This window comes from Vibrio sp. 1557, assembly GCF_033340175.1.
Taxonomy (GTDB): Bacteria; Pseudomonadota; Gammaproteobacteria; order Enterobacterales; family Vibrionaceae; genus Vibrio; species Vibrio alginolyticus.
In genome coordinates this window covers 403,198-499,620 of the sequence record NZ_JAWOVZ010000002.1, presented here as the reverse complement: position 1 = coordinate 499,620, position 96,423 = coordinate 403,198, and the positions used below count along the sequence as shown (strand labels likewise).

93 protein-coding genes (1 of these 93 only partly in view) are annotated in these 96,423 nt (G+C 44.0%); 37 read left to right on the top strand and 56 right to left on the bottom strand.

The window, feature by feature from the left end:
• Window positions 1-3,833: tandem-95 repeat protein (locus R7070_RS05695; protein ID WP_318141164.1), on the bottom strand; the 3,833-nt coding region annotated here is incomplete at its 3' end.
• A 400-nt stretch (window positions 3,834-4,233) separates the two neighbouring features.
• Between R7070_RS05695 and R7070_RS05690 the strand changes: the two genes are divergently transcribed.
• The 6 genes from R7070_RS05690 to R7070_RS05665 all read left to right on the top strand — a co-directional run bounded on the left by R7070_RS05690 (window position 4,234) and on the right by R7070_RS05665 (window position 10,433).
• Complete coding sequence (locus tag R7070_RS05690) at window positions 4,234-5,544, top strand: TolC family outer membrane protein (protein WP_017635971.1); 1,311 nt, start codon at window positions 4,234-4,236, stop codon at window positions 5,542-5,544.
• 2 nt (window positions 5,545-5,546) lie between these two features.
• A complete protein-coding gene (locus R7070_RS05685; RefSeq protein WP_171343397.1) occupies window positions 5,547-6,161 on the top strand; it encodes an OmpA family protein in 615 nt (204 codons plus the stop codon).
• A gap of 175 nt (window positions 6,162-6,336) precedes the next feature.
• Window positions 6,337-6,690 (top strand): DUF2750 domain-containing protein, encoded by a 354-nt coding sequence (locus tag R7070_RS05680; protein WP_005377352.1) that lies wholly within the window; start codon window positions 6,337-6,339, stop codon window positions 6,688-6,690.
• Window positions 6,691-6,877: 187 nt separating this feature from the next.
• On the top strand, window positions 6,878-8,848 hold the full coding sequence (locus R7070_RS05675; protein ID WP_170897342.1) for a diguanylate cyclase domain-containing protein: 1,971 nt from the start codon (window positions 6,878-6,880) through the stop codon (window positions 8,846-8,848).
• An 87-nt stretch (window positions 8,849-8,935) separates the two neighbouring features.
• Window positions 8,936-9,634 carry an IclR family transcriptional regulator gene (locus R7070_RS05670; protein WP_104979219.1) on the top strand — a complete coding sequence of 233 codons (699 nt, stop codon included), beginning with the start codon at window positions 8,936-8,938 and terminating at the stop codon, window positions 9,632-9,634.
• Between the two features lie 106 nt (window positions 9,635-9,740).
• Window positions 9,741-10,433 (top strand): SDR family oxidoreductase, encoded by a 693-nt coding sequence (locus R7070_RS05665; protein WP_053304419.1) that lies wholly within the window; start codon window positions 9,741-9,743, stop codon window positions 10,431-10,433.
• Between the two features lie 198 nt (window positions 10,434-10,631).
• Here R7070_RS05665 and dkgB read toward each other — a convergent pair whose 3' ends face one another.
• Entirely contained in the window at window positions 10,632-11,432 is an 801-nt protein-coding gene (gene dkgB, locus R7070_RS05660; protein ID WP_053304418.1) for a 2,5-didehydrogluconate reductase DkgB, read from the bottom strand.
• A 112-nt stretch (window positions 11,433-11,544) separates the two neighbouring features.
• On the opposite strand from dkgB, the gene R7070_RS05655 reads away from it, so the two are divergent.
• Both R7070_RS05655 and R7070_RS05650 read left to right on the top strand, forming a co-directional pair.
• The gene (locus R7070_RS05655; RefSeq protein ID WP_005377343.1) at window positions 11,545-12,450 is read left to right on the top strand and encodes a LysR family transcriptional regulator; all 906 of its coding nucleotides are present in this window, start codon (window positions 11,545-11,547) and stop codon (window positions 12,448-12,450) included.
• Between the two features lie 132 nt (window positions 12,451-12,582).
• A complete protein-coding gene (locus R7070_RS05650; RefSeq protein ID WP_047102674.1) occupies window positions 12,583-13,488 on the top strand; it encodes a TIGR03571 family LLM class oxidoreductase in 906 nt (301 codons plus the stop codon).
• Between the two features lie 115 nt (window positions 13,489-13,603).
• On the opposite strand, the gene R7070_RS05645 is transcribed toward R7070_RS05650, so the two are convergent.
• Window positions 13,604-14,488, bottom strand: coding sequence for a LysR family transcriptional regulator (locus R7070_RS05645; RefSeq protein ID WP_005377338.1), 885 nt, complete (start codon window positions 14,486-14,488; stop codon window positions 13,604-13,606).
• A 159-nt stretch (window positions 14,489-14,647) separates the two neighbouring features.
• Here R7070_RS05645 and R7070_RS05640 point away from each other — a divergent pair, with 159 nt between their 5' ends.
• From R7070_RS05640 to R7070_RS05630, 3 genes are all read left to right on the top strand, one after another.
• Window positions 14,648-15,829 carry an MFS transporter gene (locus R7070_RS05640; RefSeq protein ID WP_213891897.1) on the top strand — a complete coding sequence of 394 codons (1,182 nt, stop codon included), beginning with the start codon at window positions 14,648-14,650 and terminating at the stop codon, window positions 15,827-15,829.
• Window positions 15,830-15,972: 143 nt separating this feature from the next.
• Window positions 15,973-16,494 (top strand): TetR/AcrR family transcriptional regulator, encoded by a 522-nt coding sequence (locus R7070_RS05635; protein ID WP_031781264.1) that lies wholly within the window; start codon window positions 15,973-15,975, stop codon window positions 16,492-16,494.
• On the top strand, window positions 16,491-17,540 hold the full coding sequence (locus R7070_RS05630; protein WP_213894463.1) for an alcohol dehydrogenase family protein: 1,050 nt from the start codon (window positions 16,491-16,493) through the stop codon (window positions 17,538-17,540). Before R7070_RS05635 ends, R7070_RS05630 begins: the two co-directional genes overlap by 4 nt.
• 205 nt (window positions 17,541-17,745) lie before the next feature.
• Here the strand turns inward: R7070_RS05630 and R7070_RS05625 are convergent, their stop codons facing one another.
• On the bottom strand, window positions 17,746-18,657 hold the full coding sequence (locus tag R7070_RS05625; RefSeq protein ID WP_062730577.1) for a GlxA family transcriptional regulator: 912 nt from the start codon (window positions 18,655-18,657) through the stop codon (window positions 17,746-17,748).
• 114 nt (window positions 18,658-18,771) lie between these two features.
• Between R7070_RS05625 and R7070_RS05620 the strand changes: the two genes are divergently transcribed.
• Together R7070_RS05620 and R7070_RS05615 are read left to right on the top strand one after the other, a co-directional pair.
• Window positions 18,772-19,290, top strand: a complete 519-nt coding sequence (locus R7070_RS05620; protein WP_005377333.1) for a cysteine hydrolase family protein — start codon at window positions 18,772-18,774, stop codon at window positions 19,288-19,290.
• 120 nt (window positions 19,291-19,410) lie between these two features.
• Window positions 19,411-20,172 carry a transporter substrate-binding domain-containing protein gene (locus tag R7070_RS05615; RefSeq protein WP_256900168.1) on the top strand — a complete coding sequence of 254 codons (762 nt, stop codon included), beginning with the start codon at window positions 19,411-19,413 and terminating at the stop codon, window positions 20,170-20,172.
• Between the two features lie 98 nt (window positions 20,173-20,270).
• On the opposite strand, the gene R7070_RS05610 is transcribed toward R7070_RS05615, so the two are convergent.
• Entirely contained in the window at window positions 20,271-21,344 is a 1,074-nt protein-coding gene (locus R7070_RS05610; RefSeq protein ID WP_238939341.1) for a permease, read from the bottom strand.
• 346 nt (window positions 21,345-21,690) lie between these two features.
• On the opposite strand from R7070_RS05610, the gene R7070_RS05605 reads away from it, so the two are divergent.
• Window positions 21,691-22,683, top strand: coding sequence for a zinc-binding dehydrogenase (locus tag R7070_RS05605; RefSeq protein ID WP_256900167.1), 993 nt, complete (start codon window positions 21,691-21,693; stop codon window positions 22,681-22,683).
• 147 nt (window positions 22,684-22,830) lie between these two features.
• Here the strand turns inward: R7070_RS05605 and R7070_RS05600 are convergent, their stop codons facing one another.
• The 4 genes from R7070_RS05600 to R7070_RS05585 all read right to left on the bottom strand — a co-directional run bounded on the left by R7070_RS05600 (window position 22,831) and on the right by R7070_RS05585 (window position 26,630).
• Entirely contained in the window at window positions 22,831-23,733 is a 903-nt protein-coding gene (locus R7070_RS05600; protein ID WP_256900166.1) for a homocysteine S-methyltransferase family protein, read from the bottom strand.
• 276 nt (window positions 23,734-24,009) lie between these two features.
• Window positions 24,010-24,744, bottom strand: coding sequence for an amino acid ABC transporter ATP-binding protein (locus R7070_RS05595; RefSeq protein ID WP_170893395.1), 735 nt, complete (start codon window positions 24,742-24,744; stop codon window positions 24,010-24,012).
• A gap of 14 nt (window positions 24,745-24,758) precedes the next feature.
• Window positions 24,759-25,706: an amino acid ABC transporter permease gene (locus tag R7070_RS05590; protein ID WP_005377325.1), complete on the bottom strand. Its 948-nt coding sequence runs from the start codon at window positions 25,704-25,706 to the stop codon at window positions 24,759-24,761.
• A gap of 135 nt (window positions 25,707-25,841) precedes the next feature.
• Window positions 25,842-26,630, bottom strand: a complete 789-nt coding sequence (locus R7070_RS05585; protein WP_005377324.1) for a transporter substrate-binding domain-containing protein — start codon at window positions 26,628-26,630, stop codon at window positions 25,842-25,844.
• A gap of 461 nt (window positions 26,631-27,091) precedes the next feature.
• Here R7070_RS05585 and R7070_RS05580 point away from each other — a divergent pair, with 461 nt between their 5' ends.
• Window positions 27,092-27,436 (top strand): DUF3316 domain-containing protein, encoded by a 345-nt coding sequence (locus R7070_RS05580; RefSeq protein ID WP_005377323.1) that lies wholly within the window; start codon window positions 27,092-27,094, stop codon window positions 27,434-27,436.
• Window positions 27,437-28,046: 610 nt separating this feature from the next.
• On the opposite strand, the gene R7070_RS05575 is transcribed toward R7070_RS05580, so the two are convergent.
• Both R7070_RS05575 and R7070_RS05570 read right to left on the bottom strand, forming a co-directional pair.
• The gene (locus tag R7070_RS05575) at window positions 28,047-29,021 is read right to left on the bottom strand and encodes a porin (RefSeq protein WP_256900165.1); all 975 of its coding nucleotides are present in this window, start codon (window positions 29,019-29,021) and stop codon (window positions 28,047-28,049) included.
• Window positions 29,022-29,161: 140 nt separating this feature from the next.
• Complete coding sequence (locus tag R7070_RS05570) at window positions 29,162-30,085, bottom strand: LysR family transcriptional regulator (RefSeq protein ID WP_318141163.1); 924 nt, start codon at window positions 30,083-30,085, stop codon at window positions 29,162-29,164.
• Between the two features lie 378 nt (window positions 30,086-30,463).
• Between R7070_RS05570 and R7070_RS05565 the strand changes: the two genes are divergently transcribed.
• The 3 genes from R7070_RS05565 to R7070_RS05555 all read left to right on the top strand — a co-directional run bounded on the left by R7070_RS05565 (window position 30,464) and on the right by R7070_RS05555 (window position 35,861).
• Window positions 30,464-31,633 carry an efflux RND transporter periplasmic adaptor subunit gene (locus R7070_RS05565; protein ID WP_054579512.1) on the top strand — a complete coding sequence of 390 codons (1,170 nt, stop codon included), beginning with the start codon at window positions 30,464-30,466 and terminating at the stop codon, window positions 31,631-31,633.
• 12 nt (window positions 31,634-31,645) lie between these two features.
• A complete protein-coding gene (locus R7070_RS05560) occupies window positions 31,646-34,786 on the top strand; it encodes an efflux RND transporter permease subunit (protein WP_256900164.1) in 3,141 nt (1,046 codons plus the stop codon).
• A 145-nt stretch (window positions 34,787-34,931) separates the two neighbouring features.
• Window positions 34,932-35,861, top strand: coding sequence for a LysR family transcriptional regulator (locus R7070_RS05555; RefSeq protein WP_025768139.1), 930 nt, complete (start codon window positions 34,932-34,934; stop codon window positions 35,859-35,861).
• 1,240 nt (window positions 35,862-37,101) lie between these two features.
• Here R7070_RS05555 and R7070_RS05550 read toward each other — a convergent pair.
• The gene (locus R7070_RS05550; RefSeq protein ID WP_170897336.1) at window positions 37,102-37,992 is read right to left on the bottom strand and encodes a LysR family transcriptional regulator; all 891 of its coding nucleotides are present in this window, start codon (window positions 37,990-37,992) and stop codon (window positions 37,102-37,104) included.
• A gap of 112 nt (window positions 37,993-38,104) precedes the next feature.
• Between R7070_RS05550 and eamB the strand changes: the two genes are divergently transcribed.
• The 3 genes from eamB to queC all read left to right on the top strand — a co-directional run bounded on the left by eamB (window position 38,105) and on the right by queC (window position 40,063).
• Complete coding sequence (gene eamB / locus R7070_RS05545) at window positions 38,105-38,689, top strand: cysteine/O-acetylserine transporter (RefSeq protein ID WP_025768137.1); 585 nt, start codon at window positions 38,105-38,107, stop codon at window positions 38,687-38,689.
• A gap of 308 nt (window positions 38,690-38,997) precedes the next feature.
• Window positions 38,998-39,339 carry a helix-turn-helix domain-containing protein gene (locus R7070_RS05540; RefSeq protein ID WP_025768136.1) on the top strand — a complete coding sequence of 114 codons (342 nt, stop codon included), beginning with the start codon at window positions 38,998-39,000 and terminating at the stop codon, window positions 39,337-39,339.
• A 67-nt stretch (window positions 39,340-39,406) separates the two neighbouring features.
• Window positions 39,407-40,063 (top strand): 7-cyano-7-deazaguanine synthase QueC, encoded by a 657-nt coding sequence (queC, locus tag R7070_RS05535; protein WP_005377298.1) that lies wholly within the window; start codon window positions 39,407-39,409, stop codon window positions 40,061-40,063.
• 310 nt (window positions 40,064-40,373) lie between these two features.
• On the opposite strand, the gene queE is transcribed toward queC, so the two are convergent.
• Window positions 40,374-41,024, bottom strand: coding sequence for a 7-carboxy-7-deazaguanine synthase QueE (gene queE, locus R7070_RS05530; RefSeq protein ID WP_005377296.1), 651 nt, complete (start codon window positions 41,022-41,024; stop codon window positions 40,374-40,376).
• 216 nt (window positions 41,025-41,240) lie between these two features.
• On the opposite strand from queE, the gene R7070_RS05525 reads away from it, so the two are divergent.
• A complete protein-coding gene (locus R7070_RS05525; RefSeq protein WP_054866167.1) occupies window positions 41,241-42,050 on the top strand; it encodes a Cof-type HAD-IIB family hydrolase in 810 nt (269 codons plus the stop codon).
• A 160-nt stretch (window positions 42,051-42,210) separates the two neighbouring features.
• Here the strand turns inward: R7070_RS05525 and R7070_RS05520 are convergent, their stop codons facing one another.
• The 10 genes from R7070_RS05520 to R7070_RS05475 all read right to left on the bottom strand — a co-directional run bounded on the left by R7070_RS05520 (window position 42,211) and on the right by R7070_RS05475 (window position 55,702).
• Window positions 42,211-43,656 (bottom strand): bifunctional NUDIX hydrolase/phosphatase PAP2 family protein, encoded by a 1,446-nt coding sequence (locus R7070_RS05520; protein ID WP_005388193.1) that lies wholly within the window; start codon window positions 43,654-43,656, stop codon window positions 42,211-42,213.
• Between the two features lie 385 nt (window positions 43,657-44,041).
• Complete coding sequence (locus R7070_RS05515; protein WP_318141162.1) at window positions 44,042-45,373, bottom strand: trypsin-like serine protease; 1,332 nt, start codon at window positions 45,371-45,373, stop codon at window positions 44,042-44,044.
• Window positions 45,374-45,564: 191 nt separating this feature from the next.
• Window positions 45,565-46,044, bottom strand: a complete 480-nt coding sequence (locus R7070_RS05510; protein WP_005377290.1) for a GNAT family N-acetyltransferase — start codon at window positions 46,042-46,044, stop codon at window positions 45,565-45,567.
• A 189-nt stretch (window positions 46,045-46,233) separates the two neighbouring features.
• The gene (locus tag R7070_RS05505; RefSeq protein WP_005377288.1) at window positions 46,234-48,111 is read right to left on the bottom strand and encodes a propionyl-CoA synthetase; all 1,878 of its coding nucleotides are present in this window, start codon (window positions 48,109-48,111) and stop codon (window positions 46,234-46,236) included.
• Window positions 48,112-48,188: 77 nt separating this feature from the next.
• A complete protein-coding gene (gene prpF, locus R7070_RS05500) occupies window positions 48,189-49,385 on the bottom strand; it encodes a 2-methylaconitate cis-trans isomerase PrpF (RefSeq protein WP_318141161.1) in 1,197 nt (398 codons plus the stop codon).
• Window positions 49,386-49,394: 9 nt separating this feature from the next.
• Entirely contained in the window at window positions 49,395-51,986 is a 2,592-nt protein-coding gene (acnD, locus tag R7070_RS05495; RefSeq protein ID WP_256900163.1) for a Fe/S-dependent 2-methylisocitrate dehydratase AcnD, read from the bottom strand.
• Window positions 51,987-52,141: 155 nt separating this feature from the next.
• Window positions 52,142-53,284, bottom strand: a complete 1,143-nt coding sequence (prpC, locus tag R7070_RS05490) for a 2-methylcitrate synthase (protein WP_005377283.1) — start codon at window positions 53,282-53,284, stop codon at window positions 52,142-52,144.
• Between the two features lie 132 nt (window positions 53,285-53,416).
• A complete protein-coding gene (prpB, locus tag R7070_RS05485; protein ID WP_256900162.1) occupies window positions 53,417-54,313 on the bottom strand; it encodes a methylisocitrate lyase in 897 nt (298 codons plus the stop codon).
• A gap of 12 nt (window positions 54,314-54,325) precedes the next feature.
• A complete protein-coding gene (locus R7070_RS05480; protein WP_005377279.1) occupies window positions 54,326-55,039 on the bottom strand; it encodes a GntR family transcriptional regulator in 714 nt (237 codons plus the stop codon).
• A 264-nt stretch (window positions 55,040-55,303) separates the two neighbouring features.
• On the bottom strand, window positions 55,304-55,702 hold the full coding sequence (locus R7070_RS05475; protein ID WP_256900161.1) for a GFA family protein: 399 nt from the start codon (window positions 55,700-55,702) through the stop codon (window positions 55,304-55,306).
• A 266-nt stretch (window positions 55,703-55,968) separates the two neighbouring features.
• Between R7070_RS05475 and R7070_RS05470 the strand changes: the two genes are divergently transcribed.
• The 5 genes from R7070_RS05470 to R7070_RS05450 all read left to right on the top strand — a co-directional run bounded on the left by R7070_RS05470 (window position 55,969) and on the right by R7070_RS05450 (window position 60,866).
• Window positions 55,969-56,940, top strand: a complete 972-nt coding sequence (locus tag R7070_RS05470) for a tripartite tricarboxylate transporter substrate binding protein (RefSeq protein ID WP_005388181.1) — start codon at window positions 55,969-55,971, stop codon at window positions 56,938-56,940.
• Window positions 56,941-57,178: 238 nt separating this feature from the next.
• Window positions 57,179-57,673 carry a tripartite tricarboxylate transporter TctB family protein gene (locus R7070_RS05465; RefSeq protein WP_005388179.1) on the top strand — a complete coding sequence of 165 codons (495 nt, stop codon included), beginning with the start codon at window positions 57,179-57,181 and terminating at the stop codon, window positions 57,671-57,673.
• Between the two features lie 19 nt (window positions 57,674-57,692).
• On the top strand, window positions 57,693-59,219 hold the full coding sequence (locus R7070_RS05460; RefSeq protein WP_005388177.1) for a tripartite tricarboxylate transporter permease: 1,527 nt from the start codon (window positions 57,693-57,695) through the stop codon (window positions 59,217-59,219).
• Between the two features lie 279 nt (window positions 59,220-59,498).
• Window positions 59,499-60,014, top strand: coding sequence for an adenylate kinase (locus R7070_RS05455; protein WP_256900160.1), 516 nt, complete (start codon window positions 59,499-59,501; stop codon window positions 60,012-60,014).
• Window positions 60,015-60,095: 81 nt separating this feature from the next.
• Window positions 60,096-60,866 carry a sulfite exporter TauE/SafE family protein gene (locus R7070_RS05450; protein WP_318141160.1) on the top strand — a complete coding sequence of 257 codons (771 nt, stop codon included), beginning with the start codon at window positions 60,096-60,098 and terminating at the stop codon, window positions 60,864-60,866.
• A 294-nt stretch (window positions 60,867-61,160) separates the two neighbouring features.
• Here the strand turns inward: R7070_RS05450 and R7070_RS05445 are convergent, their stop codons facing one another.
• The 14 genes from R7070_RS05445 to sctW form a co-directional block, all read right to left on the bottom strand.
• On the bottom strand, window positions 61,161-62,132 hold the full coding sequence (locus tag R7070_RS05445; protein WP_005377264.1) for a TAXI family TRAP transporter solute-binding subunit: 972 nt from the start codon (window positions 62,130-62,132) through the stop codon (window positions 61,161-61,163).
• A gap of 259 nt (window positions 62,133-62,391) precedes the next feature.
• Window positions 62,392-62,757, bottom strand: coding sequence for a hypothetical protein (locus R7070_RS05440; RefSeq protein WP_256900158.1), 366 nt, complete (start codon window positions 62,755-62,757; stop codon window positions 62,392-62,394).
• Window positions 62,758-63,110: 353 nt separating this feature from the next.
• Complete coding sequence (vopD, locus tag R7070_RS05435; protein WP_005377262.1) at window positions 63,111-64,115, bottom strand: type III secretion system translocon subunit VopD; 1,005 nt, start codon at window positions 64,113-64,115, stop codon at window positions 63,111-63,113.
• A 10-nt stretch (window positions 64,116-64,125) separates the two neighbouring features.
• Window positions 64,126-65,325, bottom strand: a complete 1,200-nt coding sequence (gene vopB, locus R7070_RS05430) for a type III secretion system translocon subunit VopB (RefSeq protein WP_256900157.1) — start codon at window positions 65,323-65,325, stop codon at window positions 64,126-64,128.
• Between the two features lie 7 nt (window positions 65,326-65,332).
• Window positions 65,333-65,818, bottom strand: a complete 486-nt coding sequence (gene vcrH / locus R7070_RS05425) for a SycD/LcrH family type III secretion system chaperone VcrH (RefSeq protein WP_005377258.1) — start codon at window positions 65,816-65,818, stop codon at window positions 65,333-65,335.
• Between the two features lie 12 nt (window positions 65,819-65,830).
• Entirely contained in the window at window positions 65,831-67,654 is a 1,824-nt protein-coding gene (locus tag R7070_RS05420; RefSeq protein WP_054576991.1) for a virulence-associated V antigen, read from the bottom strand.
• A gap of 10 nt (window positions 67,655-67,664) precedes the next feature.
• Window positions 67,665-67,949, bottom strand: coding sequence for an LcrG family type III secretion system chaperone (locus R7070_RS05415; RefSeq protein ID WP_005377254.1), 285 nt, complete (start codon window positions 67,947-67,949; stop codon window positions 67,665-67,667).
• 60 nt (window positions 67,950-68,009) lie between these two features.
• Window positions 68,010-68,423 carry an LcrR family type III secretion system chaperone gene (locus R7070_RS05410; RefSeq protein ID WP_005377252.1) on the bottom strand — a complete coding sequence of 138 codons (414 nt, stop codon included), beginning with the start codon at window positions 68,421-68,423 and terminating at the stop codon, window positions 68,010-68,012.
• Entirely contained in the window at window positions 68,423-70,549 is a 2,127-nt protein-coding gene (vcrD, locus tag R7070_RS05405) for a SctV family type III secretion system export apparatus subunit VcrD (protein ID WP_086013006.1), read from the bottom strand. Before vcrD ends, R7070_RS05410 begins: the two co-directional genes overlap by 1 nt.
• Window positions 70,533-70,874 (bottom strand): type III secretion system chaperone VscY, encoded by a 342-nt coding sequence (gene vscY, locus R7070_RS05400; RefSeq protein WP_213885707.1) that lies wholly within the window; start codon window positions 70,872-70,874, stop codon window positions 70,533-70,535. Before vscY ends, vcrD begins: the two co-directional genes overlap by 17 nt.
• Window positions 70,875-70,879: 5 nt before the next feature.
• Window positions 70,880-71,257: a type III secretion system protein VscX gene (vscX, locus tag R7070_RS05395; RefSeq protein ID WP_005377246.1), complete on the bottom strand. Its 378-nt coding sequence runs from the start codon at window positions 71,255-71,257 to the stop codon at window positions 70,880-70,882.
• The gene (gene sycN, locus R7070_RS05390; RefSeq protein WP_005388159.1) at window positions 71,254-71,628 is read right to left on the bottom strand and encodes a type III secretion chaperone SycN; all 375 of its coding nucleotides are present in this window, start codon (window positions 71,626-71,628) and stop codon (window positions 71,254-71,256) included. The genes vscX and sycN overlap by 4 nt, the downstream gene beginning before the upstream one ends.
• A complete protein-coding gene (locus R7070_RS05385; protein WP_017821330.1) occupies window positions 71,615-71,899 on the bottom strand; it encodes a TyeA family type III secretion system gatekeeper subunit in 285 nt (94 codons plus the stop codon). Before R7070_RS05385 ends, sycN begins: the two co-directional genes overlap by 14 nt.
• Window positions 71,880-72,773, bottom strand: coding sequence for a type III secretion system gatekeeper subunit SctW (sctW, locus tag R7070_RS05380; protein WP_065274571.1), 894 nt, complete (start codon window positions 72,771-72,773; stop codon window positions 71,880-71,882). The genes R7070_RS05385 and sctW overlap by 20 nt, the downstream gene beginning before the upstream one ends.
• A gap of 185 nt (window positions 72,774-72,958) precedes the next feature.
• Between sctW and vscN the strand changes: the two genes are divergently transcribed.
• The 10 genes from vscN to R7070_RS05330 all read left to right on the top strand — a co-directional run bounded on the left by vscN (window position 72,959) and on the right by R7070_RS05330 (window position 81,515).
• The gene (gene vscN / locus R7070_RS05375; RefSeq protein ID WP_213880598.1) at window positions 72,959-74,281 is read left to right on the top strand and encodes a SctN family type III secretion system ATPase VscN; all 1,323 of its coding nucleotides are present in this window, start codon (window positions 72,959-72,961) and stop codon (window positions 74,279-74,281) included.
• On the top strand, window positions 74,278-74,739 hold the full coding sequence (locus tag R7070_RS05370; protein WP_005377236.1) for a type III secretion protein: 462 nt from the start codon (window positions 74,278-74,280) through the stop codon (window positions 74,737-74,739). Before vscN ends, R7070_RS05370 begins: the two co-directional genes overlap by 4 nt.
• Window positions 74,740-74,748: 9 nt before the next feature.
• Window positions 74,749-75,954: a type III secretion system needle length determinant gene (locus R7070_RS05365; RefSeq protein ID WP_256900156.1), complete on the top strand. Its 1,206-nt coding sequence runs from the start codon at window positions 74,749-74,751 to the stop codon at window positions 75,952-75,954.
• A complete protein-coding gene (gene vscQ / locus R7070_RS05360; RefSeq protein ID WP_256900155.1) occupies window positions 75,951-76,919 on the top strand; it encodes a SctQ family type III secretion system cytoplasmic ring protein VscQ in 969 nt (322 codons plus the stop codon). The genes R7070_RS05365 and vscQ overlap by 4 nt, the downstream gene beginning before the upstream one ends.
• Window positions 76,916-77,566, top strand: coding sequence for a SctR family type III secretion system export apparatus subunit VscR (gene vscR, locus R7070_RS05355; RefSeq protein ID WP_005377232.1), 651 nt, complete (start codon window positions 76,916-76,918; stop codon window positions 77,564-77,566). Before vscQ ends, vscR begins: the two co-directional genes overlap by 4 nt.
• Window positions 77,567-77,579: 13 nt before the next feature.
• A complete protein-coding gene (gene vscS / locus R7070_RS05350) occupies window positions 77,580-77,846 on the top strand; it encodes a SctS family type III secretion system export apparatus subunit VscS (protein WP_005377227.1) in 267 nt (88 codons plus the stop codon).
• Window positions 77,843-78,628, top strand: a complete 786-nt coding sequence (gene sctT, locus R7070_RS05345; protein ID WP_256900153.1) for a type III secretion system export apparatus subunit SctT — start codon at window positions 77,843-77,845, stop codon at window positions 78,626-78,628. The genes vscS and sctT overlap by 4 nt, the downstream gene beginning before the upstream one ends.
• 15 nt (window positions 78,629-78,643) lie before the next feature.
• On the top strand, window positions 78,644-79,693 hold the full coding sequence (gene vscU / locus R7070_RS05340; protein ID WP_005387129.1) for a SctU family type III secretion system export apparatus subunit VscU: 1,050 nt from the start codon (window positions 78,644-78,646) through the stop codon (window positions 79,691-79,693).
• 102 nt (window positions 79,694-79,795) lie between these two features.
• Entirely contained in the window at window positions 79,796-80,506 is a 711-nt protein-coding gene (locus R7070_RS05335) for a helix-turn-helix domain-containing protein (protein WP_021707757.1), read from the top strand.
• Window positions 80,507-80,612: 106 nt separating this feature from the next.
• Window positions 80,613-81,515 (top strand): DMT family transporter, encoded by a 903-nt coding sequence (locus R7070_RS05330; RefSeq protein ID WP_372081381.1) that lies wholly within the window; start codon window positions 80,613-80,615, stop codon window positions 81,513-81,515.
• 89 nt (window positions 81,516-81,604) lie between these two features.
• Here R7070_RS05330 and R7070_RS05325 read toward each other — a convergent pair whose 3' ends face one another.
• The 19 genes from R7070_RS05325 to R7070_RS05235 all read right to left on the bottom strand — a co-directional run.
• Window positions 81,605-83,083 (bottom strand): hypothetical protein, encoded by a 1,479-nt coding sequence (locus R7070_RS05325; protein WP_025768120.1) that lies wholly within the window; start codon window positions 83,081-83,083, stop codon window positions 81,605-81,607.
• A gap of 9 nt (window positions 83,084-83,092) precedes the next feature.
• A complete protein-coding gene (locus R7070_RS05320; RefSeq protein WP_005387141.1) occupies window positions 83,093-83,551 on the bottom strand; it encodes a CesT family type III secretion system chaperone in 459 nt (152 codons plus the stop codon).
• Between the two features lie 230 nt (window positions 83,552-83,781).
• Window positions 83,782-84,759: a type III secretion system effector VopR gene (gene vopR / locus R7070_RS05315; protein WP_054579503.1), complete on the bottom strand. Its 978-nt coding sequence runs from the start codon at window positions 84,757-84,759 to the stop codon at window positions 83,782-83,784.
• A gap of 10 nt (window positions 84,760-84,769) precedes the next feature.
• Window positions 84,770-85,216, bottom strand: a complete 447-nt coding sequence (locus tag R7070_RS05310; protein ID WP_033906168.1) for a type III secretion system chaperone — start codon at window positions 85,214-85,216, stop codon at window positions 84,770-84,772.
• 255 nt (window positions 85,217-85,471) lie between these two features.
• Window positions 85,472-86,635, bottom strand: a complete 1,164-nt coding sequence (locus tag R7070_RS05305) for a VopS family T3SS effector adenosine monophosphate-protein transferase (RefSeq protein ID WP_256900152.1) — start codon at window positions 86,633-86,635, stop codon at window positions 85,472-85,474.
• A gap of 3 nt (window positions 86,636-86,638) precedes the next feature.
• Window positions 86,639-87,124: a type III secretion system chaperone gene (locus R7070_RS05300; RefSeq protein WP_318141159.1), complete on the bottom strand. Its 486-nt coding sequence runs from the start codon at window positions 87,122-87,124 to the stop codon at window positions 86,639-86,641.
• 131 nt (window positions 87,125-87,255) lie between these two features.
• Window positions 87,256-87,894 (bottom strand): HrpE/YscL family type III secretion apparatus protein, encoded by a 639-nt coding sequence (locus R7070_RS05295; RefSeq protein WP_005387146.1) that lies wholly within the window; start codon window positions 87,892-87,894, stop codon window positions 87,256-87,258.
• Window positions 87,873-88,538: a SctK family type III secretion system sorting platform protein VscK gene (gene vscK, locus R7070_RS05290; protein WP_005387147.1), complete on the bottom strand. Its 666-nt coding sequence runs from the start codon at window positions 88,536-88,538 to the stop codon at window positions 87,873-87,875. The genes R7070_RS05295 and vscK overlap by 22 nt, the downstream gene beginning before the upstream one ends.
• The gene (gene sctJ, locus R7070_RS05285; protein WP_086012989.1) at window positions 88,531-89,277 is read right to left on the bottom strand and encodes a type III secretion system inner membrane ring lipoprotein SctJ; all 747 of its coding nucleotides are present in this window, start codon (window positions 89,275-89,277) and stop codon (window positions 88,531-88,533) included. Before sctJ ends, vscK begins: the two co-directional genes overlap by 8 nt.
• Window positions 89,277-89,621, bottom strand: a complete 345-nt coding sequence (sctI, locus tag R7070_RS05280) for a type III secretion system inner rod subunit SctI (protein WP_005387149.1) — start codon at window positions 89,619-89,621, stop codon at window positions 89,277-89,279. The genes sctJ and sctI overlap by 1 nt, the downstream gene beginning before the upstream one ends.
• A gap of 8 nt (window positions 89,622-89,629) precedes the next feature.
• Window positions 89,630-90,265 carry a YopR family T3SS polymerization control protein gene (locus tag R7070_RS05275; protein ID WP_213968879.1) on the bottom strand — a complete coding sequence of 212 codons (636 nt, stop codon included), beginning with the start codon at window positions 90,263-90,265 and terminating at the stop codon, window positions 89,630-89,632.
• Window positions 90,262-90,621 (bottom strand): YscG family type III secretion system chaperone, encoded by a 360-nt coding sequence (locus R7070_RS05270; protein ID WP_033906171.1) that lies wholly within the window; start codon window positions 90,619-90,621, stop codon window positions 90,262-90,264. Before R7070_RS05270 ends, R7070_RS05275 begins: the two co-directional genes overlap by 4 nt.
• A 3-nt stretch (window positions 90,622-90,624) precedes the next feature.
• The gene (gene sctF / locus R7070_RS05265) at window positions 90,625-90,873 is read right to left on the bottom strand and encodes a type III secretion system needle filament subunit SctF (protein WP_005377199.1); all 249 of its coding nucleotides are present in this window, start codon (window positions 90,871-90,873) and stop codon (window positions 90,625-90,627) included.
• A gap of 18 nt (window positions 90,874-90,891) precedes the next feature.
• Window positions 90,892-91,095, bottom strand: a complete 204-nt coding sequence (locus R7070_RS05260) for an EscE/YscE/SsaE family type III secretion system needle protein co-chaperone (protein WP_256900151.1) — start codon at window positions 91,093-91,095, stop codon at window positions 90,892-90,894.
• The gene (sctD, locus tag R7070_RS05255; RefSeq protein WP_031781102.1) at window positions 91,082-92,383 is read right to left on the bottom strand and encodes a type III secretion system inner membrane ring subunit SctD; all 1,302 of its coding nucleotides are present in this window, start codon (window positions 92,381-92,383) and stop codon (window positions 91,082-91,084) included. The genes R7070_RS05260 and sctD overlap by 14 nt, the downstream gene beginning before the upstream one ends.
• A gap of 5 nt (window positions 92,384-92,388) precedes the next feature.
• Entirely contained in the window at window positions 92,389-94,263 is a 1,875-nt protein-coding gene (gene sctC, locus R7070_RS05250) for a type III secretion system outer membrane ring subunit SctC (protein ID WP_264301745.1), read from the bottom strand.
• Window positions 94,260-94,688: a YscB family type III secretion system chaperone gene (locus R7070_RS05245; RefSeq protein ID WP_005377195.1), complete on the bottom strand. Its 429-nt coding sequence runs from the start codon at window positions 94,686-94,688 to the stop codon at window positions 94,260-94,262. The genes sctC and R7070_RS05245 overlap by 4 nt, the downstream gene beginning before the upstream one ends.
• Before the next feature lie 12 nt (window positions 94,689-94,700).
• On the bottom strand, window positions 94,701-95,681 hold the full coding sequence (locus R7070_RS05240) for a T3SS regulon anti-activator ExsD domain-containing protein (protein ID WP_132937103.1): 981 nt from the start codon (window positions 95,679-95,681) through the stop codon (window positions 94,701-94,703).
• Window positions 95,682-95,829: 148 nt separating this feature from the next.
• Window positions 95,830-96,423: the 3' portion of an AraC family transcriptional regulator gene (locus tag R7070_RS05235; RefSeq protein ID WP_005377191.1), read on the bottom strand. The gene runs 267 nt beyond the window's last position; 594 of the gene's 861 nt are visible here — the last part of the coding sequence; the start codon falls outside the window, past its right edge; it ends in the stop codon at window positions 95,830-95,832.

The following is a 96,423-nucleotide window of genomic DNA, read 5'->3' as shown; positions in this document are numbered from 1 at the left end:
TCTGCAATGCTACTTTCAACCACAGGCGTGTCGTTCACCGCATTCACGGTGACGTTGACCGTCGCTTGGTCAGTCAGCGAACCATCGGTGATGGTGTAAGTGATTTCGGCATCACCATGGAAGTTCTCGGCCGGTGTGAACACCAGTTTGCCATCAACAATCTCAACTGTCCCTTGGTCACTCGGCACAGACGCCGAGTCAATACGTAATGTATCACCATCGATGTCAGTATCGTTTGGCAAGATATCAATCGTAACAGCGGTATCTTCTTGTGTTGTTGCCGCGTCATCGTTTGCCACTGGCGCGTCATTCACTGGCGTCACATCGACGTTCACTGTGGTGGACTCCGATACCCCACCCGAGGTAACGATGTAGGTAAAACTGTCTGCCCCGTGATAGTTGTCGTTTGGCGTGTAAGTGACACTGCCGTCCGGGTTGACCGAGACCGTGCCGTTAGCTGGACCGTTATTGGTATCGAGCGACACCACTTTGTCGTCGCCTTCAAACGTATCGTTACCTAAGACCTTAATGATGGTTGGCGTGTCTTCCACAACCGTCGCGTTGTCTGCCACGATGTCCGCCACAGGGGCTACCGTGAAGTTCACCGTTTGGCTGACGCTTTCACCGCTTGGATCGGTGGCCGTAAACGTTAGGGTTTCTGAGCCGTTCCAGTCTGCGGTTGGAGTGAACGTAGCAATCCCATTGACGATCGCCACTTGAATGTTGCTGTTGCCGGAGACGCTGAAGGTCAGATCGCCATCCACGTTATCTACATCGCTGAAAGCCGTATTTAGATCGATGCTGTATGGCGTAAAGTCTTCTGCCAAGGTTTGGTCTGCAATGCTGCTTTCAACCACAGGCGTGTCGTTCACCGCATTCACGGTGACGTTAACCGTCGCTTGGTCAGTCAGTGCACCATCGGTCACGGTGTAAGTGATTTCAGCGTCACCATGGAAGTTCTCAGCCGGTGTGAAGACCAGTTTGCCATCAACGATCTCAACTGTACCTTGTGTTTCAGGTACGGAAGCCGATTCAATCGACAGCTTATCACCATCAATATCGGTGTCGTTTGGCAGGACATCAATCGTCACTGGCGTGTCTTCGTCAGTAACGGCATTGTCATTGGTCGCCACTGGCGCATCGTTCACTGGCGTGACATCGATGTTCACCGTGGTGGACTCCGATACCCCACCGGAGGTAACGATGTAGGTAAAGCTGTCTGCACCGTGGTAGTTGTCGTTTGGCGTGTAAGTGACGCTGCCATCCGGGTTGACCGAGACCGTGCCGTTCGCTGGACCGTTATTGCTATCCAGCGACACCACTTTATCGTCGCCTTCAAACGTGTCGTTACCTAAAACCTTAATGATGGTCGGCGTGTCTTCCACAACCGTCGCTTTATCTGCCACGATGTCCGCCACAGGCGCCACTGTGAAGTTCACCGTTTGGCTAACGCTTTCACCGCTTGGATCGGTAGCAGTAAAGGTCAATGCTTCTGAGCCGTTCCAGTCCGCGGTTGGAGTGAACGTAGCAATGCCATTTTCTATTGAGACATTGACATTACTGTTGCCTGAGACGCTAAACGTTAACTCACCATCCACGTTATCCACATCGCTGAAAGCAGTATTTAGATCGATGCTGTATGGCGTGAAATCTTCCGCCAAGGTTTGGTCTGCAATGTTGCTTTCAACCACAGGCGTGTCGTTCACCGCATTCACGGTGACGTTGACCGTCGCTTGGTCAGTCAGCGAACCATCGGTGATGGTGTAAGTGATTTCGGCATCACCATGGAAGTTCTCGGCCGGTGTGAACACCAGTTTGCCATCAACAATCTCAACTGTCCCTTGGTCACTCGGCACAGACGCCGAGTCAATACGTAATGTATCACCATCGATGTCAGTATCGTTTGGCAGGACATCAATCGTCACTGGCGTGTCTTCGTCAGTAATGGCCGTGTCATCGTTTGCCACTGGCGCATCGTTGACTGGTGTGACATCGACGTTCACCGTGGTGGACTCACTGACCCCACCCGACGTAACGATGTAGGTGAAGCTGTCTGTACCGTGGTAGTTGTCATTCGGCGTGTAGGTCACGCTGCCATCCGGGTTGACCGAGACCGTGCCGTTAGCTGGTCCATTGTTGGTATCCAGCGACACCACTTTGTCGTCGCCTTCGAACGTGTCGTTATCTAAGACCTTAATGATGGTTGGCGTATCTTCCACAACCGTCGCTTTATCTGCCACGATGTCCGCCACTGGCGCTACTGTGAAGTTCACCGTTTGGCTAACGCTCTCGCCGCTTGGATCGGTAGCCGTAAACGTCAGCGCTTCTGAGCCGTTCCAGTCTGCCGTTGGAGTGAACGTAGCAATCCCATTGACGATCGCCACTTGAATGTTGCTGTTGCCAGAGACGCTAAACGTTAACTCGCCATCCACGTTATCCACATCGCTGAAAGCGGTATTCAGATTGATGCTGTATGGCGTGAAATCTTCCGCCAAGGTTTGGTCTGCAATGCTGCTTTCAACCACAGGCGTGTCGTTCACCGCATTCACGGTGACGTTAACCGTCGCTTGGTCAGTCAGTGCACCATCGGTCACGGTGTAAGTGATTTCAGCGTCACCATGGAAGTTCTCAGCCGGTGTGAAGACCAGTTTGCCATCAACGATCTCAACTGTACCTTGTGTTTCAGGTACGGAAGCCGATTCAATCGACAGCTTATCACCATCAATATCGGTGTCGTTTGGCAGGACATCAATCGTTACTGAGCTATCTTCCTCTGTAATTGTTGTATCATTAGAGGCAATAGGCGCATCGTTAACTGAGTTTACTGTTACCGAAACTTGAGCTTCATCCTCTAACTCACCATCTGAGATGGTGTAGCTAATCGTTGCATTACCGTTGAAATTTTCAGCCGGAGTGAAAACAAGCTTACCATCGATAATCTCAACGATACCTTGCTCTTCTGGTACAGAAGCAGAGGTAATGATTAAATCATCACCTTCAATATCACTGTCGTTAGCGAGCACATCAATTACAACCAGGGAATCTTCGTCAGTTTGAATCGCATCATTAGTTGCTATTGGCGCGTCATTAACAGGCGTAATATCTAAGTTAGCAGTGCCATTAATAACACCACCATCATCATCAATGATGTCATAGGAGAATGACACTTCAGTGTCATCATCAGCTTCTGGGATGTAAGTCCAAGAGCCATCGCTGTTATCAATTAAGGTGCCATTCCCACTCTCAATAGTGACGTTTGTAATGACAAGAGTATCGGCATCATCAATATTGACATTCGATAGTAATTCTTCAGTAGTTATCGTGATTGGATCGCTATCTTCCTCAACAGCGCTTAATGTCACTGGAGAATTAGTAAGTGGCTTACTTGAGCCATCCCCACTTGTCTCGATACCTGTTGTGAAGAAGTCATTTAAGGTCAACGCTTGTGTTTCAGATAAGCCGAGGGATTCTAGGCCAATAGTTTCAAAGTTTGTTGAGGCTAGCACTTCAGTACCATCTCGTACAATCGTGGCACTATTTTGCAAACTGGAGCCACTATTTTCACCCGCTGCAGGTGCGAGTTCTTCATCAATAGCAGAAGGGTCTTGACCTTGCTCAATAGCACTAATAATCTGTGCTACATCGTCTGAAATATCTTTTAAACCTTGCTCTTGAGCAAGCTGAATTTTCAGGTCTTGAGGCGCAGCATCTGTCATTGCCACTATCACTTCACCTGGTAGAGGCTGCTGTCCTTCTGCAAGGACTCTCAGCTGCCCATCCAAACCTATTACGACGACTTGATTACCGAGTGGCACTAATGCTGTACGATCCATATAAACCTTAACCCTAAATAACTGTCAAGTTTTTGACTAACAATACTAATTTGCTATATATTGCCCGAATATATAGTGCAATAACAGCAATTTGATGCTCAATAAAGTAATTATGTGTCATACATCAATAAGAACCCAGATGCATAAGTGTTTTATTTTATTAAAATCTGGACTCTCGTTTCTAGCCATTACCTCCATGTTTAATTTGAGATCTTAATTCAATTTTTAGGCAGATTTAGTAGGTTGATTTATCAAAATTGAAACAAATGAACAGCGAATCAACAGGTTACTTCATCGCATATTAATGTTATTGTGCGCTAAATTATTGACGCCCTTATAAGTATTCCACTTATAAGCCCTATCACCTCGAGAATTTTTACCATTATCTAGGAGAATCACAGTGAAGTGGACTCGTGCCAACGCCTTTTGTATTGGTATGTTCACCGCTAGTCATGCTTTTGGGCAAACGCTAGAGCAAGCGGTTGAAAACACATTAAAAACCAATCCTGACATCAAAAGTGCGTTCAATGAATTCGTTAGCAAGCAGTATGTGAATGAAGCATCTGGTGGTGCTTACCTCCCATCCGTAGACTTAGATGCCGGTATCGGTTACGAAGGAATCAAACCTGCAGAGTCAGGGCGAGATTCAACCGATCTGACAAGAAAAGAAGCCACCGTGACACTAACCCAGCTAATATGGGATGGCTCAGCGACACTTAATGATATGGATCGAACAGCAGCTGATGCTGAATCGGTCCGTTATCAACTTCTAGCTGATGCCCAAGACACCGCTTTAGAGGTCGCGAAAGTTTATTTAGACTCAGTAAAAGCTTATGAAATTCTTACACTTTCCGAGAATAACTTGAAAGTGCATAAGAAGATCTATGAAGACATTAAAAAGCGAGTTAACTCAGGTATCGGTTCTACAGCAGACCTAACCCAGGTAGAGGCTCGTTTAGCAAAGGCTCACGGTAACTTGGTGGCAGCTCAGAACAACTTATATGACAGCCACACCACCTTTACACGCCTTGTCGGACAGTCACCACAAGGATTGATTTTCCCAAGAGCGGACCAAAACTTTATTCCCTACACCATCGATGAAGCGATTGACTTGGCATTCGAGTCACATCCAGTAATCAAAATTTCGGTAGCTGATGTGGACTCTGCAAAGTTCCAATACAAGCAATCTAAGGGAACTTACTACCCAACGATATCGGTAGAAGCGGCTCAAACATGGCGTGATGATGCAAGCGGTATCGAAGGAAGCAGCGAAGAGACAACAGCAATGTTACGTATGCGTTACAACCTCTTTAACGGTGGTAGTGACGTAGCCAACGCTGAAAGTTTTGCCTACCAACTAAATAAAGCAAAAGACCTAAGAGAACGTGCATACCGCCAAGTAGAAGAAGGCCTTCGTCTATCTTGGAGTGCGTTAGATTTAACACTTCAACAAAAAGAGTTCCTAGCGGATCACGTAGATTCGGCCTCTGAAACTGTCATCGCCTACGAAAAGCAGTATCGCATTGGAAAACGCACTCTGCTGGACTTGTTAAATACTGAAAACGAACTTTTCGAAGCGAGAAAGAACTACTTGGATGCTCGATACTCAGAGCAGTACGCCAAGTACCGCGTTATGAACGCGACTGGCCAATTGTTAAATGCCTTGCGTGTCGATGTACCTACAGAATGGAATGAAAAGGTGGAGTACTGATCATGAAACCAGTGAAGATTCTATTTGCATTGGGTATGCTCGCCATCACTCAACACGTTGTTGCTGAAGACGAATATGAGTATCGTCCTGTACCAAATGCAGAACAAATAGCAGATTTGCAAGATGACGATAACGATGGTGTCATCAATGCTCGAGATATGTGCCCAGGTACACCTGAAGGCTCAGAGGTCGACAACGACGGTTGTGGAGAATACATTAAAGCATCAGATAACATGCAAGTGCGGATACTTTTTGCTAACGACTCTGATGAGATCAATCCAGTCTTCAGAAGACAAGTTCGAGAGCTTTCCGACTTTTTAAAAGAGTACCCTACTACTTCGATAGAGCTGCACGGCTATGCTAGTAAAGTTGGTGGTTCGAAGCATAACCAAGATCTTTCTGAAAGACGAGCACGCAATGTCCGTGAAGCCCTACTAAGCTACGACATCGAACCGAGTAGAGTCCGCATTGTTGGTTTTGGTGACACTCACTTAGCACAGCAAGGGAGCGATGAAGTCAGCCATGCTTTAAATCGTCGAGTCACCGCATCAGTCGTTGGTTACAAAGGCGAGATAAAAAGAGAGTGGACAATATTCACAACTCTTCCAGAAAGGTAAAGTACCTGTTTTTGTTTGCTCTGCAAGCACAAAGCAAACAAAAACGAGTGAATACTTAACCTCAGAAAAGGAGCTTCGGCTCCTTTATTTTTACTCATTTCGACAACCGTATTATGCTTTAGGAATCGGCACTTTAGTGTTACTCTAGCCACGTCATAACAACGAGAGTTTTGAAATGAGCAAACTTACATCAGATATCCAAGCGAACCTTGACCTTTTTGTTGCAGAAACGAAAGAAAACCAATTGGTTTGGGGTTTACGCAATGAAGAAGGTTGGCTATCTTGCGATTCAACTGAATTCGAAAACAGCGAAGTCATGCCTTTCTGGTCTTCTAAAGAAGATGCAGAAGCACATAATGTTGAAGAATGGGCAGATTTTACTGTACTAGAAATCCCATTAGATATCTTTGTTGAAGATTGGCTTTTGACTCTTGCTGAAGATGGTGTTCTTGTTGGAACTAACTGGAACGATCAGTTAGAAGGCAAAGAAATGGAACCTCAAGATCTAGCAAAGCTTTACATTGATTAAAGATTTCTGACCTCAACTTTATGTTGAGGTCTTTCTTTTTTATGCCTCTTCTTTCAATATCTCGACCAAGTGCATAGTTTTACTACTCTTTTTCTTAGTACACCCAACTTAATCACAACGCTGATGCGTTAAAAGCGCTATGATAACTCAACTTTAAAGGCACCTTAAATTAAAGGCTCGTTTAAACATGCGCGTGCTCTATCCCTTGCTTGCGTCACTTTTGCTCACTCCAGTATATGCAAGCGACACTCAAGATATTGAACCAAACCAAAATATCACACAGTGGCACTCTGTCTACCAAACCACACTACGAAGCAACCCTGAGTCGGCATTGAGCATGCTTCAAGATCGCTACCATACAGCGAAATCGGACAGCGAAAAGCTCTACGTAAGTGGATTGATTTATGAATATATGTCAAACATAAATCAGCCTTACTACGGCAGCAGTCAAGTCTTAGACAACCGTTTTTCTCAATTAGAATCAGAATATATTCTTGCCTTAAAGGAACGTAAGCATGGTAGTTACGAGGCCTCAGTAGATAGCTTTTCTTCTTTGCGACAGACAATGAAGAAAATATCCGATTCCGAAGGCAAGGCTCTGATGAACTATCAACTTTGTTATACGCTGAATCAACAAGGTCGTTATCACAAAGCAAACTTTTATTGCTCATCCTTAGAGAGCCACTTAAATCATAAGCATCAAGAAAACTTCCCTGTTGATCTTGCTTTGCGCGTAATAGCAAATAACTACAATTACCGCGGTGACTATGAAAAAGCCTTAAGTTTGTATCGACAGTTGATGGCCAACATGTCGACGCAAAGCGATCCTTCAGGGATTTACAATGACGTCGGCAATTTACTTGCAGAGCTGGGGCAATTTGAACAATCAGAGCAATATCTCATTCAAGCCCTACTGGTTCGCCAAGATGAAGGGACACCTCTTGAAGTTGCACAAGTCGAACATAGTCTAGGAGCGATGTACAGAAAATCCAAAGAACTCGATAAGTCCATCAGCCACTACAAAAATGCATTGACGATTCTCGAACAACTTCATTACCCATACGGGCAAGGGTTGACCTATTTAGGGTTATCTGCTGCTTTGGCCGATTCTGGGCAATTAGATACCGCGGTAGATTACATTGGAAGAGCATTAAACATTGCCCAAACTTATGAGAATACGCACCTTGAAACAGAGGGTCATTTGGCTGCTGGATTGGCATATTTAAAGAACCATACACCCGAAAAATCGATTGAACACACTACAATAGCGTTAAGATTAGCGGTAAAAAACGCTAGGCCCTTATTGCAAGCGCAAGCCCAATTACTCCTCTCAAAAGCATACCAAGCTCAAAATGATTACAAAAAGGCGCTGGAGCATCACAAGGCCTACTCGACGATTGAACTAACGAACCGAGACGCGAGTAATATCAAGGCGTTAGAGGCACTAGATCTCACTAAAAAAGAGTATGAATATGATCTACAAGTCGCGCAGTTGAACAACGAAACTCTTCTAAGTCAGTACCAGTTTGAAAAACTCACAGATCAACAACGCACTTATAATTTTGTTGTTTTCTGTTTATTGGTTCTCCTCGCTCTGGCATTGATGGTTCAGCGACAAACACGCTTAAAAGCCAAAATAGACAGCTTAACGTGTGCATTAAACAGAGCGGCAATTATAGAGACGATTAAAAGCCAAACCTCCAAAGCTGAAGGAGACTTCCGCTACGTTCTAGCATTAATCGATCTAGATGACTTTAAGGCGATTAATGATCAGTATGGTCATCCGACTGGCGACTTAGTACTACAACAGGTGTGCAAAGCGCTTAAAGCTAAACTTAATAAGGGAGAGTACTTGGGTCGTTTAGGTGGAGAAGAGTTTATCTTGCTATTGAAAAACGTCGATGAGATTGACGTTCCCTTTAGAATACAAAGTCTGCATAAAACAATTTCAGAAAAGAGTGTACATTCGCTTAATAACCATCAATTGAATATATCTGCGAGTCTGGCCTATCTATCAACCTCAATGCCACTCACCAACTTTGATGAGCTCTATTCGATATTAGACCAAGCGTTATACAATGCTAAGAAGCAAGGAAAAAACTCCCTTGTGGACGCATACAACGAGCCGATCAGTTTAAGTGCTGAGTATATTCTCTAATAAAACCAAACCACCAGCGTAGTGGTTTGTTATAGGTGGAAGCATCAGTAAGCCATTCAGATGCAACATCATCATCAAGGAGTCTTTGTGCCCAAGGCAAGAAAAAACATTCAGTCTCTAGAGCGAGGTTTTCTAATCCTCGAGTTGCTCTCGATGAGTGAATCTCCCCTATCATTACAGACTATCAGTAATGCGATCCAGTTAAATAAGACGACTGTTCACGGGTTACTTGCGACTCTACACTCTCTTGGATATGTATCCAAACACAACCATAGCTACAGCCTAGGGTTTAGATGCTATGAACTGTCTAAGCCGATTGAACAAAAAAACGAAGCTATCCGACAACATTTTGTTCCATTGCTGAAAAAAATGGCCCAAATGACTAACAACACAGCTTACCTCGCTGTACAAAGTGGCGCTAAAGAGTACTTGTATATCGATGCTATAGAGCAGGATAACCCTCTTACTATCCGTAGCCCGAGAGGGAAACGAGAAGGACTCACAACATCTGCGATCGGCAAAGTTTTTCTTAGTTTTGATGATGAGCTTCGTCGAACATTACGCCTTGAAAACCAAATATCCCCCACGTTAGAAACTGAACTTAATCAGGTTGTATTATCAGGTTACGCACTCGATTTAGAAGAGGCAGAGCCAAACCTCAATTGCTTAGCGATCCCCCTTTACTTGGATGGTAAAGTCGTTGCTGTTGCAGGTGTTAGCGGTGCTGCCTCCGAACTGACGGTCACTAGGCTAAAACACTTTGCAAGAATCTTTCTCAAATTTTAAGATTTGACAATGTCGAATCCTAGGCCATTTTTATACTGTTTTGATTACATGCTTATACGTCGCCTCTAATATGGTCGTTGTTCAACTCAACAACGTAGGAGAAGCGATGTCTACTGTATTAATCACTGGCGCTAACCGTGGCTTAGGCTTGCAATTTGTCCGCCACTACCTTGGAAAAGGTTGGCAAGTTATCGCAACTTGTCGTTCACCAGAAAATGCTAAGCAGCTCAATGAACTAGTAACCCAATCCAATCAACTTCAACTGATGGCTCTAGACGTCACTAACCAACAAGATATCGATCAGTTAGCCACTCAATTAGCGGATCGTCCGCTCGATCATTTAGTTCTTAATGCAGGTGTATTAGGCGAAGAGTGTGCAAAGCTTGGCGAAATGACCCAGAAAAAATGGCTAGAAGTACTAAACATAAATACCGTCGCACCTGCCCTGCTAATTCAAGCACTACAAGACAACGTTGCGAAAAGTCAGCACAAAACCATCGTGGGAATCTCAACCCGAGTTGCGAGTTTAAGCGATAACAGTTCAGGTAACATGTACAGTTATCGAGCATCTAAAGCAGCGCTTAATCAGGTTCTAGTATCAGCAGCACGCAATCTCGAATCGCGAGGAGTAAAAACTGTCGCAGTTCATCCCGGCTGGGTAAAAACCGATATGGGCGGTGAGGACGCAACCTTTTCTGCCGAGGAAAGTGTTGCAGGCATTGTTTCGGTCGCAGAACAGCTAACACTTGAGCAATCCGGAAGCTTCCGCGTATTTGATGGCTCTACAATCGAATGGTAACTGTTCTCTAAATGACGTCTCCCGGCCAAATTGAAGGCCGGGAGAATACAGTAAACTAATAGGCCAAAAAGATAAAAGCTCGCACTATCGTCAGACAAGCGAGCCGTTATCGTCTATGGTGTTGTACTACCGTCAAACGCTGAGGAAGTCAGCGATTGCAGAGGTGTCATTTAGACAATGATTTCCCGTGAAACTCACTCAATCATCCCACTCAGGCGCTAGCCCTTCAGGGTTTACTTCGCGGCCATTTCTTTCCAACGCATCTATCTTTGCAATCGCCTCTTCACTCAGATTAAGTTCAAGTGCTTTCAGGTTACTTGCTAAATTCTCTCGTTTAGTTGAAGACGGGATCACCGCGTAACCTTTTGACAAAGCCCAAGCAAGCGCGACTTGAGCTGGCGTGGCCTGATAGTCCTCAGCAATACCTGCAATAGTTGGGTCCCCAAGTACTTTCCCATATGCCAAGGTCATGTAAGACGTTACCTGAATATCGTTTTCCTGCATGAAGCTGACCAACTTACGATTTTGCAAATAAGGGCTAAGCTCGATTTGGTTAGTAACAATATTCTCTTTACCGACCACTTCTATCGCTTGTTGCAACAAGTCAATATTAAAGTTGGATACGCCAATATTACGGGTTAACCCTTGCGATTTAGCTTCAAGTAATGAAGCCATGTATTCGTTCAAGTTATTGTTATTGCCAGGCCAGTGGATCAAGGTCAAATCCACATAATCTGTATTTAGCTTTTCTAAGCTCTCTTTTAGACTTGGAATGAGTTGTTCCGTGTTCATGTTATCAACCCAGATCTTGGTCGTAATGAATAGCTCATCACGTGCAATACCGGACTGTGTCAATACTTCACCGATTTCTGCCTCATTACCGTAAATCTGTGCAGTATCAATTACGCGGTAACCCACTTCTAACGCATTACGGACTGAATCCTTAACTACTTCACCCTCTAAACGAAACGTGCCGACGCCAAATGATGGTACTTTCATCTAAATCTCCTGAATTATCGATTTTATAGTTGATTCGAAGCAAAACTTTACGCCGCAAGAAACTTTCCGTAAAGTTAACAATGCTCAAATCTAATTTGAAATATATTCAACAATGAAAGCTACTCTAGATGAAATGCGCACCTTTATGGCCGTGGTCGATACGGGTTCAATCAGCTCTGCGGCTGAACTGTTATCGATGACCGTCTCGGCGGTGAGTCGATCAGTATCTCGGCTAGAAGCCAAACTCGAAACGACTTTGTTAAATCGCACAACCCGTAAGTTAGATGTTACTAATGAAGGAACGATATACCTCGATAAAGTCAGACATATTGTAGAAGCAGTAGAGAATGCCGAAGCACAACTGAAAAGCCAGAAATATAAGCCCTCTGGCCTCCTACGAATAAACGCAGCTACCCCCTTCTTACTGCACGTACTAACGCCGCACATTGCTAAATATCAGAGCTTGTATCCAGAAGTCGAAATCGATCTCAATTCCAATGAGGAAAATATTAGCCTTTTGGGAACAAAAACCGATATTGCTTTTCGTATCGGTGAGCTACAAAACTCAACCATGCGCGCGATATTTCTTGGTAAAAGTCGGATTCGAATCGTCGCGAGTCCAGAGTATTTAAGACAACATGGTACTCCAACCTCAATAGATCAGTTACTCAATCACAAGCTACTTGGATTCAACAAGCCGGAGTATCTTAAGGAATGGCCGATCATGGATGATAAGAACAAACTTCTGCGTATTATGAGTAGCCTAAGATCTGATAATGGCGAGACGCTAAGGTGTTTAGCCTTACATGGTGCGGGGATAGCTTGCCTGTCTGACTTTATGACCTACTCTGACCGACAAGCTGGTCGCTTAGTGGGCGTGCTTAGTGAACACACGCATAATGTCGAACAGCCCGTTCATGCGGTGTATTACAAAAATGCCAGTACCTCACGCCGGATCAGCTCTTTTATTGACTTCATCAAGCAAGAAATCAAGGTAGAGAACCACCAGTTCCTTTAAAGACCACCGCTGTTTGTGGCAAAACACTTTTGTCTTTTTGCCGCTTTTTCTCACAACAAAAATCTCATAGTGTCCTGAATATCAGGGAGGCACCTTGCCTCCTAGTACTCACAGTAATAGTCAGGCTTCATAATGCATAAAGATTTAAGTAACAGATTCACCATCGGGGTTGAGCTCCCCCTAGATAATGACTGGACCCAAGAAGGCCAGAAAAAACGCCTGCTCCAACGAAAACCGTTCGGCGTACCAGACATGAGTGCACATAAACAGCGTATTATGTTAGCCGATAAGTTAGGCTTTAACGTAGCGTGGGTGAGAGATGTCCCGTTGTACGACCCTAACTTTGGAGACGCGGCACAAATTTATGAACCGTTCAGTTATCTTGGCTATCTCTCTGCGTGCACCGACAACATTCTACTAGGGACAGCAGCGATAGTATTACCGTTAAGACAACCTTGGCTAGTGAAAAAAGCCGCTGCGACCATCAACGAGTTAAGTGGTGACCGCCTGATACTCGGTGTGGCTAGTGGAGACCGTCCTAGTGAATATCCCGTTTTTAACGCTAACTTTGACAGCCGTGGCTCGGCTTTTCGAGAAAGTGTAGAGATTTTGAAAGATACGCAAAATGATAAGCTGGGTAACGATCTACAGTTATTACCCGAGTTTGCTGATATTCCTATCTATGTCGCAGGGTTAGCGCAGCAAAGTCCACAATGGATAGGAGAAAACCTAGACGGCTGGCTCGCCTACCCAGGCACACCTGATGATCATGAACACCGCGTTGTACTTTGGCGCTCCGTAGCGGGAAACAAACCCTACGCCAGCTTTATTCATCTTGATTTAGTCGATAACCCAAATGCACCAGTCGTTCGGCATCACTTTGGTATCCGGGCCGGAGTCAATGGCTTGAGCGATGAGCTAGAAAAAATGCAAGAAGCAGGAGTCAATCACATCGGGTTGCATTTCCGTCGTAATAGCCAACCAATTGAGAAATCAATGGAACAGATCGCTCAGTACGTGTTGCCACGCTTTAACTAAGATCAAATAAAAATATGTGCCACCTTACTAAGGGGTGGCACGCTAGGCTTGGCACTTGGAAAAACAAAAGCTGCAATAACGACAAAAATCTTTTGTTAAAACAACAATAATAGAGTTATTTTAAAGTAAGTCTTGGTTGAATAAAGTCGATGAACGCGGAAATACGTTTAGAGACTGAAGAAGATTTGTAGAAGACAGCATTGACCTGTTCTCGTCCAGTATTTGTGATTTTTTCCGATTCAAACAATGCCACTAACCGTCCAGAATCAAGATCATCTTTCACCATAAAGCCAGATAAACATGCAATGCCGTTCCCTGCCAGCACTAACTGTCTAACCGTTTCACCACTGCTGGATAGGATATCAGGCTCTATCATCTCAAACCCTCGTAATGGCCACTGATTTAACACTTTAGCGCCAGAAAAACCGATCAAGTTATGACTGCGCAAATCGCTCACCGCTTCAGGGAAACCTCGTTTAGATAAATAACCAGGCGTGGCAACGATAAATAGTGGGCTTGTTCCTAAAGGTTTAGCATGCAGTGTTGAATCCGATAATCGTCCAATACGTATCGCCACATCGGTTCTTTTTTCCAATAGATCCACAAAACCCTCATTAGAGGTAAGATCGAGTTGAATATCAGGATAAGCCTCTTTAAATGGCTGAATTAACGGCACGAGTTGATGTAAAACAAATGGGCTAGCGGCATCAACTCTTAAGCGCCCCTTGGGTAATTCACCTCGTGTGATGATCTCTTCTTCAGCTTGCTGTATTTGTAGTAAACCTAAGCGAACCGCTTCAACAAACTGATGCCCTTCCTCAGTAACTTCCACTCTGCGCGTCGTGCGATTCAGCAAGGTTACCCCCAACTGTGATTCAACTTTACTAACCGCACGAGATACCCTAGCGACTTGAATACCTAGTGCATCAGCAGCGGAAGAAAATCCACCACTATCCACAACTGCCATAAGAATCTCTAATTCATCTGATCGGGTTAACATTTCATCCCCTTTCTTAACTGCGCACTTTCATCATTTATAACAAAAGTATTTTGTAATAAACACCATTTTTCGCAACGAATAACTCTTTAATAATACACGACATGGAAACGGGCTATTCGTTTATCCATTCATATTCAATGATTATAAGAGAGAGTTGTTATGCCTTTAGCTTTACTTGCATTGACGCTTAGCGCCTTTGCTATTGGAACCACGGAGTTTGTAATTGTCGGTCTGATACCGACTATGGCCTCCGACCTCAACGTATCATTACCTTCAGCGGGTCTTTTAGTTAGCCTGTACGCACTTGGTGTTGCGGTTGGTGCTCCCGTTTTAACAGCGCTGACTGGTAACTGGAAAAGAAAGTACGTTCTGCTTTCTGTTATGGCACTGTTTGTTCTTGGCAATCTGTTAGCCTGGCAAGCACCTGGATACAACACACTAGTTACAGCAAGGATACTGACCGGGCTTGCACACGGTGTGTTCTTTTCGATCGGCTCGACTATCGCCACTGGCCTAGTGTCAAAAGAAAAAGCCGCTAGCGCAATTGCTATTATGTTTACCGGTCTGACCGTAGCTCTAGTGACGGGCGTGCCACTTGGAACCTGGATTGGCCAGACATTTGGTTGGCAGGCAACCTTCCTAATCGTCGCGATCCTTGGAATCATCGCACTGATAGGAAGCGCTCTACTAGTGCCGAGTAATCTGAAACAACCACCAGCAACCAAGCTGTCATCGCAAGTAAAAGTCTTGACTCAACCTCGTCTACTTTTGGTGTACGCAATCACCGCGCTCGGTTACGGTGGTACGTTCACAGCCTTCACTTACTTGGCTCCTATTTTGGAACAAGTTTCGGGGTTTGGCTCTAGCGCTATCAGCCTAATTATGTTGGTTTATGGTGTATCAGTCGCATTCGGCAACATCTGGGGCGGAAAGATGGCCGACTCTATGGGGCCAATCAAAGCTCTGACAGCGATTTTCTCGGGCCTAATTGTGGTATTGCTCGTGTTTAGTGTCACAGCATTTAATCCAATTTCTGCAGTAGTGACCATTCTTGTCTGGGGTGCGTTTGCCTTTGGTAACGTTCCAGGGCTTCAAGTTTATGTTGTCAAACTAGCAGAGAAATATTCACCTGATGCAGTCGACGTCGCTTCTGGTCTCAACATTGCTGCATTTAACGTAGGTATTGCACTGGGTTCTTGGGGCGGTGGCCTTATCGTGGCCAATGCTGGGCTGATGCACACACCTTGGATTGGCGCGATCGTAGTATTAGGTGCTCTACTACTAACCCGTTTCAGCGGAATGCTAGACAAGCGTGGAGAGCAGCACGCAACGGCACACTGATTCACGTTCCAAATCGATAAAAATCACTTAAGTTAGCCCGGCATTACGTCGGGCTTTCAATACAGAGTTTAAATACACCATTGACTGAAGTAGAAAGTTTATTCTACCCTTAAGTAAAACAAACGTTCTACCTGGTGTATCAAATAGTGAAAGAAAAAATCGCAGCAAGCCTAGAAAAAGCATTCAGTCAGTATGGCTTCGCCGAGCCGAGTGTGCCCCGACTCAAAAACGCCTGCGAAGTCAGCCTGAGAACCCTGTACAAATACTACCCCTCCAAGGAAGCGATGATTGTTGCAGCTCTCGAGCATCGCCATCAAAGGTATTTGAGTTTTTTGCTCGAAGACGCCCCTGCCAATGGAACACCGGCTGTATTACACCTATTCACTCGCCTCGAGGATTGGATGAAGGAGTTTGCACCGAATGGCTGCATGTCCATCAATGCATTAGCAGCCTATCCAGAAAATCTATCGATTAATCAAGCAGTAAAACAACACAAATTGGCGGTCCGTCAGCTTATGGGCCAACTAAGTCAGCGAGAAGACCTCGCAACCACACTCTTCTTGTTACATGAAGGTCTATCCAACGCATGGCCGGTTCTCGGTCACGCTGCCTTTGCATCCGCTGAACACACTCTGCTAGAACTAATGAAGGAGAACAATAAATGACCACAATCCCGAAAGTCATGAAAGGCGTCCAACTTATCGGTCATGGTGGGCCAGATATGCTTCGTTACCGCGATGATCTACCTGTGCCAGTCCCCTCGCCTGATGATGTATTGATCCAAGTAGCCGCCGCCGGAGTCAATAACACCGACATCAATACCCGAACAGCATGGTATTCTAAAAACGACGCCAATAGCATGGATGCAAGTTGGTCAGGAGACGCGCTATCTCTCCCTCGAATCCAAGGTGCCGATGTATGCGGTACCATCGTCGCTGTTGGTGAGAATATCTGCCCATCACGAATCGGTCAGCGTGTGCTTATCGAACCATGTATTACGCGCTTCAACAGTCAAGCACTTAGCTCGCCTTGGTACTTCGGTTCAGAATGTGATGGTGGCTTTGCTCAGTTCACTGTTGTTGACAGTAAACATGCATTTGCTGTGAATAGTAGTTTATCGGATATCGATTTGGCCTCCTTCCCTTGTTCTTATTCAACTGCCGAGAACATGCTTGTCCGCTCTAATGTCACAACGAGTGATACCGTACTGATTTCAGGGGCATCCGGTGGTGTTGGCTCTGCCGCAATCCAACTGGCGAAGGCGCGTGGAGCATACGTCATTGCTATCGCCAGCCCAGAAAAGAAAGAACAGGTCACTGCATTAGGAGCAAACCAAGTTATCCCTCGCGATGCAAATTTGCCGGCGACTCTCGGAGAAAACAGCGTTGACGTAGTGATTGATTTGGTCGCAGGAGAGCAGTGGCCACAATTTCTTCAGGTACTAAAGCCAGGATCAAGATACGCTGTTTCCGGCGCCATAGGCGGCCCAATTGTCGAGCTGGATGTAAGAACTCTTTACCTTAAAGACCTAACGTTATTTGGTTGTACCGTTTTGGCACCAGAAGTATTCGGTAACTTGGTTCGCTATATCGAACAGAACGCAATTCGTCCCTTAGTCGCGGAGTCATTTCCCTTGAACCAGATAGGTCAAGCGCAAGAAGTATTTTCACGCAAGCAACATATTGGGAAACTGGTTTTGGAAATCACATAGCTTTTGTGATTAACAACCGCCTATACAAGTCATTGTAATTTGAGAACCCTTTAAGCATTCTACAAAATGTTCAGTAAATAGGAGAACGCTACGGTTGGCTTAGCTTGTTATCCCTTTTCATCACGCTAAGCCAGCTTGTAAAAATATGCGGTGTTTGCTTCTGAGTTATAAATGTTTAATACCAACATTATCTTACTTCTGGCGTTCATGAACAGAACCGAGATCTGAACGACTTCGGTGTTAAACCTACGATTCTATTAAATATTTTCCTGAACGCGCTCACATCTTGGTAACCCACTCTAAATGATATTGCGTCAAATGTTAGGGTTGTCGACTCAAGTAAATCACAAGCTTTTTGTACTCTTAAGCTTTGTATGTATTGGTTAACATTGAAACCTGTCGCCTTTTTAAAGCGTCGCTGCAATGTTCTTTCTGTTAAACAACTCAACTCTGCAAGCTCTTTATTGCTCAGTTTTCCTTGATAATGATCGTTTATATAGTGCTGTAGTTGAACAATTACCTCATCACCATGTTGGAAGTTTGGGGTAAACTGTTGATAAAAGCGTTGCTCTCTCGGACCAGTATCAATAACCAACATTTTGCCTAACAGGCGCATTACTGCCGGTGACGCAAATAAGGAAACCAACTCCAAACCTAAATCCACCCATGACATCATACCCCCAGCCGTAATGATCGTTCCTTCGTTAATAAGGATGGCTTCTTGTCTTACGTGGATATCGGGAAACTGACTCGCTAATGAAGGAGCCAAGCCCCAGTGTGTTGTACAAGACTTATTGGTCAGCAACTGGGTTTGAGCAAGAATAAAAGTACCAGCGCAGGCGGAGGCTAAAATCGCACCTTTACTATATTGGACATTTAACCAGTCGAGTAGCTCTGGCTCTGGTTCTAAGTAATATTGACCAGTGCCGCTAGGCGGAATCATTACCGCTGTTTTCACATCGAAGTGCGTGTTTGGCCAGTGATCCAATATCTCTACTTCAAAGTGCACATCAACGCCCAATTTAGCCGCCGCACGGTTTGCCATCTCGAAGAGTTCGCTTAAACCATATACGGAGGCTTGCGAGCTATCTGGGTAATTAACGAGTGCTATTTTCATTTATCTTCAAGTGTCGCTTTTTGACTCTTTTGTGTCATTTTAGACTCTAAAGAAGGTGGCTAAAAGTCTTTATATTATTCGTACCGCAATGATCCTCAATAAAAGGAAAAGAAAATGACTCAAAAAGCCCTACTTGTAATTGATTTGCAAAACGACTATTTCCCAGAAGGAAAGTTTCCTTTATGGAATACAGAATCAACTTTAGACAATGTTAAGAGAGCAATAACTAAAGCCAATGAGCAAAACATTCCTGTGATTCATATTCAGCATATTGCCGATCCTGCCATGGGCATTGCCCCATTCTTCAATGAAGGCAGCGACGGTGCCAATATTCACCCAGAAGTTCTTGCTTTAGCGCCGAATTCCGAAATCGTGGTAAAGCACTTCGCAGATAGCTTTGAAGGAACACGTTTAGAAGAAGTATTGGCAAGCAAAAATGTAACGGAGTTACTTGTATGCGGAATGATGACACAAAACTGCGTCACACATACTGCTATCTCAAAATCTGCGGACAAGTATGATGTTTCGATCTTAATGGATAGCTGTACCACGGTCGATGAAATGATTCACAACATTGCACTTCACGCTGTCTCAACGAGAGTTCCCCTCGTAACTATTGAAGATAAGCTGTAATACACGCAAAACCTTTCGCTCACACAATGCGGGCGAAAGGTCACACATATATGCATTTTCATTGATATTTGCTTACTTTGTGTTAAACATTGGTTTCCAAATAGTTACAAGGAAACATTTATGAAATGGATAGTCGCATTGTTTATTAGCTTATTTTCAGTTTTCAGCCATGCGAAAGAGTGGAAACAAATTCGCTTCACTGTTGAAGGGGCTTACCCTCCATTTAGCTGGACGACAAAAGAGGGAAAGCTAGAAGGGTTTGAAGTCGACCTCGCTAACGCGTTATGCAAAGAGTTAGAAGTAAAGTGCGTTATCTCAAAAATGGATTGGGATGGCATCATCCCTTCTCTCCTTAGTCGCAAGAACGATGCGATTATTGCTGCAATGACAATCACCGAAGAACGAGAAAAGAAAGTCGATTTCACCGTCCCTTATGCAAAAGTACCGACTCGTTTTGTAATGAAAAATGATAGAGAAATCAACATGGATGACGGCAGCCTAAATCGTTTATCTATTGGAGTTCAAAGAGCCACAATTGGTGATAAGTACCTTTCTGCCTTGTATCCAGATATTGATATTCGTCGTTATGGTACGTTCGACGAGGCATTTACCGATCTACTCAATGGACGGTTAGATGCTGTATTTGGCGGCTCAATCGGTTTAAGTGCTGGTTTTCTTGAAACTGCACAAGGTGAAGGCTATCACTTTACTGGACCAGCGTTTACAGAGGAAAAGTGGTTCGGCCGTGGCATTGGCGTAGCAGTGAGAAAACAAGACAAAGAATTAAAAGCATTACTCGATAGCGGAATACAAAAATTGATCCAGAGCGGTAAGCATAAAACCATCGCCAGCAAGTATTTCTCCTATAGTGTTTACGAGTAACCTCTTTATCTTTTTATAGCCTGCGCGGTATAGGAAACTTCCCTTTCCCTATATGGCGACAAAAACAGAGCCCTCGAGCAATCGCCCGAGGGTTATTTTTATAAAAAAGCCCACGTATATAAGTAACCCGCTCCCATGGCCATCGTTAAGATAACGATTAGGAAGGCAGCGATCATTTGGTTCTTAAAAATTGATTTCAACAAAATCACTTCTGTAAGACTTGCGCCAGCACTACCAATAATAAGCGCCATAACAGATCCAAGAGCCATACCTTTTTGTACTAGTGCCGCGCTAAGTGGAATGACCGCCTCTGCACGGATGTACAATGGAATACCAATGATTGCTGCGACCGGAATCGCGTACCACTTCGCTTCACCAGCGAACTCCGCAATGAACTCCGTCGGGATGAAGCCATAGATAAATGAACCAATCGCAATGCCCATCATGAGATAAGGGAACACTTGCTTAAAGTCTTTCCAAGTTGATTGCCAAATACGTACCCAGCGGCTAGGCTCTTTCTCTTCCACGACTGTCGCTGTTGCACTACCGCCAGATGAACAGCAAGATACTTCCACTTTAGGTTCAGGTTTTGGTGCATCACCACAACAAGATGTTTTCGCCGCAACTGGCGTAGGTTCATTGCAGGCGCTGGTATCACAGCTTGATGCTGGTCTCGCTTCTTCTTTTTTCTTGCTTGAATCGCCACAAGAAGTACCGCACGAAGAAGAACCTACCGCTTGATATGCTTCTGGTTTGACGTAACGTTCAAACCCTAGTTTTTCAAGTACATAGCCTGCTACCACTGATACTGACATCGCAATAGCAAAGTAAAATACCGCAACTTTCCAACCAAAAGTCACCACAAACAAGCCAATAATCACTGGGTTAAGCAACGGGCTTGCAAATAGGAACACCATCATAGGTCCAAAACCTGCTCTTGCACGCAACAAGCCTTTTAAGAAAGGAATGGTCGAACACGAACAGAAAGGCGTAATCGAACCTAGCAACGCAGCAATGAAGTAACCTTTACCCTTTTTCGAGCTTAGAATAGATTGAATTTTTTCTGGCGTTAGAAAATCTTGCAACACACCGACAATGTAGCTAATTGCCAGAAATAAGATGATAAGTTCAGTTGCTAGAAACGCAAACATATCCAGCGCTTCTTTAGCCATAGTTATAATTTCTGTATTCACATTTACTCTCCTCGTCATTTTTCGCTAACAAGCTTACCTGATAGATAAGCCTTTATTTCTATATTTCTGGAATTATAGAATCACAAAACAAAAGATCAACAGAATATTTCCATAAAAATGGAATAATAAAACTAGTCATTACTTATCATAAAGTTACATGTCGTTAGCTATGCAGACTGGTTGTCGATGATAATTTCAGAGCATCTCGAATCCTTTTTATCAAACATAACCTAAAATTATCAAAATAAGAAAAAGCCATAATTATTGCAGCAGCACCCTCTGAGTTAGTATGACTTTCGACCATTCTTAATAATAAGGAAAACCTATGAGAGCGATAACTTACCAACGAGATAACGATACTTTCTCTTTATCCGAATTACCTACACCAAAACTAGAAACCCAATTTGATGTATTGGTTAAAGTTAACGCTGCTGGTTTGAATCCTGTCGATGCAAAAATTCATTATTGGTCAGACATGGTCACTAACATGGATAACAATTTTGTTGGCGGGTTAGACGTATCAGGAGAAATAGTCTCTGTAGGCGATGCGGTCGTTGATTGGAAGGTTGGCGATAAAGTGTTGTATCACGGAAACATGAGACGCCATCACGGAGGATTCGCTGAATTTGCTATCCATGATTCAAGAACGCTTATAAAGCACCCTCAGGTTCCGGTTGAAGTAGCAGCATCTACACCTTGCGCAGCCTGGACCGCATATCGCGCTTTGGTAGACAAGCTCGATATTTCAAATCGAAGCAGCATTTTTATCGCCGGAGGTGCTGGCGGCGTTGGAAGCTTTGCTATTCAGCTAGCAAAGACATTTGGTGTTGAACAGATCATTGCTACTAGTTCAGAAGCTAATCACGCATATTTGTCCTCGTTAGGAGCAACCCATACGATTGATTATCATCATGAAGATGTAGTTCAACGAGTAATGGACATTACCGGAAATCATGGCGTTGAGGTTGCACTCGATTGTGTAGGCGGTGATAACGACCGAATTGCAGCCTCGGTGTTAACCTTTGAGGGAGAAATGGTGGAGCTCGTCAAGACTGTCGACCCTTCTCAATATCCAGATGCCTTCTTAAAAGGCTTGGGCTTCCACCAAATAAGTTTGGGCTCTGGTCACGTCTTTGGCGAGAGAGGGTTTGCAAGTATCGTTACTGCCGGAAAAGAAGTGTCTGAGCTATTAGAAAATGGAGAATTGGAAGTGCCGAAACTGAAGATCATCGGCTTAGAGGATGTAGGTAACGCACTCTTGGACATGCGAAATCAGAGAACCGTTGGAAAGATTGTCGTTAATCTGAACCAAAAATAATTAATAAAGATCTCGAGGCAAACTGGCAAAGTAATGAGCAAGTTAAAGCATCTTGTTACTTTGCCAGATATGAAAGACCTTTATTTTGTCTATAACGATGAATGAAAAACAAAACCTCTTGCAATACTTCCCTGCGCTTCACCAAAATTAGGCGTTTTCGAGAGTGTCTCTCCAAGTCGCTAGCAATTTAATATGACGTGGTTCAATCCCACAGCAACCACCAATAATGCTTGCTCCCTGCGCATGCCACTTTTTAGCATACTCAAGATATTCAGTCGGAGAGAAATGACGAACTTCCTGAATGGTCTCGTTGGCTTGGTGCGCTTGCTTTATCGGAGCAAAGCTATTTGCGAAAACACCTATCGTCAATTCTCCACCTGACTCACTCAATACTGCTTGTGTATCTATGATCGCTTGCTCGACAACTTCAGGAATAGAGCAATTGAAAAAGATACCTGAAACATTTGTTTTCAACAGCGTATTAACCGCGACTTTAAGAGATTCCCCTGAGCGAAGGCGAGGCAAAGAGTTAGGCTCATCCATTAAGGTGAAAGCAAGATAATTGGGCTTATCTGTTTTGGCTAAAATTATTGATAGAACTTCAACTTCAGCGAGGCTAGACACGGTCTCAGCTAACCAAATATCAACATATTGATCTTGAGCTTCAAATAACTCAGAAGCCACTTCCAGTGCCCTTTTCGGCTCGAATAATTCAGGCCTGTAAGACCCCATTACAGGAGGAAGAGAACCCGCAACGAGCACTCTATCGTTAGAGCTGGTGACTACATCTCTGGCAATTTTGGCTGCAGATTTTGCTAACTCAGTCCCCCGTTTTGCATAGAGTTCCTCGCCTAAGTGAAATGGAACACATGCATAACTGTTGACAGTGATAATCTCTGCGCCAGCGTCTATGAAATTCTCATGCGCCATTTTTACATATTGTGGTGATTCAATTAGCGCTTGTGCACTCCAAAGCGGCTGAGAAAAAGGGGCGCCAATACGTTTTAACTCTCGCCCCATGCCACCATCTAAAATTGTTACTTTCTTCATTTAGACATCCATACCGCCAAACATCCATAAGCTCTATTCAAACACAATTTTTATCAATTCAAAATGAAATTGTTATGTTTAAAGTGAACAAAGACTTAATGGCTGATTAAACACTCTAGTATTTACCAGACCTTTCATTCGGACCAAGCTAATGTTATCGCCATTAACTTCGAGTAAAAAGCCCATTATCTATGTCTCTCGGCGAGGCGAACGTTACGAGCCACAATAGTGCATGAAGTGATTGAGGGACTCGCCCTCAATCAAATTTTCTTTTTATTATAATACTTTAGATAAAAACTTCTGCAATCTAGGGTTGGTGGGGTTATCAAAAAATCGCTCAGGAGAGTCAGAAACCAAAAGCTCACCATCTTCCATAAACAACACCCTATCAGCGACCTCTTTTGCGAAACCCATTTCATGAGTAACCACTACCATCGTCATTCCGTCCTTGGCCAAATCTTTCATCACATCAAGAACTTCTCCAACCATTTCAGGGTCTAGTGCTGATGTGGGTTCATCAAACAACATAATGTTGGGCTTCATTGCTAACGCACGAGCGATTGCGACGCGCTGCTGCTGTCCGCCTGATAAATGATTAGGATAATTATCCATTCTCTCCGACAGACCAACTTTATAAAGCAAATCTTTTGCTTCTTTCTTCACCGATTCAGGGTCACGTTTAGAAACCTTTAAAGGTGCTAACATGACGTTCTCTATCGCCGTTTTATGCGGAAAAAGGTTGAAGCCTTGAAATACCATGCCCACATCAGCGCGTAGTTTATTGATATCCGTAGATTTGTGGTACATATCGATACCATCTACGATAATAGACCCACTATTTATTGTCTCTAATTGATTGATCGTCCGTAAGAATGTTGACTTACCAGAACCTGACGGTCCTACGATGACAATCACTTCCCCTTTTTCTACATTTACCGATACGTCCTTGAGCGCATGGCAGCCATTAGGGTAAATTTTATTAATTGTTTTTGCTGAAATAATGTATTCCATTAATGACTCCACCATTAATCACTTGCTGCCAATTTCTTTTCTAACGTTTGTATTGCCCAAGATAAGGTACTAGTTAGAAGCAAATAAAGGGCCGCAACGGTAAACCAAACTTCAAATGGGGCAAAACTACCACTTACGACTTCCCTGCCCGCTTTTGTCAGATCAGTAATCGAAATCACGGAGACAAGTGAGGAATCTTTTATCAGGTTGATAAACTGCCCGGCTAAGGGAGGTAATGTCTGCTTAAACGCTTGAGGTAAAATGACATAAATCATCGCTTTGGGATAATTCATTCCTAGTGAACGCGCCGCTTCCATTTGTCCTCTTGGGATTGACTGGATTCCTGACCGCACAATTTCTGCGACGTAAGCGGCGGTAAACACGGAGAGCGCTATCACTCCCGCAGTAAAACGCTCAAGGTCAAGCACAGTACCAATAAAGAAGTAAACGATAAAAATCTGTACTAAAAGAGGCGTTCCACGAATGACCTCGACATACACAAGCGCCAGCTTTTTTAATGCCGGATTGCTGGATATACGCATTAGTCCGACAACTAAGCCCAACGCTAGAGCAATGATAAGTGACCAGAGCGAGATTTTAATGGTCGTCACAACACCATCTAAAATTGGGCCAGAGCGCCACTCTTTTATAGTTGCTAAGGTATCTCCTTCAAAAATAAGATCACCTTCATAGACGTCGACAGACTTATATTGGCTTAGTTCAAGAACAATATCACCATGAATACTCTCCAGAGCCAGTTGGTTATTCTCGTCGAGAATGATGTTCCCATCGACAGGCGCGGTAATGGATGAAGCAGCGTTAGTGGCAATATAAGGAAGGACACGCTCCCAATTCCAGCTGTAATCGATTCGCTTACCTGACAGATAGACAAGACCGCAAATTGATAGCAAAACAAGAACAAAAACAGCGTTCCACAATAGGGATTTAAAGTTATTTTGCATGTGATTCCGAGAATGACTTTGATTAAAGTTGGTTGGGTATTTGAATAAAGAAAAGCGTTAGCTTCACAGCACGAACCGTTTGGTTGGCGATGAACCGAGCCAGAAGCTAACCGCTCCTCTACAATAACAAAATGATTACTTAACTTGCTTTAACCATTTATCGTCGTTAAACCACTTATCGTAAATGCGATCGTAAGTTCCATCGCCCTTAATTTGACGTAAATAGTTGTTTAAGAAGTTAAGCGTATCTGGATTTCCTTGCGGCACAGCCCAACCCAAAGGCTCGTAAGTAAACGGTTTAGCCAAGTGCATTAACTGCCCTTTGTTTTCCGCCACATAAATAGAGTTGTAAGGAAAGTCATAAACAAACGCATCTACCTTTCCGTTGGCAACCTCAAGTACCGCTTCAGACTGGGTTTCGTATAGATTTATCTTAGCTTTCGGAAGGTATCGTTTTACCGCTTGCTCACCCGTTGTCCCAAGCTTAGTTGCAACAACATATTCTGGACTATTGAGATCACGGTAACTAGACACTTTACCTTCATGTTTGAGATCTACGAGAATGGATTGGCCAATAACCACATAGGGATCAGCGAAATTCACCTGAGTATTTCGCATAGGTGTGATCGTCATCCCGCCCATAATCATGTGACACTTACCAGTCAACAGTGTTGGGATAATGCCATCCCATGAAGTGTTTACCGGCACAAACTTAACATCCATGGCACGCGCCATTTGTTTACCCAAATCGATATCAAACCCGATGTACTGCCCATTTTTTGCTGTCATTTCAAAAGGCATATACCCAGAATCAAAGCAGACTTTTAGCTCCCCTGTACTTTTGATGTCGTCTAAAATTGGGTCTGCATTAACCGTCGTCGAAACAGCTAACCCCAGTGCAGCAAAACACAATAACTTTTTCATGGATATTCCTTTATCATTTGTTGTAAAGTTTTTTTATACACGACAATAGAATAAAAAACCACAAATAATGACTTTTTAATCACTAGAATTTGTAGAATCGTCACTAAGACGGAAGATCTGAATGAAAATCTATACCAAGGCATTGCAATTGAATTGCATGCATTAAGTGATTAAGTTGTAGGCAGGTCACTATAACGACAACAAACATACGCTTTGACTGAATAGTCAGCGTTTCCGAAAGTGGTTTAATTATTAACGAAACCATACAGATATTCGCTTTTTCACATTGACCGTAATGTCAAAAGTGCTTGAGTTTTATTGTTGACAATTCTTCCATAGTCAATGGTCACAAATGTGATGTACAGCACATTTCTATAATGGCACTATCACCTTTGTCGAGAGATATTAACAAGGATTCGTTGGACATCTTGACTTTGTAATACAAATAAAAAGGTGACTATATGAAAAAACTAATGACGCTCTCATCACTATTATTATTCAGTTTATCTGCTACTGCTGGTATTCATGTCGAACACTCTACAAACAAAGTTGTTCTCAATGACTTTACGACAAAAGATGCCGCTTATAGCTCTGCGTTTGATCTTGTCGATGAATACCAAACGCTATCAAAACATGAACTTAGAAATCGTCTAAACATCATTGGAAGCGGTTTCCCTCGTGATATTGCAATCGATGATAGTAAGGTGAGAGTTGAAGAATACGCACTTAACCGTGATGAAGTTAAATATCGTGCAATCATAAACTTCGATTATCACTTCAGAACAAGTGACGGCGGTAAAAACTAAAAAATCATCTGCACCTTTACTTTCTTAGAGCCCTTCCTATTTTAAGAAAGTAAAGGTGTCTAATCACATTGAAACGACGGCTTTTCATAAATCGCTCTCTCCTTACATAAACAGTATCAATCCCTACCTCTATCGTTTACATAAAAATAATTTTTCCAATCTTCATTGAGATACATTTCGTCGTTTGGCGCTTTATCATTCACTTGGTTCGCCATATGGATTCCACATCACTTAAATGAAAAAGACCCTTGAAATTGAGTTCACTTTTTTATGAAGATTAACTCAACCTAAGATTGACAATTGTCGTTATATTTTTCTCGTTTATAGCAATATATAAAAAACTCTTTTTGTTTTAATTAACCATAAGACGTAAAAATAAAAAAAGGCAACAAGATACTTCTTGTTGCCAAAGAAAAAAATCATCATTCAAAAAATATGAAAATGAAAACTAGCAGTGGACTAGCTAACAAAACAATTATATTCAAAACACTTAAACAAGTAACGATCAATATAATCCATTATATATGGACGAAAGTCAGCACTTATGAACTTACACCGATAAATAAAAAAGCCTGAAAATAGTTTCAGGCTTTTTAGCTTTATTAATTTTTTAGAATGAATATCTCGCAGCTATTGCAAGAATATCGTCTTCATTGTCTACATCTGTAATTCTGTATTCTGCTAGTGCTTTAAAATTAGAAGTCAAATCGTACTCTGCACCTAGTGAGTAGTAATCGACGACATCTTCATCATCACGCTCTAGATTGTTATAGCCAACTAGTGCCCAAAGCTTATCTGTTACTTCATAAGTGGCAACTGCTTCAATACCGGTGTAATCAATATTACTTTCAGAACCATCTTTAGCCCAGTTTTCACCATCACTGTATAAAACAGAGGCATAAAACTTGTCGTATTCAAATGCAATAGCACCCGTTAGCAGCTCTGCATCTTCTGCACCCGATTGCCCTTCACCTTCGTTGTAACCAAGCGCAACTTTGAGGCCATATGGCAACTTGTAGTCAGCCGCCGCACCATAAGAGGCTGCATCTGTTGACACTTCATCGTTTTCAGCCTGATAGCTAACATGAATATTCAAACCTTCATAGCTTGTCGTTAGCTTAAATACTGAATCGGAGCGACCGGTACCATATAGATCCGCACTTACGCCAGCAGCTTCATTACCAAACTCCGGGAAAATATCCGTGTAATCAGATACTAAAGTGACCGCACCGTATTGACGTCCATAACTTACTGTTCCGTAATCTGCACCAACTCCTACATAGCCTTTTCGGATATCAAATTCATCATCTTCAACCCCATCAGCATCTCTGCGATTAGACTTAAATTCCAACTCATATAAGCCGAATGCATAAAGATCTTCATTTATTTTAGACTCACCTGAAAGTCCTACACGAATGTAGCTATTATCTCCGTCAGCATTTTTATCATCAGAGAAATAATACATCCCTTGCGCTCGGCCATGAATATTTAACACTGATTCTTGATCTTCATAAACTACGGCTGAATTTGCAGCACTTGCAGAGAAAAGTGCTGCGATTGCGATCGACGTTCTTGTCATTTTCATTTAATTACCACTACTTGTGTTGTTTGAATCGAGTGAAATTATGAACAGTGGCAATTATTTTTAAAGTGCAAATTCAACCATATTCTATGGATAAATATAAACAAGCCCTCAATCTAAAACATTATGTCCTAGTACTCATATTAGTCGAGATAATCCATCCAAACAGGAGGCGTTCCTATTATTTTTTGAACAGTATCAATGAACAGTTTGGCTAATGGTTGTTGATTTCGGTGAGTATACATTGCATATATTTCCCCTATTGCGGGAAGATTATAATCAGGAAGCAACTGTACAAGATCTTGTTTACTCAAACTCTCCTGAAGAAAGAACTGCCCAATTAAAGCATACCCTAGATCAGATTTTACGGCATCGAGCATTAATTCAGTTTCATTCACGAAGTACTGCCCATTGATATTATACGTTCTAACGTCGCTTGATGACTGGCTTGGCGCTATACCTAGCTTATCCGCCTTAAAGTTAGCATTCGAGTATATTACTGCTGGCATTTTTATAAGCTCTTCTGGAGAGCTCGGGGTTCCATACTTGTCAATAAAACTCTTCGATGCAACCAGTGCCATATTATTACTTGCCAACTTACGTACTATCATATTGGACTCTCGGATTGGTCCGATACGAAACACAACGTCAAAACCTTCGTGGATAACATCGACTCGATTATCATCGAGCAGCAGCTCTACAGTAATGTTTGGGTACTGTTTTATAAACTCTTTAACTGCCTGATTTAAGTATGCTCTGCCAAAGAAAGTGGAGCTTGATATTTTCAAGTTACCCTTCGGTTCATCCTGAAATGTAGCAGCAATACTACGAGTTTCAGTTAGAACCTCTCTTACTTTCTTAGCTTGCGCCACCATCTCAACACCTGCATTGGTCAGGGATAGCGAACGCGTGGAACGGTTTAACAGCCGTAAGCCCAATTCATCCTCTAGCTTTTTGATCTGTTTTGACAAAGCTGAACGATCTATATGATTTCTGTCAGCAGCCTTAGCAAAAGTTCCGTATTCAGAGACATCCAGTAGTAATTCAAGTTGGCTTGCGAGATCCACTGCACAATTCCTTATTTAGTTTTTATTCTTTATGTGATGGGAAATGGATTTTACAAAATTAATTTCAATTTTTTATGGTTCAAATTGCATCAGTGAATTGCAAATAATGCACGAATTAAAAACACTTTAATTTTCGTCGCTATCTTTAGCTTCTGTTTAGTTATTCCTATCTATTATCGCTTATTACATTTAATAATACTCCACGTCTTTAAAACCCTAAACTGACCTTTTTCAAACCAAAAAGTGAGCATTTTGACCAATATTTAATCGTGCATTTTTATCACTACTCTATGTTCGCTGAGGGCCTATTTACCCATAGGTACAATGAATACAATGCCGTTCCTTTTAGTATGAACAGAATCATTTAGGGCGCGACAAATGTTAAAGAAAGTTTTCGGCATTGGCCTTTTATCCGTTTTAGCTGCTTGTGCAGACGAAGAGATAACCAAACAACCTAATACTCCCTTACCTACGATAGACGTCTCCAAAGTCATCTATGAGCCCGTTCAATCGTGGTTCACCTTTACAACAAGGCTTCAAGCCCCAGAGAAAGTTTCTTTAATGCCACGCGTTTCCGGAGTTATTGAAACGGTAGAATTCAAAGACGGACAGAGTGTCAACAAAGGTGACTTACTCGTCACTCTTGATGATCGAACCTTCAAAGCTCAGGTCTCACGACTTGAAGCGCAAGTTAAGAGTGCTCGAGCTGCGCTAGAGCAAGCAGCAAACGAACAAAAGAGAGCCGCTCAACTGGTTAAGCGAAAAGCCATCTCAGCGGAACAAGCAGAGGCCCGAGATACCGCAGTAAAGCAACGCTCTGCAGAACTAATGGCTTTGCGTGCTCAGTTAGAATCCGCAAAGTTAGATCTTGAGTTTACGAAGATATATGCCCCTATTAGCGGCACTATTTCAAGAGCATTCATTACTAAAGGAAACAATGTAAACGCAAATCAAAGCGTTATATCAAACATTGTCTCTAACGATCAGGTATATGCATACTTTGATGTCGATGAGCGAACTTGGAACCGTTACTTCTCGACAATCAATGCCGACTCTAACTTACCTACTCGTCTTGAACTATCTGGACAAAATGGGCAGGAGTTTTTTGGACGCGTTGACTTTGTCGACAACTCCATCAACGAAAACACCGGTACTTTGCAGGTTCGAGCGGTATTCGATGCAACAAAATCAAACTTAAAAGTGGGATCGTTTGGCCGAGTTCAGATATCAACAACCAAACCAGTTGAACGAGTTCTCGTTCCAGAGCGTTCTATTGGCACAGATCTAGAAAACCGCTTTGTATTAACACTCAATGAAGAGAATACGTTGCAATACAGCATCGTAACCTTAGGCGAACGTTACGGAACATTTCGTGCCATCGAGAATGGCTTGAACGCCGACTCAGTTATTGCGGTAAATGGCCCAGCAAAAGTTGGCCCAAATAGCAAAATCACACCAAAAAATGTCACGCTAGATATTAGCAACACTTCATTGATTATGGCTTCAAACTCAACATCGTTGCCAAACAAACGTTTAGCTCAAGACTAAGAAGACAACCGAATGAAATTTGCACACTTTTTTATTCAAAGACCCATATTTGCCTCTATGTTATCGCTATTGATATTAATAGTAGGCGCAATTTCACTTTTACAGTTGCCTGTGAGTGAATATCCAGAGGTTGTCCCTCCTACAGTGGTAGTTACAGCAAACTATCCTGGTGCGAACCCAAAAGTAATCGCAGAAACAGTTGCTACGCCTCTGGAGCAAGAAATTAATGGTACAGAAAACATGTTATATATGTTTTCGCAGGCAACCAGTGACGGCAGAATGACATTGACCGTAACCTTTGCTTTAGGTACGGACTTGGACAAAGCTCAGGTTCAAATTCAAAACCGCGTCACTACAGCTTTGCCCCGATTACCAGAAGCCGTCCAACGGTTAGGAGTTGTTGCCGAAAAAGCCTCTCCTGATCTCACTATGGTTGTGCATATATATTCTCCAGATTCTAGCCGTGAAGTCAGTTATTTAGCTAACTACGCTAATTTAAACTTGAAAGATGAGATAGCTCGGCTCGGAGGCGTTGGTGATGTGCGCCTTTTCGGTGGTGATGAGTACTCAATGCGCTTGTGGTTAAATCCAGATGAGCTCGCTTCTAGAAATCTAACCGTAATGGACGTTGTCTCAGCCGTCCGATCTCAAAACCAACAGGTGGCAGCAGGCTCATTAGGTGCGCAACCAGCCGCTAATGAAAACCAATTCCAAGTTTTGTTGAACGTAAAGGGCCGTTTGGAGAATATTGATGAATTCAACGACATTGTAGTAAAAGTTGACGAAACAGGGGCTTTGACGCGTCTTAAAGACGTTGCACGCGTAGAGCTAGGTCAAAACTCTTATGCACTGCGCGCCTTGTTAAATGGTAAACCAGCGGTGGCGATGCCCGTATTCCAACGCCCTGGTGCTAATGCTATTGAGCTATCTAATCAGGTTCGTTCAACCATGGACCGTTTACAAACAGCCTTTCCAGCTGGAGTTTCATATGAAATAGCCTACGACCCGACCGTCTTTGTTCGTGGTTCGATAGACGCGGTGGTTCATACTCTGCTAGAGGCAATTGTACTTGTTGTTGTCGTAGTCATTTTGTTTTTGCAAACATGGCGCGCGTCTATCATCCCTATCATTGCGGTGCCTGTTTCATTAATCGGTACGTTCGCCGTAATGCAAATGCTTGGAGTATCGATTAACACGCTTTCGTTGTTTGGGCTTGTTCTCGCCATAGGCATCGTCGTCGATGACGCCATTGTCGTCGTCGAAAACGTGGAACGGAACATCCATAATGGACTTGCACCACTAGAAGCAACGAAACAAGCAATGACCGAAGTTACCGGGCCAATTATTGCAATTGCTTTAGTGTTATGTGCGGTGTTCATCCCGACGACCTTTATTACAGGGTTATCCGGTCAGTTTTATAAGCAGTTCGCACTAACAATTACGATCTCGACGATTATTTCAGCAATTAACTCGTTGACGTTATCGCCTGCTTTATCAGCACTGCTATTACAAGATAAGAACGCAAAACCCGATCGGCTAACCAAGCTCTTGGATGCGGTTTTTGGTAAGTATGTTTTTGCGCCATTCAATAGAATTTTTGAGTATAGCTCGAACCAATATCAAGCTCTGGTCAAGAAGCTGATTCGCTTTAGCCTTGTTGTTGTGGTGGTATACATTGCGTTACTCGGGGGAACGGTTTCTCTATTCAAAGCGGTTCCTGGGGGATTCATTCCTCAACAAGATAAGCAGTATTTAGTTGCGATCGCCCAACTTCCAGATGCAGCAAGTTTAGATAGAACAGAGTCCGTTATTAAAGAAATGGAAAACCTCGCGCTGGCAACACCTGGCGTAGCACAAACGATTTCTTTCCCAGGCTTATCGGTTAATGGTTTTACTAACAGTCCGAATAGTGGCATCGTTTTTGTTACGCTTGAGGACTTCGATAAACGAAATGATCCAACTCTCGGAGCAAATGCGATTGTTGCATCTTTGAATAAGAGCTTTTCAATCATTGATGAAGCCTTCGTTGCGATTTTTCCACCACCACCAATCCAAGGACTTGGCTCAACTGGCGGCTTTAAGCTTCAAATCGAAGACCGTGCGAACAAGGGGTTTGATGAGCTCTTCAAGCAATTGAACTTGGTAATAAGTGAGGCATCAACAAGACCCGAGCTGATGGGATTATATTCCACATTTCGTATACAAGTGCCGCAGATGGACATCCAAATAGATCGTGAACAAGCGATGCTGCAAGGTGTTCCTCTAGAGCAGGTTTTTGATGCGCTTCAAGTTTATTTAGGATCATTATACGTCAATGACTTCAATATGTTTGGTAGAACATACAAAGTGAATGCCCAGGCAGACATGAACTATCGTCTCGAACCTGACCAAATACTTAACTACAAAGTAAGAAATGCTGCCGGACAAATGGTTCCTCTCGGCGCTGTACTGGAGATCATACCCACGATTGGGCCTGACCGCGTGATGCACTATAACGGCTACCCTAGTGCAGAACTAAACGGCAGTCCTGCTTTTGGTTACAGTTCAGATCAAGCCCAAACGGCTATTGAGGAAGTACTGGATAAAAACCTAGCAGAGGGAATGGTTTATGAATGGACTGATGTAACCTACCAGAAGATTTTGGCTGGTAACACGATGGTGTATATATTCCCACTTGTTGTTTTGTTAGTTTTCATGGTGCTAGCTTCGCAGTACGAGAGTTTAAAACTGCCATTCGCTATCATTTTGATCGTTCCTATGACCATTTTTTCTGCACTAGCAGGTGTTTGGTTCATTGGTGGTGACAACAATATATTCACACAAATTGCTTTGATTGTCCTTGTGGCTCTAGCGTGTAAAAATGCCATCTTGATGGTGGAGTTCGCTAAAGAACTTAAAGACAATGGCCAAGATACCTTATCAGCGATTTTGGAAGCATGTCGTTTACGTCTTCGGCCGATTCTAATGACATCAATTGCATTTACCGCTGGTGTTATTCCATTAATGATTGGTACAGGGGCCGGAGCGGAAATGCGACAAGCAATGGGTATTGCCGTATTCTCGGGTATGGTAGGCGTAACGGTATTTGGATTACTACTCACACCTGTTTTTTATATGTTAGTCAGTCGAAACAAAAAACGTCAAACACTATAACCATAATATAAATACTCATTTAAATTCATACTAAAGGGAGCTATTGCTCCCTTTTCTTTTGGTTATTAAGTATATTAATAATTTCTAGACAGAGCAGCAGTTATACATGAAACTAATACGCTAATATCTAACTTGGATAAACATTGTGGATTTAGCAAATAAACTACACCTGCTTTTAGAAGTCTCTAAAGCTGGATCTTTTGCAAAAGCAGCAGATGGGATGAATATCGACCGCTCTGTTTTATCTAAACACATCAAGCAGTTAGAAGAGCACTTAGGCGTTAGGCTATTAAACAGAACGACTCGCTCTCTTTCATTAACACAAGTAGGCAAGCAAATAGTAGAAAAAGCAGACCAAATATCTCAACTCCTTGATGATACTCAACAAATAGCGGAGAACTTTCAGACTGAGCCTTCAGGGAAAGTACGAATTTCAAGCTCAACATTATTTGGAAAACTCTATCTACAACCTTCGATAGAGAAGTTTTTACATAAGTACCCAAAAGCAAGTGTTGAACTAATGCTAGATGATCTTCATGTAGACGTGATTAGAAGTAATTTTGATATTGCTTTTCGAATCGGACCTATGAGGGATTCATCAATGGTAGCAAGAAAATTAGCAAAAAATACGACTGCAATCATTGCTTCTCGAAATTTAATTGAAAAACATGGTAACCCAGAAACGCCTGATGAGTTAGTTAAGCTACCTTTTATTATTTATTCAAATGGTAATTTTATTGTCGATAAACTTAAATTCTACGACAAAGCAAAATCAGATGGTTTAGATACATACCCAATATCAGGGTCATACATGGTAAATGAAGCTGAGCTAATAATTGAAAGCGTAAAGTCAGGTCTGGGCGCAGCACTTATAGGTCAATTTATGCTTCCTAACAACCTAGAGTCTTCTAATTTAGTTCAACTTTTACCAGAATATGAAACTCAAGATTTTGGTGATATTTATGCCATGTACTCACACCGTCAGCAATCACCATTGGTTAGGGCATTCATTGATATCGTTCAAGAAGAAATAGGCATACCACCAATATGGGAAAAGCATTTCAATAAAAGCTAGGTGATTCTATTTAACCAAAATTAACAGTAAATAAAAATCAAATAAAATCAATAATTTAAAACAGGAACATTTAAAATTCATAGAAGTTTAATGTTAAGTGAATTAAGTTCCATTCTAAATGGCGCTTAATTCACTAAATATAAAACATTCTTGATTTATAATACTAACAAATCCATCACCTATACAAGTTACGATGTATATTAAAGAAAAACACACCTCGGTCACTAGTTTGTTAGTATATAAAATATCTTATCTTATTTTTTTGGTTATTTATACGTTAGCAACGATTTATTTTAGCGTACAAATGGACAAAAGCACATCGGAGAACTCTCTTATAGAAATGACTCAAATAGCATTTGTGCTTTTTTCATCGTTAATGTGTTTGTATAAATCTAAGGAATATCTTGAACTCAAACACATATTAGTAATAATGTCTTCATTTTTTATGGTTATATTCGTTAGAGAAATGGACTACCACATAGAGCAGTATTTTCCTCACGGTTCATGGAAGTACCCTGCTTGGATTATAATAGTCTCGGTCTGTTATTTTTGTTTTAATAACATAGTTAACATAAAAAATGAGGTAAAATTTTTCATTTCTCATTCTAGCTTCACGACATTAACAATTGGATTTTTCATTGTTTTCTTATTCTCACGCTTTGCAGGGTATGGTGATTTTTGGGTCGAGTTCATGGGGAACTCATACAATAGAGATGTGAAAAACTTGGTTGAAGAAAGCTTAGAGTTACTAGGTTACGCGATACTTTTAAACGGTGTTTTACTTATTAAAGTAGAAAATCACTAAGTATAAATAAGAGTTCAGAGCTTGTAGTTCAAGCTTTGAACTTTTTGGTTAAAAAAAAGCAGCAAATTATATTTGCTGCAAATGATGAAAAAAACAATATGCGTAAGTTAACTTCCTAGCAATGGATGCGTTAACGAGTTAATAATAACGAACCGTAACAATTAAGTCTCGTTGAAAATAATCCATAAAGAATGGCATTTATTACACTGTTAATTATGTAACCTTATCTAATCTAGTTATCACACGCCGTCGTTTTTATATCTTATCTCTTTCCGTCAATAAATAGCTCTTCACCTCAGATCCCATTTATCATCCCACAACAGTCGGATTCACAACAAAGCAATAAAAATCAATAAATTATAAGTAGCCACTTAAAAAGTAAAAAGGAGTAAAAACGAAACTATGTCAGATAGAACATATTAAAGATCACCGACTCTAAGTAGAAAACCGTTCATACTCGTTACGCATACAATCAATAAAGACTTCCATCGCCGGCGTCACACACTTCCCAGCATGATAAGCACAGAGTGGCTTGATCATCTGTGAAAACTCGGTGAATTCAAGCTCTTGTAAACTGCCCTCTTGCAACTCTTTTTCAACCGTAAAACGAGGTAAGTAAGAGATACCAATATTACTCTCAACGCAATTTTTGATCGTATTAATACTGCTAAGTTCGATCATGTTGTCGATGCTAATATCACGCTCCTGAATAATGCTCTCAAACATCCGTCGAAAAAGGCACTTAGGGCCATTGCTTATAAACCCTAAATCAATATGTTGCTCTCTCTTCTTTAAATCTAGCCCTTTTAAAAGCGGTGAAGCAACCAATACCAGTGGCTCCTGCTCAAACTCGTGGACCTTGAGCGTATCGTCATTACCTACTCGATAAAACACACCTAAATCAGCTTTATCCGCTATCAACTCATCTCGAATCTGATAGCAATTTTGTGATTGCAGAGAGAGTCGGACATTGGGCGCCCTGATCCTGAACTCTTTTAAAACATTAGCCATCTTATAAGCAAGTTGAGTCTCAGCAACCAGCACTTTCAATTCACCGGTCGGCTCCGAGTTTTCTTGCTGTGCTGTTCCCTCAATATTTTCCATCACTCGCGCCAGTTCATAGACGTAAGGCAGTATCTTTTCTCCTGCTTGAGTCAAAACCATCTTACGCCCTATTTTTTCGAACAGCTGCAAAGACAGATCTTGTTCCAACTGCTTGATTTGAAAGGTGACGGTTGATTGCGTGCAATAAAGCTTCTGTGACGCTTTTAGAAACGATCCTTCTTCAACAATAGCTTTAAAAGTAAGAAAGCGTTTTAGATTCATGACTAGACTCCACAACCAACAGTTCAATAAATTAAAAGTCTAAGTTTTAATTTATTCAATTTTTTAATCAATTGTAGCGAAGTATAGTGCAGTAAAAACAGGAGAGATAGAGATGACCGCCATCTACACCGCATTTTTTACTTACGTAATCATTACTTCAATTACACCAGGGCCAAACAACATTTTATCGCTCAGCATCGCGACGCAATATGGACTAAAACGCTCTACAAAAGTGATTTCGGGGATGTTTTGTGGCTATGTTGTTTTGATGCTACTTTGTGGCGCTTTCACGTATAACATGATCAGCCTCTTGCCCGTGATTACACCTTGGCTAACATGGATTGGAGCAGCTTACATTGTTTGGTTGGCTTGGGGGCTTGCTACGAGTGAGATCAAAACTTCATCGGATAATTCTAAAGGTATCAGTTTCTTAACAGGTTTAGGTTTGCAGTTCGTTAATGTGAAAATCATTCTTTATGGAATTACCTCTATTTCTACGTTCGTACTGCCCCACACTCAGAATATCTACTGGATCTTAGCGACTAGCCTCATTCTTGCTTTGATCGCACTTCTTAGCAACGTAGTTTGGGCCGTTGCAGGAAAGCTACTTCAATCGCAATTCCAGAGATATGGCAAAGTCATCAATATGAGCTTAGCAGCAGCTCTGATCTATTGTGCGACACAGTTATTTACTTAAGTATATAGTTGATCATCAAGAACAATATTGCTCTTCAACTTAGACGACTACGTTTATGTGAAGAGCAAATTCTGCTCTACAAATCGCTGCGGTTTCTCGTGCCCTTACTCGCTCCTCCCGCGCCTCCATACGGCAGTTTTTGAAGAAGTAGATTCAACGTCACTTAATCAACCTAAAGATACGAAATCTTGTTTAGCTATACATACACGGCCTTGGCGACCTCGGCAATAACTAAGCATTACTTAGTATACACAAATCAGAAAAACTAAGATAATCTTAGTCATCCAAGTCCTTCGTATGAACTTTAAGTGTTGTTTAATAACCCACTCCCAGCCCGCCTTAAGCATGCGCGTAAACAAGCGAATCTGTCCCAAAAAGCACTGGGCATCCGTATCGGCATGGATGATAGTTCTGCAAGTGCAAGGATGAACCAATACGAAAGGGAGCGCCATACTCCCGACGTAAAAACGCTCAAACTTATCGCAGATGAGCTAAACGTACCTCTAAACTATTTTTTTTGTGAAGATGAAATCACCGCTGAACTTGCTGTGAATCTCCACAAGCTGTCAAATGATGACAAGCAAAGAGTGCTTGAGAGCACAGCCCAGTTGATTGCGGACGCAATCGCTACGAACAAGTCGAGTACGTAATTGGGATTAAACGCCTAAGAATACGTATCAATACCAAAGAATCAAAGAGCATAACTAAGGGTTCAACATGGCTACAACAAAAGCACTTGTGGTTTTTTCCGGTGGGCAGGACTCTACGACCTGCTTAATCGATGCATTAAATACATATGATGAGGTTCATGCTATAACGTTTGATTATGGCCAGCGTCATTCAGATGAAATAGATATCGCTATCGAATTAGGTAAGCAACTTAACATCAAAAGCCACAAAGTCCTGGATGTAAAATCAATTAATGAGTTAGCGATAAGCTCGCTGACAAGAGACAACATTCCGGTATCTAATGACTTAAGCGACGCTAACGTACCCAATACATTCGTTCCAGGGAGAAACATCCTCTTTCTTACTTACGCATGTATCCATGCTTACCAGCTTGGTATTCAAGACATCATTACGGGAGTTTGCGAAACAGACTTTAGTGGTTACCCTGACTGCCGAGACAACTTTATTCGCTCTCTAAATCTCTCTTGCAATTTAGGTATGGATAAAGCCTTCAATATTAAGACTCCTTTAATGTGGCTTACTAAAGCAGAGACCTGGGCTCTAGCTGATAAGCACAATATGTTGGAGTTTGTCCAAAACAATACGTTAACATGTTACAACGGAATCGTTGGTAAAGGCTGTGGTGAATGCCCAGCGTGCCTACTGCGACAAAGCGGCTTAGAAGAATACTTAGCGAGCAAATAGTCTTTGTTAGCGGTAATAGCGCTGGGATAAAACCTTTTGCGTTAGCTTCTAAACGTTTTATCTCAGCGTGAAACTCCAGCCAACAGAGCTTTATTTTGATGCCGCCAGATTGGTGGCATCAATTAAATGCGAAACGATTGTCGAACCAAAGATAGCACTACACCACAACAGCCAACACTGCTTAGCTTTTACAACGCTATAAATTGCTTAGATATATCGACAATGTTTCGATAGCAAAGCTACCAACGGCATTACTCGCGAAACCGGGATTAGATAGAAAAGCTACCTCGAATGATGACGAGTCTCTCGTCTAAGCAATACTCAAATATTTATGAGTTTGAACAGACAAACGCCAATTGCGGGCAATACACGTATCAATACACAATTGCGTAGCACGAGGCTTCTGGCTAATTGGTTGTAGTGCAATGATAGTCTCAGCCGCTACGTTCGCATTTGCTAAAAGATCATCAAGGTGGTCGATGTCTTTCTGGGTACCGACTGGATGCTTAATCTCATTTGCCCGCTCTAACGCGCTATTAAGCACTGGTAATTTACCTTTCATTGCTACTTTTGGTGACACTGTCACCCACGTATTTTCTGAAGTAATCACTTCTGATGTGCCACTGGTTTCAATTTGGCATTGGCACCCCATATCTTCAAACGCCTTTGTTAAAGGGCGCAGATCATAAATACAAGGCTCTCCACCAGTAATCACGATATGCTTAGCATTAAAGCCTTGCTGTTGATATTGCTCTACGATGTTCTCGGCAGATGCAACACACCACGTCGGAGAGTCTTCCGTTTTCACCAGAATATCGCCTATTTGACGTTGATCATTCTCATCTGCATACCACGTTTGTTTGGTATCGCACCATGAGCAACCAACCGGACACTCTTGAAGCCGAACAAAAACAGCAGGGACTCCAGTAAAAACCCCTTCCCCTTGGATGGTTTCAAACATCTCATTTAGCTTATACAACGCAGAACTCACTCAACTCATAACATTTCGAGGCGAAGACCATAATGGACACGCGTGTCTAGGTCAATTTAAACCAAAAATTAATTGTTAAAATAGACCATTTTGTAGTTTCATAGCGTAATGAATATAGGTTTCTGGTTAACGTTAAACCAAGCCTTATTCACTGACAGCTCCCAAAAAACTTTAAGGTAAGAAATGATGTATAAACTGATCGCACTAGATATGGATGGCACGCTACTCAATAGTGATAAAGCCATTTCTGAAGAAAACAAACAAGCGATCGCAAAAGCTCGAGAAGCAGGCGTTACTGTCGTTCTCGCTTCTGGTCGCCCATTAGAAGGAATGCAAGACAAGCTCGACGAACTGAATATCCATTCCGATCGAGATTTTGTTCTTTACTACAACGGTTCGATGGTCAAGAACGTAGGCACAAACGACATCATCCACCAGCAAATCATAGATGGTAAAGCTGCAAAATTGGTGGCGCGAAAAGCCGAAGAGCTAGGTGCGTACGTCCATGCTTTTAGTCAAGTTCATGGTTTAATCACCAACGAACACAACCCTTACACCGATATTGAAGCAAAGATAAATGGCTTAAATGTCACCGAGATGAACTTCGAATCACTAGAAGACGATCATCCAATCATCAAAGCTATGATGGTTGCAGAGCCAAGCAAACTAACAGAAGTTATAGCAGCACTGCCAGCTGAAATGCGCGAAGCGTTTACGGTTGTTCAAAGCGCTCCGTTTTTCCTTGAGTTTCTTAACCCTGCGAGCAACAAAGGTATTGGTGTTGCCGCAATTGCCGAGTATCTGGGAATTAAACCGGAAGAAGTTATCTGTATGGGTGACGCAGAAAATGACCACCACATGCTGAAATACGCTGGCCTTGGTATCGCGATGGCAAATGCAATGGAAGAAACCAAGCAAATCGCTGACTACATTACGGCAAGTAATGATGAGCACGGTGTCGCTAAAGCTATAGAAAAGTTCGTGCTCGATGCATAGCCCTTTCCGCCATGTCTGTTGCGTTAAGCTTCTTACGTTTAACACCCCTAACCGTCCAAGATAGGCAAGCGGCGTTGTTCGTAGACTAAACGTGTAAAAGCCTTGCTGTAATGCAAGGCTTTGTTTTTACTCAAATACTAATAGATAACAAATACAGCCATCAATCTAGCAACGTTTTGCTCGGTTGGTTTTCACAAGTCAGCTTCCTTGCAAGCAGCATAAATAACAACATTAATAATGGATAATGTAACGTCGACAAGACTAATGACCACAAACCGCTAAACGATACGATATTAGCCGAGTACAAATAGAGTTGATCAACAAGCAACAATGCCAGCGTTACAAAGATCATCTGCCGAGTATCTAAATGTGCTTTCGACTCTTTAAATGTCATGACCAACGCTGATGCAGTGATTAAAATTGCTAGCCAGCGACCAAACACAGGTAATGGCCAGATGACAGAGATGACCGATGTTGCCGCAGTCATAATGAACCAGACGCCTTTTGAGCTTAGAACTTTATCAACGTTCACATCTTGATTTGTCTCCAGTCGAAGAACATGCCAAGCCACCAAGCTGCCTAACAGCGCGCCAAATAACATATCTAAAATAAAGGCACTGCCGAGGAAAAACTTACCTAACACCACAGTAAGAGTGATGAACACGAAGACTGCCGTTGTTCCATTCAAACCAAAATACTGGGTTCTATGAAACAAGAACGTCAGCACACAAAACCACACAGCGATAGGCAAGCTAGGAAAACTAAAGCCAAAGCTGTGCGTTAACTCCATCATTGGTATATAGACATGTGGGCGCGGTAGCGAAAAGCCTTGTTGAGCGACAAGCACCATAAGCGACGTTGCACTAATTGCGAAAAAGAGTCGGTACACAAACCGGCTACCAAAGCGCATCATGGCTAAAGGAAATAGAAAGAGTAGTACCGTCGGTTCTGTCAGATCTATAACGAGTTTCGAGATCTGACTAGCTACCTCGTAACTCGTTTCTGACAACGCCCCTACCCAACTCTGTAAATCTATCAGCCACGCCAATTCAACCTGACGAAATGAAGGCGCGGATTCGATCAACTGAGTCACATAAGATACTGATTGCTTGGTAGCTTGATCAAAAAACTGAGTGGCTTGTGGCCATTGCTCAGGATAACGATATAAAGATGATGGTAATTCAGATGGGCTAAGCAACATCGCTGACGCAACTTCTACTCCATAATGAGGGGCAAACCAAATAGGCAGTTCATTTCCACCTAAAGAATTATTCATAGAAAAAGCGATAATGTCAGAGTCTGATATACAGTCGTAAAAAACCGCAGTGTCCGTTCTGCCAAGCTCCTCTCCAACCGTAACCACTATACCGGTTTCTTCCCACGTTTCTCGTTGAGCAGCAACTTGTGGAGACTCACCATCAATGATGGTTCCGCCAGGTAGAGAAATCTTATCCGTTAATACTTCATGAACTAGCACTAACTTGTCATCAGCGCGAACAATACAGAGCGCTCCTTTAACTTCGCTCGCAGTGGCTTTAGCCGTAGAGATCGGTGAAACAGGTAACAAAATAAAACAAAGGATGAGTAATAACAGCTGTCTCAACACAAAATATGACCTTAAATAAACATAATGATAACCAATGAATCATGGCAGTTAATCTTATCTTTTTCGACAAAAATTAAGTAACGAGTTATGCCAAACTGAGTTGATCGCGTAAAACCTGATCTCAACGCTCACTGGAGAATAATTTAATGCAAACCTGACAAAAATCAGACAAAACATAAAATGTTGATCGCAATTCTGCCAGTTATATAAAGATAACGTCAGGAAAAAGTCATACACATTTTGTGGGTTCTCATAGTTGACACAATAAAAAAGGGCTTATTATTCGCAAACAATAAACCCCAGTTATGGTAACTATGTACTGATCGTTGAAACCAAGAATGAATCTTATCTCATGGTCAACGAATCAAATTCACTGGCCCGATCGTTAGTTAGACTTGCAATTCGCATCGCCGACTTTTTGCCAAACACCCCAAGGCCCTGAGTCTGCTGGATTATCACCTTGAGTCCACCACTGCGCTTGCCAAACTTTACCATTCCAAGTAACCGTATCTCCTTTGAGATACACTAAGCTGGCTTGCCATACAGTTTTACAGCTATCTGTGGGAGGCGTTGTCACCGTTTTCGCTTGAGCGGATACTAACGCTTGGTATTGTGTGCTGGTCTTATCAACGTTGAAGTTCAAAGCCAATCTTGCTTCTCCGCTCTGAATAGCACCAAATTCAACATCAATACGACAACTTGCATTCATTGCTAACGTCGCCTGAGAGCACTGATCATTGGCAATAACAGCTGCATCAGTAACACCCGAAGCAAACGCGCGAACATTTTCCACAGTGAAGGTGGTGTTCCCTGAATTCTGGATAACAAAGCTATGTTGCTGTAACTCCCCAACATTAAATGATGCCAGTGTCTGTTCGGTGGTGTATCCAACAGAAACATTCTCTTTTGGTGGTGTTACTGTTCCGATAACACCATCGACAAAATTGCGCATAGCAGCGATATCGCTATAAACCCCATACATACCAGGACGAGCACAACCTATTCCCCAACTGACCACACCAAGTTGAGTAATTACACCACTGCGATTGATGACGATTGGACCACCACTATCTCCCTGACAAGAATCTATCCCACCTTGAGGAATACCCGCACAGAATGACACTTCTCCAACCGTTGTGTAGTTGCCACCGGCTTGACGGCAAGTCATATCCGACACAAGTGGGACGTCAACCTCTTGCAATCGAGACGGAGAGCTTCCTCCTTCAGAAGTTCGCCCTAAGCCAGCAACACTGAGCCAATCTCCGATGCTCGCGTATTGCGTTAGACTGCCATTCGCAATCTCAACTGAAGAAACACCTTGAGGCACAGAGTCGAGCTTCAATACCGCGAGGTCATGAGAAAGCGTCGCGCGGCGATATGCCGGGTGCATATGGATCTCACTGACGTTTGCACGAACACCGTCACTACCGTTATAAACAACGCCACCGATTTTAACCGCTATCTGATTCGGAGAATCACCCTCAACACAATGCGCAGCAGTCAGGACGTAACCATTCCCGATATAACTGGCCCCACAATATGATCGGTTACCATAACGACTAACAATTTGGGTGTAGAATTTCCAGTCACGTGGGTCGGCAGTTACTCCGCCTACGATCTGGGGTTGGATAGTATGATTTTGCGTCTGTGACAAATCATCAGCACTTGCGAACATTGGCAAAACGGCTAAAGCAAGTAACGATTTTGTTAGTTTCAAAATATTGTCCTCTTGTTTTTGTAAGCACGATCCTCGTGCTACTAATAAACAAGCAGACAAAAACGCCGATACCAATGTGGGTGCATATCAATTTGTTAACATTGCGAGCAACTTATAGAGAAAAGTCTATTGACGAACTGAATGATTTCAATTCGATAGAACCTAAATCACAATATTAAAGTTAAATACGATTATTCGTTCAGCGGTTTTCTTAAATAGTGGATATGATGTGCAAATCCTTGTTTTTCATACAAAGATATTGCGCCCTGGTTAAAATGCCATACTTCAACAAACATCTGTTTTGCACCGTAATCAGAGAACGTTGACTCAATTTTATTAATCAATGCCTGCGCCGTACCTTGTTTTCGATATTCAGGCAGCACATAGAGCTCATCCACACTTCCCATCATAACTGGCTGGCTGACGGTAGAAATAAGTTCACAGAAGTGACCAGAGATAAAGCCAATAATTTCATCTCCTTGTTTTGCTACGTAAACAAGGCACTCAGGGTCGTCAATATATCGAGCAATGCTTTTTTCTTGTTCTATCTCCTCTGCCGTTTTGAAAAGCTCAGGAGATTGAAGATGATGCTCATCATGAAGCTCGAACATAAGATCGTTGAGCAACTCTAGGTCGCTAAAACACGCAGGTTTAATCGCAAACGTGGTCATACAAAGGGTCACTAAAAATGGAATGGCTGTAGTTTGTGAGGAAAACGTCGTATTGGCAAGTCACAAATGCTTTCACGATACGTTTGTACTGTTTGAACAACAAAAAGGCCCCTGCACTTAATAAACGTACAGAGGCAGAACCAACCAACAGAGTTCGAGGATCAGGGGTTAGTTAGAATTGAGTTTTTCTCAGCGTCGTAGCACTCGCTCAATTTCGTTCAAGCTACTTGGGTCATCAATCGTTGAGGGAACGGTGTATTTTTCACCATCAGCTATTTGACGTATAGTTCGACGCAAAATTTTACCTGAACGTGTTTTCGGTAAACGGTCTACAACCAACGCATGCTTGAAACAAGCAACTGCACCTATCTCACTACGCACTTTGCCAACAAGCTCACCTTCAAGGTCTAGCTCATCCACTTTGACGCCGTCTTTCAGTACAACAAAACCAAGTGGAAGCTGACCTTTTAGATCATCGTGGATACCAACCACCGCACATTCTGCAATCGCTGGGTGGCCTCCTACTATTTCTTCCATTTCACCTGTCGACAATCGGTGTCCCGCGACATTAATCACGTCATCAATACGTCCCATAATAAACAGGTAACCGTCTTCATCCAGATAGCCACCATCACCTGACACGTAGTAGCCTGGGAATTGGCTAAGATAACCAGTTTCAAAACGGTCATGATTACGCCAAACCGTTGGCAGACAACTTGGTGGTAGCGGACGTTTTAATGCGACAAAGCCTTGTTGGTTAGGCCCGACAGCCTCTCCAAGTTCATTCAGAATTTCGACCTGATAACCCGGAATGGGCTTCGTCGAAGAACCAGCTTTAACTGGCATCATTTCGACACCTGTCGGGTTGCCAGCGATGGCCCAGCCCGTCTCGGTTTGCCACCAGTGGTCAATAACGGGCTTGTCCGCTTTGCTCTGAACCCACTCCAGTGTCGGAGGGTCAAGGCGTTCTCCCGCCATAAAGATGGTTTTCAGATTCGACAAGTCGTGCTGTTTTAAGTGCTCGCCTTCCGGGTCCTCTTTCTTAATCGCACGAAACGCCGTTGGTGCAGAGAACAACGCATCTACTTTATATTCATCACACACTCGCCAAAATGCGCCAGGATCCGGTGTTCGAACAGGCTTGCCTTCGAATAGGATAGTAGTGCAACCGTGAATCAGTGGAGCGTAAACAATGTAAGAGTGCCCTACTACCCAGCCCACATCAGATGCCGCCCAAAAGACGCCATCTTGAGGAATGTTATAGATTGCGCTCATGGAGTACTTCATCGCGACAGCATGGCCACCGTTATCACGCACAACGCCTTTCGGCTTACCTGTCGTGCCCGATGTATAAAGTATGTAGAGCGGATCGGTTGCTAACACCGGAACACAACCATGTGGCAGCGCTTGTTTGTACTCTCGCTGCCAATCTAAGTCTCTTTCTTGGTTTAGCTCAGCGTCGCACTCTGGACGTTGGAAAACAAACACTTTCTCAGGCTTCCAACGGCTGTCCATAATGGCTTTGTCTACCATTGGTTTGTATGGAATGACTTTGTTGATCTCAATCCCGCACGACGCCGTCATGATCACTTTCGGCTCTGCATCTTCAATTCGTACAGCAAGCTCATTAGGTGCAAAACCACCGAATACTACGGAATGAATCGCCCCCAAACGCGCGCAGGCAAGCATCGCCATTGCGGCTTCTGGGATCATCGGCATATAAATAACGACTCGGTCGCCTTTTTCAACACCTTGAGCAGACAGCATGCCAGCAATTTTTGCTACTTGGTCACGTAGGTCGCTATAGGTGTACGTGGCTTTACGACCTGTCACTGGCGAGTCATAAATGAGTGCAGTATTATCACCGCGTCCTTGCTCGCAATGGTAATCTAATGCTAACCAGCACGTATTCATTACACCATCTGGAAACCAACGTTCTATGCCGTTTTCATCAGATTTCAAGATAGTTTTAGGAGATTCAAACCAATCGAGATTCTCCGCTTGAGCGCGCCAAAAACTCTCCGGTTCATTCTTCGCCCATAAGTATTCTTTTTCGTATGAAGACATATTGCTTCCTCCAGTATGTCCTGACATTGCTCTCGTTCTACTCAAAGATCGCTCTTTTAATCCAAAGATCGTCTCTTTTAATCGAAGACATAGAAGGGTACACGCACAAATCCCTCCATCAGTATTCTCGCACTTCGGCTCATAATGGCTTTTTGCACCATCCAGCCCTGCTCAGTTTGCTTCGCTTGTGCCCCAACTTTTAACGTTCCTGACGGGTGACCAAAAGTCACGGACTCTTTTTCACCGCCACCAGCGGCTAAATTCACTAACGTTCCGGGCACACACGCAGCAGAAGCAATAGCAACGGCTGCTGTTCCCATCATTGCATGATGTAGCTTGCCCATCGACAGCGCGCGAACGAGCACATCAATATCCGACTCATTAACGGCTTTACCACTTGAAGACAGGTAACTTTTCGGTTTAGAAACAAACGCTATTTTCGGCGTATGTTGGCGTGTTTGAGCTTCTTCTAAATCAGAAATCAGGCCCATTTTTAACGCACCATATGCCCGGATGGATTCGAACATCGCTAATGCTGTGTCATCGTTGTTGACATCGTCTTGCAGCTCAGTGCCCTGATATCCTATCGATTCAGCATCAATAAAAATGGTTGGTATGCCCGCGTTAATAAAGGTCGCGTTGAACGTACCCACGTCCGGTACCACTAAATCATCGACTAAGTTGCCTGTTGGGAACATGCTGCCTTCGCCATCAGAAGGGTCAACGAAATCGACTTGAATCTCAGCGGCTGGAAACGTCACGCCATCAAGCTCAAACTCTCCGGTTTCTTGGACGAAACCATTGACGATTGGCACGTGAATCAAGATGGTTTTGCTGATGTTCACCTGCCAAACACGCACCGTCACAATTCCATTTTCTGGAATGCGGTCTTGTGGGATCAAACCAGCATGAATGGCGAAAGGACCGACAGCGGCAGACAAGTTGCCGCAGTTACCGCTCCAATCGACGAATGGTTTGTCGATCGACACTTGGCCAAATAAGTAGTCAACATCGTGATCGGCTCTGCTGCTGCGCGAAACAATCACTGTTTTACTGGTGCTTGACGTCGCGCCCCCCATACCATCAATTTGCTTCGCGTACGGATCAGGGCTGCCAATAACACGTAACAACAGTTTGTCACGTGCGGCTCCAGCCACTTGCGCTTCTTGAGGCAAATCCTCTAGGTTGAAAAAGACACCTTTACTCGTGCCGCCACGCATGTACGTCGCGGGCACTTTTATTTGGCTTGTTTGATTCGGAGTATTATTTGACATACGCACTCCTTATTGTGCCAAGAAATCTTGCGCGAAACGCTGCAGAACACCGCCCGCGTTGTACACGTGAACTTCGTCAGCGGTATCTAAGCGACAAGTAACCGGAACATCGACTTTATCGCCGTTGCTGCGTGTGATAACCAGCGCTAAATCAGCGCCCGGCTTGATTTCTCCAACCACGTCGTAAAGTTCCGTACCATCCAGATCTAGCGTATTGCGGTTAACGCCCGACTTAAATTGCAGTGGTAGTACGCCCATGCCAACCAAGTTAGTACGGTGAATACGCTCAAAGCCTTCAGCAACAATGGCTTCTACGCCTGCCAGTCGAACGCCTTTTGCTGCCCAGTCACGGGATGACCCCTGACCGTAATCCGCGCCAGCCACCACGATCAATGGTTGTTTACGATTCATGTAGGTTTCAATCGCTTCCCACATACGAACCACCTGCCCTTCTGGCTCTACACGCGCCAGAGATCCCTGCACGACTTCGCCGTTTTCCTTCACCATTTCATTGAACAACTTTGGGTTAGCGAAGGTCGCGCGTTGCGCCGTTAAGTGGTCACCACGGTGAGTCGCGTAAGAGTTGAAATCCTCTTCTGGCACACCCATTTTCGCTAAGTATTCACCTGCTGCGCTGCTTGCGAGAATCGCGTTGGATGGTGATAAGTGATCAGTGGTGATGTTGTCGCCCAGAATCGCCAATGGACGCATGCCAGACAATGTTCTTTCTCCCGCTAGCGCACCTTCCCAGTACGGTGGTCGGCGGATATAGGTACTCATCGGACGCCAGTCGTACAGCGGGTTGGGATTTTGCTCTTGATCATTCAGCTTAAACATCTGAATGTAAACTTGCTTAAACTGCTCAGGTTTAACATGAGTACCGACAACTGCATCGATCTCTTCATCGCTTGGCCACAAATCATTGAGATAAATTGGTTTGCCGTTTTGGTCCGTGCCAAGCGCATCGCGCTCGATATCAAAACGAATTGTACCGGCCAGCGCATAAGCGACAACCAATGGTGGTGAAGCCAAGAAAGCTTGTTTGGCGTACGGATGGATTCGACCATCAAAGTTACGGTTACCAGAAAGCACCGCTGTCGCATATAAATCACGGTCGATGATCTCTTGTTGGATTTTTGGATCCAGCGCACCACTCATACCGTTACAAGTTGTACATGCATAACCAACAATGCCAAAGCCAAGCTTCTCTAGCTCTGGTAATAAGCCCGCTTCTTCCAGATACAAGCGTGCAACTTTAGAACCCGGAGCAAAAGACGATTTCACCCAAGGTTTACGTACAAGACCAAGTTCGTTGGCTTTCTTCGCCACAAGGCCAGCAGCAACCACGTTTCTTGGGTTACTGGTATTCGTACATGAGGTAATAGCAGCGATGATCACTGCACCATCTGGCAACTCGCCTTCTTTCTCTTCCCACGCTCCAGAAATGCCGCGCTGTGCCAACTCAGAAGTTGGTAAACGACGATGAGGGTTTGACGGACCTGCCAAGTTACGGCTAACTGATGATAAATCGAACTCAAGTACTCGCTCGTAAACTGCGCTATCAAGATCGTCTGCCCAAAGACCGGTTTGTTTTGCGTAATTTTCTACTAAAGCAACTTGTTCTTCATCTCGACCAGTTAGTTTCAAGTAATTGATGGTCTGCTCATCAATATAAAACATGCCAGCTGTTGCGCCGTATTCTGGTGTCATGTTTGAAATCGTTGCGCGGTCTCCGATCGTTAGATCACGTGCGCCTTCTCCGAAGAATTCAAGATATGAAGATACCACACGCTCATTACGCAGAAACTCAGTAATCGCGAGGACAATATCCGTTGCGGTAATGCCCGGTTGACGTTTACCCGTCAGTTTGACACCGACAATATCTGGTAGACGCATCATTGATGGTCGGCCAAGCATGACGGTTTCTGCTTCCAGACCACCGACACCTATCGCAATAACACCAAGAGCGTCTACGTGAGGCGTGTGACTGTCCGTACCCACACAGGTGTCTGGGTAGGCAATGCCCTGCTTTGCTTGTACCACAGGAGACATTTTTTCCAAGTTGATTTGGTGCATGATGCCATTCCCAGCTGGAATCACGCTGACGTTTTCAAACGCTGTTTTACACCACTCGATAAAGTGGAATCGGTCTTCATTACGGCGCTCTTCAATCGCGCGGTTTTTGTCGAAGGCATCAGGGTCAAAGCCCGCATGTTCAACCGCTAAAGAGTGGTCAACGATCAATTGTGTCTCAACCACTGGGTTCACTTTTGCAGGATCGCCGCCCTGATCTGAAATGGCATCGCGCAGACCCGCTAAATCGACTAGAGCGGTCTGACCAAGAATGTCATGACAAACAACGCGTGCTGGATACCAAGGAAAATCAAGATCGCGTTTGCGTTCAATTAACTGTTTCAGGCTATCTGTCAATGTGTTCGGGTCACAGCGACGGACCAGTTGCTCAGCTAGTACGCGAGAGGTATAAGGGAGTGTTTCATAGGCTCCAGGAGAAATGGCATTGACGGCTTCGCGTGCATCAAAATAATCCAGTTGAGTTCCCGGAAGCGGCTTACGATATTGGGTATTAATATTTGTGTTCATGGTTTGCTTCCATTCAGTCTTTACATCTGCCTTCATCAAAGTTTTCCATTGCTCCAGAAACACAGTGATGAGAGGATCTCCTTCCTCTGTTAGAGAGAATGACAAAGGAAGGAGGTGGTCAACCAAAGCATATAATGCCCTCGTTGACCTTCGCGCTAGCGATTCTCGATAGGCACCCATTCTTGATGATCTGGGCCCGTGTAATCAGCACTTGGGCGAATGATGCGGTTATTGGCACGTTGCTCATAAACGTGTGCAGCCCAGCCCGTTAAACGACTCATCACAAAGATTGGGGTGAATAGTTTGGTTGGAATGTCCATGAAGTGGTAAGCCGATGCATGGAAGAAGTCCGCATTACAGAACAGACCTTTCTCTCGCTTCATCACTGATTCAACACGCTCAGAAACCGCATATAGATGTGTATCACCAACTTGTTTCGATAGCTCTTTGGACCAGCGTTTTATTAAGGCGTTGCGAGGGTCACTTTCACGATAAATCGCATGACCAAATCCCATGATCTTGTCTTTATTGGCTAGCATTTTCATGATGTTCGCTTCCGCCTCATCGGGCGTTTGCCAATCTTCAATCATTTCCATCGCCGCTTCGTTTGCGCCGCCGTGAAGTGGCCCACGAAGCGTACCGATTGCCGCCGTGATACAAGAATGAATGTCTGACAACGTTGATGCACAAACGCGTGCTGCGAATGTAGAAGCATTAAATTCATGTTCAGCATAAAGAATGAGCGAGCAATGCATCACTTGTTTGTGCAGCGCAGATGGCGCTTTGTCTGTAAGTAATCGCAAGAAGTAACCACCGATGCAATCTTCAGTCTGATCCTCGGTGTTGATACGCACGCCATCATGACTAAAGCGGTACCAGTAACAGATGATGGCAGGGAACAAGGCTAGCATACGTTCGGTTGCTTTCAGTTGCTCCTCGAAGCTCATTTCCTGCTCTAGGTTACCCAATACAGAACAACCCGTGCGCATTACGTCCATTGGGTGTGCGCTTGCAGGAATCAACTCTAAAGCTTGTTTTAGCTCGGCTGGCAAACCTCTAAGGCTGAGTAGGTGTGTCTTGTACGCATCAAGTTCTTGTTGATTCGGCAAGTGACCGCGTAACAGAAGGTGAGCCACTTCTTCAAACTGTGCGTTGTTCGCAAGATCAGTAATATCGTATCCACGATAAGTTAAACCAGTTCCCGTTTTTCCGACAGTACATAAAGCTGTGCTTCCTGCGCTTTGACCACGAAGGCCTGCGCCACCTAATTCTGCTTTCTTTTCTGCAGTTTGAGACATTGTTTGAACTCCTTTTCTGTCTGACTTTTCCCTCTCTGGGGTGTTTTTAGCCAAACGAATTTCACGTTATTAGATGAGATAAATTCCGATTATCTTTTTCTTGGGCTTCCGTCTATTTTTGCTTTTCCCCCGCTATTTCCCTTCAGAGAATAACTGGTCAAGTTTGTCTTCATAGTCGTGGTAATTCAGGTGCTGATACAACTCTTTACGTGTTTGCATCGAATCAACCAGTGCTTCCTGATTACCCACTTCTAGCAAATGTTTGTAGACCGTTTCAGCAGCTTTGTTCATGGCACGGAACGCACTTAATGGATAAAGCACCATGTCCACTTTTGCTTTCGCTAGCTCATCACAGCCATACAGCGGTGTCGCGCCAAATTCTGTAATATTCGCCAGAATAGGAACGTGCTTTCCGGTCGCTTGCTCAAGCGCATTTGAAAACTGAAGGTACTGGTCCAGCTTGTTCATCGCTTCGGGGAAGATCATGTCTGCGCCAGCTTCCACACACGCAATCGCACGCTCGATTGCGCTGTCCATGCCTTCAACAGCTAGCGCGTCTGTACGAGCCATAACCACGAAACTTTCATCATTGCGTGCGTCAACCGCGGCTTTTACGCGATCAACCATCTCTTGCTGGCTGACTATTGCTTTGTTCGGACGATGACCACAACGTTTCTGTGCGACTTGGTCTTCCATGTGCACCGCTGCCGCGCCTGCTTTTTCCATCGCTTTGATCGTGCGAGCAATGTTAAATGCACCGCCAAAACCCGTGTCGATATCAACCAAAAGAGGCAAATCACATGCGTTAGTGATGCGGTCAACGTCAACCAAAACGTCGTTTAATGTTGTGATACCGAGATCCGGCAATCCGTATGAAGCATTTGCGATACCGCCACCAGACAAGTAAATCGCTTGGTGACCCAAGTTTTTTGCCATCATGGCGCAATACGGGTTTATAGTGCCGACAATTTGTAGTGGATTATTTTGTTCAATGGCGAGTCTGAATTTCGCTCCCGGTGTTAAGCTCATGACGAATTCCTTCTAGTCTTTGTCTAAACTTTCTGTATGTATAATTTGAGATTGGATGAGCTTTCGACTTCCTGATATGTGTCTTCTCATCAACATTTCTGCAAGCTCTTCATCGCGATTGCGAATGGCTTCCAAAATGAATTTGTGTTCGGTGAGCGCCTCATTCGGGCGAGATTGCGCACGTGGCGACTGGTAACGATACATCCGTAATAAGTGATAGAGTTCATCACACAGCAGAGATATTAACTTACTGTTTCTGCTCGCTTGGATGATGCGATAGTGAAAATCAAAGTCACCATGTTGATGGAAGTAAGACGCGCCTTCCATTTGGTCTATATGCTTGGAATGTGTCGACAATAGCATTTCCAAGCTTAAGAGCTCTTCTTGCGTAATGTGTCGCGCAGCTAACCTTGCCGCCATGCCTTCCAATGCTTCTCGAACGGCATAAAGTTCTATCAGCTTTTCCGGAGAAAAAGTGGTCACTCTAGCCCCAACATGAGGAATTCGCTCGATGAGCCCTAGCCCCTCTAAGCGCATCAATGCTTCACGCAAAGGCCCACGACTGACCTGATATTTCTTTGCTAGCTCGGGCTCTGATATCTTATGGCCAGGCTTCACATCGCCATTAACAATGACTTCAATCAGTGTTTCGGTCAGCGTTTCGGATTTGGTGTGTTCTTTCTCAGAACCCAGCACTTTATAACGAGCTTTCAACTCAGAGTTCATATTCAGATACTCTTGTTACCGACATCGAAATGTCTACAATTTCTTAACCTGAATATAAAGTAGTCGATCAAAGTGTCGACAATCAAGTAAATTGTCGACAATTTAGACTAAGGTCGTAATTTAAATGGGCCTAAAATGCCTATTAAGTGCCATTTTTAGCAGAAATAAAGAATGGGGAACTCATATTGTCGACAACTTATAAACCTTTAAGCTTATGATCTAAAAACTAAAAGCTCAGTTGTCGAACAATAATCGGATAAAAAACTATCCTTTAGGTGCAAATTGATCAAACACTTGTTGCGAAGTCATCTTTTGTGAAGCGGAATTGAGGTCATAATAAGCTGGCTTTTCATCGGTAAAAATCTCTAAAGTGAGTTTGAAATCTGGGTTATCGAACAAACCAGCGGAAAGAATGTACTCACCTGTCGGCAACAAATGGTAGAAAAGGTTTGTGCCACACTCACCGCAAAACCCCCTCACAGCCCAGTCTGACGACTGATAACGTTTAGGTTCGCCACCTTTAAACGTCACGTTAGGCCCACAATGCACCGCATGAAGTGCGCCACTCGACCATTTTCGACACATAGAGCAATGGCACAGGCTAACCTCATTTTTAACCTCAGCGATGACTTCAATTGCGCCGCACAAACACGTCCCTTTCATTCTCTTTTCCTCGTTCATTTTCCGTCATTTTATTATGGCCTACCAAAGCGTAAAGCCGCGTGACCTAACACCAACTTCTCGCCGTGAACTTTATGAACAAAATAACCGAAATGCTCAATATTCTCTTTATATCTCTTTTACAGACAGATATTTAACACTTAATTAACCTTTACACCAAGTTCAGCTTTAACGCTTACAAGGCATGACAACTGAGCAAAAACAATAAGGCTCAACTAAATAGAGTCGCTAACATAAGGAACGTGAACATGTTAAAGGTACTCAAACCAACGCTCGCCGCTTCAATCATCGCAGCTTCATTTTCATTCAACGCTCTTGCTGCAGATATTGAAAAAATGCACTTTCTTATCCCTGGAGGTGCCGGTGGCGGTTGGGACATGACCGCCCGAGGTACTGGTGATGTATTAATAAAGTCGGACATCGTTGAAACCGTATCATTTCAAAACCTATCTGGTGGTGGCGGTGGCAAAGCAATCGCACATTTGATTGAAACGGCTGATCGTCAAGAAGATACACTCATGGTGAACTCAACACCGATCGTCGTTCGCTCGCTCAGTGGGATCTTCCCACAATCTTTCCGCGACTTGACTCCTGTTGCCGCAACGGTTGCCGATTATGGCGCCATTGTTACATCAGCCGATTCTCCTTACAGCTCTTGGGAAGATGTCGTTAAAGCTTTTAAAGAAAACCCACGTAAGGTGAAGGTTGCTGGTGGCTCTGCTCGTGGTTCTATGGATCATTTGGTTATAGCAGCGGCTTTCAAAGGTGAAGGTTTTGATGCGCGCAAAGTTCGTTACATTGCCTATGATGCAGGTGGAAAAGCCATGGCTGCCCTACTTTCAGGCGAAACACAACTGCTCTCTACAGGGTTAGGTGAAGTACTCGAAATGTCTAAGTCTGGGCAAGTGAAAGTGTTAGCGATTACAGCACCAAAACGTTTAGAAGCTGCGCCTAACATTCCAACTCTCACCGAATATGGTAATGAAACTGTCTTTGCTAACTGGCGTGGATTCTTTGCAGCACCAGGCACAAGCCAAGAAAAGCTAGATGAATGGAATGCCGCATTTACTAAAATGTATAACACCGACGAATGGCAAGTCGTTCGAGACCGCAATGGTTGGATCGACAACTATAAAGCGGATAAAGCATTCTTCGCGTTTCTTGAAGATCAAGAGCAACAGATGGGTGACTTAATGCGCGAGTTAGGCTTCCTGAAGTAACAGTCGAATTGGGGTCCCTCAGATACCAACCTCAATGAATAACATAGGTTGGTATTTCCCCATTGTATTTGCACTCTAAGTTTCACCGCATATGGACATTGTCGACAATCGGCATGCACACTCCTTTGTTTATATACCCAAAGCGGCTCGACTAGCAGCGAAATGCTTAATTGTTAATGGTTTAGTTTATTCATTGACGTCCATATGCGGTCTTTTTTACTTTTGTTAGGAGTTGAATATGCCTCGTTCAACCAACTTTTTCACCAAAGAGTATTTGCTCTGTCGTGACCGCGTCGGCGCAATGATCTTTCTACTCTTCTGTCTTTGCTACGGTTATCAAACCTCGCAGATTCCATTGTTTCCAGGTGATGAGTATGAACCATTCACCGCACGTACTCTGCCAACCATCCTGACTTACGTTGGTGTCGGCCTTTCTTTGCTATTGCTGGTGACAGGACAACCAGATAAACAAAGTGGCGCAGTGCTGACCTTCAATTGGAAGTTACTGATTGCCTTTTTAATTTTAATGGCGCTCTACGGCGTGGGCCTGACTTATCTAGGTTTTGTGATAGCTACTGGCTTCTTTTTATTGGCTGGCTTTTATCTGCTCGGGGAAAGACGTAAACCCGTTCTGTTTGGCGCGTCGTTTCCATTCGTGATCGCGTTCTACTTATTACTCACTCAAGGTTTGGACATCTATCTCGAACCGGGTTTGATTTTCACCATCTGGTAGTCAAAGAAAGGACTGAATTATGTTAGATGGAATTCTACAAGGTTTATCCACCGCAGTAATGCCAATGAACATTATGATGGTGATCGTTGGTTGCTTCGTCGGTACATTTATCGGCATGTTACCTGGACTTGGGCCGATCTCAGCCATTGCTTTGATGATCCCAATTACTTATGGCCTAGAGCCCTCCTCTGGCCTTATTTTAATGGCGGGTGTTTATTACGGTGCGGTATTTGGTGGTTCTACATCGTCGATTTTAATTAACGCGCCGGGTTGTTCTTCAACCGTGGTCACAGCATTCGACGGCTACCCAATGGCTCAAAAAGGCCAGGCAGGTAAAGCATTAGCTTTGGCAGCTTATTCGTCTTTCACTGGCGGTACGCTATCTGCCATTATGTTGCTTGTTGCCGCACCAGCATTGGCTAGCGTCTCCCTTAGCTTCCAATCGTCGGACTATTTTGCGTTGATGCTACTTGGGTTATCAGCAGTCGCGGCTTTTGCGGGGAAAGGTCAGGTAATCAAAGCGTGGATGATGACCATTCTTGGTTTGATGCTATCTACAGTTGGAATCGATAAAGGCGTAGGCGTTGAACGCTTTACCTTCGGTTTAACGGATTTAATGGATGGCTTTAGCTTCTTGTTGCTTGCAATGGCGACATTCGCACTGGGTGAGACACTGATGGGCATCCTTAAACCATCAAAAGACACCAGCGATGAAGAACAAGAAAAGCTGAGCAACATTGGCTCAATGAAAGTGACCAAGGAAGAAATCAAAGATGTTGCGCCTGTTTCAATTCGCTCTTCAATATTAGGTTTCTTCACTGGCGTTCTTCCTGGCGCAGGGGCAACCATTGCTGCTTTTTTAAGCTATGGTATGGAGCGCAACCTCGCACCTAAAGAGAAAAAGGATGAGTTCGGTAAAGGCAGTATCCGTGGTTTGGTTGCGCCAGAGTCTGCGAACAATGCAGCATCTAGTGGTTCATTTGTACCGCTATTAACGCTTGGTATTCCGGGCTCTGGTACAACAGCAATAATGCTCGGTGCGCTGATCGCTTATGGTATTCAACCTGGCCCTCGCCTATTTGTTGAACACCCAGATGTGTTCTGGTCAGTGATCATTTCCATGTACTTCGGCAACATCGTACTTGTGATCCTGAACTTACCATTGATTCCGTACATTTCAAAGCTTTTGGCGGTTCCAAGAACGGTGCTTCTACCGATGATTTTATTCTTCTCAATCACCGGGGTTTATTTGGTCTCTTTTAACACTATGGATGTGTTCGTGATGCTGATTGTGGCTATGGCTGCCATTGCACTTCGGCTCGCTAACTTCCCGCTCGCACCTTTATTGCTGGGCTTCATCCTTGGAGGATTAATGGAAGAGAACTTACGCCGCGCATTAATGATTTCAGATGGAGAACTGAGTTTCCTATGGGAGCGTCCTATTACCCTTACCTTTACTGTTTTAGCTGTATTGGTATTGGCAAGTCCACTAATCGTAAAGCTGATTCAAAAGTTTAAAGCACAGCCAGTCAGCGTTGAGCAGTAATCGCTGTCTCTTTCAACCTAGATAAAGCCATCCATCGTGATGGCTTTATCTTCCGCCCTCCAAATCGTTCGCTTATTGTGCAGATGGTATTGACAAATCACTGTCGTTATATGAAGGTGATTGTATGAACACACACTTAGCGCAACTTAACCAACGAATTATCATCATTCCATAGGAATGGTGGGATTTTTTGATGCGCTCAGTATTTATCGAACCCACCCATAACGGTGGGTTTTCTGTCTCTACCGTATGGGAAAAGCTCTCTTGGAGGCGGTCACAATGCAAAAAATAGCAGTTTTTGGTAAACCCGGCAGTGGAAAATCGACGGTAAGTAAAGTAATCGCGTCGGCTACCGGTCTTCCTCTTCATCAATTAGATTCAATAGTCTATAAACCAAACGGTGATCCCGTTGAGCGTAACGTTTTTGATGAAGCCCATAGCAATATACTAAGCTCAGATCGTTGGATTATAGATGGCCTTGGACCGATCAGCTCTTTCAACGCTCGTTTAGATGCAGCCGATACTCTCATTTATATTGATCTACCATACTCAGTAAGCTATTGGTTTGTGACGAAACGTCTCCTTAAAGGACTTTTCATTAAACCTGAAGGTTGGCCTGATGGTAGTTCGGTACTGAAAGGAACGTTACAAAGCTACAAAGTTCTTCAGCAATGCCCTGCATTCTGGAATGATGACTTTATGTATCGCCTCGAGGGGTACTCTCAAACTAAAGCCGTTCATGTCATCAAAAACGTTACAGAACTGAACAATTTTGTTTTGGAGCGGGTAAAGTAAACCTCATATCAGAACATTAGAGCATGTAGGTTAGATCATCTGAAGCTCTAACAATGAAAAAGAACATAACAAGGATTGTTTATGCTTTTAGAACTCGCACTTTTATTCGTTGCTGGCGTAATTGGTGGGATCATTAACTCCATAGCAGGAGGCGGAAGCTTTATTACTTTTCCGGCTCTATTGGCAGTTGGTGTTCCTCCTATTATGGCTAACGCAACAAACACGTATGCTTCATGTGCGGGTTACATTAGCGGAGCCGTCGGGTTCAGAGAAGAGATCATGAAGAACAAGCATGAACTGCTGTTCACAGTCTCATTCAGTTTAGTCGGCGGCGCTGTCGGAGCATATCTGTTGCTCAACACGCCAGAATCGCTATTTATGGAAGCTATCCCTTGGTTACTCTTATTTGCCACCGTGCTTTTTCTCATCGGTCCTCGTTTAACAATGCTAATCAAAACTGTCGCGAAAGAGCACAAACATGCTGGCATACTCGGAGCAATCGCGTTGGGTTTACTACTTGTTGGTGTCTCTGCTTACGGTGGTTTTTTCAACGCAGGTTTAGGGGTTATTGTTCTGAGCTATCTGGTAGTAGCTGGCCACCAAGACATTAATTTAATGAACGGTTTGAAATTGCTCGTATCTACGTGTGTTTCACTCATTGCTATCGTGATTTTTGTTGCCAATGGCTCCATTGACTGGCGCACAGGTAGTGTTGTTTTGGTCGGTACGTTGGTAGGTGGGTATCTTGCAGCTCGTGTATCTCGTCAACTGAATCCCAATCATGTTAAAGGGTTTGTTGCTCTTTCTTCTATTCTCATCACTATCTACTTTTTCATTGATGTTTATGTTTAAGCAAAACTTGTACAAGTGGATAACACTCCTACAAAAAACGCTAGCGCGAAAGATTAATGCAGATAGCTTAACGATTTTTTGTGTCACTCCAGCGAGGTTAGGAATCTAATAACACTACACTTAGCGACTAATGAAACAATTTTGATCACAAAGTACTCGGATAGAAGAGCCTGTATCACGCTCCTTCGTCGCTGTACAGGATGACGAGAAATAGAAATATGCCACTCGCGGTTAAACGAGTGGCATTGATCGAGAAAGATGGCGTTTTACATCAATAATAAGAGAAAGTAACGCTTACTTAATCAGCCCTACTTCTTTGTAGTATTTGAGCGCACCTGGGTGAAGAGGCGCAGATAAACCGTCTTTTACCATTTCCTCTTTCTTCAAGTTTGCAAACGCTGGGTGGAGACGGCGGAAATCATCGAAGTTTTCAAATACCGCTTTAACCACGTTATAAACCACATCTTCTGGTACCGCAGTAGAAGAAACAAACGTCGCGCCCACACCAAAGGTTTGAACATCACTATCTGTGCCACGATACATACCACCCGGGACATTTGCGACACGATAGAAGCTGTTGTCTGCAACCAGTTTTTCTACATTAGGTCCAGCTACCGTTACGATATTACTATCACACGACGTAGTGGCTTCTTTAATCGCTCCACTTGGGTGACCAACGGTATAAATCATCGCATCAATTTTGTTATCACAAAGTGCTTTTGATTGCTCTGCTGCTTTTAACTCAGAGACAAGCTTAAAGTCGTCGTTACTCCAACCATACTGGTTCATTAGCACTTCCATAGTACCTCGCTGACCAGAACCAGGATTACCAATGTTAACGCGCTTACCTTTCAAATCATCAAAAGTTTTGATGTTCGCGTCTTTACGTGCAACGACAGTAAACGGTTCTGGATGAACGGAGAATACGGCGCGTAGCTCTTTAAAAGGCCCGCTTTCTTCAAACTTACTGGTTCCTTTGTAAGCATGATACTGCCAGTCTGATTGCGCGATACCGAGGTCCAATTCACCAGCACGAATAGTGTTGATGTTATAAATCGATCCCCCAGTACTTTCTACCGAACAACGGATACCGTGCTCTTCTCGCGATTTGTTAACCAAGCGACAAATAGCGCCACCAGTCGGATAATAAACCCCTGTTACGCCACCGGTACCAATCGTGACAAACGTTTCCTCCGCAGACGCAGAAAAGCCTGTTGTGAGTGCAGCCAAAGAAGCCGCAAGTGCGATTTGCTTAAACTTAAACATTGAACATCCCTTTTACTTGTGTTGATGACCGTTTAAGTATAGCAACCGTTAACAATTTGATAACGTTTGAGTTCTCATCCTTGGCGGTTAGCTTAGTAATCACCATTTTATTGGCATATTCTGCCTTTATATAATGGCTCTATATAAGCGTAAACCGTATAGTCTAGAAAATTAAATCTTTAGACTGATATGTCCATTCTAAATTATCTATTAAATAGAAATACTCAGGTCAAATTACTATAATCTTGTTAAATAACCTTTATTCTATATAAATATGATGAGTTATAACTCCAGCCAGAAGACATGATGTACTTGAAATAAATAATACGAATGAGAGAACAAACAATCGTTGAATATGAATTGGAACCTTATCCCTCTTCTCTAACATTTTATATCGTTTCGCACGAAAAGTGCTCAGAAAAACAGTTCCATATTGTAGTACTCCGTGACCTGATAAGAATATATTCAGAGTGTAGTATCGAACTCCATTATCAAGAGCATCTTCAAGATACTTCAACCACTTGGATTTCAAATAAATAACAAACAAAAACCAAGCAAATATACCTAAAATTCCAACCGTAGTCAGATAAATCACTAAATCTGATGCTAAACTGATATCTTCCATCTTCGACTACTTATTAAGTTGAGTTTTATATAATTCTGTTCCCAAATACTCACCAGTCGAACTACCATATTTTGTTATTGAGTATCTAATTACACCCTTCACTACAAAAAATTCTTAAACACACTTTTTGTGAATAATAATGGCACTTTAACTTAATTTTACGCAACAAGGCTACTATGAAGTTGTTAGCTTTGAGCTGAGTTCAACAAAAACAGTAACTTTTATGCAATGTAACTCACTACGTTATATTGCTTTACAAACAAATCACCCAGTAAATATCCGTATCTAGTTTAGATAGCTGAAATAAAAAAAGCGTTGTATAAACAACGCTTTGTAGTTAGTGAAACGGATGGTTACACCGTTGGGACTGACGCTCGCCACGCTTGGTTCTGGCTATCTGAGATAGATCGGAACAAGTCACGTAGCTCTTTCAATAAACCTTCTTGGAAACCAATGTTTTCATCGGCTTTCTGTTTGGCTGCTTGTGCGCGAGTCGCTTGTACTTCATCATCTTTGCTGCGCGCTTGCGCTTTGGTTTGCTCTACATTCGATGCTGAGTTTGCCATCTGGCCCAAAGCTTGAAGAATAGCGTTCTTCGCTTGGTTTGAGCTCATCAACTTATCGAACTTACGGCCACCACTTGTCAGCTGCGCTGTCGTGTCTGCGATATTGTCTTTCGCTAGTGAGTGCGCACGCTTAACCTGATCTTGCTGCGTTTTAGACAAGCTATTGTTATTTAATAACTCTTCTGCTTGATCGAAGCCAGCTTTTTGCGTTTTCAGTACATTATTGCTCGCCATTTCATTCTTGATTTCTTTCCCTGCTTTGAAAGAACCAAGGGCACCAATAATTGCGGTAGCACCCGCTAATACACCCGAAACGACTGCCATCGCGATCATTGCGCTTGCCGAGTTGTTTAGTTCTGCCGCTTGGCTTTCTAAACTCGCGACGTTTGCTTCAACAGCAATTTCACGTTGTAGCACTTGCTGCTCACGGCTCAGCTTTGATACTTGATACAACAATGTTAATAGCGTCAACGATTGTGATACCGCATCTGATGGTGACTTGATCACCTCCTCACCGTTAAGCGCTTTCATCGTTGTGCTCATTAATGAGCTCACCGTCGGCGCAAGAGCACTCATTAAGTTTGCAACAACTTGAGCTTGGTTACTCACTGTGGGAGCTTTAGGTGTCTCTAACTGGTAGCGTGCTGCACCAGAAACACCTGACTCACTTTGGCTTTTAACGGCACCCGCTTCAAGCTTTGTTTCCGGCGCTTTTTCTGCTTTGTTGGTTTTAATGGTATCGCCTAAACCGTATAGTTCACCACGACCCGTTCCGCCTACTTTATCTAGCATAATAAACTCCTTATACCGTTGCAGGACGGCTTAACACCGTTTGCATAGTTTCACTTTTCGCTTGAATCATTTGCATGATGAGGCTCATCAGCTCTTGGAAGTCTTCCATCAACTTACCAATCTCTTCTTTGAGCTTATCAATGACAGCCTGGCTTAACGTCATTTTGGCTCGAAGGTCTGTGATATCAGCCTGAATCTCTGTTACGTGAGCATTGTTAGCAGCGTGGACACTGTCCGTTGCGCCTTTACCCACGTTGACGGCAAGATCGACGGTTTCTGCGCCATAACGAATCGCTTTCGCTGTTGTTGTCGCAGCTTTTGTGCCCATATCCGCCACTTTCGCCATGTTTGCAGCGGCTTTCGTAGCGATTTCCGTGACCTTTTGAGCTACCTTACCAGCACCTTTTGCTGCAAGTTTCGCGATACCGCCAGCAGCTGCACCACCAAACGTCACAACAGCTCCGATAACCGCGACGGCGATTTCTAATGCCATTACGACTTTGTTTAGCACATCGACATTTACGCCCGCTTCTTTTAGCGCATCTTGAACGGCTGGCTCTTGCAACGCCATGCTCACTGCTCCCATGACGCCACCAGCGATCATAAGTGCACCGGCTGCTGCACCAACACCCGTTGCCACCATTACGGTACCAACAACAATAGAAACCACCGCACTGATCCAACCAAAGATCTTCGCTGCTAAGCCTGATTTTTGGGCTTCTTTTGCAGCGGCTTCCGATTCTTTGATTTTGTCTTGGTTTTCCACCATCTCTTTTTCGTGCTTAGCTTTTGCGACCTTCACTTCCTGAATTTTCAGCTCGTTTTGAGCACTTTTCAGTTTATCCGTGATAGCAGCAAGCTCTACTTCAAAATCATCAGCAGATCCTGCGATGATTTTGACGGCAATCGAACCTGTTTGGTCTGCAACTGCATGGAGAGATTTTACAATGGTATCGACGATCTTTTGCAGCTGTGCCATGGCTTTTAGCGTCAAATCATTCACTTTGTCACTAACAGCTGCGTTAGGTGCATCTAACTGAACTTTTACTTTTCCGGTGTTCAGTACATCTGCATCTTTACTCTTCACGTTTTCTACCGTCACAGAAGGCGTCGCTATAGACGCCGTTTTCTGCACGTTATCTAACGTGGCTTGGCCAGATTCAGGGCTATAAACCTGTGTCTGGATGCGGTCAAGTGCAATAGAACTCATAGTCTAATTACTCCTTTTTATTTCTCACCGCTTCTAACATGATGCCTGCACGCTCATGCAAATCTGCATATTGTGATTTTCCGGCAGACATCTCCTTCGCGCTGTAAAACCCACTCTCTGCTTCTGTCAGTTGTTCCAGTTTCAGGTGACATTCAGCAGAGTGAAAAGGTGGGCGTGGATCATTTACGTCCACTAGCGCTGCGTAGCTGTAGGCGTCTATTGCCTGCAGATACTCACCCAACTCCTGACGAGCCGCGCCAAGGCCAATGAAAAATCGCGCCTGATAATGATCAAGCATGCTGAGTAATTGAAATACTTTCGCTGCTTGCTCAATCTTTCCCGATTGGAAAAAGTTGTAACCTACGGCATAAATGTGTTCGATGGTGTCCTGAGACACATCGTGCAACATTTTTAGCGTGCCTCCCTCTTCCAAAAAAGACAGCAGTTCTTCTGCTTGCATTTGAGATGGATCGGTCGCGTTTGTTTTAGTCATGGTTGGTTATCCTTAAATGGCTCGTAGGATTTCTTGTAAAATACTGTGGTACTTCTGAACAAACTTGTTCATCGCTTCAACGGTCGAGTTGTATTGAGAACTGGTGTCGTTCAGCTCAGTGGTTTTGATTTGCACTTCATCGTTAAGCAACTTGGATTTAGCACTGACAGAACTAGAAAAATTAGACAGCTTTTTCGACTTCTCTTCGTCTTGGTACGAAGCACCATCACCGATAGTAATACCTTGTGTTTGAAGGAAGTCTCTATGGTTTGTTATCTTATTATCCGTCAAATACTTGTACTCAGGTGAAGCTTCAAAATCCGTTTGATTGCTGTAGTTAAAGTCACTCGCTTTGAAGTTACTTTCTGGATATCCCGGTTTATAAACCCCATCAACACTTTGCGTAGAGTGAATTTTTGATTGCACAACACCAAAAACTTTAAGCTGTATTGTGAGATCCTCTAATGCCTCTTTCTGGTCATTACGTTTCTCTAAACGGTTAACACGACGCTCATTTAGTGCAAGCAGCACTTGCTCATCAAAACGGTCTCCAATGCTGGACTCAACAACGGCCAACAAATCACGAGCCGTTAGAGAGTGCTCTGCTCTCACCTCGCGATCCGCTTTCTCTTTATCGGTGATATTGAGTAGACGCTCTTTCAATGCCCCTAAGTTCTTGCGCAATGCCTCGTATCGCTCAGTAAATGAAGCCCCGGTAGATTCACCTTTTACTATTTTTTCAAACTGTAATCGGATATCTCGTTCGGTGTTTTCTTTGATCAAATTAACTTGAGCTGCCGTTATTTGTGTCTTTTGGACATCGGCTATCGCGCTATCCTGGTAAAAGTCGTCGATTTCTATATTTGTTAAACTCACCGCGAAGTTGGCGAACAGACTAGAAAGGGTCAAAGGCTCAGTTCCACCAATGACAGTATTAAGTGCTGCTTTTAGATTGTTCGTTCCACTCGCCTCACCATAAGCTGCGCTATATTGGCCTTTCACTTGAGCGGCCATTTCATCTAACGCTTCTTTAAGCTGCTGTTTAGAAATACCAGGAGTCCAGGTAATTCTGCTAGCTAGCGCACTTGCGTCATCGGTGCTTAAAGTAATACCAATGCCTTGAAAACTACTTTTTAATTGAGCTGAGACTTGAAGAGCGAAACTCTCTTTAGTCAACAGAAAATCCGAGCTCTTCAGTTGCGCGAGATTAACGGAACCTAAGCTACTAAAGGCATTGCGAAGAAAAGAAATAGAAGCATCTCTCACTTCACGGGAGCCCATTTGATTAGCAAGCTCTGCAACAAAAAGAGAAATTTCTTTGGTGGCGTTAGCCAGACCTGTCTCGGAGAGGTTGGCGATCTGCTCCGCTTGGTTACTCTGAGTGCCCAGATTAAATTGACTAACAAACTCAGTAGATAACGAGCTATCTACGTTTTCCGTCAGTAACTTACTAAACCAAGCCTGAAACTGATTTGATAGCGTTTGGTTTGTTTGAGCATTAAACTCGGCTGCGGTTAATTCACCATCTGAGTTAGCACTTTGTAGCGACTTTAGCCAAACAGATGCGGTGTCGGTCAATGATATACCAGCAAACGCGTTATTTTTCGCTTTTAGGTTTTCAAGCGTATCAACATAAAGCGCGATGCTTTGTGATTCCGTTTGTCCCGAGATAGTTGGCAATGAAGAGATTATCGAGGCAAGTTGCTGAGTCTCTGCTTCACCCAGTACAGGGGTAAATGCCTCTATCAAGTTTTGTTGGAAAGTGGGTAATGGTGCACTACTCGCAGCTGTGTCTGTTGCTCCTGTCGTAGAGCCAGTCGTTTTCATATTCGTCATTTCCAAACCTCTAAATCATCATGCCGCGCATCACTGTGGGACGCTTTCTGCGTTTACCTGACGTACCTTGTAGCTGAGTTTGTTGTTGCCGGCGGCGCTGGACTTCGTCTATTAGCTCTTGCTCTGCACGTTTCATGGTATCTACTGGCGCTTTTATGCCGCCAAGTAATACATCCCCCGCAACAGGACCAACACCTAAGCCTTCCAATAGCTCGTTAAAAATATCGGTTCTGTCTTCAGCTTTTCTAATGGCAAGCTCAGCGTTCTCAATCGCATCGGTAAACGGTTGCTTCATCTTGATTCCTATCTTAAAGCGGGTCATCTCATCGGTGCTGTCAGTAACAGTCGTGAGTTTTTACTTTTTCAACTTTTTCAAAGGTCTATAATCTGCTAGGCGTAAACAGTACCAGTCTTCTAGCTCATCATGGCTTGCACCGCATGCTTTTAGATAGAACTGTGCCAATCGCTGGCTGCTCATGTTGCTACCACGTAACACATCGACGTTGCCGCGAATGACCCAATCGGAGGGATAAAGTTGAATGGCATGTTCAGCCAAGAGAAATAAGCCGGCAAAGGGGTTACTCAACCCCAATTTTGGACGAACGCGTTTCAGAAGAACGATGATGATTTCACCGTCCTCCACCCGAAAAACGAGCTCTAAGCCTTCAACTTCAATTCGATAACCAAGTTGAATTTCACTTTGTTGCCAAAAGTATGGCGTCACTTCGATCCCCGCTTGCGCCAGCGAGAGTATTAGTTTTGTTTTCATTACATCCCCACCCTTCCAAGTGGCTGAATATTGATTTGCTGGGTTAGTTCTTGAAATGACAAAACGGGCAGATCGTAGTATTCCGATTCAATAAGCTTTCGCACATATCGGCGTACATCCATAGACACAACTAGCACAGGTTTATTCGGCATGCGGCTTAAGTCACCAATGGTCTGTTTCACATCACTGACAAATTGTTGCGTTACTGACGGATCTAACGCCAAGTAACTCCCTGCTGAGGTTTGACGAATACCGCTGCGTATTGTGTCTTCGAGATTTTGATCCAATAAGTAAGCGGGCAACATGTTTTGTCCGCTTGCGTATTTGTAGCAAATGTAACGTTTTAAGCTGGAACGAATGTACTCCGTCAGCTGTACAACATCTTTCTCTTTTTGGCCCCACTCAACCATCGCTTCCAAGATCACGCGAAGGTTTCGGATAGAAATGTCTTCAGAAACCAAGCGTTGCAAGATTTCCGTCATTTTTTGCAACGGAACAATACGCTGGGCCTCTTTGACTAGCTCCGAATAACTGCCTTCCATCTGCTCCAACAGATAACGCGTCTCCTGAATACCAATAAAGTCTTGTGCGTACTCCTTGAGAACATGAGACAAGTGGTACGTTAAAATCCTGTCGGGTGTGAGAAAACCGACATGACTGGCTACGAGTTTTTGCTCATAACTCTGTGCCACCCAAATGCTAGAAATACCAGGTAGAAAATCTTCATCTTGCTCATAAGGCACGCCTAATAAATCGATCTGTTCATTCCCTTCTGTCACCAAGAGTTGATCTTTAACAATTCGTCCTCGTGCAACCGGGACTTCTTGTAACTGAATTAAGTACTCGCCATTTTGCATCCCCTCGTTAAAGCGCAGGTGGATGCCTGGGAAAGGCACGCCTAGGTCGAGATATAGTGCGCGTCTAACCCTTGCTAGCTCTTCATTTAATGCGACCGCTTCCAAGCTTTCCTGAAGGCTCGCGTCAAGATCAATCAACAGCGGGACCGTCATGGCGAACTCTTCTTGCTCACCTAACTTACCTTTGCTGTTTCTAGAAGGCGTGGGTTTGCTTGGCTTCGCTGCTGGCGAACCGGCCCCTTGCGAAACAAAGCTTGATAAGTCGGTGCTATCTGATTCCGCTTGTTTTTTCTGTTGATAGAAAAGGAAGAAACCACCACCACCGACCACGGCGGCCAAGACCAGAAAAGTGATTTTTGGAAACCCAGGGATGAGCGCGAACAGCACCAAAAGCACACCACCAATAAGAAGCGCACGTGGCTGAGCAATGACCTGCCCACCAATATCCGATCCAAGATCAGAAGAGTCTTCATGAGAAACACGCGTCACGATAATACCGGCGGTAATCGCGATAAAAAGTGCCGGGATCTGCGATACCAAACCATCACCAACGGTCAAAATCGCAAACAATTCAAGTGCTTCAGAAGCACTCATGCCTTTTTGCGTTACCCCGATCGTGACGCCACCTAAGATGTTGACCACAATGATGACCAGACCCGCAATGGAGTCGCCTTTAACGAACTTCATCGCGCCATCCATCGAGCCATACATTTGGCTTTCTTTTTCAATCAGTGATCGTCGGTGCCTAGCTTCGTGTACGTCAATTACTCCAGCACGCATGTCACCGTCAATACTCATCTGCTTACCAGGCATCGCATCGAGTGAGAAGCGCGCACTAACTTCTGCTACCCTTTCTGAGCCTTTGGTGATCACCATAAACTGAACAATGGTAATGATCAGGAACACAACAATACCGACCACTAAGTTACCGCCCACAACGAAGTTACCGAATGTATAAACGATTTGACCAGCATCGCCTTGTAGCAAGATCAAGCGGGTTGTCGTGATAGATAAAGACAGACGAAACAATGTCGTGATCAATAGCACCGCAGGAAATGCAGAGAACTCAAGTGGCGTGGTGATGTAAATCGCTAACATAAGCAGCACCACCGCAATGCTCATGTTGGTGCCAATCAGCACATCCACCAGTGCGGTAGGAAGTGGCAATATCATCATAAAGACGATCGCGAGTAACATCACCGCAAGCATGATGTCTTTTCGTTGCCCTACTTTGTTTAGAATATCGATCAACTTATTCATGTGATTCACTATTTAAAGATTGCAGATAGCGTCGGTGCGCTTGGCGTGCCCCATCGACGTCATTTTGTTTCCAACGCGCTTGGCTTAAACAAAACCAGAGTCCTGCCGAGTCAGGATGAAGGCCGGATTTTAATAAGTGCTCACACACCTCAATCGCCCGGGTATATCGACCACTTTGTAAACACGCCACAGCAAGTGTTTGCATCGCCTCTTTGTGCTGCGGTTCTATTTCTAGAACCGCATCGAGAATAGAAATGGCATGCTCTGGCTTTTGGTATTGAACTTGTAGCGCAGCGTGAACAAGTAAGAGTTCAATGTCTTTGGATCTCAACATGTTGGTTAGACCTGGATAAGGAGATTGAGCGCCATAGTGAGGTAACGCTGATCAAGTTGTGTACTTTGTAGCGTTTCAGATGCTTTGATAAAAGAAGCGGAGCCTGAGTCCTGTGCAAGAACTTGCAGCTGAGCCAACGTTTCATCAAATTGTTGACGGTATTTTTCTGGACGCAACAACTCTGAATGCAGCAGCTTGGGCTTAGTTAACGCGATGAGATATTGGTCTGAAGGCCGGAGGTCATAGAGCTTCTCTAAATGTGTAGCGACCGCCTGCCCATCAGGAAGCAGTTGAAATCGCTCTGGGAAATCGGCCTTAACTTCACTATGAGTAACATGCGTAAAGGCTTCGATGCCTACGTTTAAAGTGCTGACTCGAGTCATGAGCCTGCCACATCGTTATGTAGACGAGCCAAAAGCGTAAACGCTTGCTCTAAGGTCGGAAGTGTTACTTCTTCTCCTTTTAGCCTTGCTGAAAAAACCAGAGTTTGCTCATCTAACAAGCCGGTTTTAATTTCGAAAGGCCAGCCTTGATCGGCATGACACAAACACAGTGCACTTTGAATCATGTCACTGGTTTGATGCCAAGATAACGCTCGAGACAACATCAAGAATAACTGCTCACCCTGTCGCTCAATATGCAGCGTACCACTTTGCTCAAAATCCAGCTGCACCCGTCCAGCTGATGAGAAATCGACGGCATCGAGCCCCATTCCTCGGCAAAATTCATCGACGGATGCATCAATCCAACTCATCTTCCCACGCTTCCTCTTCTTCTATATCAATGGCTTCGTCTAGCGCCTTTTGTACCGCTTGGATTAAATTCTGTCGTTGTTCTTCATCGGCGAATACGTCAATTGGGATTGCGCGAACTAACTTATGGAACTCTCGAAAAAAATCGATTGTTTGTTCTACAGCCTTCAATTCCATTGCGTTGGCGACTTTCCATATCTCATCACTGCTTACCCATCGCTGCTCTACCAACGCAATCACATCAGCCATCAAATTAGAAACTTGATAAGCCATAATTCGTCCTTTCCGGTTTAAACATTTGGAACAGCTGACTCACACGATCTTGCAACGTATTTAGAGTTTTGAGTTTTTGCATATCGGACATCAACCACTGCAACTTAACCGAATCGATACTGCTACCTTGAACACTAAGATCTGCACTCATGCCTTGCAGCATAAAGTCAACAGCGGTCGATACCTCCTGCTCACCAAAGCGCGCCACAACATCTTGATAAGCCGCGCCGAGCCCTTGATAACTATGAACGGTATCGCGGTAGAAGCCGCGCAGCTGATGCAAAGAGCTAAACTCTTGCTCTTGGCTGTATTCATCAGCAAAATTTGAGACACGGATTTCCGTATCAATTTGAGACCATGTATCTGGGTTTTGCTCGATTCTTAGAAGTGCTTGGTCAATCAGCGCTAGTAGGTGTTTACTTTCTGGACTCGCACTCAAAAACTTTTTCACGGCTTTTAACGCAAGGTATTGATGGCTTTTCTCATCGGAAAACCCATTCAAGTAGGCTTGTAATTGCGCGATGGTCGAGATATTCCCTCCCGCCATTTTTGTAGCCAAATCTTTGATCTTTTGATTCTTTTCAAGATCAGGGACTTTTCGCAGATAGTCAGAAACGAGTTCGTGCGCTTCATTAACTCGAACGCCACTGTCTTTCACTTTGCGCTTAGTCAGATCTTTCTCTGCTTTTTCGGAACCGAGTGAAGTGAGTTCTTCCATCGCATCAAAAAGTGATTGTGTGGCATTGTGAACACGGACGGTTTCACCGCGATAATTGCCTTTTTGTGAAACGTCGGGGCGAGACGATTCCAACCCGTTTTGGATAGACGCATCAAACTTTGGATTTGTTGCGATATGATTGTTGATAATACTCATTCACTTGCACTCCTTCCGCACAATACAGGCGAATTATAGGAAGTGCGCTTTGTTGAAGCTGTCAAAATCAGACGTGTTTTTTTAGTGCGCTTTCAGTTTTCTAAAAACTCCCGACTGATATTCACTATAAATTGATTCTTATACTTTCTATCCTCTCAGCATCAATCATTGCGCATATTTTTACCTTGAACGATTTCTCATACATCACTGATATCCAACAATCTGCGATTAAACACACGCGTTTGATCCAAATTCGCGGGCGCGTCACACAAGTCACCGGCACCATTATCAAAGCTGTCGTCCCTGGCGTTCGTGTAGGTGAACTGTGTGAGTTGCGTAATCCCGATCAAACTCTGTCTTTGTTAGCGGAAGTGGTTGGCTTCCAGCAGCATCACGCTTTGCTCACTCCGTTAGGAAATATGTTTGGGATTTCCTCAAATACAGAAGTAAGCCCAATGGGTAAAATGCACGAAGTGGGTGTTGGCGACCACCTGTTAGGTACAACGCTTGACGGGCTTGGACGTCCTTTCGATGGTACGCAAAGTCAGGAACCAAGCGCTTGGTATCCTGTTTATCGCGATGCGCCACCACCAATGCAACGTAAACTGATTGAAAAGCCAATCTCTCTTGGCGTTCGATCCATTGATGGGCTACTGACCTGTGGTGAAGGTCAGCGCATGGGTATTTTTGCAGCGGCTGGCGGGGGTAAAAGTACCCTACTGGCAAAACTGATTCGCTCCGCAGAAGTTGACGTGACCGTTCTCGCTTTGATTGGTGAACGTGGACGCGAAGTGCGCGAGTTTATTGAGCATGACCTAGGCGAAGAAGGAATGGCCAAATCGGTTTTAGTGGTCGCTACCTCTGATCGCCCAGCAATGGAGCGCGCCAAAGCCGCCTTTGTTGCCACTTCTATCGCAGAATATTTTCGTGACCAAGGTAAACGCGTGCTACTGCTGATGGATTCTGTAACGCGTTTCGCCCGCGCACAGAGGGAGATTGGACTAGCCGCAGGCGAGCCACCAACACGACGTGGCTATCCGCCTTCCGTTTTTGCCGCTTTGCCAAAGCTGATGGAACGAGCTGGACAATCAGACAAAGGATCAATTACAGCACTGTACACCGTGTTGGTGGAAGGTGACGACATGACAGAGCCTGTCGCGGATGAAACTCGCTCAATTCTAGACGGGCACATCATTCTCTCGCGTAAACTTGCGGCAATGAACCATTACCCTGCGATTGATGTACTTCGGTCAGCAAGCCGAGTGATGAATCAAATCGTTGAATCCGATCATCAGGCGTCTGCTGCTCATATTCGCGAAATGTTAGCTAAGTATGAAGAAGTTGAGCTGCTAATCAAAATTGGCGAATACCAACATGGCGCAGATAGCCGAGCGGATTTGGCCATTGCACAAAGTGATGATATATGCGCCTTTTTACGCCAAGGCACGCATGAACCAAGCGATCTTGATGGCGCTATCGCTCAACTTAAAGGGATGGCGAAACAATGATAGAACGCTTATTAGAAATCAAAAAAATTCGCGCTGACCGTGCGGATAAAGCCGTCAAGCGTCAAGAATACCGAGTGTCAAACGCCGCAGCACAGGTTCAAAAGGCCGAACGTTCTGTCGCGGACTATCACGTTTGGCGCCAGGAAGAAGAAGAGCGACGTTTTGCTAAAGCAAAACAACAAACGCTCGTTCTCAAAGAGCTAGAAACATTAAGACAAGAAATCGCGTTGTTAAGAGAGAGAGAAGCCGAACTTAAACAACGTGTGGCCGAGTCAAAAAAAGCGCTTGAAATCGAACGCTCGGCACTTAAAGAAAAGCAAAAAGAGGCGCGACAAGCCCATAAAACCAAAGAAAAATTCGTTCAGTTGCAGCAACAAGAAGTCGCGGAAAAATCGCGAGAAAGGCAATACCAAGAAGAACTCGAACAGGAAGAGTTTCGCACTGTCGACATTATCTAAAGGTTCACTATGCGCATTACCCCAACAACTGAAACATCGAATACGCTGCACAAATCAACGCCGGAACAAGCGCCTCTCGAGAAGGAGGCCGAGCTTCAATCACAATTCGAGCATGCAATGACGAAGAAGCCTAGCAAGGGAAAGGAGTCTATCGTTGGGAATCCCCAAAAAAATCATACTGGCGAAGAAGACATACCGCTAAGGCATAAGACATCTCAAGGTCTAGATAAGAAACTTAACCTATCGAACCAAGAAGCCAACGCTGACAAAAACATCTCCACTTTAAAAGGTCAAAGTGACGTCGTCAGTAAGAGAGATATAGAGAAATCGCAAGACGACGCAGCAAATAGCGAAGAAATAATTAGCAAAAACAATAAATTGCTTAAACATGATGGAAAAAGCGATGGCGACACAGTTCTAAGCTCCCCTTCTACCGAGCGTGTTGATCCTCACTTTCAAGCTCATTTGAAAGATGATAAACCGACGCCGATGGATAAACATACCTCGCCGGAGTATCTCTCTACGCTTGAATCTGGCTTGCTCCCCCAAAATGCGACAGCGACAGAGCTCGCTCAAGATGGGATTAACATTGTTGGCTTAACGAAAAGGCAAACTGAAAAAACGCACAATAAGCGTGCAGCTCCGCCGCTACAGAATACAGGCAAACGATCAGACCAAACTGGTGGCCTGCCTGAAACCAAGCCTCTTGAAAAAATCGTGACGAAAAGCGCACTAGTCGCCGTTAAAACGGATGAAGAAAAAGTGCCTTCTCAACCCCTTGCAAGTGCGGTAACACAAGGCGATGTCATCCTAAAAAGTGTTGCTTCGCAGGCTCAACCAAGCCCAACGCGAGACGTAAACCAATTACTCCAGCAATTGGTGGATAAAATCTATGTTGCTCTGCCAACCGCATCGGACAACAAAGAGGTTCGGCTGTTTCTAAGTGAAGGACAATTAAAAGGTGGCGAAATCCACATCAAGTTGGACGCTCAAGGGTATAGCGTGACGATTCGACAAGAGCATGCCCTTTCCATTATTAGCCAGCAAGCTAGACAAGATCTTGCTGATCGGCTAAACCGATTCGGTGGTGAGCAGCCACTTCGCTTAGCGATCAGCGAACAAACTCAACAGCTCGATCAACAACAACATGAACAACAACACTCACGCCAACAACGCAGCGTGTATGAAGAATGGCAAGCGGAGAATGACCTATGACACCGTTAATAATACCCAAAGTGGATGCAGAAAGTATCGCGCTCAGCAATCAACTTTGTGCAAAACAGTGCCACTTCCAAGGGACTGATGGTCAGAGCGTATCGATTACTGTTGCTCAAATCCCTTCATTTGAAGGGTTCCGTTTAACCACGTTGATTGGAGGGCAAACCCTACAAGTAGACTTTTCTCGTGCGCAGCTCCAACATTGGCTGAAATCGACCTTAAATGCTACTGCGTTTGAGTCCCTGCCTAACTCCCTCCAGTTAGCACTTTTGAGCTCACAGATAGAACCGCATAGTGAGGCAATCAAAGCGCTATTTGGTCAGTTACCCATTCTTAGTCAACTACAGCCGTTAGAGGCGAGCCAGGCCCAAGAGCATACTTTAATGTTAACGCTCAATAAGCCTAACGGCTCTCTTTGTTTGTGGGTTAGCGAAGGATCAGACGTGTTGTTGGATGCGCTACCAAACAGCGCTGCTCTACAAGCTCGACACCTCGCTTTACCTGTGTGGTTAAGTCTTGGAAGGACCCATTTGACGTTAAGCGAATTTAATTCGCTCGAGCTGGGAGATGTCATCTTTTTTGACGATGGTTACATCGCCAAGCAACAAGCCATTTTTCAAGTATCTAACCAGAATCTCTGGCGCTGCCAGCTAGATGACCAAACTCTTCACATTATTGAAAAAGAAACCAATATGAATGACGTAAACACTTCAGAAATGTTAACCGACCACCAGCAACTGCCTGTGGAACTCACGTTTGATATCGGCCATCAAACCATCACGCTAGAGCAGCTTAACCAGCTTCAGCCAGGGTACGTATTCGAGCTAAACCAGTCTGTATCTAAGCCGGTAACATTGCGTGCCAACGGCAAAATCATTGGTGAGTGTGAACTGGTTAATGTTAACGAACATTTAGGTGTGCGCGTACTGGAGCTGTTCGGTGGCACGCAGGAGCCAGCATGATCCAGTTACCCGACGAGCTCAATCTCATTGTCAGCTTAGCACTGCTGGCACTGATCCCATTTATCGCCATGATGGCGACGTCATTTGTGAAACTCGCCGTTGTATTCTCACTGCTGCGTAACGCTCTCGGTGTACAGCAAATTCCGCCGAATATGGCGCTTTACGGATTGGCTATCATTCTGTCAATTTTCATCATGGCTCCCGTCGGGTTTGAAACCTACGACTACGTAAAGCAGCATGATATCTCCCTTGAAGATTCTGCAAGTGTAGAAGGCCTCATTGAAAGCGGTTTACAGCCTTATCGAGAATTTTTGAAAAAGCATATTCGGGAAACCGAAGCCATATTCTTCACTGATGCTGCACGCACATTGTGGCCACAGAAGTACGTAGACCGTTTAGAGTCGGACAGCTTATTGCTCTTACTGCCCGCATTTACCGTCAGCGAGCTTACTCGCGCTTTTGAAATTGGCTTTCTGTTGTACTTACCGTTCATCGCTATTGACCTAATTGTGTCGAATATCCTACTCGCGATGGGGATGATGATGGTATCGCCAATGACGATTTCCCTCCCCTTCAAATTGTTGCTTTTTGTCTTGCTTGACGGCTGGACAAAGCTCACCCACGGCTTAGTGTTGAGTTACGGTTAATCACGGAGAAAGTATGCATTCTGCTGAAATCATTCATTTCACGACTCAAGCATTAACCCTAGTGTTGTACTTGTCATTACCGCCGATTTTAGTCGCAGCATTGGTTGGTACATTGGTGTCGCTTATTCAGGCGTTAACTCAGGTCCAAGAACAAACGTTAGGCTTTGTGGTCAAGCTTATCGCGGTCATTATTACGCTGTTCGTCACAACGCAATGGCTAGGGGCAGAGCTCCACGCCTTCGCCTCGCTTGCTATGGATAAAATTCCTCAAATACGATGAGTTATCACGACTTACACCAGGCTTTATTTTTGTACAGCCTGACGTTACCTCGGTTAATGGCATGCTTCATCTTTTTGCCTATTTTGAGCAAGCAAATGCTAGGCGGCACCATGGTGAGAAATGGTGTGCTTTGCTCACTCGCACTGTTTATATTTCCGATGATTAATCAGCAAAGCTTGCCCGCAGAAACCGACGGCATTTGGCTGATAATGATTTTGGGTAAGGAGGTATTAATTGGGCTATTGATAGGGTTTGTTGCTGCTATCCCCTTTTGGGCGATAGAAGCGGCCGGTTTTCTGGTCGACAACCAACGTGGGGCTGCCATAGCAAGTATGTTTAACCCAACGCTAGGCTCACAATCCACACCAACAGCGGTATTACTGACCCAAACGTTGATTACCCTGTTCTTCTCTGGCGGGGGCTTTGTCACTTTTATCTATGCGTTATTCAAAAGCTATACATCTTGGCCGATCGTGGACTTTTTCCCAACCGTTAACGACGCATGGGTGAGTTTCTTCTACGCGCAATTTGAACAGCTTATGTGGCTTGGTGTGTTGATGTCCGCTCCACTAGTGTTGGCAATGTTTCTTGCTGAGTTTGGTCTGGCGCTTATCAGTCGTTTTGCACCGCAATTGAATGTTTTTTTCCTTGCCATGCCAATAAAAAGTGCCATCGCGAGTGTTTTACTGATCGTGTATCTCGGAATAATGATGGATCACTTTGAAGTACAGTTTTACGGCATTACCCGATTCGCAGAACAACTCAATACCATTTGGCAATAACGCTTAGGATTCTTTATGAGTGCAGAAAAAACAGAGCAACCCACCGCAAAAAAGTTACGCGATGCTCGACAGAAAGGTCAGGTTGCCAAAAGCCAAGAAATCGTATCGTCTGCATTAATTTTGGCGCTCATAATTGTACTGTTTGCGTTCGCCGATTATTACATGTCGCACATCTCAGCGCTTATTCTCCTACCAAGTAAGCTTGCTTATCAGGGTTTCCAAGATGCGCTAGTCGATGTCGCTATCGCCATCGCAAAAGAAATTGCCTATCTACTCGCTCCGATTATTCTGGTTGCTGCACTCGTCGCCATCTTTTCCAATATGGGGCAGTTCGGATTCCTATTTAGTGGTGAATCCGTTAAACCCGACATCAAAAAGATCAATCCCGTCGAAGGGGCCAAACGCATTTTTTCCCTTAAGAGTGTGATTGAGTTTATCAAGTCGATCCTTAAAGTCTCTCTTCTTTCCTGCATTATCTGGGTGACATTACGCGGTAACATCAACGCTTTAATGCAAATTCCAACTTGTGGGCTAGAATGTGTCCCGACCATTACTGGCGTCATGATTAAACAATTAATGATTATCTCTTCGGTAGGCTTCATCGTCATCGCTGCCGCAGATTTTGCGTACCAGAAATTTGATCACACGAAAAAGCTCAAAATGAGCAAGGACGAAGTGAAGCGCGAATACAAAGAGATGGAAGGCAGTCCAGAAATAAAAAGCAAACGTCGTCAGTTGCACCAAGAGCTACAAGCCTCTAATCAACGTGAAAACGTTAAACGTTCTAATGTATTAGTTACAAACCCAACACATATCGCGGTTGGCCTTTATTACAAGAAAGGCGAAACGCCCCTGCCCGTCATCACTTTGATGGAAACCGATGCGGTAGCCAAACGTATGGTCGCAATCGCTAAAGAGGAAGGCGTGCCTGTGATGCAAAAAGTCCCTCTTGCTCGTGCACTATACGCCGACGGTAACGTCGACCAGTACATCCCAAGCGATCTTATTGAGGCAACTGCGGAAGTGCTTCGTTGGTTGGCTTCGTTAGAGTCCGAGGCGGACTAACAAACCACATCCCATTCAAGATCTGGGCTTACAACTGCCCAGCTTTCAACCTCGATACTTTCAACGCTATAATGCGGTATCCTTTAACTGTATGTTGTTTTTATGAAATCTAGCTTAAGCATTCGCTCCTACACGAAACGTATGAGCCGACATACTCATAGTGATTATCATCAACTGGTGCTTCCTCTCCAGGGCAACATACATATTGATATGGATAGCTATGTCGGAAAGGTGGCGGTTGGCGACTGCATAGTCATCCCCAAAAGTTGTGCTCACGGGTTTAATGCCGAAGAGTCATCACGCTTTATTGTTGCGGATATGACCACTTTGCCCACTCATTTGATGGATAATAGTGTGGCTGTGTTTTCGATTAGCCCGCCTCTACTGAGCTTTATCCAGTTTGTCGAAAAGCAACTTGAGTATCAGGTTAATGATGAAATTGAAAACTCAATGGTTGCAACCTTCTATCTGTTGCTGGAGCAGCAAAAGCGGTCTCGCTCCGTGGATTTGCGTATTCGAGATGTACAGGTTGTGATCGCGGAGCAGCTTGATCAGCCACTCACCATTGCCTCATTAGCGAATGCCGCTTGCTTGAGTCCGACGCAGTTTAAAAAGCTTTTTAAAGAGCAGCTAAAAGTGAGCGTCCATAAGTACATTACACTACAACGTATGGAAAAAGCCAAAGCACTACTGACTCATACAGACCTTCCAGTTCAGTTGATAGCTGAACGAGTTGGTTATAGTGACCTTTCCGCGTTTAGTCGACGGTTTTCAATGCATTTTGGTATGTCTCCTAGAGAGTTTTCCCGATAGTCACTAAAATAGTCTTCTGGAACAAGTATTCCGTCTTTTCAGCACAAAAATCTCTATCGCTTTCTTTTATTCTTTCTACCCTAAAACAGCCATTCACTAGGTAGAAATTACAGTGTTAAAAAAACATTTCACCGACTATCAATTAGGAACTTTATCCATACTTTTTGCTTCAACCCTGTGGGGAACGACGGGCACCGCTGCCAGCTTGGCACCGGATGTCAGTGCTCTCGCCATTGGCGCATTTTCTATGGGTATTGGTGGGTTTATGCAAGCATGTCTATCTGCGAAGTCACTGAAGAGAGATTTTCGAAAAGTCGTACATAAGAAGAAAACGTTACTGATTAGTATTATCGCCTTAGCCACCTACCCACTGGCTTTTTATTCATCAATGCGATTCGCTGGTGTGGCTATTGGTACGGTTATTTCTATCTCCACTGCTCCTTTCTTTTCTGCTTTATTAGAGTGTCTCTTTAGCCGAAATCAGACCATAACCAAGCGCTGGATGATGAGTTTCGCAATCGGGGTCATTGGCATTACCTTGTTGCTGGCTTCTGAGTCATCCGCAAATAGCTTATTTGATCAGGATATGAAGCATTGGGGTGTATTACTTGGCCTATTGGCAGGTTTGACGTACGCCATTTACTCATGGGGAGTAAAGGCTATGATTGACCACGGCATTGAATCGCAAACGGCCATGGGAAGTGTTTTTGGTATTGGTGGAGTTTTGCTTCTACCAACACTTTTCATCACGGGTGATAATCTATTTGCATCGTCAACTAATACGACGGTCATGCTCTACATGGCCTTGATTCCAATGGGGTTAGGTTACGTCGCTTTTGGGTTTGGGCTACGGTTTGTTACAGCCAGTGGAGCTAGCATACTCACGCTATTTGAACCTGTTATCGCAGCAGCACTAGCAGTTGCGATTGTTGGGGAAGAAATTTCTTTCATTGGTTGGGTTGGTATAACGTTGACACTTGTGTGTTTGTTTCTTCAGTCGAAAAGTTAAATTAAACCGATATTAGCCAGCCCCAAAAAGGAACGCTGACGGTAGATAAAGTAAGGAGCAGCACCTACTCCCTACTTTACCATTTGAAATTACACCCAGCCTTCTGCCAAGTACATCAATCGCAATTGACTTGGTGAGCCTAGTTTTTCTAGCGCATCTAATTGGACGTCACTCAGGTTTGGGCATTTATCAAGATAAACTCGTCCGTTTGCTGCATCTAGGGGGAGCTTGTAGGTGAGCTTTTCGTTTATTTTACTTGCTTCCCCTTTATCAATCGCTCGAACAGCTGGCATGAGCCAATCCCAATCTTCTCCTAACAGTTTTTTAAACGCCCCGTTAGCAATAGACTCGGTTTTACTTGGTGCATCCTCTGGGCTTAGCTTCAAGATAGAGTCTACGTCAGGAACCAAGTGCTCACTTGGCTCTGAACCCAACATCTTTTTCAGTGTTAATCGAGCGGTTTCCATCTCTTGTGCCTCTTTAGGCGCTTGAGGAGAAGTCATTGCAGTATTCTCCTTAGGACCAAGGTACGCCATTAATGCGCGGACAGAAGCCGGATCTTGCATACTGAAGGTAAAGTCTCCTTTGGCATTAGAAACTTCAAGCCTTGGTAAAACACCAGACATCTCACCTTGCATGAGTTGTTCTTTGACTTCTGTATTTAGTCCGTATGCTCCAGCTTGGTTCGCCACAAAACCACCGCCGCTCATGATAGCAGTCGTTGCCGCAGAACCGATTGCCTCTTTTGCTATCGGTGTGACGCCCACCGTTGCTACAGAGCTAACACCGAACGTGCCCAGGCTCCCCGTCGCCATACCTAACGTAGCTCCAATGCCACCTTCAGCCGACAGTATCGCATGACCTTGAGCCAAGGTTTGCTGCATCGGCATAGAAAGACGTTGATCTCGCCCTGGCAGCTGTGAAATTTGTTCTAACTGATGATGGTAAGCCTCAGCATCACCATTTACGGCCGCTTTGTGCAACTCTCTACCTGTAGAAATCAATAAGCCAACGCCAGGTAATGCCAAGTTAATAACGGCGTTCACACCAGAACCTTTTAGCTTTTCTTTGCCCATCTGCAGCAGTTCAGCAGCGAAGCCATCCATTTTTCCTGGATACTGGGCTTCTAAACTCACCTGCATACGCGGATCTTTGCTGATCGCATCAAACGTATTTTTAAGCTGCTGGTACGTATCGCTGCTCACTTTTATTTCATCCAATAGGCTGACAACTTCTAAGATTTTACGCTCAGTAAGTGGCTCACCGCGATAGCCTGAAGGACTCACTAGGGAGTAAGCCAACAGCGCAACCTCAGGTTTTTCTTGCTTAAGTAGCGCCTGCTTTAAATCAAGGTGAGTTTTGATGTTTTCTTGGAAAAACTTAGTGTATTTGCTTCTCAATACGCCTTCGTGAATAGAAGCAAACTTGTGACCTTTGTGGAATGTGGAAGGCTCTTTTACTTCACCTCTTTTGCTGATCACTCGGTCATCTTTTTGCGCAGCAACTGCACGAAACTGTTCTAGATCAGGTACTGGGCTTTGGCTGATTTTTTGTGTTGTATTAACCATTTTTCTCTCCTACACACGAAGTGATTGAACATGAGCTTGTTCATGATTAGAGGTGGTTGGAATCGCTTGATCCAACATTGCGAAACGCGCTTGCCACAGCTCGGCCTGTTCAATAACTTCGTGAAACCAAGCGGTAAGGTTCGTCGTATTTAGATGCTCAACGGGTTTACGTCCTGCTAAGACAAGCTGTCGACCGTTTGGAGCCAAAGCAAGTGCGAGGCTGCCACTACCTATTCCTTGATAGTTAGCATGAGCAAGAAGCTCTAAACCTTTTAGTCGTTGTTCACCGGATTTTTCTAACCCTCCGAACGTTACAGACAACATCAAATCATCCGTATCTGTCGCGATGAAATACAACATGTAGCGATCATCGACCAGTAGCTGACAACGTTCATTTTCTTCAAAATTCAGTTCGGGCAACTCATTGAGTTGGCAAAACTCCAAGAGCAGTTGTTGAATCGTGTTCATAACTTTTTCCTTTTGTTTCAATAACTCTATTGAACAACGATTGCAGATTGAACGATGTCGGTAATGGCTTTATTTTTGTCACTTTTTCGCCTGCATTGTGAGGTTTTCCGCAGAAATCTCGCTCTAAAAACGAGTTTCCAGAGTAATAAAAAAGAGCAGCTCAGGGCTGCTCTTTCAATAAAGGTTAGATGCTTAGCATGGTGTATTTGCTCACTTCTTTTGCAGATTGACTAACCCAGTTTATGGCTATCAAAAATGACTTCTGTTGGCGGGAACATATTCGAAACAGGTGGTCGTTGTGCATCTCCAAACATTGGTGCACCGAATGCAGATGTCGCCCACGGGTCAACAATTTTCACATCCTTACTCCACGTTGATGGATCTTTTATGTCGCTCCCCTCTTGTCGACCAACCAGTACATAAAGGTGTGTACCTGAATGACCCTTTTTAAACGCAACCACTTCTACTTTGGGTTCACTTTCAGGTGTTCCTGACATGCCTTGAATCATCTCAGCGGCGGCAGCAAAGGCAAATGTAGTACAGCAGCCGGCTTTCGCGGTTTGTACTGCCTTAGCAATGTTCTGTAGAGTGCTTAATTGCGGTGCGGTTCCTCTTTGTGCTGCAGCTTGAACTCCGTTTGCGGACATCGTCGCTCTGTGATCTTGCATGATTCGCGCTTGATCCGCGTGAAGCTCTTTTAGTCGTGGCTTTCCTTTTGTTTCATAAAACTGTGACCCCTTAACACCGAACGTATTTAAGTCCGTACAGGCAAAATCACCAAGCTTTTGAAGGTTGGCTTTATGTTCGTTGATAAGCGCGACACTCGATGAGGCTTTATTGGTTTTGGAAGAAGAGGCTGCCGTTTGTGCAGTGGGCCAATTTGAGCTAGGACCAGACGACAATCTCTCAAGATTTTTCAGGCTCCCAAGCGTTAACTTGTTTTCACCGTTCAACACATTTTTCAGCATGAGCTTCGCAACATCTTTAGGAATACCCTGCTTAGTAAGCAGGTTCACTACAATATCTTTCGCTTTATTCTGGTGGCTAATACGCGCGCTGATACTTTTATTTTTTGGTGCACCCTCTTTAACAAAAATATCTTTGCCGTTGTGTGCTCGAACCTCTTTGTCGTCAGCCTGATTTTGTGTCGCCAAATGTGACGTTAACTGACTCAACGAGTGCATGTGCGATGTATTAATATTGACCATGTGTGATGCCTTAAACTTGAATAAATGCGTGTACGTCTGTTTGGCTAAAATCTACAACCGTGTTGTTTTGAAATAACTGTCCCCAAGTATCAACTAATTCATTCAACTGAATGATTAAGTTAGCAATGTTGGTGAGTTCACTTCCAGCCGCGATAGCAACTTGAAGAACAACGTCTTTGCGTGTTGGATTCACACAAAACTGCACACCACCTGTTTCTCGATACAAAAAGTTGTATTCAAGTAAAACTTGAAGTTTATCTAGCGTAATATCATCTTGTTCTATAAGCAGGTTTTTGGAAATCAATAACTCGCCTTTTTCCTCTACGAGCAGAACATCGACACTGTTGTTTTCAGCAAAATGCAGTGACCACATTTGATCGTCATACGCTGTCACGCGCTCAAGGTTCAGCACTTCTCCTAGCTCAGAGAGAAGCATATTAATCTTTCCTGTATCCATGTTGTGTCCTGTCTAATTTATTATAACTAAGTGACATCGATATATTTATTTCAGCGAAGCCACTTGGGTATAACGGCTCATTTAAATAAGCGAATAAGGATAAAAGAGATTTTATGGCGAGATAGAAACCGACACTTTATTTCAACGTCTCATTTTTATTGCTATTAGCCGTTTTATTGAGAAGAAAAATTAAGCTTAAGCTGGAAAATAAAAGAGCGGCAATCGCCGCTCCAAAAATTAAATAGAAGTAGAAAATCACTTAATACCGTGAAGGCTATTTTCTGCATCCATAGCTAAAGGATTGAACGAGTCGTTACGAAGTTCTGCTATCGCGTATAGCATGCGCCCCATGCGACCATTTCCATCGGTAAAGCCATGGTACCCGATAACTCCGGCGAACAAATGTTTACCTAAGTCTTTATCTTCTACAGGGTTCTCTTTCAAAAAGCCTTCAATGTGCTGCTTTAACATGCCCTCACCGCCAATACTTGACGGCAAAGTGCCACCCGAAATATTTGGCCCTCGGTAATCACGCTCAACATTAGGCACCAATCGAGCGTGTAGCTCTTTTAGGTTTTCCATATTCAATAAATCTTTACCATTAGACGCGTATTCTTTCAGTAAAGACGTAATATTTTCGGCATCGTTTCCTTTAGAGTTAGAAGCATTAATGATCCACGCCGCAGCTCTTTCAACATTATTGGTTACGCCACTTTTGTTAAACGCATCCTCCGCCAGTCCTTCAGCGTATACACCTTGGCTTAGATCGGTGCTTGCTAGACCTTCGATATGACGTTGCGCCGATTTAAGATGCATCACCTCCATATCAAACACCGCTTGCATTTGATTAATGCTACCTGCCGGGTTTTTCTGCGCTGCAGATACACCACCGCCGTAGTCTTTTACTACACGTCCAGCAAGCGACTTCGCTGCACTTTCGCCAATCAGTGATATGAGGTTTTTACCAGAATCGGTTTCTAACATAGCCTCTGTCATCGCTCGCTCTGCTAACTGGTTTAGCTCAGCAGAGTTCGACTGAACTGATTTACTGTCTAACTTCGCAAAGGCATTTAAGACATCTGATGCGGTTTTTATGCTTCCATCTTTGAAGAACATTTGTCCATGCTCAACAGAAGAAGCAGCTTGTAAACGCTGAGCTTGTCCTTGCTCATTATCAAATACGGCTTTTGTAAGGGCTTTCGCTACCGATTGTGGGCTACCTTCGCGAAACAGTTTTCCTGTCGCTTCAAAAAATCGCGCTACTGCACCATTCGTAGGATTGGCGCGAGTAAATTCTTGGGTCGCTGCGTTGATTTGGTATTCTTTGCCACCAATACTCAGCTTACCTTCGTTAAGTATCTCGTTACGAGCTTGCGGCATGGCAGCCTGCAACGCGCTAACACTTTCAAAACTGATCATGCTTTAAACCCTTAATGTGGAAAAATGAGTGGTATTCGTTTCCGGTACTTCGATTGTTTTATTGGTTACTTCTTGTGTATTCGCACTTTTTAACCACTCGATGAAATTCGCAAATGACTCATCGAAAAAAGATGCAGTTAGCAGTTGCTGAGGCAGGTGTATGAAACCGATATATCCGGTCTCTTCCTCCCAGCATACCGCTGGAGAGCCTTGCGTTAAGGCATCTTTCATATGTTGATGCAAAATATCAGCACTCGGTTTATCACCTGAAATCAGCCCGATAAGCGTCACACGATCTTCTTGTGCACGAATTGTGATTGCTGTGTTTTGCTCAACGAGTAGATGGCAACAATCATCTTCATCAAAAACCAACGGCTCCAATTGGCAGCGGCTGGCAAAATCTGTCAGTAAAGAAGTTATAAATCCATTAGCCATTCGACTAAATAATCCTATTTTTGTTGTTTTAGAGGTGCTGCTTGGTTGCAACACTTATCAACTAAGCAGCTTTCTTAGGTGTATTCTTAAGGATTTATGGCAGTGAATATTTTAGAAATGGTCGGATTTTTTTTGTTTAAAGGCATTAAAATGAAAAAACTCAGCAAGTGCTGAGTTTTTGAGGTTTATTCATGAATCGTAATTTTACGCTCGCTGAGCTGCTTCACCATGGCTTGCTTTAATGCATGCAGCTGTCCATCAATACTGGCGTCGATGATCCCAACTTCTGTTTCCAAAATGCAGCCTCCATTTTTCAAGCGCGCATCTGCTACCACGTCAACGTAACCGACTTCAGGGAAATCACTTAATACACCAGCCACCTTTTCTCTCACCTCAACAACCTGCTCTGGGTGGACATGTAAAATGACCTGCTTTTGGTTACTCACCAGTTGCAACGCTTCTCGAACTACACTCACCGTGGTATCGACATCATCGAAGGTATCGATGATCTTACGTACTGCTTCTAACACCACACCTGTCATTTTTTCTTCGACTTGCTGATAGTAGTCATTACAACGTGCTAAGGTTTCAACCATCGTTTGCGCATTTTCAATCTTGGCTTGTGCAAGGCCATCTTGATAACCACGTTGTTTTTCGGTTTCGTAGGCTTGTTGGGCATTAGCAATGATGCTTTCAGCCTTGGAGTTCGCGGCTTCAACTAAGTGTTGCGAATCCAGATAACTGGCATAATCTTTCGCTTTCAGCACCTTTAAGCCAGGTGCCAGCTGCAAATTGTCTGTTTTTATTTCAACAAATGAAACCATTGAGGAATAACCTGTTTTGCGATTTTTTTTGTGAGTCGATACGCCAGATCTCGTTGATCCGCTTCCAACCAGTTAGCTGTTTCCGCGTTTTCGCTAAGTTGCTTTTCCAATTTGAATTGCCAACGAAGAACAACATCTTCCGGTGAGTTAATCAAAATAAACCTCATCCAAAAATATCCCAGCGCCCTCATGCTTGCTTCAACAGACCTTTCATCCAATAGTTCTGGTAACGAACGCTGCCAGCCTTGCGGCCAGCTGGATAACAGCATCGGCCCGTTTTGAATTAAGAACCGTGCGCCTTCCAAACCAAAAACGTTGTTCAAAACCTGTTTCGGGCGTTTTAAAACAACGCCTCGCATTGCCACACAATGTAAAGCTCCGCCCACCATCAATACGAGTTGGTTCAACGCATCCGCTGGGAGCAACGCCAAGCTATGGCAAGGTTTGTTAAAAGCCGTCTCAGGAACGGGAGATAACGCCCACTCATTTATGCACCATTGGTTAAACATGGGGTTATCTCTCCAGCCTTCGATATTTAGTAACCAAGGCTGCTTTTGCTCTATCCAACTTCTATGGATGTACTGGCAAGGCGCATAGTTAAACTGGTGTTGTACCTGCGCGAGTGGTGTTTCTGGTTTAACCACGCTTCGTGTTCCTACGACACCATGTAAAAGTAGCGATATTCGAGCCGATGAGTGCCGCTACCAAGAACACCAAAATGGCGATAAGATTATTCGCCGTCTCTTTGGTGACCTGAACCGACAAAATGCTTTTAAATTGATTGTTTTGAGTAGCAACTCGAACCTCTGATGAGGGTACCATCACTACGCTGATTCGATCGTAGTTCAGCCCCTCAATGCTATTGTTCACTAATAATTTGATCTGTGGAACATATGAATCAAGCGCAATATCTGCTGCGTGTTTAATAAATACGGAGGCAGAAGCTGGAGTTGGGCGCTCTCCTGGACGCAGATCTTGATCTTCCAAAACAACATGAACACGTGCCACTAGCACGCCATCAATCTGAGATAAGGTTGAGGAGAGCTCCTGAGATTTCGCGTATACCAAACGTGCTCGTTCTGCTAATGGTGACGAGATCAAATCGTCTTTGGGAAACACTTCTTTCAGTGTGGAAAACTGCTCTCTTGGATAACCTTTTCGCTTTAGCGCGTCTACCGCGAAGGCGATTTGAGAACTGTCTACCATTAACTTGACGGTGTTGTCTTTGTCAGGCTCTTTTGTTGCAACGACACCTTCGGATAGTAAGATCGACAACATCTCATTACCCTCTTTCTGAGTAACGTTGGTGTATAACTCGGTCTGACAACCTACCAGAAACAACGTGAGCATGATGAAAACTGCTCTCATTTTATTCATCATCACTATTGTGCCTTCAATAAGGTTTCTACGTTTTGTGTGGTTTTACCCACGGTTTTCGCGATCAGCTCTTCTTGAAAAGTAATGCGTGTCAGCGCCCACTGCATTTGCAGTAATTGCGCCGGATCATCACCCACCATCTTCATGTTGTCTTGCAGGTTACTTTTCGCGTTATCGATAGTGTTTTTCAACTCGCTGATGTTTTCTAGCAAACCTCCCTCCAGGCCATTACTTGCCTCGGGAACCGACATGGCTTGCTCAAAACGTTCGCTTAAACCGTCTTCGACTTGCGCATCCTGTAACTTATCAATGTTGGTTTGCATCACCTCGGTGTACTGCGTGTTTATCATATGTACTCCTAAGATAAATCTAACTTGTGACTGTGAGTCATGATGTTTTTCACCATCGCATTTTTTTGGATCATGAAGCTAAGTTCATCACGAACCATGTCCAGTGTTGATGCCATATCAGGTAACGACTTCAACTCTGCCCAGCAATGCCATAAGGCTTGTTCTTTCTGGGCACCCAGTGGAAAATGCTGCGCTAGCATTGCTTTTAGTGCTGTTTTATCAGCAGGTGGTTCGGCAATAAGCTGTCCCGAAAAATTCCCTAGTAACTCCTGCTTCAACACCTTTAACAAATCAGATTGTGGCTGATCGTTGCCTTTTGCACTCTTCGCCTCATGAAAGGCGTACCACATTGCCTCTCGTTTAACTTGAGGGTCGGAAAACGCTTCATTTAACGATGATAAGACACTTTGTTTACTGACAACCTCTGCGTCTTTTAATGATTCGTACCACGCTTTAATCTCCGCCAGTTTCGCTTCTGTTTTCTCTAGCGTCTCTTTTGGAGAAACATGTGAAACTTGCTCTTGCTTGTCACTTCGCTCCATGAGTGCTTTCATCTTGTCTTCATCGCTCCGCTCATAATGGCGCGACTCCGACTGACGCAAAGATTGGTGTTGAAGACTTAGGTTGCTTGAATCAATGATCATCCAAGATTCCTAATGTCCTGAGAAAAGCTCGCAGCAAATGCTTGGCTTTCTTCGCTTCCTTGTGACGCAAGTTCTACCCAGTTTTCCGCTTTGCTCAGTAAACCGGCTTTGGCAGAAGCAAGAGCCGCTAAGCTGATCAGATCTGGATAGGCGTTACAAAGTGGTTCGAGTAATTGATGAGCCTCTTCATACAAGCCTTTATTCATGAGGCTCATTGCACGAATCATCGCAACGGTCTCTTCAGAACCTGAGCTTGCTTCAAGGCCATCTGCAATCGTGTTGGCTTCTTGATGACGATGCATACCTGTTGCCATCAGCGCGATTTCAGCCAGCAGTTGGCGCGTTTCTCGTTCCATGCTTTACACCTTCTGGAGAATCGACTGCATCACATCTTTAATCGCACGAGTCGTGGTCGCATTGATATTGTAAACAACAGACCATTTGTTGATCGCGTGCTGAAGCTCGGCAAGCTTTGATGGATCATCGGCATTGGTTTCTAGGTTCTTGATGGCTGCCGTCACTTCTGTGTTGGCATCTTTCGCTTGTTGTTCTAACTTAGCTTTAACATCATCAAGGTTTACACTGTTACTAGCATCGTAAAATGACATAAGACTTCCTCGTATTTTTTAGTTAGCTTCGTATGATTCAACGACCGCATGGGCGGCTGTGTAAGCTTCATACTGTTTGAGTAGCAATTGGTACTGCTGTGGTGAGCACCCTAAATCCAACTGACGTTTCACCACCGCTTGTGCTTCTAAGAGCTTGCTCTTAATCTTGCGCACTTCCGCACCGTTTGTGTCGTTATTTAAAATTTGTTCAAGATTTGTCATTGTTCGTCTCGCCTTCATATCCGAGTTCTATTGTTATCACCCGCCCGCCTTTAACCAACTCAATACCAGCAGGTGTAACACTGGATATTCGGTAGCCCTGAGGCGTTCTTGCACCGACCATATAGCGAACATTATCGGTCAGAATCACATATGGAACCTGGCCAAAGTTAACGCTACGAAACGGGAAATCGATGTTGGTGCCTTTACTCACCTTAGGTATGGATTTCAAAACTAAGTACGGTTTCTCACCATATTGTTCCCGGAAGTCTCGGGTCACACCGTAAAATCGAGTCGTTTCGATATCATCAAGCTCACCACGAACTTCGATGCGATCACCGCTGGTGACCAACTGGACTTTTTTCAGTAGCTCCGCATCCGTCAATAACGCTTTTAGCGTATCCATGTAGGCACCCGCTCGCTGCAGTTCAACCTTCCACGCAATAAGACCCGGCACGTCTCGCTCCAAGATTTGTTCAACTTGGTTCCAGCGGCTTGCATCATCGATATAGCCCGTCAGCAGCAGTGTGCCGGTCTCATCGCCATTTTCGACTTTCACTTGGTGATAGCCGAGGTTGCGCAAAATAAATCGAACCCCGCGACGGATTTCTTCCATCGTTCTTAAGTCACTTTTGTAATTGATGCCCAATACATCAATTCGACCAAGCAGATCGAGTTTCTGTGTTCGGTCTTCAACATAGCCCTCTAGGACTGCTTGGCGTGCGGCGGCATTCCATTCCACACGAACGTCGCTAAGTTTGAGCTCGCCTAAGATGTTACGTACCAAAACAATGGGTTCTGCTTCTGTAACAATTTCATTGTTGCTTCCGTTAGCTTGGCTGTACCACATACCAGCAAAAATGACACTCGGGACAAAACTACAAAGCAAAGCGATGAGCGTTGTTTTTTTCCAGCTAGAGCGTTGCACAGCAACCACAGGTGTATTCTGTTGGCTAGATTCGTCGCTGACGTTACTCACAATTAACGCATCTTCCGCGTATCCCAGAGCGAACTTCACAACGCCGACCGAGACAACAGCATGGCGTGACAACTCGATACCATCACCTGCAACAGCGATGTCTTCACTGTTAATATTTGCCTCTTCGCAGCCTCGTAAAATGACCGAGTCTTGCTGGCAAACGAGGGTGAAATGGTTCGCTTCGACCCCAGCATCAGACAGTACAAGATCAGCAATAAAGTCGTCACTGCCAAGCACGAGAGCACCTTCAGGTAAGGTGACTTCTACTCCGGTATGCACGCCTGATAAAATACGAATTTTCCATTGCTGCATCGCGGTTAAGACTCCTCTGAAGGGCGCACACACTCACTTTGTGAGTCATCACATTCCAATACTTTCACCCGCCAACCCTTTTGCCCTGTTGGTAATTGGCACTGCGTTAATTGAGACGACTTTTTCTGTGACAATAAGTCTTGTTGATAGCGCTCGGCTTGAACCCTCGATGTGCAGCTATATACTTCCACTACCGATTTAAATTCAGCGCTATTGTTGGAGATGTTGTTAAGCTTGCCGATACTTGGTCGCAAGTCATATTCGTTGCCAATCAACACACTATCGCCAATACCATCCACAACAATTCGAGGTTCTAAAATAAACATTCGTACTGTGCGGCGCTTAGTGTTGGTATTACTTCTAAACAGCGCGCCTAAATATGGGATGTCTCCTAGCAATGGTACTTTACGTAACTGATGGCTCACTTCATCTCGGTACACACCACCGATAAGTAAGCTTTGCCCTTGTTTAACCGTCGCTAAGGTGCTGATTTCAGTTTTACGAACGGAAGGAAGATCATCGACGCCACCATCAGCGATCTTTGCACCGTCTTCGAGATGAAGGCTCAGGTTAATTTCAGGTCGTGCAGCAAATCTATCACCAACGATACGTGGGACAATTCTCAGTAACGTGCCATACGTGACCTCTTCCAGCGCTGCGGTTTCTTTACCAACCAGCTTGACGTAAAAAGTGCTGCTGTTGTTCAGTACCGCTTCGACATTTTCCTGAGTTAACAATGTTGGTCTTGAAACCACTTGAGCACTGCCTTTAGATTCCAATAAACGAATTTGAGCCAGCAAGTAATTTAGGTTGGTTGAATCAAGCAAGGACTTAAAGTTCTGTCCACTGCCGAGCGTCACATCCCCCGAATTCACATCACCTGTTGTTTTGATATCGACAATGCGGTTGTTTCCGACAGACACTCCCGCTCGCCAATCCACGCCTAACTGACTTAAATCGTTGGCACTGATATCGACAATCGATAGCGCGACTTCAATTCTTGATTGCGGCTGGTCTAATTGCGCGACCAGTTTACGATAGAGCGGTAATCGTGCTTGAGTATCACGAACGATAATCGCATTAAGACCCGGCTCTGCTTCAACTGTTGCGCCACCATGAACTGAGGCGGTTTTATTACTTTTTACAGGCTTATCTGGACTGGTAACTTCTTTGCTAGACGCACTCGCCACTTGCGTTTGAACACCAGACACGACCCGTTTTAACACCGATGCGATGCCCGGGACCGTAATTGTCTGATCTCGATATGCAATTTCTCTATCCGTTGCAGAAGCGTACTTCAAAGGAATTATCTCAACGAATAATTCGTCGGTTGAATTCGATTTCTGCAGCAAGCGCGTTTCCAATGCCTCCGCCGTTTGTACCACTAAGTCGACATAACGTGGAGGACCCGCAAGATAGACTAACCCTTTGCTCTCAGCAGCTCTCCAACCATAACGAGAATCCCAAACGCCGGTGGAAATTAACGTACTGCGTAGCTCTCTAGCCGTAAGTAATTCCAATTGAAGTAAACGTGAGCGAGTTTCTGTCGCCTTATAGACATGTAAGACGGCACCATCGAAATACCACATCAAGTTGTACACTTGCGATAAGTAATCGAGGAATTCCGCCGGATCTTCAGGGGTAAAACGCCCATTCACTCGATCGTTGACTTTGTCACTAACAGAAACCGAGACACGATAATTTGCACCGAAGTTATTCAACAACTCTTTTAATGAGTCGTTATCTGCATAGTAGCGGAACGGTTGTTCGGGCCAGTGTAAGTCTGTTGCTTGCGCATATCCCAAAGGAACAACACTCACTGCGCATAGCAATGCCTTTGTTGCAGCACGTCTAATGTTGGGAAAGATTTTTTGCATCATGGTAACCACACTGTATGGTTGATTGTGTGGTTCACGCGTTCTTGTTCCAATAATGCAATGTAACGCTCACATAGATTGACGTGCTTAGAAAGCAAAGCAGAGAACCGTTCCACGGAACAGTCCTCAACCCTTACTTTACTTTGCAAAATCAATTGCTGATCATCATTGGTTGTCAGTACGCCGCCATCCTCACGAATGGTTTTTAATGAGAGCTGCATGCAACGTTGTAACGCTTGTTCTTGTTGATAATCTAGATGCTCTTTAAACTGGAAGGGTAACGTCGCTTCCCATAAAATCCATGACGCATGTTGCTTGATGGTCAGTGATAACTGGTCAACCTCGATGTTGTAAGAACCATTTTCTGAGGCAATAAAATCCCCTACCTTTAGCGCTTCCGCTAAAGACTTCATCATCTTATCTAACATTTAACGCCCTATTTAGATCTGGCTGAGGTGATTGCAAGCCTGGCCGCACTGACCACTTTGAGTATCAAAATAGTAGTGATCGATATCACCAACAGTTTGCATGTTCTTGAACCATTGCCATACTTTCGCAACCGCATTTTGGTCGTTGTAAACCACATCGCATGCATCCCAAACTTCGTTCAGCTCGGGGGCCTCAAGTCGCACTTCCGAACACCAATTTTTCCACTCAGAAATAAATTGTTCGGTTGTAGAGGTGTACTCCGCGAACCCTTTCAGCTCGTCTAAAGACGGTTGCCACTTCTCAATTAACGAACGATGACATTTAATCACTTGCAACTGTTGTTCGCTTAACGTCCCAAGTTGCTTTTTAAGTTGATGCTGCTGGCTCTTAATAAGATCGAGTTGCTGTTGAACAAAGACGGCACTGGTGTCTTCCCCTGATAGCTTCGACCAATATTCCTTCTGAATATCGAGTTGATTGATAAGTTGTTCAACTTTAATCGAAGCATGAAGAGCACTTTGATCGACTTGTCGGTTAATCCACTCGTTGAGTGATAAATGGAAACAAAGCATCAACGTTTTTGGGACAGCCAAATTAAAGCGAAAGCCCAGACGAGAGTTGATGTAGTCCAGCCTTTGTTCGAACGTTGTGATTGTGCTGCTATCACTGAGCTGCGATCCAATTTCCAAAAATAAACGCATGGCAAACCGGTCTATCGAAGCACCAAGTTTTTGATACGTTTTTACTAACTGGCTAGCGCACAGGCTATCGACGACATTTCTATCCAACAAGCGTTGAAGTAAAGATAACTGCTCATAATTTATGACGCCTTCACTCAACAATTGTCGGTGATTGACGTGCACAACATTGAGATCCTGCGTAGGTTTCGAGGCGCTTTCATAACGAGCTCCTCTTTGTAAAACAGTCACTTTCCGCTGTGTCACTATGCTGTCTGGAAAAAGCGAACGGCGTCGCCAATGCTGCTTTTTCATTTATGTTCGTCTCCGCACCCCTTTCGAACAATCCAGAAAGAAAGAGATGTAATAATTTTTAATCGTTCGTTGTTACACGATACATAATAGAATTTACACTGGTGAGTGACTTTCAAAATTAGTCAGAAAATTTTAGTCCCAAGTCATTTCATTTCGCGATAGCCACTTGATCGTCTCCCGAACGTACGCGGCTTGGGGTCGTTCCAAAACGACGACGGTAACTCTGTGTAAAGTAAGACTGGCTGGAAAACCCTGCCTCCATCGCCACATCTACGATGCTCATCTTGCTCGTCAACAGCAGTTTATGAGCATGCAGTAGTCGACGCTCACTGATCCAAGCTCTTGGAGAAATGCCATAGTGCTCATTAAAAAGCTCTTTAAAAGTGGTTAAGCTGGCACCAAACTCCTGCGCGTAGTCTGTCAACTTCCATTCTTTTAAGTAATGCTGTTCCATAAATCGACGTAACCGTTCCGACGTACGGTTTGTTTGTTGTGACAGCAACGCATACAGTGATTCTCCTCCTTTGCTGTGTAGCAAGAGAATGAGTAGTTCTTCGTATTTTAGGCACATAATGGCATCAGGGTACGCTTGTTGCTCAAGCGTCTGCATGCTAGAAAGCACTTGTTCAACGAGTATGTTCAAACCAAAAGTAAACAAACCAGAACAAACTTTGTCTACCTTAGGCAGCATCATCAAGAGATCACTGTGTTTTTGCAGCAACTGACTAACGAGTTCATTGTC

Excerpts from the sequence above, each read along its gene's own strand:
- vopB (WP_256900157.1), bottom strand. The coding sequence starts at position 65,325 with ATGAGTTCTATTGCACTTGACCGCATCCAGACACAGGTTTATAGCCCT.
- R7070_RS05675 (WP_170897342.1), top strand. The coding sequence starts at position 6,878 with ATGCGCGTGCTCTATCCCTTGCTTGCGTCACTTTTGCTCACTCCAGTA.
- R7070_RS05370 (WP_005377236.1), top strand. The coding sequence starts at position 74,278 with ATGATAGAACGCTTATTAGAAATCAAAAAAATTCGCGCTGACCGTGCG.
- sctF (WP_005377199.1), bottom strand. The coding sequence starts at position 90,873 with ATGTCATTTTACGATGCTAGTAACAGTGTAAACCTTGATGATGTTAAA.
- dkgB (WP_053304418.1), bottom strand. The coding sequence starts at position 11,432 with ATGAAAGTACCATCATTTGGCGTCGGCACGTTTCGTTTAGAGGGTGAA.
- R7070_RS05385 (WP_017821330.1), bottom strand. The coding sequence starts at position 71,899 with ATGGCTTATCAAGTTTCTAATTTGATGGCTGATGTGATTGCGTTGGTA.
- R7070_RS05450 (WP_318141160.1), top strand. The coding sequence starts at position 60,096 with ATGCTTTTAGAACTCGCACTTTTATTCGTTGCTGGCGTAATTGGTGGG.
- vscY (WP_213885707.1), bottom strand. The coding sequence starts at position 70,874 with ATGTTGAGATCCAAAGACATTGAACTCTTACTTGTTCACGCTGCGCTA.
- R7070_RS05600 (WP_256900166.1), bottom strand. The coding sequence starts at position 23,733 with ATGAAGAAAGTAACAATTTTAGATGGTGGCATGGGGCGAGAGTTAAAA.
- R7070_RS05475 (WP_256900161.1), bottom strand. The coding sequence starts at position 55,702 with ATGAAAGGGACGTGTTTGTGCGGCGCAATTGAAGTCATCGCTGAGGTT.
- R7070_RS05415 (WP_005377254.1), bottom strand. The coding sequence starts at position 67,949 with ATGAAGCAACCGTTTACCGATGCGATTGAGAACGCTGAGCTTGCCATT.
- R7070_RS05420 (WP_054576991.1), bottom strand. The coding sequence starts at position 67,654 with ATGACGAATATGAAAACGACTGGCTCTACGACAGGAGCAACAGACACA.
- R7070_RS05365 (WP_256900156.1), top strand. The coding sequence starts at position 74,749 with ATGCGCATTACCCCAACAACTGAAACATCGAATACGCTGCACAAATCA.
- sctT (WP_256900153.1), top strand. The coding sequence starts at position 77,843 with ATGAGTTATCACGACTTACACCAGGCTTTATTTTTGTACAGCCTGACG.
- sctD (WP_031781102.1), bottom strand. The coding sequence starts at position 92,383 with ATGCAGCAATGGAAAATTCGTATTTTATCAGGCGTGCATACCGGAGTA.
- R7070_RS05590 (WP_005377325.1), bottom strand. The coding sequence starts at position 25,706 with ATGCAAAATAACTTTAAATCCCTATTGTGGAACGCTGTTTTTGTTCTT.
- R7070_RS05260 (WP_256900151.1), bottom strand. The coding sequence starts at position 91,095 with ATGACAAATCTTGAACAAATTTTAAATAACGACACAAACGGTGCGGAA.
- R7070_RS05565 (WP_054579512.1), top strand. The coding sequence starts at position 30,464 with ATGTTAAAGAAAGTTTTCGGCATTGGCCTTTTATCCGTTTTAGCTGCT.
- R7070_RS05645 (WP_005377338.1), bottom strand. The coding sequence starts at position 14,488 with ATGTTAACCCGATCAGATGAATTAGAGATTCTTATGGCAGTTGTGGAT.
- R7070_RS05525 (WP_054866167.1), top strand. The coding sequence starts at position 41,241 with ATGTATAAACTGATCGCACTAGATATGGATGGCACGCTACTCAATAGT.
- vscU (WP_005387129.1), top strand. The coding sequence starts at position 78,644 with ATGAGTGCAGAAAAAACAGAGCAACCCACCGCAAAAAAGTTACGCGAT.
- R7070_RS05580 (WP_005377323.1), top strand. The coding sequence starts at position 27,092 with ATGAAAAAACTAATGACGCTCTCATCACTATTATTATTCAGTTTATCT.
- R7070_RS05625 (WP_062730577.1), bottom strand. The coding sequence starts at position 18,657 with ATGAAAATAGCACTCGTTAATTACCCAGATAGCTCGCAAGCCTCCGTA.
- R7070_RS05685 (WP_171343397.1), top strand. The coding sequence starts at position 5,547 with ATGAAACCAGTGAAGATTCTATTTGCATTGGGTATGCTCGCCATCACT.
- R7070_RS05655 (WP_005377343.1), top strand. The coding sequence starts at position 11,545 with ATGAAAGCTACTCTAGATGAAATGCGCACCTTTATGGCCGTGGTCGAT.
- R7070_RS05245 (WP_005377195.1), bottom strand. The coding sequence starts at position 94,688 with ATGTTAGATAAGATGATGAAGTCTTTAGCGGAAGCGCTAAAGGTAGGG.
- R7070_RS05680 (WP_005377352.1), top strand. The coding sequence starts at position 6,337 with ATGAGCAAACTTACATCAGATATCCAAGCGAACCTTGACCTTTTTGTT.
- R7070_RS05440 (WP_256900158.1), bottom strand. The coding sequence starts at position 62,757 with ATGGAAGATATCAGTTTAGCATCAGATTTAGTGATTTATCTGACTACG.
- R7070_RS05455 (WP_256900160.1), top strand. The coding sequence starts at position 59,499 with ATGCAAAAAATAGCAGTTTTTGGTAAACCCGGCAGTGGAAAATCGACG.
- R7070_RS05550 (WP_170897336.1), bottom strand. The coding sequence starts at position 37,992 with ATGAATCTAAAACGCTTTCTTACTTTTAAAGCTATTGTTGAAGAAGGA.
- sycN (WP_005388159.1), bottom strand. The coding sequence starts at position 71,628 with ATGAGTTGGATTGATGCATCCGTCGATGAATTTTGCCGAGGAATGGGG.
- sctI (WP_005387149.1), bottom strand. The coding sequence starts at position 89,621 with ATGATAAACACGCAGTACACCGAGGTGATGCAAACCAACATTGATAAG.
- vscX (WP_005377246.1), bottom strand. The coding sequence starts at position 71,257 with ATGACTCGAGTCAGCACTTTAAACGTAGGCATCGAAGCCTTTACGCAT.
- R7070_RS05320 (WP_005387141.1), bottom strand. The coding sequence starts at position 83,551 with ATGAACACGATTCAACAACTGCTCTTGGAGTTTTGCCAACTCAATGAG.
- R7070_RS05575 (WP_256900165.1), bottom strand. The coding sequence starts at position 29,021 with ATGAAAATGACAAGAACGTCGATCGCAATCGCAGCACTTTTCTCTGCA.
- vscQ (WP_256900155.1), top strand. The coding sequence starts at position 75,951 with ATGACACCGTTAATAATACCCAAAGTGGATGCAGAAAGTATCGCGCTC.
- sctW (WP_065274571.1), bottom strand. The coding sequence starts at position 72,773 with ATGAGTATTATCAACAATCATATCGCAACAAATCCAAAGTTTGATGCG.
- prpF (WP_318141161.1), bottom strand. The coding sequence starts at position 49,385 with ATGTCAAATAATACTCCGAATCAAACAAGCCAAATAAAAGTGCCCGCG.
- prpB (WP_256900162.1), bottom strand. The coding sequence starts at position 54,313 with ATGAGCTTAACACCGGGAGCGAAATTCAGACTCGCCATTGAACAAAAT.
- R7070_RS05560 (WP_256900164.1), top strand. The coding sequence starts at position 31,646 with ATGAAATTTGCACACTTTTTTATTCAAAGACCCATATTTGCCTCTATG.
- R7070_RS05640 (WP_213891897.1), top strand. The coding sequence starts at position 14,648 with ATGCCTTTAGCTTTACTTGCATTGACGCTTAGCGCCTTTGCTATTGGA.
- R7070_RS05650 (WP_047102674.1), top strand. The coding sequence starts at position 12,583 with ATGCATAAAGATTTAAGTAACAGATTCACCATCGGGGTTGAGCTCCCC.
- R7070_RS05505 (WP_005377288.1), bottom strand. The coding sequence starts at position 48,111 with ATGTCTTCATACGAAAAAGAATACTTATGGGCGAAGAATGAACCGGAG.
- R7070_RS05610 (WP_238939341.1), bottom strand. The coding sequence starts at position 21,344 with ATGGCTAAAGAAGCGCTGGATATGTTTGCGTTTCTAGCAACTGAACTT.
- R7070_RS05275 (WP_213968879.1), bottom strand. The coding sequence starts at position 90,265 with ATGATCATTGATTCAAGCAACCTAAGTCTTCAACACCAATCTTTGCGT.
- acnD (WP_256900163.1), bottom strand. The coding sequence starts at position 51,986 with ATGAACACAAATATTAATACCCAATATCGTAAGCCGCTTCCGGGAACT.
- R7070_RS05620 (WP_005377333.1), top strand. The coding sequence starts at position 18,772 with ATGACTCAAAAAGCCCTACTTGTAATTGATTTGCAAAACGACTATTTC.
- queE (WP_005377296.1), bottom strand. The coding sequence starts at position 41,024 with ATGTTTGAAACCATCCAAGGGGAAGGGGTTTTTACTGGAGTCCCTGCT.
- R7070_RS05585 (WP_005377324.1), bottom strand. The coding sequence starts at position 26,630 with ATGAAAAAGTTATTGTGTTTTGCTGCACTGGGGTTAGCTGTTTCGACG.
- R7070_RS05630 (WP_213894463.1), top strand. The coding sequence starts at position 16,491 with ATGACCACAATCCCGAAAGTCATGAAAGGCGTCCAACTTATCGGTCAT.
- vscS (WP_005377227.1), top strand. The coding sequence starts at position 77,580 with ATGCATTCTGCTGAAATCATTCATTTCACGACTCAAGCATTAACCCTA.
- vopD (WP_005377262.1), bottom strand. The coding sequence starts at position 64,115 with ATGCTAGATAAAGTAGGCGGAACGGGTCGTGGTGAACTATACGGTTTA.
- R7070_RS05510 (WP_005377290.1), bottom strand. The coding sequence starts at position 46,044 with ATGACCACGTTTGCGATTAAACCTGCGTGTTTTAGCGACCTAGAGTTG.
- R7070_RS05470 (WP_005388181.1), top strand. The coding sequence starts at position 55,969 with ATGTTAAAGGTACTCAAACCAACGCTCGCCGCTTCAATCATCGCAGCT.
- R7070_RS05240 (WP_132937103.1), bottom strand. The coding sequence starts at position 95,681 with ATGAAAAAGCAGCATTGGCGACGCCGTTCGCTTTTTCCAGACAGCATA.
- queC (WP_005377298.1), top strand. The coding sequence starts at position 39,407 with ATGGCTACAACAAAAGCACTTGTGGTTTTTTCCGGTGGGCAGGACTCT.
- vcrH (WP_005377258.1), bottom strand. The coding sequence starts at position 65,818 with ATGACTAAAACAAACGCGACCGATCCATCTCAAATGCAAGCAGAAGAA.
- R7070_RS05325 (WP_025768120.1), bottom strand. The coding sequence starts at position 83,083 with ATGGTTAATACAACACAAAAAATCAGCCAAAGCCCAGTACCTGATCTA.
- sctC (WP_264301745.1), bottom strand. The coding sequence starts at position 94,263 with ATGATGCAAAAAATCTTTCCCAACATTAGACGTGCTGCAACAAAGGCA.
- R7070_RS05665 (WP_053304419.1), top strand. The coding sequence starts at position 9,741 with ATGTCTACTGTATTAATCACTGGCGCTAACCGTGGCTTAGGCTTGCAA.
- R7070_RS05270 (WP_033906171.1), bottom strand. The coding sequence starts at position 90,621 with ATGGAACGAGAAACGCGCCAACTGCTGGCTGAAATCGCGCTGATGGCA.
- R7070_RS05465 (WP_005388179.1), top strand. The coding sequence starts at position 57,179 with ATGCCTCGTTCAACCAACTTTTTCACCAAAGAGTATTTGCTCTGTCGT.
- R7070_RS05615 (WP_256900168.1), top strand. The coding sequence starts at position 19,411 with ATGAAATGGATAGTCGCATTGTTTATTAGCTTATTTTCAGTTTTCAGC.
- eamB (WP_025768137.1), top strand. The coding sequence starts at position 38,105 with ATGACCGCCATCTACACCGCATTTTTTACTTACGTAATCATTACTTCA.
- vopR (WP_054579503.1), bottom strand. The coding sequence starts at position 84,759 with ATGGTCAATATTAATACATCGCACATGCACTCGTTGAGTCAGTTAACG.
- R7070_RS05310 (WP_033906168.1), bottom strand. The coding sequence starts at position 85,216 with ATGGATACAGGAAAGATTAATATGCTTCTCTCTGAGCTAGGAGAAGTG.
- prpC (WP_005377283.1), bottom strand. The coding sequence starts at position 53,284 with ATGTCTCAAACTGCAGAAAAGAAAGCAGAATTAGGTGGCGCAGGCCTT.
- R7070_RS05335 (WP_021707757.1), top strand. The coding sequence starts at position 79,796 with ATGAAATCTAGCTTAAGCATTCGCTCCTACACGAAACGTATGAGCCGA.
- R7070_RS05410 (WP_005377252.1), bottom strand. The coding sequence starts at position 68,423 with ATGAAAACAAAACTAATACTCTCGCTGGCGCAAGCGGGGATCGAAGTG.
- R7070_RS05595 (WP_170893395.1), bottom strand. The coding sequence starts at position 24,744 with ATGGAATACATTATTTCAGCAAAAACAATTAATAAAATTTACCCTAAT.
- R7070_RS05305 (WP_256900152.1), bottom strand. The coding sequence starts at position 86,635 with ATGATCAGTTTTGAAAGTGTTAGCGCGTTGCAGGCTGCCATGCCGCAA.
- R7070_RS05605 (WP_256900167.1), top strand. The coding sequence starts at position 21,691 with ATGAGAGCGATAACTTACCAACGAGATAACGATACTTTCTCTTTATCC.
- vscR (WP_005377232.1), top strand. The coding sequence starts at position 76,916 with ATGATCCAGTTACCCGACGAGCTCAATCTCATTGTCAGCTTAGCACTG.
- R7070_RS05445 (WP_005377264.1), bottom strand. The coding sequence starts at position 62,132 with ATGTTTAAGTTTAAGCAAATCGCACTTGCGGCTTCTTTGGCTGCACTC.
- R7070_RS05295 (WP_005387146.1), bottom strand. The coding sequence starts at position 87,894 with ATGGTTTCATTTGTTGAAATAAAAACAGACAATTTGCAGCTGGCACCT.
- R7070_RS05460 (WP_005388177.1), top strand. The coding sequence starts at position 57,693 with ATGTTAGATGGAATTCTACAAGGTTTATCCACCGCAGTAATGCCAATG.
- R7070_RS05480 (WP_005377279.1), bottom strand. The coding sequence starts at position 55,039 with ATGAACTCTGAGTTGAAAGCTCGTTATAAAGTGCTGGGTTCTGAGAAA.